99 protein-coding genes, 3 tRNA genes and 1 riboswitch (2 of these 103 cut by a window edge) are annotated in these 115,343 nt (G+C 71.8%); of the genes, 39 read left to right on the forward strand and 63 right to left on the reverse strand.

Annotation, left to right across the window (positions count from 1 at the left end):
- The 6 genes from ACFYL4_RS00815 to ACFYL4_RS00840 all read right to left on the reverse strand — a co-directional run.
- Nucleotides 1-67, reverse strand: the 5' portion of a protein-coding gene (locus ACFYL4_RS00815) for an HIT domain-containing protein (protein ID WP_357757217.1). It extends 509 nt beyond the left edge of the window; 67 of the gene's 576 nt are visible here — the first part of the coding sequence; it begins with the start codon at nt 65-67; its stop codon lies beyond the left edge, outside the window.
- A gap of 147 nt (nt 68-214) precedes the next feature.
- A complete protein-coding gene (locus ACFYL4_RS00820) occupies nt 215-1,918 on the reverse strand; it encodes a DUF885 domain-containing protein (protein ID WP_387515412.1) in 1,704 nt (567 codons plus the stop codon).
- A gap of 102 nt (nt 1,919-2,020) precedes the next feature.
- The gene (locus tag ACFYL4_RS00825) at nt 2,021-2,617 is read right to left on the reverse strand and encodes an ATP/GTP-binding protein (protein ID WP_017546195.1); all 597 of its coding nucleotides are present in this window, start codon (nt 2,615-2,617) and stop codon (nt 2,021-2,023) included.
- Nucleotides 2,618-2,651: 34 nt separating this feature from the next.
- Nucleotides 2,652-3,068, reverse strand: a complete 417-nt coding sequence (locus tag ACFYL4_RS00830) for a DUF742 domain-containing protein (RefSeq protein WP_225942487.1) — start codon at nt 3,066-3,068, stop codon at nt 2,652-2,654.
- Nucleotides 3,069-3,166: 98 nt separating this feature from the next.
- Nucleotides 3,167-3,568 (reverse strand): roadblock/LC7 domain-containing protein, encoded by a 402-nt coding sequence (locus ACFYL4_RS00835; protein ID WP_014909276.1) that lies wholly within the window; start codon nt 3,566-3,568, stop codon nt 3,167-3,169.
- A 232-nt stretch (nt 3,569-3,800) separates the two neighbouring features.
- Nucleotides 3,801-7,046, reverse strand: coding sequence for a nitrate- and nitrite sensing domain-containing protein (locus tag ACFYL4_RS00840; RefSeq protein ID WP_387515954.1), 3,246 nt, complete (start codon nt 7,044-7,046; stop codon nt 3,801-3,803).
- A gap of 794 nt (nt 7,047-7,840) precedes the next feature.
- On the opposite strand from ACFYL4_RS00840, the gene ACFYL4_RS00845 reads away from it, so the two are divergent.
- Entirely contained in the window at nt 7,841-8,824 is a 984-nt protein-coding gene (locus tag ACFYL4_RS00845) for a D-alanyl-D-alanine carboxypeptidase family protein (protein WP_387515956.1), read from the forward strand.
- A 28-nt stretch (nt 8,825-8,852) separates the two neighbouring features.
- On the opposite strand, the gene ACFYL4_RS00850 is transcribed toward ACFYL4_RS00845, so the two are convergent.
- The 7 genes from ACFYL4_RS00850 to ACFYL4_RS00880 form a co-directional block, all read right to left on the reverse strand.
- Nucleotides 8,853-9,518: a hypothetical protein gene (locus ACFYL4_RS00850; RefSeq protein WP_387515415.1), complete on the reverse strand. Its 666-nt coding sequence runs from the start codon at nt 9,516-9,518 to the stop codon at nt 8,853-8,855.
- Nucleotides 9,519-9,603: 85 nt separating this feature from the next.
- On the reverse strand, nt 9,604-9,828 hold the full coding sequence (locus ACFYL4_RS00855; RefSeq protein WP_387515417.1) for a hypothetical protein: 225 nt from the start codon (nt 9,826-9,828) through the stop codon (nt 9,604-9,606).
- 113 nt (nt 9,829-9,941) lie between these two features.
- A complete protein-coding gene (locus tag ACFYL4_RS00860; RefSeq protein ID WP_387515419.1) occupies nt 9,942-10,973 on the reverse strand; it encodes a LacI family DNA-binding transcriptional regulator in 1,032 nt (343 codons plus the stop codon).
- A gap of 133 nt (nt 10,974-11,106) precedes the next feature.
- Nucleotides 11,107-12,504, reverse strand: a complete 1,398-nt coding sequence (locus ACFYL4_RS00865; protein ID WP_357757234.1) for a GH1 family beta-glucosidase — start codon at nt 12,502-12,504, stop codon at nt 11,107-11,109.
- Between the two features lie 153 nt (nt 12,505-12,657).
- Complete coding sequence (locus ACFYL4_RS00870) at nt 12,658-13,512, reverse strand: MetQ/NlpA family ABC transporter substrate-binding protein (protein ID WP_387515421.1); 855 nt, start codon at nt 13,510-13,512, stop codon at nt 12,658-12,660.
- Nucleotides 13,513-13,582: 70 nt separating this feature from the next.
- Nucleotides 13,583-14,314, reverse strand: a complete 732-nt coding sequence (locus tag ACFYL4_RS00875; RefSeq protein WP_387515423.1) for a methionine ABC transporter permease — start codon at nt 14,312-14,314, stop codon at nt 13,583-13,585.
- Entirely contained in the window at nt 14,311-15,267 is a 957-nt protein-coding gene (locus ACFYL4_RS00880; protein ID WP_357757415.1) for an ATP-binding cassette domain-containing protein, read from the reverse strand. The genes ACFYL4_RS00875 and ACFYL4_RS00880 overlap by 4 nt, the downstream gene beginning before the upstream one ends.
- Nucleotides 15,268-15,909: 642 nt before the next feature.
- Here ACFYL4_RS00880 and ACFYL4_RS00885 point away from each other — a divergent pair.
- Nucleotides 15,910-17,019, forward strand: a complete 1,110-nt coding sequence (locus ACFYL4_RS00885) for a coiled-coil domain-containing protein (RefSeq protein ID WP_387515958.1) — start codon at nt 15,910-15,912, stop codon at nt 17,017-17,019.
- 590 nt (nt 17,020-17,609) lie between these two features.
- Entirely contained in the window at nt 17,610-18,635 is a 1,026-nt protein-coding gene (locus ACFYL4_RS00890) for a DUF3558 domain-containing protein (protein WP_387515425.1), read from the forward strand.
- Nucleotides 18,636-18,723: 88 nt separating this feature from the next.
- Here the strand turns inward: ACFYL4_RS00890 and metE are convergent, their stop codons facing one another.
- The gene (gene metE, locus ACFYL4_RS00895) at nt 18,724-21,000 is read right to left on the reverse strand and encodes a 5-methyltetrahydropteroyltriglutamate--homocysteine S-methyltransferase (protein WP_357757247.1); all 2,277 of its coding nucleotides are present in this window, start codon (nt 20,998-21,000) and stop codon (nt 18,724-18,726) included.
- Between the two features lie 137 nt (nt 21,001-21,137).
- Nucleotides 21,138-21,353: riboswitch (cobalamin riboswitch) on the reverse strand.
- Nucleotides 21,354-21,584: 231 nt separating this feature from the next.
- On the opposite strand from metE, the gene ACFYL4_RS00900 reads away from it, so the two are divergent.
- Nucleotides 21,585-23,117, forward strand: coding sequence for a polysaccharide deacetylase family protein (locus ACFYL4_RS00900; RefSeq protein ID WP_357757418.1), 1,533 nt, complete (start codon nt 21,585-21,587; stop codon nt 23,115-23,117).
- Nucleotides 23,118-23,321: 204 nt separating this feature from the next.
- A complete protein-coding gene (locus tag ACFYL4_RS00905; RefSeq protein ID WP_387515960.1) occupies nt 23,322-24,779 on the forward strand; it encodes a polysaccharide deacetylase family protein in 1,458 nt (485 codons plus the stop codon).
- Nucleotides 24,780-24,838: 59 nt separating this feature from the next.
- Here the strand turns inward: ACFYL4_RS00905 and ACFYL4_RS00910 are convergent, their stop codons facing one another.
- The 3 genes from ACFYL4_RS00910 to ACFYL4_RS00920 form a co-directional block, all read right to left on the reverse strand.
- On the reverse strand, nt 24,839-25,978 hold the full coding sequence (locus ACFYL4_RS00910; protein WP_357757253.1) for a quinone-dependent dihydroorotate dehydrogenase: 1,140 nt from the start codon (nt 25,976-25,978) through the stop codon (nt 24,839-24,841).
- Nucleotides 25,975-26,898 (reverse strand): PAC2 family protein, encoded by a 924-nt coding sequence (locus tag ACFYL4_RS00915; RefSeq protein WP_357757256.1) that lies wholly within the window; start codon nt 26,896-26,898, stop codon nt 25,975-25,977. Before ACFYL4_RS00915 ends, ACFYL4_RS00910 begins: the two co-directional genes overlap by 4 nt.
- A gap of 191 nt (nt 26,899-27,089) precedes the next feature.
- Nucleotides 27,090-28,052 (reverse strand): GlxA family transcriptional regulator, encoded by a 963-nt coding sequence (locus ACFYL4_RS00920; RefSeq protein WP_387515427.1) that lies wholly within the window; start codon nt 28,050-28,052, stop codon nt 27,090-27,092.
- A gap of 107 nt (nt 28,053-28,159) precedes the next feature.
- Here ACFYL4_RS00920 and ACFYL4_RS00925 point away from each other — a divergent pair, with 107 nt between their 5' ends.
- Nucleotides 28,160-28,945: a hypothetical protein gene (locus ACFYL4_RS00925; RefSeq protein WP_387515429.1), complete on the forward strand. Its 786-nt coding sequence runs from the start codon at nt 28,160-28,162 to the stop codon at nt 28,943-28,945.
- A 135-nt stretch (nt 28,946-29,080) separates the two neighbouring features.
- Here the strand turns inward: ACFYL4_RS00925 and ACFYL4_RS00930 are convergent, their stop codons facing one another.
- A complete protein-coding gene (locus ACFYL4_RS00930) occupies nt 29,081-30,859 on the reverse strand; it encodes an ABC-ATPase domain-containing protein (RefSeq protein WP_387515431.1) in 1,779 nt (592 codons plus the stop codon).
- 314 nt (nt 30,860-31,173) lie between these two features.
- Here ACFYL4_RS00930 and ACFYL4_RS00935 point away from each other — a divergent pair, with 314 nt between their 5' ends.
- From ACFYL4_RS00935 to ACFYL4_RS00945, 3 genes are read left to right on the forward strand one after another with little or no spacing between them, the layout of a single operon-like run.
- Nucleotides 31,174-32,415 carry a nucleotide disphospho-sugar-binding domain-containing protein gene (locus tag ACFYL4_RS00935; RefSeq protein WP_387515433.1) on the forward strand — a complete coding sequence of 414 codons (1,242 nt, stop codon included), beginning with the start codon at nt 31,174-31,176 and terminating at the stop codon, nt 32,413-32,415.
- Nucleotides 32,412-32,951, forward strand: coding sequence for a hypothetical protein (locus ACFYL4_RS00940; protein WP_387515435.1), 540 nt, complete (start codon nt 32,412-32,414; stop codon nt 32,949-32,951). The genes ACFYL4_RS00935 and ACFYL4_RS00940 overlap by 4 nt, the downstream gene beginning before the upstream one ends.
- 23 nt (nt 32,952-32,974) lie before the next feature.
- On the forward strand, nt 32,975-33,559 hold the full coding sequence (locus ACFYL4_RS00945; protein WP_387515437.1) for a hypothetical protein: 585 nt from the start codon (nt 32,975-32,977) through the stop codon (nt 33,557-33,559).
- A 270-nt stretch (nt 33,560-33,829) separates the two neighbouring features.
- Here the strand turns inward: ACFYL4_RS00945 and ACFYL4_RS00950 are convergent, their stop codons facing one another.
- From ACFYL4_RS00950 to ACFYL4_RS00975, 6 genes are all read right to left on the reverse strand, one after another.
- Nucleotides 33,830-34,252, reverse strand: coding sequence for a hypothetical protein (locus ACFYL4_RS00950; protein ID WP_387515439.1), 423 nt, complete (start codon nt 34,250-34,252; stop codon nt 33,830-33,832).
- A 9-nt stretch (nt 34,253-34,261) separates the two neighbouring features.
- Entirely contained in the window at nt 34,262-35,050 is a 789-nt protein-coding gene (locus tag ACFYL4_RS00955; RefSeq protein ID WP_387515440.1) for a PhzF family phenazine biosynthesis protein, read from the reverse strand.
- A 67-nt stretch (nt 35,051-35,117) separates the two neighbouring features.
- Complete coding sequence (locus tag ACFYL4_RS00960) at nt 35,118-35,558, reverse strand: Lrp/AsnC family transcriptional regulator (RefSeq protein WP_017546220.1); 441 nt, start codon at nt 35,556-35,558, stop codon at nt 35,118-35,120.
- Nucleotides 35,559-36,372: 814 nt separating this feature from the next.
- On the reverse strand, nt 36,373-37,227 hold the full coding sequence (locus ACFYL4_RS00965) for a hypothetical protein (RefSeq protein WP_387515443.1): 855 nt from the start codon (nt 37,225-37,227) through the stop codon (nt 36,373-36,375).
- 715 nt (nt 37,228-37,942) lie between these two features.
- Nucleotides 37,943-39,181 (reverse strand): kynureninase, encoded by a 1,239-nt coding sequence (gene kynU, locus ACFYL4_RS00970; protein WP_357757298.1) that lies wholly within the window; start codon nt 39,179-39,181, stop codon nt 37,943-37,945.
- Between the two features lie 74 nt (nt 39,182-39,255).
- Nucleotides 39,256-40,161 carry a tryptophan 2,3-dioxygenase gene (locus ACFYL4_RS00975; protein WP_387515445.1) on the reverse strand — a complete coding sequence of 302 codons (906 nt, stop codon included), beginning with the start codon at nt 40,159-40,161 and terminating at the stop codon, nt 39,256-39,258.
- A 172-nt stretch (nt 40,162-40,333) separates the two neighbouring features.
- On the opposite strand from ACFYL4_RS00975, the gene ACFYL4_RS00980 reads away from it, so the two are divergent.
- Nucleotides 40,334-40,801, forward strand: coding sequence for an Lrp/AsnC family transcriptional regulator (locus ACFYL4_RS00980; protein WP_387515447.1), 468 nt, complete (start codon nt 40,334-40,336; stop codon nt 40,799-40,801).
- A 71-nt stretch (nt 40,802-40,872) separates the two neighbouring features.
- Here the strand turns inward: ACFYL4_RS00980 and ACFYL4_RS00985 are convergent, their stop codons facing one another.
- Together ACFYL4_RS00985 and ACFYL4_RS00990 are read right to left on the reverse strand one after the other, a co-directional pair.
- Complete coding sequence (locus ACFYL4_RS00985; RefSeq protein WP_387515449.1) at nt 40,873-41,685, reverse strand: hypothetical protein; 813 nt, start codon at nt 41,683-41,685, stop codon at nt 40,873-40,875.
- Between the two features lie 11 nt (nt 41,686-41,696).
- Nucleotides 41,697-42,263, reverse strand: a complete 567-nt coding sequence (locus tag ACFYL4_RS00990; RefSeq protein ID WP_357757309.1) for a papain-like cysteine protease family protein — start codon at nt 42,261-42,263, stop codon at nt 41,697-41,699.
- A gap of 206 nt (nt 42,264-42,469) precedes the next feature.
- Between ACFYL4_RS00990 and ACFYL4_RS00995 the strand changes: the two genes are divergently transcribed.
- Nucleotides 42,470-42,757, forward strand: a complete 288-nt coding sequence (locus tag ACFYL4_RS00995) for a DUF4031 domain-containing protein (protein ID WP_357757310.1) — start codon at nt 42,470-42,472, stop codon at nt 42,755-42,757.
- Here ACFYL4_RS00995 and ACFYL4_RS01000 read toward each other — a convergent pair.
- The 3 genes from ACFYL4_RS01000 to ACFYL4_RS01010 are packed head-to-tail and all read right to left on the reverse strand — an operon-like array spanning nt 42,687 to nt 45,764.
- Nucleotides 42,687-43,418: a metal-dependent phosphohydrolase gene (locus ACFYL4_RS01000; protein WP_357757312.1), complete on the reverse strand. Its 732-nt coding sequence runs from the start codon at nt 43,416-43,418 to the stop codon at nt 42,687-42,689. The genes ACFYL4_RS00995 and ACFYL4_RS01000 overlap by 71 nt on opposite strands.
- 36 nt (nt 43,419-43,454) lie before the next feature.
- Nucleotides 43,455-44,114, reverse strand: coding sequence for a response regulator transcription factor (locus tag ACFYL4_RS01005; protein ID WP_357757420.1), 660 nt, complete (start codon nt 44,112-44,114; stop codon nt 43,455-43,457).
- Nucleotides 44,115-44,171: 57 nt separating this feature from the next.
- Complete coding sequence (locus tag ACFYL4_RS01010) at nt 44,172-45,764, reverse strand: histidine kinase (protein ID WP_387515451.1); 1,593 nt, start codon at nt 45,762-45,764, stop codon at nt 44,172-44,174.
- Between the two features lie 141 nt (nt 45,765-45,905).
- Here ACFYL4_RS01010 and ACFYL4_RS01015 point away from each other — a divergent pair, with 141 nt between their 5' ends.
- Both ACFYL4_RS01015 and ACFYL4_RS01020 read left to right on the forward strand, forming a co-directional pair.
- Entirely contained in the window at nt 45,906-47,189 is a 1,284-nt protein-coding gene (locus tag ACFYL4_RS01015) for an MFS transporter (protein ID WP_357757318.1), read from the forward strand.
- An 82-nt stretch (nt 47,190-47,271) separates the two neighbouring features.
- Nucleotides 47,272-47,751 carry a VOC family protein gene (locus tag ACFYL4_RS01020; RefSeq protein ID WP_387515453.1) on the forward strand — a complete coding sequence of 160 codons (480 nt, stop codon included), beginning with the start codon at nt 47,272-47,274 and terminating at the stop codon, nt 47,749-47,751.
- Nucleotides 47,752-47,793: 42 nt separating this feature from the next.
- Here ACFYL4_RS01020 and ACFYL4_RS01025 read toward each other — a convergent pair whose 3' ends face one another.
- Nucleotides 47,794-48,564 carry a DeoR/GlpR family DNA-binding transcription regulator gene (locus tag ACFYL4_RS01025; RefSeq protein WP_357757320.1) on the reverse strand — a complete coding sequence of 257 codons (771 nt, stop codon included), beginning with the start codon at nt 48,562-48,564 and terminating at the stop codon, nt 47,794-47,796.
- Between the two features lie 232 nt (nt 48,565-48,796).
- Here ACFYL4_RS01025 and ACFYL4_RS01030 point away from each other — a divergent pair, with 232 nt between their 5' ends.
- The gene (locus ACFYL4_RS01030) at nt 48,797-49,513 is read left to right on the forward strand and encodes a glycerophosphodiester phosphodiesterase (RefSeq protein WP_357757323.1); all 717 of its coding nucleotides are present in this window, start codon (nt 48,797-48,799) and stop codon (nt 49,511-49,513) included.
- A 119-nt stretch (nt 49,514-49,632) separates the two neighbouring features.
- Here the strand turns inward: ACFYL4_RS01030 and ACFYL4_RS01035 are convergent, their stop codons facing one another.
- Nucleotides 49,633-51,540, reverse strand: coding sequence for a GDSL-type esterase/lipase family protein (locus ACFYL4_RS01035; RefSeq protein WP_387515455.1), 1,908 nt, complete (start codon nt 51,538-51,540; stop codon nt 49,633-49,635).
- 233 nt (nt 51,541-51,773) lie between these two features.
- Here ACFYL4_RS01035 and ACFYL4_RS01040 point away from each other — a divergent pair, with 233 nt between their 5' ends.
- Both ACFYL4_RS01040 and ACFYL4_RS01045 read left to right on the forward strand, forming a co-directional pair.
- Nucleotides 51,774-52,379 carry a hypothetical protein gene (locus ACFYL4_RS01040; RefSeq protein WP_357757329.1) on the forward strand — a complete coding sequence of 202 codons (606 nt, stop codon included), beginning with the start codon at nt 51,774-51,776 and terminating at the stop codon, nt 52,377-52,379.
- A gap of 19 nt (nt 52,380-52,398) precedes the next feature.
- Nucleotides 52,399-52,836, forward strand: a complete 438-nt coding sequence (locus ACFYL4_RS01045) for a hypothetical protein (RefSeq protein WP_387515457.1) — start codon at nt 52,399-52,401, stop codon at nt 52,834-52,836.
- A 283-nt stretch (nt 52,837-53,119) separates the two neighbouring features.
- Here ACFYL4_RS01045 and ACFYL4_RS01050 read toward each other — a convergent pair.
- Nucleotides 53,120-53,193, reverse strand: a tRNA-Ile gene (locus ACFYL4_RS01050).
- Between the two features lie 262 nt (nt 53,194-53,455).
- Here ACFYL4_RS01050 and ACFYL4_RS01055 point away from each other — a divergent pair.
- Nucleotides 53,456-54,445 (forward strand): malate dehydrogenase, encoded by a 990-nt coding sequence (locus ACFYL4_RS01055; RefSeq protein ID WP_357757335.1) that lies wholly within the window; start codon nt 53,456-53,458, stop codon nt 54,443-54,445.
- A 147-nt stretch (nt 54,446-54,592) separates the two neighbouring features.
- A complete protein-coding gene (locus ACFYL4_RS01060) occupies nt 54,593-57,085 on the forward strand; it encodes a DUF3516 domain-containing protein (RefSeq protein WP_357757426.1) in 2,493 nt (830 codons plus the stop codon).
- Between the two features lie 23 nt (nt 57,086-57,108).
- Here ACFYL4_RS01060 and ACFYL4_RS01065 read toward each other — a convergent pair whose 3' ends face one another.
- Both ACFYL4_RS01065 and ACFYL4_RS01070 read right to left on the reverse strand, forming a co-directional pair.
- Nucleotides 57,109-57,597, reverse strand: coding sequence for a dCMP deaminase (locus ACFYL4_RS01065; protein ID WP_357757337.1), 489 nt, complete (start codon nt 57,595-57,597; stop codon nt 57,109-57,111).
- Complete coding sequence (locus tag ACFYL4_RS01070; protein WP_357757340.1) at nt 57,594-58,289, reverse strand: dihydrofolate reductase family protein; 696 nt, start codon at nt 58,287-58,289, stop codon at nt 57,594-57,596. The genes ACFYL4_RS01065 and ACFYL4_RS01070 overlap by 4 nt, the downstream gene beginning before the upstream one ends.
- A 590-nt stretch (nt 58,290-58,879) precedes the next feature.
- On the opposite strand from ACFYL4_RS01070, the gene ACFYL4_RS01075 reads away from it, so the two are divergent.
- Nucleotides 58,880-59,764, forward strand: coding sequence for an SAM-dependent methyltransferase (locus ACFYL4_RS01075; RefSeq protein WP_387515460.1), 885 nt, complete (start codon nt 58,880-58,882; stop codon nt 59,762-59,764).
- Between the two features lie 116 nt (nt 59,765-59,880).
- Here ACFYL4_RS01075 and ACFYL4_RS01080 read toward each other — a convergent pair.
- Together ACFYL4_RS01080 and ACFYL4_RS01085 are read right to left on the reverse strand one after the other, a co-directional pair.
- A tRNA-Asn gene (locus ACFYL4_RS01080) sits at nt 59,881-59,953 on the reverse strand.
- A 209-nt stretch (nt 59,954-60,162) separates the two neighbouring features.
- A tRNA-Asn gene (locus ACFYL4_RS01085) sits at nt 60,163-60,235 on the reverse strand.
- A gap of 159 nt (nt 60,236-60,394) precedes the next feature.
- Between ACFYL4_RS01085 and ACFYL4_RS01090 the strand changes: the two genes are divergently transcribed.
- A complete protein-coding gene (locus tag ACFYL4_RS01090) occupies nt 60,395-60,739 on the forward strand; it encodes a hypothetical protein (protein WP_357757346.1) in 345 nt (114 codons plus the stop codon).
- Nucleotides 60,740-60,741: 2 nt separating this feature from the next.
- Nucleotides 60,742-61,287: a hypothetical protein gene (locus tag ACFYL4_RS01095; RefSeq protein ID WP_387515462.1), complete on the forward strand. Its 546-nt coding sequence runs from the start codon at nt 60,742-60,744 to the stop codon at nt 61,285-61,287.
- A gap of 20 nt (nt 61,288-61,307) precedes the next feature.
- Here ACFYL4_RS01095 and ACFYL4_RS01100 read toward each other — a convergent pair whose 3' ends face one another.
- The 9 genes from ACFYL4_RS01100 to ppdK all read right to left on the reverse strand — a co-directional run bounded on the left by ACFYL4_RS01100 (nt 61,308) and on the right by ppdK (nt 75,811).
- On the reverse strand, nt 61,308-64,235 hold the full coding sequence (locus ACFYL4_RS01100; RefSeq protein WP_357757351.1) for an FAD-binding and (Fe-S)-binding domain-containing protein: 2,928 nt from the start codon (nt 64,233-64,235) through the stop codon (nt 61,308-61,310).
- A 66-nt stretch (nt 64,236-64,301) separates the two neighbouring features.
- Nucleotides 64,302-65,627 carry a glycoside hydrolase family 18 protein gene (locus ACFYL4_RS01105; protein WP_357757353.1) on the reverse strand — a complete coding sequence of 442 codons (1,326 nt, stop codon included), beginning with the start codon at nt 65,625-65,627 and terminating at the stop codon, nt 64,302-64,304.
- Nucleotides 65,628-65,741: 114 nt separating this feature from the next.
- The gene (rpoD, locus tag ACFYL4_RS01110) at nt 65,742-66,821 is read right to left on the reverse strand and encodes an RNA polymerase sigma factor RpoD (protein WP_357757429.1); all 1,080 of its coding nucleotides are present in this window, start codon (nt 66,819-66,821) and stop codon (nt 65,742-65,744) included.
- 125 nt (nt 66,822-66,946) lie between these two features.
- The gene (dnaG, locus tag ACFYL4_RS01115) at nt 66,947-68,797 is read right to left on the reverse strand and encodes a DNA primase (protein WP_357757356.1); all 1,851 of its coding nucleotides are present in this window, start codon (nt 68,795-68,797) and stop codon (nt 66,947-66,949) included.
- 93 nt (nt 68,798-68,890) lie between these two features.
- The gene (locus ACFYL4_RS01120; protein WP_387515465.1) at nt 68,891-69,094 is read right to left on the reverse strand and encodes a hypothetical protein; all 204 of its coding nucleotides are present in this window, start codon (nt 69,092-69,094) and stop codon (nt 68,891-68,893) included.
- A 54-nt stretch (nt 69,095-69,148) separates the two neighbouring features.
- On the reverse strand, nt 69,149-70,177 hold the full coding sequence (locus ACFYL4_RS01125) for a LacI family DNA-binding transcriptional regulator (RefSeq protein ID WP_387515467.1): 1,029 nt from the start codon (nt 70,175-70,177) through the stop codon (nt 69,149-69,151).
- Between the two features lie 178 nt (nt 70,178-70,355).
- Nucleotides 70,356-71,621 (reverse strand): deoxyguanosinetriphosphate triphosphohydrolase, encoded by a 1,266-nt coding sequence (locus tag ACFYL4_RS01130; RefSeq protein WP_357757365.1) that lies wholly within the window; start codon nt 71,619-71,621, stop codon nt 70,356-70,358.
- 49 nt (nt 71,622-71,670) lie between these two features.
- Nucleotides 71,671-72,777 (reverse strand): YdcF family protein, encoded by a 1,107-nt coding sequence (locus tag ACFYL4_RS01135; RefSeq protein WP_387515469.1) that lies wholly within the window; start codon nt 72,775-72,777, stop codon nt 71,671-71,673.
- 340 nt (nt 72,778-73,117) lie between these two features.
- Entirely contained in the window at nt 73,118-75,811 is a 2,694-nt protein-coding gene (gene ppdK / locus ACFYL4_RS01140) for a pyruvate, phosphate dikinase (protein ID WP_387515471.1), read from the reverse strand.
- Nucleotides 75,812-76,250: 439 nt separating this feature from the next.
- Here ppdK and ACFYL4_RS01145 point away from each other — a divergent pair, with 439 nt between their 5' ends.
- Nucleotides 76,251-76,949, forward strand: a complete 699-nt coding sequence (locus ACFYL4_RS01145) for a hemolysin III family protein (RefSeq protein ID WP_357757373.1) — start codon at nt 76,251-76,253, stop codon at nt 76,947-76,949.
- 77 nt (nt 76,950-77,026) lie between these two features.
- On the opposite strand, the gene ACFYL4_RS01150 is transcribed toward ACFYL4_RS01145, so the two are convergent.
- From ACFYL4_RS01150 to ACFYL4_RS01170, 5 genes are all read right to left on the reverse strand, one after another.
- Complete coding sequence (locus ACFYL4_RS01150) at nt 77,027-78,409, reverse strand: permease prefix domain 1-containing protein (RefSeq protein WP_387515473.1); 1,383 nt, start codon at nt 78,407-78,409, stop codon at nt 77,027-77,029.
- On the reverse strand, nt 78,406-78,780 hold the full coding sequence (locus ACFYL4_RS01155) for a PadR family transcriptional regulator (RefSeq protein ID WP_357766560.1): 375 nt from the start codon (nt 78,778-78,780) through the stop codon (nt 78,406-78,408). The genes ACFYL4_RS01150 and ACFYL4_RS01155 overlap by 4 nt, the downstream gene beginning before the upstream one ends.
- Nucleotides 78,781-79,141: 361 nt before the next feature.
- A complete protein-coding gene (locus tag ACFYL4_RS01160) occupies nt 79,142-80,530 on the reverse strand; it encodes a glycine--tRNA ligase (RefSeq protein WP_387515475.1) in 1,389 nt (462 codons plus the stop codon).
- 186 nt (nt 80,531-80,716) lie between these two features.
- Nucleotides 80,717-81,013: an antibiotic biosynthesis monooxygenase gene (locus ACFYL4_RS01165; RefSeq protein ID WP_357766554.1), complete on the reverse strand. Its 297-nt coding sequence runs from the start codon at nt 81,011-81,013 to the stop codon at nt 80,717-80,719.
- A gap of 82 nt (nt 81,014-81,095) precedes the next feature.
- Nucleotides 81,096-84,785 carry a CDP-glycerol glycerophosphotransferase family protein gene (locus tag ACFYL4_RS01170; RefSeq protein WP_387515477.1) on the reverse strand — a complete coding sequence of 1,230 codons (3,690 nt, stop codon included), beginning with the start codon at nt 84,783-84,785 and terminating at the stop codon, nt 81,096-81,098.
- 322 nt (nt 84,786-85,107) lie between these two features.
- On the opposite strand from ACFYL4_RS01170, the gene ACFYL4_RS01175 reads away from it, so the two are divergent.
- The 7 genes from ACFYL4_RS01175 (at nt 85,108) to ACFYL4_RS01205 (ending at nt 89,392) form a co-directional block, all read left to right on the forward strand.
- Nucleotides 85,108-85,479, forward strand: coding sequence for a DUF6703 family protein (locus ACFYL4_RS01175; RefSeq protein WP_387515963.1), 372 nt, complete (start codon nt 85,108-85,110; stop codon nt 85,477-85,479).
- A gap of 65 nt (nt 85,480-85,544) precedes the next feature.
- Entirely contained in the window at nt 85,545-86,396 is an 852-nt protein-coding gene (locus ACFYL4_RS01180; protein ID WP_387515479.1) for a metal ABC transporter ATP-binding protein, read from the forward strand.
- A complete protein-coding gene (locus ACFYL4_RS01185) occupies nt 86,389-87,291 on the forward strand; it encodes a metal ABC transporter permease (RefSeq protein WP_387515480.1) in 903 nt (300 codons plus the stop codon). The genes ACFYL4_RS01180 and ACFYL4_RS01185 overlap by 8 nt, the downstream gene beginning before the upstream one ends.
- Nucleotides 87,288-87,695, forward strand: coding sequence for a Fur family transcriptional regulator (locus ACFYL4_RS01190; RefSeq protein ID WP_387515482.1), 408 nt, complete (start codon nt 87,288-87,290; stop codon nt 87,693-87,695). Before ACFYL4_RS01185 ends, ACFYL4_RS01190 begins: the two co-directional genes overlap by 4 nt.
- A 149-nt stretch (nt 87,696-87,844) precedes the next feature.
- Nucleotides 87,845-88,810, forward strand: coding sequence for a sphingomyelin phosphodiesterase (gene sph / locus ACFYL4_RS01195; protein ID WP_387515484.1), 966 nt, complete (start codon nt 87,845-87,847; stop codon nt 88,808-88,810).
- Between the two features lie 64 nt (nt 88,811-88,874).
- Nucleotides 88,875-89,102: a hypothetical protein gene (locus ACFYL4_RS01200; protein WP_357766534.1), complete on the forward strand. Its 228-nt coding sequence runs from the start codon at nt 88,875-88,877 to the stop codon at nt 89,100-89,102.
- Nucleotides 89,099-89,392: a hypothetical protein gene (locus ACFYL4_RS01205; protein WP_387515486.1), complete on the forward strand. Its 294-nt coding sequence runs from the start codon at nt 89,099-89,101 to the stop codon at nt 89,390-89,392. Before ACFYL4_RS01200 ends, ACFYL4_RS01205 begins: the two co-directional genes overlap by 4 nt.
- Before the next feature lie 163 nt (nt 89,393-89,555).
- Here the strand turns inward: ACFYL4_RS01205 and ACFYL4_RS01210 are convergent, their stop codons facing one another.
- From ACFYL4_RS01210 to recO, 4 genes are all read right to left on the reverse strand, one after another.
- Nucleotides 89,556-90,392, reverse strand: coding sequence for an SGNH/GDSL hydrolase family protein (locus tag ACFYL4_RS01210; protein WP_357766528.1), 837 nt, complete (start codon nt 90,390-90,392; stop codon nt 89,556-89,558).
- Between the two features lie 119 nt (nt 90,393-90,511).
- On the reverse strand, nt 90,512-91,273 hold the full coding sequence (locus tag ACFYL4_RS01215) for an SGNH/GDSL hydrolase family protein (RefSeq protein ID WP_387515965.1): 762 nt from the start codon (nt 91,271-91,273) through the stop codon (nt 90,512-90,514).
- Between the two features lie 47 nt (nt 91,274-91,320).
- Nucleotides 91,321-92,148 carry an isoprenyl transferase gene (locus ACFYL4_RS01220; protein ID WP_357766525.1) on the reverse strand — a complete coding sequence of 276 codons (828 nt, stop codon included), beginning with the start codon at nt 92,146-92,148 and terminating at the stop codon, nt 91,321-91,323.
- Nucleotides 92,145-92,876 carry a DNA repair protein RecO gene (gene recO, locus ACFYL4_RS01225; protein WP_387515488.1) on the reverse strand — a complete coding sequence of 244 codons (732 nt, stop codon included), beginning with the start codon at nt 92,874-92,876 and terminating at the stop codon, nt 92,145-92,147. The genes ACFYL4_RS01220 and recO overlap by 4 nt, the downstream gene beginning before the upstream one ends.
- Nucleotides 92,877-93,282: 406 nt before the next feature.
- On the opposite strand from recO, the gene ACFYL4_RS01230 reads away from it, so the two are divergent.
- Complete coding sequence (locus ACFYL4_RS01230; protein WP_387515490.1) at nt 93,283-94,023, forward strand: CAP domain-containing protein; 741 nt, start codon at nt 93,283-93,285, stop codon at nt 94,021-94,023.
- A gap of 9 nt (nt 94,024-94,032) precedes the next feature.
- Here ACFYL4_RS01230 and ACFYL4_RS01235 read toward each other — a convergent pair whose 3' ends face one another.
- Entirely contained in the window at nt 94,033-94,626 is a 594-nt protein-coding gene (locus ACFYL4_RS01235) for a dihydrofolate reductase family protein (protein WP_387515492.1), read from the reverse strand.
- A gap of 75 nt (nt 94,627-94,701) precedes the next feature.
- Between ACFYL4_RS01235 and ACFYL4_RS01240 the strand changes: the two genes are divergently transcribed.
- The gene (locus ACFYL4_RS01240) at nt 94,702-95,334 is read left to right on the forward strand and encodes a TetR/AcrR family transcriptional regulator C-terminal domain-containing protein (protein WP_387515494.1); all 633 of its coding nucleotides are present in this window, start codon (nt 94,702-94,704) and stop codon (nt 95,332-95,334) included.
- A gap of 235 nt (nt 95,335-95,569) precedes the next feature.
- Here ACFYL4_RS01240 and leuA read toward each other — a convergent pair whose 3' ends face one another.
- Nucleotides 95,570-97,270, reverse strand: a complete 1,701-nt coding sequence (leuA, locus tag ACFYL4_RS01245) for a 2-isopropylmalate synthase (protein ID WP_387515496.1) — start codon at nt 97,268-97,270, stop codon at nt 95,570-95,572.
- A gap of 715 nt (nt 97,271-97,985) precedes the next feature.
- Here leuA and ACFYL4_RS01250 point away from each other — a divergent pair.
- Nucleotides 97,986-99,248, forward strand: coding sequence for a M14 family metallopeptidase (locus tag ACFYL4_RS01250; RefSeq protein WP_387515498.1), 1,263 nt, complete (start codon nt 97,986-97,988; stop codon nt 99,246-99,248).
- Between the two features lie 324 nt (nt 99,249-99,572).
- Here ACFYL4_RS01250 and gcl read toward each other — a convergent pair whose 3' ends face one another.
- The 3 genes from gcl to ACFYL4_RS01265 form a co-directional block, all read right to left on the reverse strand.
- Nucleotides 99,573-101,288 (reverse strand): glyoxylate carboligase, encoded by a 1,716-nt coding sequence (gcl, locus tag ACFYL4_RS01255; protein WP_387515500.1) that lies wholly within the window; start codon nt 101,286-101,288, stop codon nt 99,573-99,575.
- A gap of 392 nt (nt 101,289-101,680) precedes the next feature.
- Entirely contained in the window at nt 101,681-102,571 is an 891-nt protein-coding gene (locus ACFYL4_RS01260) for a 2-hydroxy-3-oxopropionate reductase (RefSeq protein WP_357766501.1), read from the reverse strand.
- Nucleotides 102,572-102,664: 93 nt separating this feature from the next.
- Nucleotides 102,665-103,462 (reverse strand): hydroxypyruvate isomerase family protein, encoded by a 798-nt coding sequence (locus tag ACFYL4_RS01265; RefSeq protein WP_387515502.1) that lies wholly within the window; start codon nt 103,460-103,462, stop codon nt 102,665-102,667.
- 424 nt (nt 103,463-103,886) lie between these two features.
- On the opposite strand from ACFYL4_RS01265, the gene uraD reads away from it, so the two are divergent.
- The 6 genes from uraD (at nt 103,887) to alc (ending at nt 109,925) form a co-directional block, all read left to right on the forward strand.
- Nucleotides 103,887-104,441: a 2-oxo-4-hydroxy-4-carboxy-5-ureidoimidazoline decarboxylase gene (uraD, locus tag ACFYL4_RS01270; protein ID WP_387515504.1), complete on the forward strand. Its 555-nt coding sequence runs from the start codon at nt 103,887-103,889 to the stop codon at nt 104,439-104,441.
- Complete coding sequence (gene uraH / locus ACFYL4_RS01275) at nt 104,438-104,782, forward strand: hydroxyisourate hydrolase (protein WP_387515505.1); 345 nt, start codon at nt 104,438-104,440, stop codon at nt 104,780-104,782. The genes uraD and uraH overlap by 4 nt, the downstream gene beginning before the upstream one ends.
- A 222-nt stretch (nt 104,783-105,004) precedes the next feature.
- Nucleotides 105,005-105,901, forward strand: a complete 897-nt coding sequence (gene pucL, locus ACFYL4_RS01280) for a factor-independent urate hydroxylase (protein WP_357766489.1) — start codon at nt 105,005-105,007, stop codon at nt 105,899-105,901.
- 303 nt (nt 105,902-106,204) lie between these two features.
- Nucleotides 106,205-107,695 (forward strand): nucleobase:cation symporter-2 family protein, encoded by a 1,491-nt coding sequence (locus ACFYL4_RS01285; protein WP_387515508.1) that lies wholly within the window; start codon nt 106,205-106,207, stop codon nt 107,693-107,695.
- Between the two features lie 90 nt (nt 107,696-107,785).
- The gene (locus ACFYL4_RS01290) at nt 107,786-108,724 is read left to right on the forward strand and encodes a LysR family transcriptional regulator (RefSeq protein ID WP_387515510.1); all 939 of its coding nucleotides are present in this window, start codon (nt 107,786-107,788) and stop codon (nt 108,722-108,724) included.
- A 73-nt stretch (nt 108,725-108,797) separates the two neighbouring features.
- Nucleotides 108,798-109,925, forward strand: coding sequence for an allantoicase (alc, locus tag ACFYL4_RS01295; RefSeq protein ID WP_387515512.1), 1,128 nt, complete (start codon nt 108,798-108,800; stop codon nt 109,923-109,925).
- A 199-nt stretch (nt 109,926-110,124) separates the two neighbouring features.
- On the opposite strand, the gene ACFYL4_RS01300 is transcribed toward alc, so the two are convergent.
- From ACFYL4_RS01300 to ACFYL4_RS01315, 4 genes are all read right to left on the reverse strand, one after another.
- Nucleotides 110,125-110,895, reverse strand: coding sequence for an alpha-ketoglutarate-dependent dioxygenase AlkB (locus ACFYL4_RS01300; protein ID WP_387515514.1), 771 nt, complete (start codon nt 110,893-110,895; stop codon nt 110,125-110,127).
- A complete protein-coding gene (locus tag ACFYL4_RS01305; RefSeq protein ID WP_387515516.1) occupies nt 110,879-112,177 on the reverse strand; it encodes a hypothetical protein in 1,299 nt (432 codons plus the stop codon). The genes ACFYL4_RS01300 and ACFYL4_RS01305 overlap by 17 nt, the downstream gene beginning before the upstream one ends.
- 194 nt (nt 112,178-112,371) lie before the next feature.
- On the reverse strand, nt 112,372-113,721 hold the full coding sequence (gene allB / locus ACFYL4_RS01310) for an allantoinase AllB (protein ID WP_387515518.1): 1,350 nt from the start codon (nt 113,719-113,721) through the stop codon (nt 112,372-112,374).
- A gap of 1 nt (nt 113,722) precedes the next feature.
- On the reverse strand, nt 113,723-115,003 hold the full coding sequence (locus ACFYL4_RS01315; protein ID WP_387515520.1) for a DUF6986 family protein: 1,281 nt from the start codon (nt 115,001-115,003) through the stop codon (nt 113,723-113,725).
- Between the two features lie 300 nt (nt 115,004-115,303).
- Here ACFYL4_RS01315 and ACFYL4_RS01320 point away from each other — a divergent pair, with 300 nt between their 5' ends.
- Nucleotides 115,304-115,343: the 5' end (the start) of an IclR family transcriptional regulator gene (locus ACFYL4_RS01320; protein WP_357766575.1), read on the forward strand. 695 nt of this gene lie beyond the right edge of the window; the window shows 40 of its 735 coding nt (coding positions 1-40); the start codon lies at nt 115,304-115,306; its stop codon lies off the right edge, out of view.

Here is a 115,343-nt window from a genome sequence, read left to right on the forward strand (position 1 = left end):
GGGTCCCGGTTCCCGCTCCGGGGAGCCGGTCGGGTCCGTCCGCGGGATCGTCGTGGGCACCGCGCATGGCTCGTCCGCTCCCCTCGCCTGACCGTTTCGTGCTGCGCGTCCAGCATAGAAGCGCCGGGCGGGTGAAGCGCCGGACCTCGGGGCCCGGGGTGGCGCGGGGCCGGGCGGGGCCGTGGCGCGCGCCGGGGCGGCGCGGCCCCCCGGTTCACAGACCCAGCAGGGTGCGCAGGTGGCGCGGGGAGGGGTTGCCGTGTGCCAGCATGGCGTCGTGCAGGCGGCCGACCGGCTCGTGGGGCCGTGCCCGGGCCAGGTCTCGGGCGATGTCGGAGACCTCCGCGTAGCCGACGTAGTAGGTGGACAGCTGGGCGCTGGTGAGCAGGGCGCGCCGCCACTTGCCGACGGCCTCGCCCTCCTCCTGGTGGCCGCGTTCGGTCAGCAGGGCGACGGCCTCGCGCTCGGTGAGGCCCTCCGTGTGCACGCGCACGTCCAGGATCGCGTTGAGGACGGACCTCAGGCGCATCTTGAGCTGGACCAGGCGCAGTCCCAGGTTGGCGCGCCGGGAGGCGGGGTCGGTTCCGTCGGTCCAGCCGTGCCCGGCCAGGACCTCCTCCGCGTGGACCGCCCACCCCTCGACGAAGGTTCCGCTGCCCAGCGCCGAACGCACGCGGGTGCCGCCCCGGTGGCGGGCGGCGTGCGCGAGTTGGAGGGCGTGCCCGGGCATCGCCTCGTGGACCATCACGTCGCGCAGCAGGCCCGCGTTGTACTCGCGCAGGAAGGAGGCCCGGCGCTCGGCGTCCCACTCCTCGGGCGGCGGCGCCACGGCGACGAGGGTGGGCTGGGTGCGTGCGTCGGGGGCCAGCGGCCCGGGCGCGTCGCAGTACGCGACGGCCACGCCCCGGCGGGCGTCCGGCATCGGGACGACCTCGACCGGGTCGTCGTGGACGGTCGCCAGGTCCAGCTCCCGGACCCGGGTGCGCAGGTGGGCGAGGGCACCGGTACAGGCGGGAACGACCTCCTCGGCACCGATCGCGAACTCGTCGGCCAGCGCCGCGAGTACCTCGGCGACCTGGCCGGGGCGGCTCGGTTCGTCCGCGTACGCGGACGCCGCCTCGGCGAGCGCCTCCTCCGTGGCCAGGAGGTCGCTCTCGGCGCGTACCAGGAGCGCCTCCGGGGTGAGTTCGGAGTCCAGGGTGTACCAGAGCTGGGCGGCGAAGCGGCGGGCGCCCAGCCGGGGGTCCGCGTCGGCGAACTCGCGCTCGACGCGCAGCCAGGAGGTGTGGGCGTCGAGGGCGGCCAGGGCGGCCGTGCGCGCCTCCTCCAGCCCCGCTGGGGCGGCTCCGGGGAACCGGGCCGCGAGGGCGGGCAGGTCCCGGGTGAGCATCGCGCGGGCGCCCTCCAGCCGACCCAGCGCGGTCTCCACGTGCACGCGGGGCATACCCGGGCCCTCGGACAGGCGGGTACGGGCGGTCTCGAGGTAGGCCGGAAGGGCGGCGCAGCGCGCCGTCAGGGCCGCCAGGCGCTCCTGCGGGGGCAGGAGCTCGCGTTCCACAAGCGTGTACAGGACCTCGCCGGGAGAGTGCACGAGCGGGTCCCAGGAACGCGGGCGCAGTTCCGTGGTGTGCCACAGGTCGGCGCTGACCCTGGTGCGCAGCATCTCCAGGTCCACCAGGTCGTCGGCCGCGAGCAGGTCGGGGTCGATCTCGTCGAGGGAGCCGAGCGCGTCGGTCAGGAGGCTCACCCGGAGGGAGTCGGCCTCGTCGGAGTGGTCGGTGAGCCGGTGGGCCCACCGGGTGTCTCCCAGGCCCAGGGCCCATTCGGGGTCGTCCGCCAAGAGGGCGTCCAGCACCCGTTCGGCCACGTCTCGGAACCGTCGGGTCGTCTCGGCCGCGTCGGGATGGGAGGAGGTCATCCCGTCATGATGCCAGGTCGCGCGGGACACGGACGCCCGGTTCCCGACATGCGGGAACCGGGCCGTACTCCGTGTGGGACCCCGGCCCGGGGCAGCTCCTGGTCAGCGCCAGGAGTTCTGGCCCCCGGTGGAGGTGGGCTGCTGCCCGGCCGCGCCCTCGGGGTCCCCCACCGTGATCGCGTGCTCGACGAGGGTGATGAGCGTCGACTTGGTGGAGGCCTTGTCACGGGCGTCCACCTGGACGATGGGGATCTCCGGGCTGAGCGTGAGCGCGTCCCGGACCTCGTCGGCCGCGTGGGGGTAGTAGCCGTCGAACCCGTTGATACCCACGATGAAGGGCAGACGCGCCTCTTCGAAGTAGTCGATCGCGGGGAAGCAGTCGGCCAGACGTCGCGTGTCCACCAGCACGACCGCGCCGATGGCGCCCTTGACCAGGTCGTCCCACATGAACCAGAACCGGTGCTGCCCGGGGGTGCCGAACAGGTACAGGATCAGGTCGGAGTCGAGGGAGACACGGCCGAAGTCCATGGCGACGGTCGTGGTCTGCTTGTCCGGCGTCTTGGCGAGGTCGTCCACCCCGACGCTGGCGCTGGTCATGACCGCCTCGGTCGTCAGCGGCACGATCTCGGAGACGGAGCCAACGAATGTCGTCTTCCCGACACCGAAGCCCCCGGCGACGACGATCTTGACCGACGTCATCGCGTTCCCCCCAGCACCGCCTTCCTCGGCTGGGCTAGAGCTTGCGAAGTCCACTGAGCACCCTTTCAAGCAGGTTGGTGTTGGGGCGAGCGTCGTTGTTGAGCGAAGACCTGATCTGGACCAGTCCCTGCTCGGACATGTCCGCCACAAGCACCCGCGCCACGCCGAGAGGCATCCGCAGTAGCGCGGAGATCTCCGCCACGGATCGCCACTCCCGACACAGGTCGCTGATCGCCTGCCATTCGGGCGTCAGCGTCCCTGACTCGTTCCGGGCCGCCGCGGTGGCCGAGATCAGAGCCTCCAGGGGAAGCTGCGACTTCGGCTTGGTACGGCCCTTGGTGACCGCGTAGGGACGCACCAGCGAACTGGGGGCGCTGCCCGGCGCGGGTCGTTGGTCATACGGTTGTTGGATTGGTCGAGGAACATCTCCGCCGCCCGGAACCGCGGGCATCCCTCCTGTGGAGGGATGGCCCGGCTGTTGTCCGAACCACGAGGCGCTCCCGGCATCTCTACTGTGAGGTGCCACCACTTCCTCCTGTCGGTGGTGGATCAGTGGATTCCCGAGGTGCGCGCCGTTGGTGTCAGCGCCCGCCCCGCCCGCTCGACGAGCAGGGTCATCTCGTACGCGACCAGACCCAGGTCGCTCTCGGCCGCCGCGAGGACCGCGAGACAGGAGCCGTCGCTGATCGCCATGATCAGCATCAGCCCCCGCTCCATCTCCACGACGGTCTGGGCGACCGCTCCACCCTCGAACACCCTGGCCGCGCCCTGGGTCAGGCTGGACAGGCCAGAGGCGATGGCGGCCAACTGGTCGGCCCGGTCGGCCGGGAAGCCCGCGGACGAAGCCAACGGAAGGCCGTCAGAGGAGACGACGATCGCGTGGGCGACATCGGGGACCCGGTCGGCAAAGTCAGTGATCAACCAGTTGAGTTCATTCACCTGTCGACTCATCTGATCTCCTGTCCAAGTTCGCCGGTCGATCTGTGGGCACTGCTACCGCCGGCACGGCATGTGACAGCACTGCCTTTGCGAACCACCCGGCCCCTCCCGTGGGGGTGACCGGGAGTCTGGTGTTCCGCTCTCGTCAAGCGATGGGTGTGGCGCGTCCGAGAAGCTCGGTAGATGCTATTGCATCCGGCTTCCGGGACTGTGAGGGACCCCGTCCCACCACTGGTCACTTGGGTCACTCCTCTGTCGAACTGTCGCCGAGCCGGTTCCGACCGTCGCGGACGCCCTTCTGGAAGCCCGAGAAACGGTTGCGGACACGGTCCGCGCTCCGGGTGGGCATCTGCTTGAAGTTCTCCGGCTTGGGTGCGGTACCAGGAACTAGGTTTGCCTTGGGAACCCGTTTTGGCAAGCCGGAGGTGGTCAGTCCGCCCGCGAGCGGCTCGGCCGCGGTGCGCGCGGCCTTCCATCCGCGGTCGGCCGCGGAGTTCCACTCCTGCTCGGAGCGGTTGCCCGCCTCGGGCTGCTGGACGGCGGCGTCCCTGCGGGTCCGCTGCGGTTCCTGGGGTTCCTGGGGCGCCGCGGGCACCTGCTGGATCGGGCCGGTCTCGGTGGTGTCCACGGTGGGACCCCCGGTACGGCGCTTGAACCAGTTGGACTCGATGGCGTCGAAGATCGGCAGCGAGTCGGCGTCCCCGCCCGCCGGGGCGGCCGGGACGACGGTGCTGTTCGAGCCCTGGCTGCCGCCGTAGCGGCGCGACAGGTAGGCGGTGGAGCCGTAGCCCTCCCGGGAGTCGCCGCCCCCGGCGCGCCAGGTGCCGGTGGTGTTCGGCTCGGGCTGCTGGGGCTGCGCGGGTGCCTGGTGCGGCTGCTGGGCTCCGGTGTCCCACGAGGAGATCGCCGGGAACGTCTCGGTGTTGTCCTCACCGCGCGCCGGAGCGGCGGGGCGCTCGGGCCGGGCGCCGTCCCGCGAGCCGGTCTCGAAGGCCCCGCTCCGGTGCGTACCGGTGCCGAACGCGTCGTAGGAGTCGGCGGACCGGCTCTCGGACTCGGCGGGCCGGCCGAGGGCGTCCGTCTCCGGGGCGGGGCGCGAGAACGCGCCCGTGTCGGTGGGACGGCGGAACGCTCCGGAGTTCGGTGCGCTGAACGAACCCGTGTCCGTGGTGCGGGGGGCGGGGTCGAAGAGGCTGCGACCGGTGGTCTCCTGCTGCTTCGGCTCGTCTCCCTCCGGCACGTCGTAGGGGTCCACGACCGAGCCGGGGCCGTCGGTCAGGCCGCTGTTGGGCGAGAGGCCCTCGGCGCGGCTGGGCGCCTCCCAGACCGACTCCGAGCTGGTGGTGCTCCACAGGTCCTGGCCGCTGGGCGGGTGCTCCTCGGGACGGCCGCCGGTGGGCTTGCGCTTGGGCAGACCGCCCAGGTCGCCTCCGAGGCCGCCCGCGTCCTGGCTGTTCCAGGGGTCGTTCGGCTCTTCGGCGGCGGGGCTGGCGGCGAAGGCCGCCTCGGCGTCGGCGAAGGTGTCGGGGGCCCCGGCGGACAGCTCGGGACGGGCCCCGGGGCCGCCGAGGGCGTGCTGGCCCTCGACCGGGGTGATGAGCAGGTCGGGCGGGAAGACGACGCTGGCGGTGGTGCCGCCGCCGTGCGCCTCCTTGAGGCTCATCCGGATGCCGTGGCGGTGCGCCAGGCGCGAGACCACGAACAGGCCCATGCGGCGCGAGACCGCGACGTCGATGACCGGCGGGGCGGCCAGGCGGGCGTTGATCGCCGCCAGGTCCTCCGGGGCCATGCCGATTCCGCTGTCGGTCACGTCGACCTGCACGGAGCCGTTGTCCATGATCTTGGCGCTGACCAGCACCTCGGTGTCGTGCGGGGAGAACGACGTGGCGTTCTCCACCAGCTCGGCCACGAGGTGGATGACGTCGTTGACCGGGCGGCCGAGGACCGAGATGTGGGAGGGGGCGCGCACGTTGACGCGCTCGTACTGCTCGACCTCGGAGACCGCGCCCCGCAGGACGTCGACCAGCGGGACGGGCTGGGCCCACTTTCGGGTGTTGTCCTGGCCGGACAGGACCAGCAGGTTCTCGTTGTTGCGCCGCATGCGCGTGGCGAGGTGGTCCAGCTGGAAGAGGTCGGAGAGGCGGTCGGCGTCCTGCTCGGACTGCTCCAGACCGTCGATCAGGCGCAGCTGCCGTTCCACCAGGGTCTGGCTCCGGCGGGACAGGTTGACGAACATCGCGTTGACGTTGCTGCGCAGACCCGCCTCGTCGGAGGCCAGGGTCAGGGCGACGCGGTGGACGTCGTCGAAGGCGCGGGCGACCTCGCCGATCTCGTCGTGGGTGTGCACCTCGATGGGGGTGACCCGGACCGACTCGGGGGCCGTGCCGGCCTCCTGCATCCGGTTGATCGCGTCGGGCAGGTCGCGCTCGGCGACGCGGCGCGCGCCGTCCTCCAGGGTGCGCAGCGGGCGCACCAGGGAGCGGACCACCAGGGAGGTGAGGACGAAGACGGCGAGGAGCACGCCCGCGACGATGATGAGGTCCATGATCGTGCGGAACAGGGCCTGGCCGCGCAGCTCGTTGGCGTCGGAGGCGATGCCCGTGGCAAGGGTCGACTCGACCGTCTGGAGGCGCTCCAGCGCGGTGTCGGCGATGGCCGCGTAGTCCTCGGGGCCGTCGTTGGGCGTGACGTTGGTCAGCGGGTCACCGCGGTCGGCGCGGTACATGACGCGCATACGCATGGTAGAGACCTGGCTGACCTCCAGGCCGGTGAAGTTCTCGTCGAAGACCGCGCGCTGCTCGGGCGAGGCCGCCTGGATGAAGTTCGAGATCTCGTTCTCGTAGCGGGCCCGGCTGGAGTCGATCGCCTCGGCGATGCCGCCGGTCATCGTGTTGCGGGCCAGGGAGTGGCCCATCAGCGCGGTCTCGTAGGAGAGCTGGTCGCGGGCGTTCGACAGCGCGGTGAGGGCGCGCACGGCCTCGCGGAGCTCGGTGTCGTTGGTCTCGTCCGCGATCGTCTGGTTGAAGTCCGAGAGCGACCGGGCGATCGTCCGGTACTTGGTGACGACCGGCAGGACCGTGATGCGGGTGGAGTCGACCTCGGTGCGCAGGGACTCCAGCGTGGAGAGCTGGCTCCGCATCGCCGCGAGTCGGGTCTGCGCGAGGTCGCCGTCCATCGCGCCCATCTCGTCGAGACGGGCGTTCAGGGTGCTCTGGAGGTCGAGCGTGGCGGCCCGCTCGGTCTCCATCTCCTGGCGGAGGTCGGCCGAGCGCCGGTCCGGGTCCGCGTTGTCGGAGATGAAGACGGCGCTGGCCGTGCGCTCGCGGCCCAGCTGGTTGGCCAGGTCCACGATGAGGACGCCCACCTGGGCGCGGTCCTCGATGTGCGCGTGGGTGACGGTGGAGACCGAGGCCTCGTAGACCCTCAGACCACCGAGCGCGAGCGCCACGGCGGTCGGGATGACGATGAGGGCCACCAGTCGGGAGCGCACCCGCCAGTTACGTGGCCGCCACCAGATGGCTCTGCGCCGGGGCTGGGCATCGGCGTTGTCGGCCTGCGCTGCCTCGCTCTGAGCGCTGGCCCCGCTTTTCGTCGCTCGTGTCGACACGGACCCTCGCAACCTTTCGTGTCACCGCCTCGAACGGCTGTTGGACCCAGGGATTCGGACCGCTCCAGACCGGAAGGTCGCCATGGCCACAGTGGTCCACCAGAAGCAGGAAGCAGTGGGAGTGTGGGGAGATGTGAAGACTGTCCGCCGGACTCGCCTGGGAGGAGAGGCGCGGCGCACCAACACTGTCGTGGTGCGCGTGCGGTGCATAGCGTACCAATGGGCGAGAAGGGCTCGCTTCGGGCGATTGATGCCCATCAAGCAAGATCATCCGGGGTCATCGGCGACCGTAATCCCCACCCAGTCCGCATTAGGGCCAATCTCCCAGGTCAGGATGGGCGACCGAAAACCCGTCGGACATTGAGGTAACTATTTGGACACACCGCCAACTTCCTCGGGAAGATCACTTCTGCGTGACATCGTGACAGCACGTAGACGCAGGCCCGAAGGGGGAGGCGGAAATGCGCACCTCGGCGCGCCCCGGTTCGATCACCTGGAGTGATGACTCCCCTCCTCCGGGCCCTGACCGCCATTCGCGATGGAACCGCGTGATTCTTCGCTTTTCGGTCCACACCGCCCTGCCGTTGGGCACCGCGCTGCTGTTGGCCCTCACGTGCGCGGCCCCCGCGGGCGCCGACGTCACCGATCCGGACCAGAGCGACCTGGACCGCCTACGGGTGGAGCTGGCGACGGCCCGCGCCGAGGTCGCCTCCCTCCGCGAGAGCGCCCAGGAGAGGATCAGCGCCTACGAGGAGGAGAGCGCCCGGCTCGACGAGCTCACCGGTCGGCGGGAGTCGGCCGAGTCCCGCGCCGACGCGGCCGAACGGCGCCACGAGGGCACCCGGCTGGGCGCGGCACGCCAGGCGGCCGGGGCCTACAAGGGCGTCGACCTGAGCCTCATGCGGGCCTGGATCGATCCGGAGGGCCCCACACGGGCCCTGGAACGGGGTTCCTACCTCACGCTGTTCGGGGAGCACCGCTCCGCCGACCTCGCCCGCGCGCGGGCCTCACGGGTCGCCTCGGACACGCTGGCCGAGACCGCGCGGACCGCCGAGCGGGAACAGGCCGAGGCCACCGAGGCGGCCGAGGACGCGCGTGAGGCGGCCGAGGCGGCGATCACCGCGCAGGAGGAGAGGTCCGAGAGGCTGCTGGACCAGCAGACCCGCCTGGAGAAGGCCATGGCCGCCGCCCCGGCCACCGGGAAGGAGGCCCGGACGGCCGGGCCGCCGGAGCGGGAGGCGCCCGAGGGCTGCGCGGAGAAGGGCGGGTCCGCCGACGTCGAGAACGGCCGGGTGCCGCAGACGCTGCTGTGCCCGCTGCCGCAGGCCGGTGAGCGGCTGCGCGCGGACGCCGCGACCGCTTTCGTCGCCCTCGACCGGGACTTTCGGTCAGAGTTCGGCCGCCCCATGTGTGTGACCGATTCCTACCGGCCTTACCACGAGCAGGTCCGCCTCTTCCAGGAGATGCTTCCGGGGATGGCGGCCCGGCCGGGCACCAGCGCGCACGGGCTCGGCCTCGCCGTGGACCTGTGCGGCGGCGTGAACGAGCTGGACGCCCCGGAGCACCGGTGGATGCTCGACCACGCGCCCGAACACGGCTGGCACAACCCCGAGTGGGCCAGGGACGGCTTCGAGCCCTGGCACTGGGAGTTCACCCCCTGAGCCACGGCCCGGCCCGGGGGCGGACCCCTCAGACCTGGGACCCCACCCTGACCTCGTACGTGCCCAGCTCCCCGGCGTCCACGAACAGCTCGTCGTTCGCCGCCAGGTCCGGGGTGGCCACCGGAAGCAGCGCCCGGACCCGCCCGGGGCCCGAGGCCAGCCACGCGTGCCCGGGATCGACCCGGCCCCGCCCGTTCTCCCGGTCGTCCACCGAGGTACTCAGCTCCACCGCCGCGCCGGACAGTTCGTCGGCGGTGGTCAGGACCGGGCCGAGGACGAGCTGCACCGGCACGCCCTCCGCGTCCAGCCACAGGCAGGCCGGGGTGTAGGCGCTCGCGGTCCCCGACCCCCCGCTCAGGGCGGCCACGCCCACCCGGGCGGAACGGGCCCGCGCCGTCACCGCGTCGTCGGCGCCCCTCACCAGCTCCGGGGCGACCAGCGTCTCGTGGTCGCCCGCCAGCACCGGGACCGGTTCGGCGGGGGTCACCGGGGCGCACATGCGCGCCTCGGGTTCCACGATGATCTCGATCGCGCCGTCCACGGCGCGCGCGTGCGCGGACGCCAGGGCCTGCGCGCCGCCCTCCAGCAGTTCGCCGAGGCCCTGTGACCCCGGGCTGCCCATCACGTCACCGTCGTCCAGCGCGCCCGCGCGCGCACCGCCGCCGCTCGGCGACAGATAGGTGACCCAGCGCAATGTTCCTCCACGTTCGGTTCGCGATCCCCTCGCGGCTCACGGGCCGGGCACCGGCCGGGCGAGGGGAGTCCGCCCCGCGCCGGGCTCAGGACGCCGCCGTCGAGCCGTGCTCCTTGCCGGTCCCGGCGCAGCCCCGGCAGGGCTCCTCGACCCGGTGCCAGACGACCAGCCCGTTGACCTCCCGGTGCGGCCGCTCCGGCCGCCACCACCCCGTCCCGGCGCAGAACCGGCACCGGTCGCCGTCCCGGTCGCACCAGCCGCACGCGGAGATCGCGCACCTGGAATGGGTCGGTTCCCGCGTCGACTTCATGTGCCCCCACCGTCTTCCGCGCAATCGCGACCAGCCTCGCACAGGCGGCACATGGGAGTCCAGCGCTCACGCGGGGCGAACGTCCCCGGTGGCGGGGCCCGCGGGGCCGCGTCTCAGGCGGAGTCGCGCACCACGAGCCGTGTGTCGAGCAGGATGGTCTCGGACTCGGCGGTGCGCGGGATCGCCACGTCCACGAGGAGCCGGGCCATCTCCTGCCCCATCCGGACGGTCGGCTGGTGGACGGTGGTGAGCGCCGGGTCGCTGTGCCGGGACATGAGGGTGTCGTCGAAACCGACCACGGCGACGTCCCCGGGCACGCTCAGCCCCCGTTCGCGCAGGGCGCGGACCGCGCCCACCGCCATCATGTCGGAGGCGACGAAGACCGCGTCGGGGTTACCGCCCTGGTCGAGCAGGCGTGCCATGGCCAGGGCCCCGCCCTCCACGCTGAAGTCGCCCTGGATCTCCAGTCGCGGGTCCGCCCCGCGTCCGGCGTCGGCCATGCTCTCCCGGTAGCCGCGCAGTCGCTCCACCCCGGCGTTCATGTCCTGCGGGCCGGTGATCGTGGCGATCCGGGAGTACCCGGCGTCCACGAGGTAGCGGGTGGCCGTCCGCGCTCCGTCGAGGTTGTCGATGTCCACGCAGAACGGCGCGGGTTGGGCCTCCGAGTAGGGGCGCCCCCCGTGCACCACGGGGACCCCGGACTCGGCCAGCCGCGCGGTGAGGGGGTCGTCCCGGTGCAGGGACACCAGCAGGGCGCCGTCCACGTGCGAACCGCTGAGGTACTCCCCCACACGCTTGTGCTCGGCCTCGCCCCTGGCGGTGGTGAGCATGAGCTGGAGGTCCCTCTCGTGGAGGACCGAACTGACACCTCGGATGATGTCGGCGAAGAAGGGGTCCGCGAACAGGCGGTCCCTCGATTCGGACACGACCAGGGCGATCGTGTCGGTGCGGCGGGTGACCAGGGTCCGCGCCGCCTGGTTGGGGCTATAGCCCAGTTCGGCGATCGCGGTGTGGACGGCCTCCCGGGTCCTCGGGCTGACCTGGGACGACCCGTTGATCACCCGGGAGACGGTGCCCCGGCCGACCCCGGCCCGTTCCGCCACCATCTCCAGGGTCGGCCGTTGCCGACCTCCGCTCTTGGCCACTTCGAGGCTCCTTGGACGTCGTGCCGCCGGTCGCCCGGCGGCGGTGGTGTGGTGGGCACGGTGCGGACGCACGAGGTCCGCGGGGCGCCCGTGCGAGGACGTCCCGCGGACCCGGTGGTGCGTGCGCGGTGGTCTACCGCTCAGGGAAACGGCCGGTCGCGGCCAGTTCCGCGTACCAGAGTCCGGTGTCCTTGACCACGCGCTCCTGCGTCTCGTAGTCCACGTGGACGATCCCGAACCGGCGGGAGTATCCCCATGCCCACTCGAAATTATCCAGAAGTGACCAGGCGAAGTAACCGCGCAGCGGCACTCCGGCGTGGATCGCCTCCTTCGCGGCCCGGAGGTGGCCCTCGTAGTAGTCGGTGCGGTCGGGATCGTGGACGGCGCCGTCCTCGCTGACGGTGTCCTCGAACGCGCAGCCGTTCTCGGTCACGTAGAGGTCGATGCCGCCGCTCTCCCCTGCCAGGCGCTGGAGGACGTCGTACAGGCCGCTGGGGTCGATCTCCCAGCCCATGTGGGTGACGGGGAGCCCCTGTGAGACGTGCACCTCGTCGGGGCCCGCGCCCAGCCAGGCGTCACCGTCGCCGCTGACCAGGGCGGGGTCGATGCCCTGGGCGGAGCCCGCGACGAACTCGGGCGAGTAGTAGTTGATGCCGAGGAAGTCCAGGGGCGCGGCGATGGTCTCCAGGTCGCCGTCGCGCACGAACGCGAAGTCGCTGACGTGGGCGAGGTCGGCCAGGACGTCGGCGGGGTAGGCGCCCTTGAGCAGGGGGTCGGTGAAGATGCGGTTGCGCACCCCGTCGGCCCGGCGGGCGGCGCGGACGTCGGCGGCGGCGGCCCCGTGCGGACGGATCACCGCCTGGTTGTGCGCCAGTCCGACTTTGGAGGGGTGGCCGGTGGACCGGATCGCCTGGGCGGCGAGACCGTGGCCGAGCAGCAGGTGGTGGGTGGCGGCCAGGGCCGCGGCGGGGTCCTGGCGACCGGGGGCGTGGTGGCCGTTCTCGTAGCCCAGGAAGGCGGCGCACCAGGGTTCGTTGATGGTCATCCAGTGGGCGACCCGGTCGCCGAGGGCCTCGGCGACCACCGACGAGTACTCGGCGAACCGGTAGGCGGTGTCGCGGGCGGGCCAGCCTCCGGCGTCCTCCAGGGGCTGGGGCAGGTCCCAGTGGTAGAGGGTGGCCCAGGGCTGGACACCGGCCTCCAGGAGGGTGTCGACCAGGCGGTCGTAGAAGTCCAGCCCGGCCTGGTTCACGGGGCCGGTCCCGTCGGGGACGACGCGCGGCCAGGCGACGGAGAAGCGGTACGCGCCGAGGTTGAGGCGCCGCATGAGGGCGACGTCCTCGGCGTAGCGGTGGTAGTGGTCGTCGGCGGGGTCACCGGTGTCCCCGTTGAGGACCTTGCCGGGGGTCTCGGCGAAGGTGTCCCAGATACTGCGGCCTCGACCGTCGGCGGTGGTGGCGCCCTCGATCTGGAAGGAGGCGGTCGCCGCCCCCCAGAGGAAGCCTTCGGGGAAGTCGTTCGGGTTGCTCACTGCTTCGGTACGCACCTTCCGTGGCGGGTGGACATCGCTTGGGAGCGCTCCCAATCACCGAAGCAGACGCCCCTCGGCGAGTCAACGGAGAGACACCTCCCCGAGATTCAACCGTTACCGTCCGTCCCCGCAGGCGGGGACGGACGGTAACGGTTAGTCGGAGGCCCGACCGGCCGGGATGACGATCCCCTGCCAGCGCTCCTCCATGAAGTCCCGCACCTCCTCGCTGTGCAGGAGCTCGTTGAGCCGCTCCAGCTCCGGCGAGTCCCGGTCCTGCGCGCGCACCACCAGACCGTTGGCGTAGGGGTTGTCCTCGGTTTCCTCCCGCGCCAGCGTGTGGGCGGCCGCGGGCAGGTCCGCCTCCAGGGCGTAGTTGCCGTTCACGACGGCCGCCTCCACGTCCTGGAGGGAGCGCGGCAGCTGGGCCGCCTCCACCGCGGTGACCGAGACGTTCAGGGGACTGCCCTCGATGTCGGACTCCGACGCCTGGCCCCGGGTGTCCTCCGCCAGCGTGACCACGCCGTTCTCGGCGAGCAGCCGCAGGGCGCGGTCCATGTTCGACGGGTCGTTGGGCACCGCGATCCGGGCGCCCTCGGGGAGGTCCTCCAGATCCGTGACGCTCTCGGAGTACAGGCCGAAGGCCTCCAGGTGCACGTCCTCCACGTAGGACAGGTCGGTGCCCGGGTTGCCCTCCAGGTACTCCTCCAGGAAGGGGACCGTCTGGTAGTAGTTCGCGTCGAGTTCGCCCTCGGCCAGGGCCGCGTTCGGCTGGTTGTAGTCGGTGTACTCGACCACGTCCACGGCCAGACCGGCGTCGGCCGCGAGCCGCTCGTCGACGAACTCCAGGATCTCCGCGTGCGGCACCGGGGTGGCGCCGACCCTCAGGGTCACGACGCCCTCGTCCCCCTCGCCGCCGCCCGCCCGCTCACTGGGGCTGCCGCAGCCCGCCAGCAGGACCGCGGCCGCACCCGCCGCGGCGGCCCCCCGCAGCGTCTTCGTCCCTGTCATCACTTCTCCTCGCCGTTGAATCCGGACAGTTCGGGAGGGGGTGGGGGAAGGCGGGGGGCCGCGGCGCGGCTCAGCGCCGGGAGAGCCTGCGTACGAGCAGGTCGCCGAGGCTCTGCGCCACCTGCACGATGACGATCAACAGGATGACGGTCGCCCACAGGTAGTGGTCGTTGAAGCGCTGGTAGCCCTCGCGGATGGCGAGGTCGCCCAGGCCACCGCCGCCGATGGCGCCGGCCATCGCGGAGTAGGAGATGAGCGTGACCACGGTCATCACCAGACCCGCGATGAGACCGGGCATGGCCTCGGGCAGCATCACCTTGCCCACGATCGTGAGCCTGCGGGTCCCCATCGCGTGCGCGGCCTCGACCACCCCGCGGTCGACCTCGCGCAGGGAGGTCTCCACCAGACGGGCGAAGAACGGGATGGCCCCGATGCTCAACGGCACGATCGCGGCCGTCGGGCCCAGGGTCGTGCCGACCAGGAAGCGGGTGAGGGAGAGCACCGCCACCATGAGCACGATGAAGGGGAGGGAGCGGCCGATGTTGACGACCGCGCTGAGTACGGCGCGCACCGCCGGGGCCGGGACGAGGCCGCCCCGGTCGGTGGCGACCAGCAGCACCCCCAGCGGCAGACCGATCAGGACGCTGAAGACGGTCGCCCACCACACCATGTAGACGGTGTCCAGGGTGCCCAGCCACAGGTTGGGCCACATGGTGGGCCAGTCGGCGACGAAGTCACCGATCGCGGTGAGCGCGTTGCCGTCCTCCGCGAGGACGAGGACGTCGGCGGGGTTGAGGGTCACTTTCCGGCCTCCTCGACCAGCAGGCCGTGCTCGGACAGGTAGCGCAGCGCGTCGGCTCGGCGCTCCCCGCGCATGTCGACGCTCAGCCGCCCGACGGACTGTCCGGCGACCTGCTCCACGCCGCCGCCCAGGATGTTCACGTCCACGTCGAACCGGCGGGTGAGCTCGGACATGAAGGGCTCGTCGAAGGAGCGCGGGTAGGTGATGACCACGCTCTGGGGACCCCCGTTGTCCGGAAGCGGGAACAGGGATCGGGCCAGCAGGGAGCCCGGGGTGCCGATGAGGTCCAGCACGCGGCCGGACTCCAGGAACCGCCCGTCCTCCATGATCGCGGCGGAGTCGCAGATCCGCTTGATCACGTCCATCTCGTGGGTGATCAGCAGGATCGTCAGGCCCAGCTCGTCCCGCAGGCGCCGCAGCAGGGACAGGATCGAGTCGGTGGTGGCCGGGTCCAGCGCCGAGGTGGCCTCGTCGCTCAACAGCACCTGGGGGTCGGAGGCCAGGGCGCGGGCGATGCCCACCCGCTGCTTCTGGCCGCCCGAGAGCTGGGAGGGGTAGGCGCGCGCCTTGTCCCCCAGCCCCACCAGTTCCAGGAGCTCGCCCACCCGGGCGGCGCGCCTGGCGCGGGAGACCCCGGCGACCTCCAGGGGGAAGCCCACGTTGCCCGCCACCGTGCGGGAGGAGAGCAGGGCGAAGTGCTGGTGCACCATGCCGATCCGCCTGCGGGCCGCTCGCAGACGGGACCCGCGCAGGGAGGTGAGTTCCTCCTCCCCCACGCGCACGGAACCGGCGTCGGGGCGTTCCAGCAGGTTCACCGAGCGCAGGAGGGTGCTCTTTCCGGCACCGCTCTGGCCCACGACCCCGAAGATCTCGCCGGACTCGACCGACAGGTCCACATCGTTGAGAGCGTGCACCTGGCGTTTCTTCAACCTGTAGGTCTTGTGTAGACCCACTGCGTCAATCACGGTTTTCCCATCGACGTCTGGCGGTGGTGTCCCAGGGAGCGCTCACGGGCGCGGATGCGCTCCGGGCCCGGCGCGGGTGTGACGCCCACACCCGAGCGTACGAAGCGCTCACCTGGCGTGCGGGGCGGCGCGCCGGTACCCGCGGCGATCGCGGAGCGGCGGAGGACGGCCCCCGGGGGGTGGCCCCGGCGCGGTGCGCCGGGCGCGGCTCGGGGTCCGAGGCGGCTAACGGGGCATGCGACAGCGGCCGCCGGGCAGCGGAACGCACCGCCGGGTGGTCTTCGCCGTGGCGGCGGGAGTCGCTTTACCGTGCTCAGGAGCCTTCACGCCGTCAACTCAACCATGGCCGACCGGGTCGGTTCATCACTTTACTCGCCGTGAATATGGTTATTTTGAACACATTGAGGCTTTTGCCGGAGAGTCCTACCGCACTCTCCCGCCCGCGAGTCCTCACGAGTGCCTAGACTCATGACCGTCCCGTGACTCTTCGTCGGCGCACACGCGCCGCGAGTACCGAGGGCCGCCGCGGCCCCACCGCCGCCGCGCCCGCCCGGGAGAAGACGAGCAGACGCACCCACGACGCCCCGTGCCCGCAGGGGGACGCGCGTGGGTCCGAGGAGCGACCACACCGTGCAGTTCGAGGACACCGAGCAGTTCCAGGGCGCGGCGCAGACCGACGGCCACGCCGACTTCTGGGCGCCCGACCCACCGTCCCGCACCCGGGGCGAGGCCCTGGCCGACCTGGCCGAGGGCGCCCGCGCGCTGGGCGCGGGCGCCCTGTCCGGGCTGGCCTCGGCGGCCCCGCCCCGTGGAACCCGGATCGCCGCGCTCTGTCTCTCGCTGGTCGCCGCCACCGCCCTGCCGCTCCTGCCCGCCTCCGCCGCTCCGGCCCCGGGAGCGCCGCCCCGCGAACCGGAGAGCATGAGCGACCTCAAGGACCGGGCCGCCGCCCTGACCGAGGAGTTCGAAGGCGAACTGCGCGACATGGAGGCGGTGATGGAGGAGGCCGAACGCGCCGGGGACCGTGCCGACGCCACCCGCGAGGAGGTCGAGGACGCCCGCGACCAGGTGGTGTCCCTGGCCGTGGCCACCTACACCAGCGGTGGCATCGACCCGGCCATGTCGTTGTTCGTGGAGGCCGAGCCGGACGAGGTCATCGACCGCGCGGTGGTCATCGACTACCTGTCCACGACCAACCAGGAGAAGATCGACCACCTGAACCAGGCGCTGTCCCGCGACGAGGTCGCGCAGCGCAGCGCCCAGGAGCGGCTGGACGAGGCCTCCGAGGACATGGACGAGCTGGAGGAGCGCCGTTCGGAGGTGCACGTCCTGATCGCCGACCACCCGAACCAGCCCATGCAGCCGCACAACAGCATCACCCCCCGCACGGAACAGATGCGGGACCTGGTGATCGAGCGGTTCGGCCGAGGCGACGACGTGGGCGGGGTCGGCTGCTACCGGCCGGACGGCGGCTGGGTGGTCGGAGAACACCCCAAGGGGCGCGCCTGCGACTTCATGCTGCACCCGAACGGCGGCATGCCCGACCAGGAGCAGATCGACCGGGGCTGGGAGATCTCCGAGTGGGCGAGGGAGAACGCCGACGACCTGGGGATCATGTACGTCATCTACCGGCAGCAGATCTGGGACGTGCGGCGCGGCGACGAGGGCTGGCGTGCGATGTCCGACCGGGGCAACATGACCGAGAACCACTTCGACCACGTCCACATCTCGATGTTCTGAGCTCTCGGGGCGGGGTGCGGCGTGGCCGCACCCTGGCCACAACCGGCCACAGGCGTCACATCCCGCACGCAAACCCGGTGCGTCCCGCCTGCGCAGGTCAGCGGCGTGGAGGTCGCGAGACGCCGACCCGACAGCCCGTGAGGCCATTACCCGAACCCCCACCCGCGCGTCCACACCCGGACATCACGATGACGTCACACCAAGGGTGACTTCGGGTACGAGTGGCACGAAACGATGACGATTCGGTCCCTAACCCCAGGTCCGGCCTGCCCTGGCAGCACCTGCCACGGCTAGGATGCAAGGCGTCCCGACCCCTGGCCCGCGGGAAACCGACCCGCTGGCTCCACATGCGGCGGTCGGTGCCCCGTTGGAACCGGGGACCTCCTCACGACACGGGGAACTCCCGCTCTCACCCGTCCGCTCTCGCCCGCGGTCACGGCGTCCGAGGCGGGCCGCCCTCCCCCACGGTTCCCCGTGCTGTCACCCACCCGGCGATCCGCCGGTGGCCACCACGGGAACTCGTGAGAACCCACGGGCGCCAACGAGCGCCTCACACAAGACGGTCACCACATCACCGGGCGAGGGGAGCCATGAGCGAAAACGGACCTTACAACCAGCCACCGCAGAACCCCTACGGCGGCGACGGCACCGGCGGACAGCCGCCCTACGGGCAGCCGCAGGGAGCCCCCTACGGTGACGCCGCCACGGGCGGCCAGCCGGGCTACGTTCAGGGCCCCTACCCGGGCGCGCCCGGCCAGGACCAGGGCATGTACGCGGGCGGACAGCCCCCCTACGGCCCCGGTCCGGGAGGCCCCGGCGGTCCCCCCGGCTACCCACCGGTCCCGCCTCCCCAGCAGGGCGGCGGAGGCAGCAAGGCCGGCCTGTGGGTGGTCATGGGCGGCGGCGTCGTCATCGTCATCCTGGTGATCGCCGTGGTGGTCATGCTCGTCACCAACGGCAGCGGTGACGGCGGCGAGGAGATCGCCGCGGGCCCCGACGAGACCTCCGAGGCCCCCGAGGCGGAGCCCGTGGAGGAGGAGCCCGCCGAGGAGGAGCCCGTCGCGGGGGGCGCGCTCGGCGACCCACCGCACGCCCTGCCCACCGAGCCCTGCGAGTCGTTCACCGAGCAGATCCAGACCGACTTCGACCTGCGCGACAGCGGCCGCAAGTACGTCTCCGACAATTCGTCGAGCTGCTCCGGCCTCGGTGAACTCCCGGACAACAACTCCGGTGACGGCTTCGGCTCCCTCGAGATCGCCTACAAGCTCCCCTACAGCGCCAGCGACTCCCCGGAGGCCGCCTCCGAGGACCTGAACTACACGCTGGAGCGCATCCGGGGCGAACACGATTCGGACCGCTACGAGGCCGACGACGTCGAGGTGGACGAGGAGCTCGACCTGGGCAGCGAGTCCTACCTGCTCGTCACCCGGTCCGAGCGGCTCGGCGACAGGCTCCCGGAGGCCACCGTGCTGCTGCGCCAGGACAACGTGGTCATCACGGTCACCTACTACCTGGACACCACCCGGGGCGGCCGCGAGGACCTGGAGCTCTCCGACGACGTCCAGGAGATCATGCTCAACGCCGGGAACGAGGCGCTGGCCGCCCTCGCGGGCTGACCGGCGCGGTCACCGAACGGACCTGGCACGAAGGGGGCCGCGGCGTCGCCGCGGCCCCCTTCGTCGCGCGTTCGGGCGCGGTTCCCGACTACGGGAGGTCGGCGCGGACCCGGCGGGCCGCCTCGACCATGTTGCGCAGGGCCTGTTCGGCCTCCGCGTAGCCCCGCGTCTTCAGCCCGCAGTCCGGGTTGACCCACAGGTTCCCGGCGTCCACGTGCGTGGCGGCCAGGCGCAGGGACGCCTCGATCTCCTCCACCGAGGGCACGCGGGGCGAGTGGATGTCGTACACGCCCGGGCCGATACCGCGCTTGTAGCCGCGCTGGCCCAGGGCCTCCACGAGTTCCATACGGGACCGGGCCGCCTCGACACTGGTGACGTCGGCGTCCAGGGCCTCGATGCCGCCGACGATCTGGTTGAACTCCGAGTAGCACATGTGCGTGTGGATGGTGGTACTCGCCGCCACCCCGGACGTCGCCAGGCGGAAGGAGTTCACCGCCCAGTCGAGATAGGCCGCCCGCTGCTCCTCGCGCAGGGGCAGTAGTTCGCGCAGCGCCGCCTCGTCCACCTGGATGTGGCGGATGCCCGCGCGCTCCAGGTCCGCGACCTCGTCACGCAGGGCCAGACCCACCTGTCGGGCGGTCTCGCCCAGCGGCTGGTCCGTGCGGACGAAGGACCAGGCGAGCATCGTGACCGGACCGGTGAGCATGCCCTTGACCGGCTTGTCGGTCCGCGACTGCGCGTAGGTGATCCACTCGACCGTCATCGGTTCGGGGCGCGAGACGTCACCGAACAGGATCGGGGGGCGCACGCACCGCGAACCGTAGGACTGCACCCAGCCGTTCTCGGTGGTCGCGTAGCCCTCCAGCTGCTCGGCGAAGTACTGGACCATGTCGTTGCGCTCGGGCTCGCCGTGGACGAGGACGTCCAGGCCGATCTCCTCCTGGAGCGCGATGACGCGGTCGATCTCCGCGCGCAGGGTGCGCTCGTACTCCTCCGTGGCCAGCTCTCCACGGCGGTGGGCGGCGCGGGCTCGGCGCAGTTCGGCGGTCTGCGGGAAGGAACCGATGGTGGTCGTGGTGAGCGTGGTGTCCGTGGGAATCCCACGGTCCTCGGGCCGCTCGTAGGCGTCCTGACCCAGGGCGTCCAGCCGGGCCCGCACACGGGCGTCGGTGAACGAGGGGGTCCCCGTGGCCGACGCGTCGAACGCGGAGTCGCCGCCCTCGCTGAGGACACGGCCGAGCAGGGCCACCTCCCCCGCCTTCTGCTTGGCGAAGGCCAGCGCGGCCCGCAGTTCCGGGGCGAGCGCCGTCTCGGCGTCCAGGTCGATGGGCACGTGCAGCAGCGAGCAGGAGGTGCTCACCGTGAGCTCGTCGGTGAGGGCGAGCAGGGTGCCCAGCTCCGCCACGGCGGCGGGCAGGTCGGTGCGCCACACGTTGCGCCCGTCCACGACACCCGCGACCAGGCGGGTGGAGCCCAGTCCGGAGACGGCCGCGAGGTCCTCGACACCCTCGGAGTCGGTGACCAGGTCGAGGCCGACCGCCTCCACCGGGGAGTCCTTGAGCACCCGCAGGGCGGCGGCGCCGATGGAGCCGAAGTAGGTGGAGACCAAAAGCGCGGGACGGTCGGTGAGGGCGCCCAGACGGTCGTAGACGCGCTCCAGGTGACCGACGCAGGCGCGGCCCTCGTCGGTGGCCAGGATCGGCTCGTCCAGCTGGACCTCGGTGGCGCCGGCCTCCCTGAGGTCGGCCAGGAGCCGGGCGTAGGCGTCCAGGAGCTGGTCGAGGAGCTCGATGGGCTCCCATCCCTCGGGAGCGTCGTCGGCGGCCTTGGCCAACAGGAGGAACGTCAGCGGGCCCACCAGCACGGGCCGGGTCGGGAACCCGGCCTCAGCCGCCTCGCGGAACTCGGCGACCGGCTTGTCACCGACCAGGCGCGGCCGGGTGCTGGGGGAGAGTTCGGGGACGAGGTAGTGGTAGTTGGTGTCGAACCACTTGGTCATCTCCAGCGGCGGGGCGCCCTGCTCGCCCCGGGCGAGCGCGAAGTAGCGGCGCAGCTGCTCGTCGCGGTCCCCGGCCTGGGCCGGGGAGGCGAACCGGGAGGGGACGAGGTCGAACAGGACCGCCGTGTCCAGCACCTGGTCGTAGTAGGAGAAGGTGTTGGACGGCAGGTCGTCGACGCCCGCCTCCCTGAGCTGGGAGTACACGCCCAGACGGAGGTCGGCGGCGATCGTGTCGAGCTCGGCGGCCGTGGTGCCGCCCTTCCAGTAGGACTCGCTGGCGCGCTTGAGTTCGCGGTGGGGGCCGATGCGCGGGTAGCCGTGCACGGTGGAACGCACGGACGGCCGGGAGGCCGGGGTGCTGGGCATGGAGCTTCTCTCCCTCGTCGAAAGCCGGGCACCGACCACGAGGAGGTGAGGACGCGGACACGCCGACGGACGCCTCGCGGCGTACGATCGTCTCCGCCCTCGGCCCTCCCTCGGGGCACGGGACCACCGACGGCACGGGTGCGCCGCCGGGTGGAGGCAGGTCTTCGGACTCGTGGGCACCTCCGGCGTGACCGCCGGACTCCTACTGGTCACCGCTTCCCAGTTCCCGACTTCTCAGGTCGGATCACCAGTGCTCTAGGCGACGTTCGTTCCCACTCACCGCTGCGGGGCAGTCCCGGACTCGCACCGGGTTCCCTCTCTCGACACGCGACACCCGTCCCGAAGGGATTTCGGGGAGACCAAAGGCGGAGCGTGTACCTTCCACGGCTGCAAGTATAGGGAGCACCCCCTCTGCCCCTACACCCGGCGTGGCCATCGCCCACTCGGCGTGAACCCGCCCCGTGTTCGCGGCATCACACCCGACAACCAGCGTGCGTGGGGGCCCTCTCCCCCGTCACCCCCACGAACGTTCGTCTGACGATGAACGTGGAGAACCCCAGGTGAAGCAGCAAGACCGGCAGACCATGGCTCCCGACCACCCCCTCCTCACGGTCGCGACCGCGGTGGTCGTCGTGCTGGGACTGGTGCTGTCCGTCTCCGGACCCAGAGGACCGTTGGAGGACAGCGCCCTGGCGGACGACACCGGCGATCACTCCTCGGAGGGCGGGGACGGTCCCCCCGCCACCGGCGAGCCCGACCAACTGACCACGGTCTCCCCCGACGCGGTCCCCGGGACCGAGGAGGTGACCCTCGCCCACGACGGACGCGCCGACGTCACCGTCACCTACCCGGCGGTGCCCCACGCCGCGCCGCTGACCGACTTCCTGGACCGCACCCTCACCACCCAGGTACGGGCCTTCGAGGCCGCCAACCCCGGTGCGCGCTCCTTCGTCGGCGAGTGGGGCCTGACCGCCGCCGAAGACCGTGTCCTCGGGGTTCGGTTGACCACCGCCGAGACCGACTCCGAGGAGACCAGGGAGGGGCACAGCACCTACTGGTACGAGACCGACACGGGCGCCGTCCACGGCTCCAGCGAACTGATCGCGGGGCAGACCGAACTGGCCGAGCTCAACGAGAGGGTGCGCGAGGCGGTGGCCGGCACCGACGCCGTACCCTCGTCCCTGCACCCGATCAGCGCGCTCTACGACTCCGTCGGCTTCAACCCCGACGGCGACCTGGTGGTGGAGTTCGACTCCGGCCAGGTGGCCCCCGCCAGCGCGGGCCGGGTGCACGCGGTCATCCCCCGGGACGAGGCCGAGCCCCTGCTGTCGGAGTTCGGGCTGCGGGCGCGCGCGGCCGCCACGACGGGCGTTCGCGCGTTCACGATCGACCGTGCCCCGGAGGCGGACAAGGACGGCTCCGCCCCCACCGCGCCCGGCGTGCTCGCCCCGCGCGACGACACCGTCGACTGCGCCGACCCCGACACCACGTGCGTGGCGCTGACCTACGACGACGGTCCCGGCGGGCGCACCCCCGAACTCCTGGACGCGCTGGCCGCCCATGACGCGAGGGCCACCTTCTTCGTCACCGGCCTGCCCGTCACGGAACACCCGTGGGTGGTGCGCCGCGCCTACGCCGAGGGGCACGAGATCGCCAACCACACGCTCGACCACCCGAACCTGACCGAGCTGTCGGCGGGCGCCGCCCGTGAGAACCTGGAGGCGACCCAGGCCCTGGTGTACCGGGAGACCGGCTACACCATGGACCTCATGCGCCCCCCGTACGGAGCCACCAACGCGAAGGTCGCCGACGTCACCCGCGAGCTGGGCCTGGCACAGATCCTGTGGAGCGTGGACACCAACGACTGGCGGGACCGCAAGGCCAGCGTGGTGCGCAAACGCGTCCTGGACGGAGCCTCCGACGGCGCGATCATCCTGATGCACGACATCCACCCCACGACCATCGACGCGTCGATCGACGCCATCCGTCTGCTGGACGAGCGCGGGTTCACGATGGTCACGGTGTCGCAGCTGCTCGGCACCACCGAACCCGGACGCGAGTACGTGGACGGCACCCCCGACGAAGAGGAGCGGGAGACCGCCGACGGCTCCGCCTGACCCGCGCCTCCGGGCCGGTGACCACTTGTGGTCACCGGCCCGGAGGCCGCGGCCCCGTCCCCTATGTTGCTGCCAGCGGCCGGGGGAGAACCCCCACAGGGACGAGGGAGTCGGGTGTTGGCGCCGAGGAGAGCAGGACCGGTCAGAACCGTTGCGCGCGCCCGTTCGGGGCGCCCGCGCCCGTTCCGGGCCGGGGCCGTGCTGGTGCTCCTGGCCCTGCCGCTGGCCGCCTGCGGGAGCGCGAACCCCGGCGCGGGCGGCGGCGACCCGCAGCGGCTCACGGTGCTGTCCGAGCGGTCCGTGGACGGGATCGGCGAGTGGCGGGGCGAGGCCCGTGACTTCCCCGGGCACCCCGTCGATCCGGCGGGCGTGGAGATCAGCGTCGCCTACCCGGAGATCGAGGGCGCCGCAAGCCTGTCCGAGGGCCTGGCCGCACGGGTGGACCAGGAGGTACGGGACTTTCGCGCGGGCACCCGCGACCCGGTGCGCCTCGACATCGGCTGGGAGCTGGTCGCCGCCGGGGAGGGCCTCGTCGGCGTCCGGCTGGTGCGCACCGAAGAGGACATGCACGGTCTGCGGGAGGGCTACTCGACCTACTGGTACGACGCCCGCTCCGGGGCCGTGTCCTCCTCCACCGAACTCCTGCGCGGGCAGGAGGAGTTGGGCCTGCTCAACGGGATCGCGCGCGAGGAGCTCGCCGACCTGGCCGACGTGGACCCGAACGCCCTCCAGCCGGTGCTGCGGACCTACGACTCGATCGGGTTCAACGCCGCCGGGGACCTCGTGGTGGAGTTCGACGACGGGCACCTGTCACCGATCGTCGACGGGCACGTACCCGACAGCTCACCCGGGCGCCGGGCCGTGGTGGTCGACCACGATCGGGCCCGACCACTCCTGTCCGACCTCGGAGAACGGGCCCGTGAGGCCTCCCTCGCGGACGAACCCGACCTGCTCCCGCCGTCCGCCGGGGAGGCCGGGAAGGACGACCCGAGCGACGACCCGCCCCCCGGCGCGGTGACGGCGGGCGACCCCGGCGTCGACTGCCAGGACGGGGTCACCCGGTGCGTCGCCCTGACCTTCGACGACGGCCCCGTGGACGCCACCCCGCACCTGCTGGACCTCCTCGCCGAGGAGGAGGTGAGCGCCACGTTCTTCCTCAACGGCGGACCGGCCCTGACCCGGCCGAGCGTCCTGCGCCGCGCCTACGCCGAAGGGCACGAGATCGCCAGCCACGGCGACGAACACGAACACATGAACACGATGGACGCCGAACGCCTGCCCGCGCAGACGGCGGCGGTCAGCGCGATGGTCCGCAGGCAGACCGGGTTCACCGTGGAACAGTTCCGGCCCCCGTTCGGGGCCACCGACGAGGCCGTGCACGAGGAGATCGCCGCCCAGGGCATGGCGGAGGTCGCCTGGACGGTGGACAGCCGCGACTGGGAGGGCCACGACCGGGACGAGATCGTGGAACACGTGGTCGCGGAGGTCGAACCGGGCGCTGTCGTCCTGTTGCACGACCCCCAGCCCGCCACGCTCGCCGCGGTCCCGGAGATCATCGAGCGGCTGCGCGCCCGGGACTACGTCTTCGTCACGAGCGGCCAGGCCCTCGGCGGACCCGAACCCGGCCGCGTGTACCCGCCGGACTGGGACGGCGACTGGTAGGGGCGGCCCGAACACGCGCGGGCGGGCGACGGGACACCGCCGACCGCCCGCGACGCCGGTCAGCTGGCCTCGGGGGCCTCCCGGACCACCGTCAGGGCCGGGGCGGGAGCGTCGGAGCCCACGGCCTCCTGTACGGAGCGGTACCCGGCCTCGCGGACCAGGCGGGCCAGGCCCCGGTGGATGCGGCGCGGCCACAGCGGACCGCCGTAGATCAGCCCGGTGTAACCCTGGACCAGGGTGGCCCCCGCCCGGACACGCGCCCAGGCGTCCTCGGGGGTCTCGACACCGCCGACGGCGACCAGGGTCACGCGGTCGCCCACACGGGAACGCAGACGGCGCAGGACCTCCAGCGAGCGCTCCTTGAGCGGGGCGCCCGACAGGCCCCCGGCCCCGGCCGCCTCGACCTCGGCGCCGGGAGAGTCCAGCCCGGCGCGGGAGATGGTGGTGTTGGTGGCGATGATCCCGTCCAGGCCCTCGGCCAGCGCCAGGTCGGCGACGGCGTCGACGTCCTCGTCGGCCAGGTCGGGGGCGATCTTCACCAGCAGGGCGAGGTCGGGTCGGCCCGCCTCGGCCAGGGCCGCGCGTACTGCCGCGACCAGGGGACGCAGCTGCTCCACACCCTGGAGGTTGCGCAGGCCGGGGGTGTTCGGCGAGCTGACGTTGACGACCATGTAGTCGGCGAAGGGGGCCAGTCGCAGCGCGCTCAGCGCGTAGTCGGCGGGGGCCTCCTCCTCCGGGGTCACCTTCGTCTTGCCGATGTTGATCCCGAGGACCGGGCCCCGGCGCTGGTGGTGCAGCCGCTCGGCGACCAGGGCGGAACCCTCGTTGTTGAAGCCCATGCGGTTGACGATGGCGCGGTCGGCCACCAGCCGGAACAGGCGCGGCTTGGGGTTGCCCGGCTGCGGGTGGGCGGTCACGGTGCCCACCTCGACGAAGCCGAAGCCCAGGGCGGCCAGACCGCGCGGGCTCTCGGCGTTCTTGTCGAAACCGGCCGCCATGCCCAGCGGGCCGGGGAACTCACGGCCGAAGGCGTGCACGGTCAGCTCGGGTTCGCGCGGGCCCAGGACCCTGCCCATGGCCTCGGCCACGCCCGGTACGGCGGTGACGCCGCGCAGGGCGGCGAAGCTCAGCTTGTGGACGGTCTCGGCGTCCATGTGGCGCAGGACCGAGCTGAAGAGGATCTGGTAGAACACGGTCATCCGTTTCCGTCTCCCTCGCGTTCCGCGAGGAAGCGTTCGAGTTCCGCGCCGAGCTCGTCGGCGGTGGGCAGTCCCGAGTCGTCGTCGGTCAGCGGGGTCGGGCCGCCGCCCTCCTCCGAGCGCGAGGACATGATGTCGTCGTACTGGCGTTCCAGGTTGGCCACCACGCGCTGGACCTCCTCGGAAGCGGCGACCTGTTCGGCGATCTCCACGTCCGTGGCGGCGGCGACCTCCTCCATGGCCTCGGTGGACAGGGCCAGACCGGTCGCCCCGGCCACGTACTCCAGGGCGGCGATGGCCGACCGGGGGTAGGTGGACTGGGCCAGGTAACTGGGCACGTGGATGGTGTAGCCGACGAAGTCGTGACCCTGCTCCCCCAGCCGGTACTCCAGCAGGGCGGCCACGCTGGCGGGCACCTCGACCCGACCGATCCAGGGGGTGTGCCCCGCGATCAGTTCGGGACGGGTGGAGTGCGGCGTGACCGTCACCGGCCGGGTGTGCGGCACGGCCATCGGGATGCCGTTGACACTGATCGACAGGGAGACGCGGAACCGGTCCACCAGCCCCGTCACGGCGGCGACGAAGCCCTCCCACGCGAGGTCGGGCTCGGGCCCGTGCAGGACGAGGAAGGGGTGGCCCTCCTCGTCACGCATCCGGTACAGGGCCAGCTTGTGCGGCCGGTAGTCGGTCCAGGTGTTCTCGACGAAGGTCATCTGCGGCCTGCGGTCGCGGTAGTCCACCAGCAGGTCCGTGTCGAAGGTCGCGACCTCCTCGGCGGTGAACCGCTCGAACAGCGAGTCGGACAACTGGCTGCCGACGTTTCCGGCGTCGACGAAGCCGTCCAGGCAGACGAGCATCACCAGCCCGGTGACGTCGTCGAAGCCGGGGTGGAGTTCGTACAGTTCTGCGGGGTCGCGCACCGGGTTCTCGTCTCCAAAACTGGTCGGGGTCGCAGGACGGCGACGCACCCGTACTGGCCTGCCCGAAGGGCGCGAGCGGCGCGCGGCGGGGTCGCTGTGCCCTGCTTTTCCACCATACCGACCCGATGCGGGTGGGACCGGTCCCGGCGCCCCCGGAGGTGACGACGACCACACGCCGGGAGGCCGGACCGTCAGGGACGCCGGTGCACCGCCCGGAAGCGCGAGGGCGGGGTCGCGTAGAACTCGACGAAGACCTGGCGCAGGGTCTCCGCGGAGCCGAACCCGCAGAGGGCGGCCACCCGGGTGACCGGCAGGGCGGTGGACTCCAGGAGGTCGGCTGCGGCCTCGGCCCGGGCGCGGCGGACGAGATGGGCGGGGGTGTGGCCGGTGTGCGCCAGGCAGAGTCGGCGCAGGTGGCGGGAGCTCACCCCTGCCGTGCGAGCGAGAGCGTCCGTGGAGAGGTCGCCGTCCAGGTGGTCGCGGACGTAGGTGAGCACCTTCCGGACCAGCAGGTTCTCCGGGTCGAGGGTGGTCAGCACGCTCATCTGCGCCTGGTTCCCGGGGCGTTGGAAGTAGGTGACCAGGACCCGGGAGACCAACCGGGCCAGGGCCGGACCGTGGTCCTGCGCGACGAGGTCCAGGGTGAGGTCCAGCGCGCTGGTGACCCCGGCCGAGGTCGACAACGGGCCGTCGTGGACGAAGATCGGCGCCGGGTCCACCGTCACCCCGGGGTAGCGGTCGGCGAGTTCACGAGCGAAGTGCCAGTGGGTGGTGACGCGGCGACCCTCCAACAGCCCGGCGGCGGCGAGCACGCTCGAACCGGTGCACACCGAGGCGACCCTGCGGCTCTCCCGGGCGAGTCTGCGCACGTGGGCGACGAGCGGGGCGTGGGCAGCCGCCCGCCGGTGCCCCCATCCGCCCGAGACCACGAGGGTGTCGAGCGGACCCCGCAGTTCCTCCAACGCCGCCTGGCCCTGGAGCGTGAGGCCGGAGGAGCAGCGGACCGGCGCCGCGCCCGGCGTCGCCAGGGTCGTCTCGTAGGCGGGCCCGTCGGGCAGGAGGTCGTTGGCGGTGGCCAGGGTCGAGGTGACCGAGGAGATCTCCAGGAGCTCCGCGTCCTCGTAGGCCACGATCACGACTCTGCGTGCGTCCATGACGGTCACTCCCCCGACCGGGTCCGTTCGGACAGGATTCCCAGGATTTCGGACCCGTCCCAGCCTACGTCTGGCCGCCGCCCGCGGGCCGGCGCAGGCTGGTCGGCATGACATCCCCACCTTCCGGCGGCCGGTCCTCGAAGGCTCGTCCGTCCACCTCCTCCCCCGTCCGCGCCTACCGGGACGCGGACACCGGCCACGACGCGCGGGGCGACGTCCGCCGCCGGGCCGCCGGGGGCGCCCCGGCGGTGACACCGGCCCGGTTCCCCTCCGGAGCCGACGACCTCGGCTCCGCCGGAGGCGGGGCGGTCGGCCCCGACGGTGGTCGTGCGGCCGGGGCGCGGGGCGCCCCCGCCACGACGTTCGGGCGCTGGTGGCCCGCGCTGACCGCCGCCACGGCCGCCGCGCTCACCGTCACGGTGGGCGGAGACAGCGGCGGGCTCGTGTTCCTCCTGTTCACCCTTCCGGTCATGTACCTGGCCGTCGCGGTCCTGGACCGGCCCCGGACCAGCTGGCTGATGGTGGGCTCGGTGATCGCCCTCCACTTCCTGCTGGAGGCGGCGGGCCTGCCGTCCTGGCCGTTCGTCCTGGGGCTGGGGGTGCTGCTGGTCGCGGTCGGACTGGTGCGCGGGCCCCTGCGCCGCCCCGGGGTGTTCGCGCTCCAGACCCCCGCGCTGGCGGTGTTCGGCGGCGCCGGGCTCCTCACACTGGTGGTGTCCCCCGAGGCAGCGGTCGCGGTGGTCGCGGTCGGTCTGCTCGCGCACGCCGCCTGGGACTCCGTGCACTGGTGGACCCGGAAGGTGATCTCGCGGTCCCTGGCCGAGTGGTGCATGGTGTACGACACCGCCGTGGGCGCCACCATCCTGGTGGCCCTTCTGGTCAGGGCGTTCTGAGGTCGCGAGTGGGCGCCCGGGCGACCGCAGGGGCCCGGGCTCCGCTCGCTCGGGCCCGCCGCGCCGGACGCTCGGGCCCGCCGCGCCGGACGCTCGGGCCCGCCGCGCCGGACGCCGTGGGCGCGGCACACGCCGTCAGCGGTGGCGGACCACTCTCAGGGTCCGCAGCCGGTTGAGGACGGCGCCGATCTCGTGTCGGCGCGGCAGGGCGTAGTCGCCGCCGAAGTCCGTACCGAGCAGGCCCACGCCCTCCTTGGCCAGGGTCTCCTCCAGGGAGTCCAGGGCCTCGGCCACGGTCCGTCGGCCGTCCAGGTGCTGCCCCCGGACCAGGGCGCGCAGGGCCAGACCCGCACCGGTGATCTGTCCGGGGTCCACGAACTGCTCCACCGAGCGCACGTCGATGTCGCCCTCCCCGTAGACCAGCACGTCCATGTCCCGGCGCTTGATCCGGCTCCGTCCCTTCGTGGTGTCGTCATCCACCGACCCGGGGTCGACCACGCGGGCCCGGGGCAGGGTGAACTCGGCGTCGACACGGTCGCGTGCCAGGGTGCGCGCCTTCTCGGTGACGTCGTGCGGGTGGTAGGCGTCCAACATGATCACCTGGTCGGCGACGTCGAAGTAGTCGCCGCTGCCGCCCATGACCAGGACCGTGGAGACCCGGTGCTCACGGTGCAGGGGCCGCACCAGGTCCACGAACGGCACCAGGGGTTCCCGGTCGCCGTGCACCAGGGTCTGCATGCGCTCGTCGCGGATCATCAGGTTGGTGGCGGTGGAGTCCTCGTCCACCAGCAGGGTGCGCGACCCTGCCTCCACCGCCTCGCAGATGTTGGCCGCCTGCGAGGTGGAACCCGAGGCGTTCTCGGTGCGGAAGTCGCGGGTGTCGGCACCGGTGGGCAGGTTGCGCACGAAGGGGCTGACGTCCACCCGCTCCACTCCGCGCCCTTCCTCCGCCCGGATCTTGACCGCGTCCTCCCTGGTCACGACCAGTTCGCGGCCGTCACCGGGCACGTGGTCGTAGACACCGCACTCCAGGGCGTGCAGCAGGGTGGACTTGCCGTGGAAACCGCCGCCGACGATCAGGGTGATGCCTTCGGGCACCCCCATCCCGGTGACCGTGCCCGCGTGCGGGAGGTCCACGCTCACCCGCAGGGTCTCGGGTGCGGAGAAGGGAACCACGCCCTCCCCCGCCATGGGCTGGTCGCTCACGCCGCTGCGCCGGGGAAGGATCGCCCCGTCCGCGACGAAGGCGACCAGACCCCGGTCGGCCAGCCCCGCCCTGAGGGCGACGGTGTCGGCCACGCTGTCGGCGAAGGCCACGGCCTCCGTCTCGTCGATCTCGTCCCAGTCGAGGTCGTCGATCAGCGCCGGAAGGGTGCGGCACAGTTCCCGCTCGGCGGTGCGACCGTCGATCCGGCGGCCGTGTCCGGGCAGGTCCACCCCGATCCGGAGGTCGAGGGCCCCGTCCTCGGTGACCTGGCAGGACGAGCGGGCGATGACCTCCTGGCCGCCGGTGTCGATCTTCAGCAGCGACCCCCGCAGCAGACGGCGGGCGCGCCGCCCGAGGTAGTCGGCGGTGGCCCGGCGGCGTACCGGGTCGGCGAAGGCGCTCGCGGGGATACCGGCGTCGGGACGCAGGACGCGGACGCGCGAGGGCGGCGCGAAGGGGTCGGCCTGGACCCGCTGCACGGTGAGGGTGAAGTCACCGAAGTCCCAGTCACCCTTGAGTGACTTGTAGCGCCCGTAGGAGGCGCCCTGCATCTTCAGGAGCTCCTCGGACAGGCGCGCCTCGTCGCGCCTGCCGCGGATGGGCTCGGGCTCGGGCCTGCGGCCCCCGCCGCCGCGACCGCCGCCCTCGCCACGGCCCCCGCCGCCGTACCGGCGTCCCTGGCCGCCGTTCCCGCGTCGCTCCGTCATCACTTCCCCCGGTGTCGCTACGTACTGCTGCCCCCGCCAGACTAGGACTTCTGTGCGCATCCCGCTCCGACCCTGTGGACAACCGCGTCGGTCGGGGGCTCTCCGCTCGTGGCGACGGTTCAGTCCGGCGGGTCGGGCAGCGCGTCCGTGAGGGTCGCCTCGAACCCGCCCGGCTTCGTCTCGCCCGGCGGGGAGTGCGGCAGGACGCCGTCGGACCTCCAGCACACGCACGACACCTCCCCAGGAGGGCCTTTGCCCGTCACCTCCCCGACGGCTAGGTTTCGGGGAGTCCCCTCTCCCGAGGAGTCCGCACCATGAACACGGTCCTGTTCGCACCGGAAACCTTCAACCTCGCCGAGACGACGAGGGCGATCGAGGTCGCACGGCAACTCCGAGACCGGCACGAGTGCGTGTTCGCCGGGTACTCCGAGCGGTACGCGGGACTGATCCAGGACGCGGGCTTCGAGTACCACCCGCTCTCCCCGGAGCTCACCGACGAACAGGCCGACCAGCTGATGCGCTTCGACCAGGGCCGTGGCGCGAGCCACCCCTTCACCACGGAGAGGGTTCGGGCCCGGGTCCGGAGCGAGCTGGCCCTGAACACGCTGGTGCGGCCCTCGGCCACGGTCATCGGCACCACGCTGAGCCAGATGATCTCCGCACGCGTCAGCGGGGTCCCGCTGGTCTACGTCAAACCCTTCGCCTACTCGTGGCCGCACCTGCGCCAGGCCGACTCCCTGCCACTCCTCCAGGAGAACCGCCGCCTGTCCCGGGCGGTCAACACCGGCGCGGCACGACTCCTGCGCGAGGCAGCCCGATACACCACCCTCAAGCCCGGCGGCTTCTCCAGGGTCGCCCGCGAGTACGGGGTGCGGCTCCCCCGCCGAACCGTGGAGGCCCTGGACGGTGACCTCAACCTGGTCGCCTCGATCTCCGGTTACCTGCGCCCCTACCGGCTCCCGCCCCACTACCGCTGGGTGGGTCCGGTGTACGCGAAACTGCCCCTGGAGGTACCGCCGGAGGTGGAGCACCTGGTGCGGACCGCGCGCGGGGCCGACCGCCCGGTCGTCTACTTCGCGATGGGCAGTTCCGGGAACCGCGACATCGTCCTGAGGGTCCTGCGCGAGCTGTCCCGACTTCCCGTCACGGTGATCGCCCCGGTCGCCCGCTACCTCGGGCCCGGTGACCGGGAGCGGCTCGGAACACACGTGCACGTGTTCGACCTGCTGCCCGCCCACCGGCTCGGCGACCTCGTGGACGCCTCGGTCATCCACGGGGGCGAGGGCACCGTGCAGACCGCCGTCGCCTCGGGGAAACCGTTCCTCGGTATCGGGCTCCAGCTGGAGCAGCGCTGGAACGTCGCCGAATGCGTCCGCTTCGGCAACGCCGTGGGACTCACCCCCCGCCAGACCGAGGGGGAACGGCTCCGCCGAGCCCTGGAGTCCCTGCTCCGCGATCCCCACCTGCGCGTCCGAGCCGAGGAGCTCCGGCAGCGGCTGGCCGGTGTCGACGGAGCCCGCAACGCCGCCGACCACATCCACCGGCTCGTCTCGTGACCCCGCGCGTCGAGCCCGTGCTCGAACTCCCCGACGGCGCGTTCCTTCCCCTGGCCGACACCTCCCCCGAAACGTTCCTGGGCGTGTGGGCCGACTACAACCGCGCCGCGTCACCGCACGACCTGCTCCGGCAGGAGATGACACTGGTCCCCGGCGGACTGCGCGCCACCGGACCCGACGGCACCGTCGTGAACCCCGGCTGCTGCTGCGGGATGGAGGACTGGCGCGACTGGCTCCTCCTGGTCGAACGCGAGCGGATCTGGATGGGGCACGACCCAGGGGTCAACCAGGCCTTCGCGGACAACGGCGTGCTCCTGTCACAGGAGGGGTCCAAGGCGACCGTCCTGGTACCGCTCCCGCTGCTCCCCGTCCTCCTGGAGGGGGTCCGCGAGCGCATGCTCGGCCTCCTGGCCGGGGTCGGACTCGAGGCGGGCCCCGAGGTCGCTGCCCTCCTGGACCGCGATCTCCACGTCACCGCGCCCCTCCCCCTGAGGGAGAGGAAAGATGATGGGGGCGCCCCCGGGTCGGGGGGTTGAATGGTCCCCCGGAGGTGAGGCCGATGCGGCCTGGAGTGGGTGAGCCCCTGAGGGCGTGCACGGGGTGTCCCGGGCCCGAGTACAGCGGCGCCCCGGACTGCGCGCGCTGCCGCGGGCTGGTCGACGCGGTCCTGGAGGAGGAGTGGCGCGCCTTCCTCCTGCGCGAGGGTCTGCCGGACGGGCCCGAGGTGGCCGCGTTGGTGGCGGAGGAACCCCAGCGGTACGACTGGCGGGTGGTCGACGCCGCGCTGGAGCGGCTGGTGTGCGAGGGGTGCGCGGGTCCGCTGGGCCGGGGACCGGCCGGGTGCGCCCCCTGCGCGCTGGCGCACGGCTTCCGCTACGCGGCCGTCGAGACGGACCGGCCCGGGGCGGCGCCGGGGAACGAGCACGCGGTCCGAGTGAACGTCTCGGTGGTGCGGCGCCCGCAGGGCGTGCCCGAACGGGAAGTGCTCCTGCGGCGGTTGTGGCTGCCGTGGCTGATGACCGGTGTCCTGCCCACGACGGAGCGCGCGCAGGCGGCCAAGGCCCGGACCCGCGGGATGGGGTTGGCGGAGATCGGGGCGCTCTTCCCCCGGGTTCTGGACGCCCCCGGCTTCACGCTTCCCTGAGTGCTCCCTGGCCTCTGGGGCCGGGCCGGGTACGGGGCGCTCGGCCCGACCGCCAGAGGGCGACGACCGGTTCAGGAGGGGGACCGGCACCGGCCGTCGGGGAGGACACGGTCCGTCCGAAATCAAGGGGTGCTCCGGTCGGACCGCGGTCCCGACACCTCCACGGAGGGGGGTGGGGGGTGTCGTGGAACCATTCTTACCGGACCGGGCGCGACCGTACGGGGAAAACCGGGAATTCGCCGGCTCGGGCTTCCCCCCGGAAGGCGTGTATCAGGCGATAGCCTCCCGGAACGCCCGGTCGTGCCGGTCCACCGGCTCGTCCGCGAGGTCCCCGACGAACACGGCGACGGGGTGTCCGCCCCCCTCCCCGATCTCCGCGAGCAGCCGCTCCCACTCGACCAGGTTGGGGTGCCGCAGCTCCGTGCACGCTCCGGCCGGGGACAGGGCGCGGACGGCCGAGGCGAGGCGCTCGGCCGTGAGCTCGTGGACCGCCGTGCCGGACGTGTGTCCGCACTCGACGGCCAGGACGATGGCGGGCAGTGGGCTGGTGCCGACGTTGGTCAGCCCGAACACGGTGCGGCCGTCCCGGTGCAGGCCCACCCCGTAGGCGGCCGGGCGCCGCCATCCGGGGTGGCCCGCTTCGAGCCGCTCGCGGGCGGCGTTGATCTCTTCCTTGGTGGACCACTGCTCCATGGGGTCTCCCTACAGGTTCAGGTCGCCGGTGGCGACGGTGACGGCGTCCCCGCCGATGTGCACTCGGTCCCCGTCCAGACGCAGGCGCAGGTCGCCGCCGCGTCGGGAGGCCTGGTGGGCCAGGAACTCGGTCCGGCCGAGCCGCTCGGCCCAGTGGGGGGCGACGATGGTGTGGGCGGCGCCGGTGACCGGGTCCTCGGCGATGCCCATGGCGGGGGCGAAGCAGCGGGAGACCGTGTCGTACCCGCCGTCGCCGGGAGCCGTGACGATGACCATGCGTACGGGCAGGGCCCGGATCGCGGTGGGGTCGGGGTCCAGTTCGCGGACGGTGGCGGCGTCGGCGAGTTCCACCAGGAGGTCGTTGTTGCCGCCGATCCCCACCCAGCGGGGCTCGGCGCCGATGGCCTCGGCCAGCCCTTCGGGCGCCTCGGTGGCGGTGGCGGGCCGTGCGGGGAAGTCCATCCAGAGCTTGCCGTCCCGCTGCCGGACGGTGAGGATACCGCTGCGGGTGCTGAAGCGGACCGGCCCCTGGACGCCGAGTTCGGTGAGGGCGTGCGCGGTGGCGAGGGTGGCGTGTCCGCACAGGTCGATCTCGGTGACCGGGGTGAACCAGCGCAGTTCGTAGTCGGCGTCGGGTGCGTCGATCCTGCGGGCGAAGGCGGTCTCGGAGAGGTTGAACTCCGCTGCGATCCCCTGCGCCCAGGCGTCGGGGTAGGCGTCGTCCAGGACGAGCACGGCGGCGGGGTTCCCGGCCAGGGGCCGGTCGGTGAAGGCGTCGACGACGCGGTACTCGGGCATGGGTCCATTCTGTCCGGCGGGCCGGAGCCGCCAAGGTCCACCTGCGGGTGATGTGGACCCCACCCGGCTACTGCAGGTGCGGCTCGTCCAGGATGAACATGGTCTGGGTGCTCTTCACCTCGGGCAGGCGCTGGAGCCGTTCCAGGACGAAGGTGCGCAGCGCGGCGGCGTCGGCGACGCGCACGAGGAGCAGCAGGTCGACGTCTCCGGACACCAGGGCGGCGTGGTCGACCTCGGGGATGTCGCGCAGGTAGCCCCGGAACCTCTCCCACGAGTGCTGCTCGATCCGCACGGAGACGTAGGCGGAGAGGGCCGTGCCGTACTTCTCGGGGTCGATGACGGCGGTGAAGCCCCGGATCACCCCCTCGTCGCGCAGGCGTTCGAGGCGGGAGTAGGCGTTGGCCCGGGAGATGTGCGCGCTCTCGGCGACGGCACGGATCGACATGCGGCCGTCGTCGCGAAGGAGCGCGATGATCCGACGGTCGGTGTCGTCCAGCTGCACGGCCATGTGTCTTACCTCATACCGTCCACGTCGGGGGCACGTTGGATGATGTGCGCCGATGGGGCTCCAACTGAGCAGTTCGTCCAGCATCACTCCGGAGGCATCGACAATATGGGGTGATTCGCCTCATATTCAAGACATGAAGCGCATCGAAGGTCGGTTCCGCCCGATTCGGCCCCCGGGTCGGGAGCGGTGGCAGGTCCGCGCCCGGCGAACGACCGGCGCTCTCCGGCCGACCTGACCGCGCCCCGGAGACCGGCCCGCGCCCCGGGTCGGACCACCGCTCCGCACCGACCACCGTGCCGTACCCCGGCAGGATCGCGAGCCCACGGGCGGCAACGGCGCCGCCGCGAGTACCACGGGCCCGGGAGAACCCCGCGCGCGGGAGACAGCACGGGTGAGGGCGCGCGGCCCGCGCGCCGTCGCGCCCACGGGGTGGGCGGGTCCTCCGCGTCAACGGCGACCGGAGGCCCGCCCCCCAACCCGACCCGCCCGCCACCGGAGCGGGTCGGTTCGGTGCCGAAGACCTCGTCGTACCCGGTGAACCGGACGGCGGAGTACTCCGTGTGCGCCCGGCGCCCAGGAGGGCGTGGAGCGGGCCGTCCTCAACACTTCCCGGAGGGCGCCTCCCTCCCTGGGTCGTACACGACGCAGGGGCCGCGATCGTCGATCGCGGCCCCTGGCCTACCCACTCCCCGAGGGCCCGTGCCCTGCGGGAGTCTCTCTTGTTTCCCCCCGCCAGGAGGAACACCTGGCATGTCGGACTCCCGTGGTCACGGATGACCGGGGTGGGTCCGGGGGTTGTCGCGGACCGTCGGAGCTAGCGCCCGAGCAGTCGGTCCAGCAGCGTGGCGATGCCGTGACGGCCGTCGCTCTCGGCCAGCAGGCCCTTGCCGCCCTCGTCCTCGGCGCCGGCGTGGGCACCGGCCGGACGGCGGGTCCACGCGAAGAACAGCGCGATGAGGATCGCCGGGATGATCGCCAGGGTCAGCAGACCGGCGGCGGAGGGGGTGCCCTCCGCGCCCGTCAGCCCGAAGCCGGACAGGTCGTTGGCCGCGGTCTCGGCGGTCACGCCCGGGTCCTGGTCGTCCTGGTCGGCGACGGCGGCGCCGTCCTCCTGCTCCTCTTCCTTGGCGGTCTCCTCGGAGGCCTTGTCCTCGGACTTCTCCTTCTTCTCCTCCTTCTCCGCCTTCTCCTCCTTCTCCGCCTTCTCCTCGGGGAGGTACTTGGCGGGGATGTCGGAGACCGCGTTCTCACACTTGTTGCCGGACTGGTTGAACGGGTGGGGAGCCCCCTCGGTCCCGTTGCCGTCGCCCCACTTGGTGATGAAGTACTCGACCTCGGCGTGGCCGTTGCCACCGCTGACGACGAGCGAGTTCTCGTCGAAGCTCTCGCCCATCATGTCGGCGAAGGTCTTGCCGTCGATGTCCAGGAGGACGTCGCAGTTCTCAGAGGGGATACCGGGACCGCGGTCGCCGATGAAGAAGTCGTACTCTTCGCCCTCGTGGACGATGAATCCCTCGGTGCCCAGCGGCCAGCTGGGGCTGGAGAACAGCCCCTTCTGCATGGGCTCGCCTCCGGCGGGCATCCCGGTGTCACCGTTGATGCCGGAACCGTCGTCCCAGAAATAGGTCGCGGTGACTTCGCCGTACTGAATGGGAGTGTCGTTGCTCATGAAGTGATAGCCAGGTTGACGACAGAAGCCGAGGAGACCGGGCCAGGGCGCGTCAGGGCACACGAATCGGTAAGGGTCCGTGTTCCGGACTGGAGTCTTGCCGTGGCACGTCCCGCGTCGCTGGCGGCGAGTGGCGGGTGGGAGCGGGGGGCCGGATCGGCTCCGCCGGACAGCTGCGCGTGGATTCGCGCTGCTCGCTCCCGAGAGAGATGAAAGGTCTCGATTTCCCTTCCGGCTCGCTGGCCGGTCAAGGGCTCGGCACCGGATCGCTAAAGGTCCATAACGAACCGGTCACGAAGGACACTAACCCAGGGTTTGGCAAACTGCCGAAGGCTTCCGGGTAAAATGACACCGCGTGTTTCGCCGAACACGATATGACGCCCCTCGGTGAGAAGGCCCAGGTCACGAGATCGCCCTGGCGGCAGGGGTTCCCGGGCCCATCCGAGGACGGCGGGCGGGCCCGGGCGTGGCCCTCGTCATAGACCGGAACACACGGGTGCGGGACGGGCCGCAACCGGTCGAAGGGCCGCGAAACGCCCCGGGGCCGCACGAATACGGACCACCGGGACGCGGGTCGGCGAAGCAGGCGGAGCGGCCGGATCGGGGCAAAGGACGCGCCATCCCCGTACTGGCGCCGGTCAGCGAAGGGCGCCCCGGGGCCACACGACACAAAGAACTCCCCGGTAGGTTGCCCCACCGGGGAGTACACCTCGGGTCACGTGACCTGTGACCTCCGGTTGAACCGCTCGGCACGCCACTCACCCGAACCCACGACCTCCACCAGCGCGGTCGCGGCGTCGTACACGTCCACGTAGCGCAGGTAGAGCGGGGTGAACCCGAAGCGCATGACGTCGGGCGCGCGGAAGTCACCGATCACGCCGCGCTCGATCAACGCCTGCACGATCGGGTATCCGGCGCCCTCCTCCGGCTGGATCAGGGAGACCTGGCTGCCCCGCCGGTCGTGCTCGGCCGGGGTGATCGAGGACAGGCCCACCGAGGCCGCCCGGGCCAGGAACAGGTCGGTCATGGCCAGGCTCTTGGCCCGCACCAGCCCCAGGTCGGCCCGGGCCCACACGTCCAGACCGGCCTCCAGGGCCGCGTCCGCCACCAGGGGCTGGGAACCGCTGAGGAAGCGCGAGACGCCCGAGGCGGGTTCGTAGTCGGGAGCGAAGTCGAAGGGGCGGGCGTGCCCGTGCCACCCGCTGAGCGGCTGGTCCGCGACGGCGTGGTGGCGGCGCGCGGCGTACAGGAACGCGGGGGCGCCGGGACCGGCGTTGAGGTACTTGTAGGTGCACCCCACCGCGAAGTCGGCGTCGGCGCCGGACAGGTCGATGGGCACCGCGCCGACACTGTGGCACAGGTCCCAGATCACCAGGGCCCCGTGCGCGTGTGCCAGGCGGGTGACCGCGGCCATGTCGCGTAGCACGCCGCTGCGGTAGTCCACGTGGCTCAGCAGCAGCACGGCCACGTCGCCCCGGGCCAGGGCCCGTTCCAGCTCGGGGCCGTCCGGGTCCACGCGGCGCTGCTCGGCACCGGCAAGACCGACCGCGCCCTCGGTGACGTACAGGTCGGTCGGGAAGTTGCCCGCCTCCCCCAGCACCACCGAGCGGTCGGACATCCGCAGCGCCGTGACCAGGGTCTTGAAGAGGTTGGCGGAGGCGCCGTCACCCACGACCACCTCGTCGGCGTCGGCCCCCACCAGCGGGGCGACCTTGGCGCCCAGTGTGCGCGGCTTGTCCCACCAGCCGGCGTCGTTCCAGCTGCGGATGAGGTTCTGGCCCCACTCGCGCTCGATCATGTCGGCGACCCGGGCGGGGGTGGATCGGGGCAGGGCGCCCAGCGAGTTGCCGTCCAGGTAGATCACCCCCTCGGGGAGGACGAACTCCTCACGGAGGGGGGCGAGGGGGTCGGCCGCGTCCAGGGCGGCGCACTCCTCACGGGTGGTGGGCGTCATCGGGTCCTGCTTCCTAGCCGTGCTGTGAACTGGGTGGGGCCGCCGTCACCCGCGTGACGGGCGCGGGCGCGTTCCTAGATGGTGCTGCGCAGGGACCACAGTTCCGGGAAGACGTCCTTCTCGGCGTTGCGGGCCAGCCAGTTGAGCCCGTTGGACCCACCGCTGCCCGGCTTGCCGCCCATCGTGCGCTTGACCGCGACCAGGTGGAGCTGACGCCATCGTGTCACCCGTTCGGCGACGTCGACCAGCGCCTCGGCGAGCAGGTACAGGTCGTTTCCGGGGCGGTCGTCGGCGTACACCTCGGTCCAGGCCCGCTCGACCTCGTCGCTGGGCTCGTAGTCCCGGGTCCAGTCGCGGTCCGCGCTGGAGTCCGGGACGGGCAGGCCCCTGCGGTGCAGCAGGCGCAGGGCGGCGTCGTAGAGGCTGGGGCGCTCGATGAGGGCGGTGAGGTCGTCGACGACACCGCTCATGGCCTTGTGCGGGCGGATCATCGCCGCCGACTTGTGGCCGAGGAGGAACTCCATCTTGCGGTAGCCGTACGACTGGAAACCCGAGGCCTCGCCGAAGGAGTCGCGGAAGCGGTTGAACTGGGTGGGGGTCATGTCGCCGAACAGCTCCCACGAACTGTTCAGCACGTCCTGGGCCTTGCAGGCGCTGCGCAGCCAGGCGACGGCGCCGGGCACGTCGTCGACCTCCAATGCCTCGCGGGCGGCCTCCCAGCGCTCCTGGATCAGGGTGAACAGCAGTTCCATCACCTGGGTGCCGATGATGAAGGCCGACTCGGCGGGCTCCTGGGTGCGGGGGTTCTGGAGGCTCAACAGGGTGTCGACGCCGAGGTAGTCGGCGTAGGGGGTGGTGCGGTCGAAGCTCAGGGTGGGCTTGCCCCCGTTGCTCTCCGCCCGGGTGGCGCGGGCCTCCGCCGCGCCGACCTCCTGGGCCGGGGCGTAGGGACACTGCTGGGCGGACGTGGTGGAGAGCATCGGGTGTACCCCTCGTGTACTGCGCGAACATCGGTCGACTCACGCACCCGTGTACGTGAGCTCACATGATCGGACAATTGACCCGAAGAAGGAATGGACACCGACGACACAAGTCGGGCGCTGACCTAGCATTCGTAACTGGAAACCGCTATCGGCCTTGGGGGCGCAAAGTATGACCTCTCGACTGGAAACCCCTCTGGATGGCGTTGACCAGCACATCCTCGACGAGCTTCAGAGGGACGGGCGACTGTCGTTCAACGAGCTGTCACGGAGGGTGAACCTCTCTGCCCCCGCCGTGGCGGACCGGGTGCGGCGGCTGACCGACCGGGGGGTGATCACCGGCTACCACGCCCACGTCGACCCGGCCGCCGCGGGGCTCCCGGTCACCGCGCTGGTGCGCATGGAGTGCTTCGGCGCCCACTGCCTGCTGCGGGAACGGTCCTCGCTGGAGCTGCCGGAGATCCTCCAGGTGCACCGGGTGACCGGGGACGCCTGCTGCGTACTGCTCATCGCGGTGCGCTCCATGGAGCACTTCGAGGAGGTCATCGACCAGCTCGCCGTGCACGGGCGCCCCTCCAGCACGATGATTCTGTCCAGCCCGGTGCCCTGGCGGCCCGTGGCCGCCCCGAGGACCCGCTGAGCCCCGCCCGCGCGGAACCGGTCCGGCCCACGCGGGCCGGACCGGTCACCGGGGACCTCGACGCGCCCCCGTCAGGCGGAACCTCCCGCAACCGATCCGCGCCGCACCGCGGCGGTGCCCGCGCCCACCAGCACCAGGGCCGCCAGACCGCCGGGGAGCAGCCAGGAGGACGCGGACGCCCCCTCCTCCGTGAAGCGGGCCCCGCCGACGGACTCGGTGTCGTGCGGCAACGCGAGGTCCTCCGCGTAGCGCTCCTCGGTCCGCTGGGCGTACTCCTCCAGGCTCAGCGACCCGGGGACCTCGCGCAGGCCCTCGTGGTTGATCCCGCGCAGGGTCCCGTCGCCCACCGCGTACCAGGCGTTGAGCGGGAACTCGTAGACCAGTACCTCGCCGTCCTCCAGTTCGAGGAGTCCCTCCGCCGTGTCGCCCGCCGTGGCCATGCTGGCGAACGCGATGGCGCCGTCGTTCTCGCGGACCGCCTCCACGACGGCGCCGGGAGAGCCGTTGACCGAGACCGCGGCCACCCAGGTCTCGGTGAACGCGATCGGGTCGTCGGAGGCTCCGGCGCCACCGCGCACGAACTCCTCGGTCCACTGCCACACCGGGTGCGGTTCGTGGACCTCCTGTTCGCGCACCTGACTGACGCCGAGCCCCTGGAGGTACTCCTCGTAGGTGTCGCCCTCCGGGTCTTCGACGATCTCCCGGGGTGCGCTGGTCTCGAACCACGCCTGGACCTCGGGTGGCACCTCGTGGGGGTCGGGTCCGGCCGAGGCCGGGGCGAGCCAGGCACCGGAGACCGCCAGGGCGAGGGCGAGCACGAACCCCGTCCTCACGAGGCGCCGGGCGGTGGGGGCCGCGGCGGCCCCCTCACTGTGATCGAGCACGGTGCGTCCCCTCACTTGCGAGCGTTGCGGATGGTGTGCGTCCACGCCCAGTCCTTGTTGTTCTTCAACGTGGAGTGGCTGGTGGAGCGGTACTCGGACGTCGCGGGGGCGTTGCGGACATAGACCCACTTGACCTTGCTCCCGGAGGTGTCGTAGCCGCGGACGACTCCGATGTGTGCGGTCTTCTTCTGGGTGGACTTCCACGCGATGCGGATCAGCAGGGGGCGGCTCTTGTCGATGTCGGTGCGAACGTTCGCGAAGCTCGCCGCGGAGCCGGACTTGCTTCCGGTGTTGCCCATCCCGGACTGCCCCATGGCGCGGCGCAGTTCGTCGAGCGTGCCGGTCGCGTTCGCGCACGTGCTGGACTTCTTGCCCCGCTTGACGAGCGTGCACTGGGAGGGCTTGTTGGAGGTGTGGTAGCGGACCATCATCTGCGCGCCCGCGGCCCAGCACCACTGGGACTTCTCCTGGCTCACCCGCACGACGCCCAGCGTGCGTGCGGCGCCGACCGCGGGTGTGGCCGCGATCCCCAGGAGGAGGGTGGCCATGGCCACGACGGACAGGAATCTCTTGAGCATGGGGGACCTCGAAACCTGTGGTGTGAGAGTAGGTCTCACGAGGACGGGGGAACTGCTCAAGGCCGGAGGTAGTGCGTTGCGGGCTCCGTCCCGGGCCGCGGCCGGGGGCATCGCGTCGGGCCCTGGGACCAACATAGGGACCGCACAAGATCCACTCAACGGGGCCGGTGGCCGCTTCCGGCCACGGGCTCGCCTAGGGTTGACCGGTGAGCGTACTGATCGACAGTCCTGTCTGGCCCGGCCCACGAGGCTGGCTCTTCGCCCACCTGGCGAGCGACGTCTCCCTCAGCGAACTCCACGCCTTCGCGCGGGAGCTGGGCGTCCCGCCCCGGGCGTTCGAGCGGGACCACTACGACGTCCCCGAGCACCTGCACGCCCGTGCGCTGGAGCTGGGCGCCGTACACGTGAGCGGCCGCGAACTGGTCACCCGTCTGCGCGCGGCGGGGCTGCGCCGCCCCAAGGGCGGCGGGAGGGGCCGGGCTCCGCACGGCTGAGCCGGTCGATCTCGGCGAGCATGTTGGACCTGGCCCTCGGCTCCCAGTGCTCCCGGCCGAACCTCGTGTGGAACAGGTGCGGGGACTCCAGCAACGACCTCAGCACGCGCAGCCTCCCCACGCGGAACACGTGCTCCGGATAGCGCCAGTACTCGGCCCGGACCGCCGCGGTGTAGGCCAGATAGGCCTCCGGGGCACCCGCGAGCGTGGACAGGTCGGCGTCGGAGAGCACCGCTCCGTCGGCGTCCCCGGGCTCGGGCCGGTGCTCCTTGGTCACGCCCACCAGCCGGGACACCTCCGAGACCAGCGCGGGGTCCTTCCCCAGGAGCGTGAGCAGGCGCTCGGCCAGCGCCGCGCTCGCGTCCTCGTCTCCGCCGGGATCGCCCTCGTGCACGGCGTCGTGGAACCAGACCGCGTACCGCACGGCGTCGACGTCGCGGGCCTCCTCGCGGAGCACGTCCACCGCCCGCAGTGTTCCCCACAGGTGGGAGATGGTGTGGTAGCGGCGGTGCTCCTCGCTCCACCGGCCGAGGAGCTCCTCCCCCACGGCGCGGGCCTCACAGCCGCTGCCCGCGAGTTCGCGCCAGGCAGCCGCCAGGAGGACCGCGTCCTCCTCCCTCAGGGGGTGGGAGCGGCCGGTGGGACCCCGGGAACCGTCCATGTCACCAGTCTTCCCGCTGGGCCCGCGTCCCAAAGGTCACCGCGTGCCTTCGACCAGTCCGGCCTCGTAGGCGAGGATGGCCGCCTGTACCCGGTTGCGCAGGCCCAACCGGCTGAGGACGGCGCTCACGTAGCTCTTGACCGTGCCCTCCACCAGGAAGAGCCTCCGGGCGATGTCGGCGTTGGACATCCCCGCCCCCACCAGGGCGAGTACCTCCCGTTCGCGTTCGGTGAGGACGTCCAGGCGCTCGACGGCGGCGGCCTCCCGCGCCGCCCTGCCACCGCCGAAGCGCTGGATGACCTGTCGGGCGACCCGCGGTGACAGGTAGGCGCCGCCGTCGGCGACCGCGTGCACCCCGGCGATGAGCTCACGCGGATCGCCCGCCTTGAGCATGAACCCGCTGGCGCCGTCGCCGAGCGCCTGGGAGACGTAGGCGTCCTCTCCGAAGGTCGTGAGGATGACGACCCTGGTGTCGGGGGCCGCGCGGAGGATCTCCGCGCAGGCCGCGAGGCCGTCCAGTCGGGGCATGCGGATGTCGAGCAGCACGACGTCGGGCCGATGCGACAGCGCCAACTCCACCGCCTCCCGGCCGTCGGCGGCCTCCGCGACGACGTCGATCTCCGGATCGCTCCCCAGGATCGCCCGTACGCCCGCACGGATCATCGCCTCGTCGTCGGCGAGCAGCACCCTGATCACACCCGAGTCCCCGTCTTCCGTCCGCTTTCGTACCGGCAGCATCCCACAGGCCCCTCCTCATCGGGCTTGCAGCCTCTCCTTGGAGGTCAGCACGCCGCCCTCGAAACACAGCTGGTAGAAGTCCACGTCCGTGTCGAACATCCCCGCCGTGCTGCGGTAGTGGTCGCAGGAGGGGTCGGCGGAGTCGAAGTCCTCCAGGTGCTCTTCGGGGAACCTCAGCGGATGGCCGGGCAGCAGCCCGTCGAGGTCGGCGCGCTCCTGTCCCACGGAGATCCTCGCGAAGTCCTCGGGCTGCAGGGTGCTGTCGGCCAGGGTCGTGGCGAGCACGGCGTAGACCGCGGCCACCACCAGGAGGACCACGACCACCGGCACGGCCACCAGGGCCAGGGTCCACGGCTGGAGGCGGCGGCGGGCCGCCCGGTGCAGCCGGTCGACCACCGGCCCCGCCCCGGCCTCCTCCGTGTCGCCGGGACCGTCCGTCGGCAGGGTGGCACGCACCCGCCAACCACCGCCGTGCGGGCCGTAGTCCAGGGTTCCGCGCGCCAGCCGCACCCGTTCGCGCAGACCGGTGAGCCCGTGGCCGCCGCCCGTGCCCGGCTCCCGGCCGCGCCCGTCCGGCACGCCGTTGGCCACCCGTACCTCCACCCGGTCGCCGTCGGCGGTCAGCCGCACCTCCACGGGGGCTCCGGGCGCGTACTTCGTGGCGTTGGTCAACGACTCCTGCACCACCCGGTACACGGCGCGGTCCACCATCGCGGGCAGGCCGCCGAGCCCTCCCCCGGTGACCAGGGTGACGTCCACCCCCGAGTCACGGGCCCGCTCGACCAGAGCGCCCACCCCGTCGTCCACGGGGGTGACCGGGGCGGGGTCGGCCCCGCTGCCGGGTCTGAGGACACCGATGACCTCCCGCAGCCCCGCGGTGGCCTCGACGGCCCCGGCCCGCAGCCGGGCGATCTCCTCCCGATGGTGCGCGGGCAGGTCCGGGGCGACCTCCAGGGCCCCGGCCCGCAGCGCGATCAGGCTGAGGTCGTGACCCAACGAGTCGTGCATGTCCTGGGCGATCCGCGCGCGCTCGCGCAGCCGGGCCCGGTCCGCGGTGAGCCTCTGCCCGAGTTCCAGCTGGCGGGCGTGCTCCCAGCCCGCCAGGCTCAGCTCACGCTGCTGGCGGCGGTAGGAGCCGCCCAGCCAGGGCAGCGCGGCGCAGAACACCAGTACGAACCCGACGCTCACCCACAGGCCGGGGGTCGACTGGATGTTGCGGAAGACGAACACACCCACGGCCAGGCACAGGAGCCCGAAGAGGGACACGGCCTGCCAGATGCGTCTCGACCGGCGGCCGGCCAGGTAGGCCACGCACACCAGGAGCACCATGAAGGCCTGGGACTGCAGGCACACGACCACCGCCACGCACGGGGCGAGGAGCGGGTACGTGCGGCTGAGCACGATCACCGCTGCCGCCAGCGCCACCAGCGGCAGGAGGGTGAGCAGGGGCGTGTACCCCGAGACGGCCAGGGCGAAGGACTCGGCCACCAGCACCAGGGACACACCCAGGTACAACAGCAGGTCGCGCACGACGGCACCCCGGGTGGGCCAGCCCGGGCCGGGCCGGGGTACCCGGAGCGGTTCGCGGACGTGTTCGACGGGTTCCATGCCCGCGAACCTACACAGCCGTCTCACCCCCGCGGCACCGACGAAAGTCAGGGTTCGTCCACCACCAGCACGATCCACCTATCATGGGATGGTTTGCGACCGAGGGCGGCGGCGCGGCACCACGACTCAGAACGAGGCTCTATGTCACCCCTGGAGACCCTGCGGCGGATGCACCGGATCGCCGGATGGCCCCTGCTCCTCGCCACCTTCCTGGCCCGGCTCCCCGTGTCCATGACGCTGATCGGGCTGCTCACCCTGGTGACCAGCACCACCGGCAGCGTTGGCGCGGCGGGGCTGGTCTCCGGCGCCTTCGCCCTGGGCGAGGCGATCGGCGGTCCGGTCATCGCGCGCTTCGCGGACCGTCACGGGCAGCGCGTTCCCGTACTGGCCACGGCCCTGCTGGACGCCGCCCTCATCGCCGCCCTGGTCGCCGCCGTCAGCTCCGGCGCCCCACTGCCCGCCCTGGTGGCGCTGGCGGCCGCGGGCGGTCTGTGCATGCCCCAGGTCGGACCGATGGCCCGCACCCGCTGGGTGGTACTGATCCGCAAGGGGCCCGACCGGGGCCCGGAACGCGAACGCTCGGTGTCCGCCGTCATGTCGGTGGAGGGCGTGCTGGACGAGGCCTCGTTCGTCCTGGGCCCGGCACTGGTGGGCGTGCTCACGCTCACGCTGTCCCCCACCGCCAGCGTGCTGGGCGCCGCCGTCCTGATCGGCGTGTTCGGCACCGTGTTCGCCCTGCACCCCACGGCACCGCCCGGAACGGAGCCGGTGCGCGGAGCCGAGGGACGCATCACCCGTCCCGCGTTGCTGCTGCTCGCCGTGCCGATGTTCTGCCAGGGACTGTTCTTCGGCGGGATGTCCACGGGGGTGACGGCCTACGCGGACCACGCGGGGCACGGCGACCTGTCCGGGCTGATGTACGCGGTGATGGGTTCCAGCAGCGCCGTGGCCGGGCTCATGATGGCCTCTCTGCCGGCGGGCTTCGCCCTGACCGCCCGGGTCAGGGTGGCGGCGGGCGGCCTCGCCCTGCTCACCCTGCCCCTGTACCTGGAGCACGGGCCCGCGACCCTTGCGGTCGCCATCCTCGTTCTGGGAGTGGCGATCGGCCCGCACCTGGTGAGCCTGTTCGGACTGATCGAGCGGGCCGCCCCGCCCAGCCGCCTCTCGCAGTCGATGGCGCTCATCCTGAGCAGCCTGATCCTGGGCCAGGCCCTGGGCTCCATGGTCGCGGGGGCCCTCGCGGACTCCTTCGGGCACCGGGGCGCGTTCGCGCTGGCCACGGCGGGCGGGCTGGTGTCGTTCGCGGTGACCACCCTGGTACTGCGCGCCCGCTGGTACGAGCGGCCCGGGGTGTCGGCGGGCTCCGGCGACGCGCAGGCGGGGTCGCCCGCGCACAGAGATCCGGAGGTCGGTTCCGGAGTCTGACCGGACGTGACCACCAACACGGGGCGCCGGGACGTTAAGCACGCGTCAAGACGGTGGCCCCGAGTGCGCGCCGTGCCTAGGCTTGTCGATCGTGCTCGATCTGTTCAGGACCCTGGCTCCCGGGGCCCGTCTCCGCTCCGAGGGGTCCGCGCCCCCGCCGCTCGCCGGGATCGCCCGCGTGACCCTGTCCGTACGCGACCTCGACGTCAGCACGCGCTTCTACCGATCCGTCCTGGGCCTGCGCCCGGAGTACCCGGTGAACGGCGGGGGCCCGCCCCTGACCGTGTTCCGCCTGCCGGACGGCCTGGTCATCGACCTGGTGCAGCACCCTGACAACTTCAAGGGCCGCTTCGACAGCCGCCGCTGCGGCCTGGACCGCCTCACCCTGGCGGCGGCCAACCTCGGCGTCCTCGAGGCCTGGGAGGACCGCTTCACCCGGCTGGACGTGGAGCACTCCCCCGTCGTACACACCGAGGAGGGCTCCACCCTGGTCTTCCAGGACCCGGACGGGACGGAGCTGGCCCTGTTCGTGCCCGCCGACCCTGACACCGGCGAAGACTAGACGGCCCGGCCCGGCCCGGCCGCGGCCGGGCCGGGGACGCCGCTACTCGCTCGGGACGGTCTTCAGGCGCACGTCCCGCTCACCGAGCTCCTCCACCGCCGAACGCGGCAGGCGGTCGTCGGTGACGATCAGGTCGAACTCCTCCAGCCGGGCCACCCGGAAGGTGCCGAACTTGCCGTACTTGGTGCTGTCGACGACCAGGACGCTCTTGGAGGCGATGCGCAGCAGCTCCTGCTTGGCGATCACCTTGGCCTCGGAGGGCGTGGTCGAGCCGCGCTCGGCGTCCCAGGAACTGCTCGCGATGAACGCGAGGTCGACGTTGACCTGCCGCAGGAAGTCGGCGGTGAACTGTCCGACGGAGGAGTGGTCGGAGTGCGAGACCACGCCCCCGGTGTGGATCAGTTCGATTCCGGGGTACTCCATCAGGTGCCCGACGACGTTGAAGTCGCTGGTGATGACGGTCAGGCCGACCTTGTCGGTGAGGAGCGGCACCATCTGGAGGGTGGTCGTGCCCGCGTCCAGGTAGATGGTGAAGTTCTCGCGCACGAGTTCGGCGGCGGCGCGCGCTATGGCCCTCTTCGCGGGCACCTCCAGCTGGGCCTTGGCCAGGTAGGAGGGTTCGCTCTTGAGCCGGGCCGCCAACCGCACGCCGCCGGTGACCGACAGGACCTTTCCGTCGTTCTCCAGGGCCTGGATGTCGCGACGCACGGTCATGTGGGACACGGACAGCATCGACGTGAGCTCGTTGATACTCAGCACGTGGCGCTCCTGGAGGAGCTTCAGGATGTGCTCTCGCCGCTGATCCGGGATCATCGTTCGCCTCACACTCGGGGGCCTGGCTGCGGGTGCCGTTCGGATACGACACCCCTTATCGAAGTTTCCCAGGTAGCCGTACCCAGGTCGGCGCCACCACGACGTGAGACGGCTCGCAATCCCGGGACGACGGCCGCCCGTACCCCGCGACGACGGCGCCCCGGAGGCTCCTTGGTGGGCGTTTTTCCTGTTTGCGCCACACGGGGCCCGGGTCTTTGCCACTCTTGACTGCATGACGTTGTCCATCGCCTTGGGCGGAGACACCACACGATTCCCGGGTAACACGCTCCCGGCCCTGCGATCGGCGCTGCGCGCCGGAGTCGACCTGGTCAAGATCGACGTCCATCTCACCTCGGACGGGTACCCGGTCCTGGTGGACGAACGCACAGTGAGCCTCCCGGGTTCCCCGCCACGGCAGGTCGCGGACCTGACCCTGGCCGACCTGGCCGCCGTCCGCGACGACGTGGAACGGCGGATACCCACCCTGATGGAGGTCGTCGCCGAGTTCGGCGGCGGGGACACCGCGCCGCTCCTGGTCGACGCCGCGTCCCCGCAGTCGGCCCTGGCCGCCGACGCGGCCCTGCGCGAGCACGGGTTCGGCGACCAGGCCCTGTTCACCGGTTCGGTGGAGACGCTGCGCGCGTTGCGGGCCCGCAGCCCCGGGGCGCGCGTGATGCTCGCCTGGGAGCAGCCCGGCCCGCCGCCGGAGGACGTGGCCCGCGCACTGCGTCCGGCCTTCCTGGGCACCCACCACTCCCTGGTGGACCGGGAGCGGGTGGCCGACCTCCACCGGCACGGCTTCGGTGTGGTCGCGTGGACGGTGAACGAGTTCCCCGAGATGGCCCGGCTCATGGGAATGGGAGTGGACGCGCTCGCCACCGAACGCGTCGACGACCTCGTCTCCCTCACGTCGGGACGAGCCCAGGAGACGGTTCCCGGACCACTGTGAACGAGCGGCGCTGACGCCACGACGGTGGGCGGGAGCGCGAGCCGCGCCCGGCCGCGCACCGACGCCGCGCGGCCCAAGAACGCCTACCCCCGACGGTCCGGCCTGTCCTGCGCCACGGGTCAGCCGCCGACGAGTTCGTACAGGTCGACCGATTCGGCGATCGCCCGGAGCCCGGCGTCGTTGGGGTGCAGGTGGTCGCCGGAGTCGAACTCGGGGCGCATGCGCTCGGGGGCCGAGGGGTCGCGCAGGATCGCGTCGAAGTCCCACACCCCCGTGAAGACCGAGTCCGGGTTCTGCGCCTCCGCCCGCAGGTGCGCGTTGACCCGCTGCCTCCCCTCCTCCACCTCCGGGGTGCACCGGCGCTCACCGGCACAGGGGACGAGCGTGGCCGCGAACACGCGCACGCCGTGTTCCTCGCCGGTCACCGCCAGCCTTCCCAGTCCGGCGACCACCACGTCGGGGGCGGCGCCCCACCTCAGGTCGTTGATGCCCGCGAAGACCACGAGGGCCTCCACCCCGTTCTGCGCGAACACGTCGCGCTCGGCCCGGTGCAGCATGCTCACCCCGCTGGCGTAGGTGGACACGCCCTCCCCGGGGTAGCCGTCGGCGGTGACCCGGTTGCCCGCGACTCCCAGGTTGAGCACGCCCAGGTCGGGCAGGTCCTCGCTCTGTCGCAGCCGTGCGCTGAGCACGTCGGGCCAGCGCGTGTGACCGTCCCGGGTGGAGCGCAGGCCGTCGGTGATGGAGTCGCCGAAGGTCACCACGGCGCCGGGGCCGTCCGCCACCTCCACGCCCGTGAGGAAGGGCCACTGGTCCACCAGCCCGGTGAACGGCTCACCCGTGCGGTCCAGGGTCTGGTCGCCGCTGCCGGGGGCGCTCGTGTAGTTGGTGTCGACCGACGCGTAGTGGAGGGGCGCCGCGGTCACCCGCTCGGGCAGGTGGACGCTGACCAGCAGCTCCGTGTGCGGGGGCAGCAGGATGTCGACGGGGTCGCTGACCAGCCGCCCGCCCGCGGGGACGACCGCACCGGGGGCACCGTCGAAGGTCAGGGGCAGGGCCGCGCCCCGGGTGTCGGCGCCCCGGCCGCGCAGGGCCACCGAGACCGCCCCGAGCGTGACCGGCCGGGACGCGAAGGTGTTGTCGAACCGCAGGCGCGCGCTGTGGCCGCCGACGGTGGTGCGCACGTTCAGGCGCAGTGTCTGGTCCTGCCAGGGGCCGACCGAGGCGTATCCGGAGGCGGCGCGGGCCCAGGTCCCGGTCCATCCCCGGTCGGCGGGGCGTCCGCCGAGGGAGAACACGTGCAGGCTGGCGGCGGGGTCGGCGACGGTGGGCAGGACGACGTGGTCGACCTCGCGCCCCGGGTCGAGCGGCACCGAGCGCGCGTACAGGCGCACGGAGCCGATGGCACCGTGCCCGAAACCCGTCGCCGAGTTGGCGTAGGGCAGGGAGAGGACGGCGTCCCCGGCCGGACCGGCGGCCCAGTCGGGGACCGAGAGCGGGAAGTCGTGGGCGGTCCCGTCTGCGTAGACGACCCGGCCCTGGCCGCGCACGTCGTCCCCGGTGCCGTCCGTGCGGGTGCCGGTGGCCAGGAAGGTGAGGGAGTCCCACCGGGAGGGCGCCGCCGCGAGCTCCACGGACTGGCCGTCGCTGGTCACGTGGTCGGGGCGGCCGGGCCCGTAGGAGGGGAGCCGGAGCGGGGTGTCGAGCAGCACCACCTCGGCTCCGGGGTGCCAGCCCGCCGCCTCCAGGGTGCGCGCCGAGAGGCTGTTGCCCGCGCCGTCGAGGTCGCCGGAGCCCACGGTGCCGTCCTGGGAGACGCCGGTCGTGTCGAGGAGGTCGGCGAACGTGCGCGCGGCCGAGTCGTCGGGGGTCTCCGGGGGACGCACGGCGACGTCACGGGAGAGGCTGGCATTGAAGGCGAGCAGCAGCAGGACCACCACGGTGAGCACGGAGACCGCTCTGAGGGCGTGGTCCCAGGCCGTGGCCGGCCGGTCCGCGCCGCCCCGCGTCGTTCTCCCCCCGTCCACCGCACGCCTTCCTCACCGGTTCCGTCCGTTCACCCGCCGGGTTCGACGGCCCCCGTGGCGCGGTGGTTGTCGAGATGTGGGCCACGGTGTCCTCCGACCGGCGGCCAGTCTAGGGCGTATCGGGAGGAACGGGTTTCGGTCCGGCCGAGAGCCGTCCGAAGTCCTCCACGGCACGGAACGTGGCGTTTCGTGTGCGACGCCCGGGGGCACAGGCCCGTCAGGAGGTACCCCCCGTGCAGACCGGAACGATCGTCGTCATCGTCGCGGCCGTGGCCGTCGTCGTCGGAGGAGCCGCGGTCATCGCGTGGTTGGCGGTCCTGCCGGCCCTGCGTACCCGGCGCCTCAGGGACCGGTTCGGCCCCGAGTACGAGCGCGCCGTGGAGGCCCACGGCAGCACCGCCGGGGCCGAGCACGACCTGGCCGACCGGCTCCGTCAGCGCCGGGGCAGACGTCTGCGCACGCCCTCCGAGGAGGAGCGTTCGGACTACGCGCGCGCCTGGGCCCGGGTGCAGCGGGGGTTCGTCGACGACCCGGTCGGCGCGGTGCGCGGCGCCCGCGGACTCACCGACACCATCATGCGCGACCTCGGCTACCCGGACGCCCCCGCGGCACCGGACGGAGCGGACCACGACGACGCGAGCTTCGAGCGGCGGGCCCGGGACCTGTCCGTGGACCACCCCGAGGCGGTCGCCCGCTACCGCGCCGCCCGGGCGGCGGGGCACCTCGCGGAGGCCGACCGGACGGCCACGGAGAACCTGCGTGAGGCCCTGATCGCCTACCGGGGCCTGGTGGAGGCCCTGCTGGGTACCGACGAGCCGCGCCCCGCGCGGGTGGAGTAGGCACACGAGGGAGGCACACATGGCGGATCGCCCTGTACGGCCCAGGCACCGGCCCGGCGCGAAACGGCTCGACCCCGAACCGGTGGCGGGGTCCGCGGCCCCGGAACCGCCGGGGCCCTCCGGTACGGCCGGGGCGCGGGTGCCCCGCCAGGGCAGTCCCCGCACCGCACCCGACCCCGCCCAGGGCTGGCGCCCCCGCCCGCGCGGGCTGTCCCCCCACGAGGCGCGCGAGCGCTGGGACGCCGCCCAGGGCGAGTTCGTCGACGATCCCGAGGGGTCGGTGCGCGCGGCCGACGCCCTGGCGTCGGAGGTGGCCGACGCCGTGATCGCGGAGATCGAGGCGCGCCGGACGGCTTTGCGCGCCGCGCTGGAGGGCGCCGACGGCGACACCGAGGCGCTGCGCCTGGCCCTGCACGACTACCGCGCCTTCGTGCGACGGCTGACCGGCGAGGACTGAGGGGGCGGAAGGGGGCCGGGAAAACGTTCCTCCCGGACGGAGAAATGGCGCGCCGACGCTGCGCGGATGTCCGATTTCTGGTTTATGTCCGACGTTTGTCGAGGTGGATCTCCGTGTCCGGCCACACGCGGGGCACGGTTCCGCGGCCCCCAATACGTCAACGCGCATTCCCCGTGGGCGGGGGGGTTCCGGGGCGCCCCCGCCGCGCGGGACCGGAAAGAGAAGAAAGCGCCGCTGGCCTGTATCCGCAGGCTGGCGGCGCTTTTTGTGTGTTCGGAGAGGGTAGGCCGGGCAGGACTCGAACCCGCGACCCAGGGATTATGAGTCCCCTGCTCTAACCAACTGAGCTACCGGCCCTCCGTCGACGGCAAACGTCATCCTAACAGGGTGCGTCCGACGTTTCCGCGCCCGAAAACCGTTGCGCCACAAGGCCTGGCCGCCTCCCGTGACGACGCGCGAAGCGTTAGGACGCACCTTGGTCGCGAACGCCGCCAGGGGGCGGTCTAGGGTGTGATGGTGCGGCGCGCGCCTGGCCGTACCCCCTGGGCCCGGCACCGGAGCCGCCTCGAACCCGTTGGTAACATCGCGGGTCGCACATCGTCGTCAGGAGAGTTCACGCATGTCCAACGCACCCGTCAACGTCACCGTCACCGGCGCCGCCGGTCAGATCGGCTACGCGCTCCTGTTCCGGATCGCCTCCGGCCAGCTGCTCGGCGCCGACACCCCGGTGAAGCTGCGCCTGCTGGAGATCCCGCAGGCCGTCAAGGCCGCCGAGGGCACGGCGATGGAGCTCGACGACTGCGCCTTCCCCCTGCTCCAGGGCATCGACATCTTCGACGACGCCACCCAGGCGTTCGAGGGTGCCAACGTCGGCCTGCTGGTCGGCGCCCGGCCGCGCGGCAAGGGCATGGAGCGCGGTGACCTGCTCCAGGCCAACGGCGGCATCTTCAAGCCCCAGGGCGAGGCCATCAACGCCGGCGCCGCCGACGACATCCGCGTCCTGGTGGTCGGCAACCCGGCCAACACCAACGCCCTCATCGCGCAGAGCCACGCCCCGGACGTCCCGGCCGAGCGCTTCACCGCGATGACGCGCCTGGACCACAACCGCGCGCTGACCCAGCTCGCCAAGAAGCTGAACGTGTCGATCAACGACATCAAGAAGCTCACGATCTGGGGCAACCACTCCGCCACCCAGTACCCGGACCTGTTCCACGCCGAGGTCGACGGTGCCAACGCCGCCAAGGCCGTCGGCGACCAGGCCTGGCTGGAGAACGACTTCATCCCGACCGTCGCCAAGCGCGGCGCCGCGATCATCGAGGCCCGTGGCGCGTCCTCGGCCGCCTCGGCCGCCAACGCCGCCGTGGACCACGTGTACGACTGGGTGAACGGCACCCCCGAGGGTGACTGGACCTCCGCGGCCATCCCGTCCGACGGTTCGTACGGCGTCCCCGAGGGCCTCATCTCCTCCTTCCCCGTCACCTCCAAGGGCGGCAAGTGGGAGATCGTGCAGGGACTGGAGATCGACGAGTTCTCCCGCGGCCGGATCGACGCTTCGGTGCAGGAGCTCGTCGAGGAGCGCGACACCGTCAAGCAGCTCGGCCTCGTCTAGGGGTCGGCGCACCACGACGCCCACGGGCACGTCCCTTCCGGGGACGTGCCCGTCCGCGCGCCGGGGCCCGGTGAGGGGACGAACACCCCGCCGTGTCCCGAAGGGGGTCCGGGACCGGGCAGTATAGAGACCGTGAGTCTCATCGATGTGCTTCCGGCCGAACCAGAACCCGACTCCCTCTTCGAGGCGTTCGCTTTGTGGGCCGAGGAGCGGGGCCTCACCCTCTACCCGCACCAGGAGGAGGCCCTCATCGAGGTCGTCTCCGGGTCGAACGTCATCCTGAACACCCCCACCGGCTCGGGCAAGAGCATGGTCGCCACCGGCGCCCTCTTCGCCGCGCTGGCCCGGAACGAGTGCGCGTTCTACACCGCGCCCATCAAGGCCCTGGTGTCGGAGAAGTTCTTCGACCTGTGCAAGATCTTCGGCACCGAGAACGTCGGCATGATGACCGGCGACGCCAGCGTCAACGCCGACGCCCCCATCGTGTGCTGCACCGCCGAGGTGCTCGCCCAGATCGCCCTGGCCGAGGGCCGGGACGCCGACATCAACACCGTCGTCATGGACGAGTTCCACTTCTACGCCGAGCCCGACCGGGGCTGGGCCTGGCAGGTGCCCCTGCTGGAGATGCCGCAGGCGCAGTTCCTGCTGATGTCGGCCACCCTGGGGGACGTCAGCAGGTTCGAGGAGGACCTGGAGAAGCGCACCGGGCGGTCGACCGCCGTCGTCACCTCCGCCGAGCGCCCGGTCCCCCTGTACTACGACTACCGGGTCACCCCGCTGCACGAGACCCTGGAGGAGCTCCTCGGCAACGGGGACGCGCCCGTGTACATCGTGCACTTCACCCAGGCGCAGGCGATCGAGCGCGCACAGTCGTTGACGAGCATCAACATGTGCACCAAGGAGGAGAAGGCCCGGATCGCCGACGAGATCGGCAACTTCCGCTTCACCACCAAGTTCGGCCGCAACCTCTCCCGGTACGTGCGGCACGGCATCGGTGTCCACCACGCGGGGATGCTGCCCAAGTACCGCCGTCTGGTGGAGCGGCTGGCGCAGGCCGGGCTGCTCAAGGTGATCTGCGGTACCGACACCCTCGGGGTGGGTGTGAACGTGCCCATCCGCACGGTGCTGTTCACCGCGCTCAGCAAGTACGACGGTGTGCGGGTGCGCAGGCTCCGGGCCCGCGAGTTCCACCAGATCGCCGGGCGCGCGGGCCGGGCCGGGTTCGACACGGTCGGCAACGTGGTCGCACAGGCCCCCGAGCACGTCATCGAGAACGAGAAGGCGCTGGCCAAGGCGGGTGACGACAGCAAGAAGCGGCGCAAGGTGGTGCGCAAGAAGGCGCCCGAGGGGTTCGTCTCCTGGGACGAGGCGACCTTCCGTAAGCTCATCGACGCCGACCCCGAGCCACTGACCTCGCGGTTCCGGGTGAGCAACGCGATGCTGCTGAGTGTCATCGCGCGGCCCGGCAACTGCTTCGCCGCCATGAAGCACCTGCTCACGGAGAACCACGACGACCGCAAGTCGCAGCGGCGGCACATCCGGGAGGCGATCGCCATCTACCGGTCGCTGCTGGACGGCGGGATCGTGGAGACCCTGCCCGAGCCGGACGACCAGGGCCGCACCGCCCGGCTCACCGTCGACCTCCAGGCGGACTTCGCGCTGAACCAGCCGCTGTCCACGTTCGCGCTGGCGGCGCTGGAGCTGCTCGACGTCGAGTCGCCGACCTACCCGCTCGACGTGCTCACCGTGGTGGAGTCCACGCTGGACGACCCGCGTCAGATCCTCGGCGCCCAGCTCAACAAGGCCCGGGGCGAGGCCGTCCAGCAGATGAAGATGGACGGGATCGAGTACGACGAGCGCATGGAGCGGCTGGAGGAGGTCGACTACCCCAAGCCGCTGGAGGAACTCCTCGACCACGCGTACGAGGTGTACCGACGCGGGCACCCGTGGGTCGGCGACCACCCGCTGCGGCCCAAGACGGTGGCCCGCGACATGTACGAGCGCGCGATGAACTTCGTGGAGTACGTCGGCCACTACGAACTGGCCCGCTCCGAGGGTCTGGTGCTGCGGTACCTGGCCAGCGCCTACAAGGCGCTCAACCAGACGGTGCCCGACGACTCCAAGACCGAGGAGCTGCGCGACCTCATCGAGTGGCTGGGCGAGCTGGTGCGTCAGGTGGACTCCAGCCTGCTGGACGAGTGGGAGCAGCTCACCAACCCCGAGGAGGAGTCCGAGGGCGAGGGCGCCGAGGCCGAGGAGCGGGTACGCCCGGTCACCGCGAACGCCCGTGCCTTCCGGGTCCTGGTCCGCAACGAGATGTTCCGCCGTGTGGAGCTGGCCTCCCGGCGGCGCTACGGCGACCTCGGCAAGCTGTCCGAGGACGACGAGTGGAGCGGCGAGGAGTGGGCCGAGGCCGTGGAGGCGTACTACGCCGAGCACGACGAGATCGGCACCGGTCCGGACGCGCGCGGCCCGAAGATGCTCCTCGTCGAGGAGGAGGACGACATGTGGCGGGTGCGGCAGATCCTCGCCGACCCGGCCGGCGACCACGACTGGGGCATCAGCGCCGAGGTGGACCTGGCCGCGTCGGACGCCGAGGGCCGCGCCGTGGTGCACGTGACGGAGGTCAACCGGCTGTAGGAGCCGTCTTCGGTGCGGGCCCCTCAGCCGAGCAGGTGCGCGTTGACCTCGCGTACGCCCTCGGCGAGGTCGGGGCGTTCGACCACGGCGACCCCGGCGGCCGCCAGGCGCTCGGCCCCGTCGCAGTCCACGAACAGCTCCGGTTCGCGCCAGGCCAGCACGACGCGGCGCAGGGGTGTGGCGAGGACGAGCTCCGTGCACGAGCGCGGCCGCGAGGCCCGTGAGCTGCACGGCTCCAGGGACGAGTAGAGGGTGGCCTCCGCCAGGCGGGGGTCACCGGGGTCGATCCCGCGCAACGCCACCTCCTCGGCGTGGTCGTGCGGGTCGTCGCGGCGCGAGTAGCCCGCGCCCAGGACCTCGCCGTCCCGTGAGACCACGACCGCCCCCACCGAGTAGGCCGTGGCGGAGGGCGGGCAGGAGCGCGAGAGCCGCACCGTCTCCGTCAGCCAGTACGCGTCGGCCTCCCCGGGCCCGGGTGCGGGGCCCCCGGTGGGCGTGTGGGGGGCGGTCACCGCTCCCCCAGCGCGTAGCGCAGGACGGCGATCTGCCCGAGGGCGCGGGCCTCCACCAGGCGCATGGGCGCCTCGGGTGTGTTCGGGAAGGCGCCCGGCAGGACGAAGCGCGGCGCGCCCTCCTGCCCCACGAGGAAGGGCGCGACGGCCAGGCGGAGCTCGTCGACCAGGCCGGAGGCGAGGAACAGGGTGTGGATGTGGCCGCCGCCCTCCACCAGCAGACGGCGCACACCCCTGTCCGCGAGGTCGGCCAGGATCGCCTCGGCCGTGGGCGGGTCCCCCGCGTCCACGACCTCCGCGGGCGGGTCGGTGGAGGGGCGCCCTGCCAGCCTCCGGGTCGCGGTGTCCACTCCCGGACCGCCGGTGTAGACGACGGCTCCCGCGTCCCCAGTGGAGAACAGGCGCGCCGCTGGGTCGATCTCCCCGCTGCGGGTGACGACCGCCTTGAGCAGGTTCTCGGTGCGTCCCTGGGCGCGACGGCGCTCCCGTAGGACGGGCGAGCGCACGAGGAGCCGGGGGTCGTCGGCGCGCAGGGTGCCCGCGCCGACCAGGATCGCGTCACACCCGGCGCGCAGTTCGTCGATCTCGGCGAAGTCGGCGTCGTTGGACAGGCGCAGGCGGTCGGGGCCGGTGTCGTCGATACGTCCGTCGATCGACATCGCGCAGCTCAGGATGGTGTGGGGACGGTCCATGGGACCAGGTTAACGGCGGCCCGGAGCCCGGGTTCCGCAGGTGTGGCGCCTCTTCCCGGAAAGCTTCCCTTTCCGAAGCCTTCCACTCGGGCGCACGAGGAATGACGTAACGGCGCTTCGGTGGATTTCCGCAGGCAGCGGGTGCGTTTGGATAATTGCGCACTGCCTTTCCCCCAGTGATCATGTCCGATTTTCGGCCCGAACCGTTCGGGACCGACGGCCCGGGCCCTTCGGGGGTGGTTCTCGGGGCCGCGGCCGGGCCCGGAGGCGCGGAGCCCCCGGTGACAGCCGGAAGGCGCGCGGTGCGCGGCTTCTCCCGCGACCCGGGGGCCGGGCGGCCACCCCCGGGGACCCGTTCCTCACAAAATGGACATTAGGTGTATAAGTTCGAGTCCGCCCGCGCTCGTCTTAACATGTGGCGCACCGACCCCGAAGTGAGTGACCGGGTGACGATTTCCGCCACCTGTATCCTGGACTCTGTTAACAACCGCGCCCGTACGGAATACAATCCTTTGACGCGACCCCGCGAGGGGTCATCCCAGTTTCCTGGGAGTCGACCGCACTTCCCCACCTCAGACAAGAGGACGGCGATGTCTCGTTTCACCTCCCCCGACTTCCTGAGGCAGGCGGGGGACAACCACGTCCGGGCCAAACCCCCGCCGCCCGTCAACCTGGCCAGGGCCAACATCAACCGCATCCGCTCCTTCCACCTCAGGGGCAAGGACCACTTCCAGGTGGACCGGGACCTCGCGGCCGAGGCCGAGAGGACCGCGGCCGGGTTCGTCGACATCGTCCTGGGAGAGCGCGCCTTCCTCCAACGGGCGGTGCGCCACCTCTCCGCCGACCTGGGCATCCGCCAGTTCCTGCACGTGGACGCGGGGATGCCGGCGCCGGGTGATCCGCACGAGATCGCCCACGAGAGCTTCCGCGACGCCCGGGTCGTCTACGCCAGCCACGACCCGGTGGTGCTGACCCACCACCTGGCGCTCACCCGGGACGGGCGCACCACCACCGCGGTGCGCGGGGGCCTGGAGGACGCCGCCGGCCTCCTGCGCGACCCGGAGGTCGGCCTCCTCGACCTGGACCAGCCGGTGGGGCTCCTGCTCACCGGCGTCGTCTCGCACCTAGAGGACCTCGACGCGGCCGCGCGCGGCATCGCGGAACTGCGGGCGGCCGTGGCGCCCGGGAGTCATCTGGTCCTGAGCCACTACTGCCGCCCCGACGCCGCCCGCCACCCCAAGGACGCGCGCCGGGCCGATCAGCTCCAGGAACTCTTCACCCACCGGCTCGGCCACGGCTACTGGCGGTCCGAACAGGAGATCGCCTCGCTCTTCGACGGCTGGGAGTCCGTGCCCCCGGGCCTGCTCCAGGCCCAGAAGTGGCGGACCCTTCCGGTCGCTCCCCCCATCCCGGGGAGCTACCAGATGCCGCACCGCAACCGGCAGCTGATCATCGGCGGCATGGGACGTCTCTGAGCCCCGTCCACCCTCGCCCCGCGTTGGAGCCCCTCGGGGCCCGGCAGCGGGCGGGGGTCGCCCCCGCCCACACGAAAAAGGCCCGCCGGATCTCTCCGACGGGCCTGTTCGCACCGCTCCCGCGACTGGACTCGAACCAGTAACCTGCCGGTTAACAGCCGGCTGCTCTGCCGATTGAGCTACGCGGGATCGCGCCTTGCCGAGACCCTGCGGCCCCGGCGACAGCACCAATCCTAGCGTGTTCGCAAGGGTGCTCGTGACGTTTTCCCGCGCCCGGGCCACCCGGCCCCGGCGTCTCGAAGGGCACGCCCGTCCCGGCTTCCGCGACCCGCCACGACGGCACCGCGGGTACACGCGGAAAGGCCCGCCGGATCTCTCCGACGGGCCTGTTCGCACCGCTCCCGCGACTGGACTCGAACCAGTAACCTGCCGGTTAACAGCCGGCTGCTCTGCCGATTGAGCTACGCGGGATCGCGCCTTGCCGAGGCCCTTCGGCCTCGTCGACATGAATAGACTAGCGCGCTCCGGGAGTGCTCGTGACCGGTGTCGGCCCGTGTGGCCCGGAGCACGACCGGGTAACGTCGGGGCACGGACCACGCCGACCGTCACCAAGGCCGTAAAGAGGAAGCCATGCGCTACCGGATCACCTTCGTCGCCGGACTCGCCATCGGATACGTGCTGGGCGCCAAGGCGGGCAGGGCCCGCTACGAGCAGCTCGCCCGCACCGCCCGCAAGGTGGCCGACAGCCCCCTGGTCCAGGAGGTGGCCGGGGTCGTCGGAGCGCAGACCAGCAGAGCGGGCCGCGCCGTCTACGACAAGGCCGTCGAGAAGATGCCCATCACCTCCGTGCGCGACTTCCTGGCGCGCCCTACGGACGAGGAGATCGCCCTCGTCGAGTGGGAGACCAGCCTGTCCAACGGGACCCGTCCCGACCCGGGCCGCAACGGCAGCGGCTCCGCGGACGGAGACGTCTGACGATGGCCCTGTTCGGCCAGAACGTTCCCGAGGGGCTGCGCTCCCGGCTGGAGCGCGGCGAGCGCGTGCTCTCCCAGGCACGCGTCGCCGCCCCGGCCGGGGGCGCCCCCGGCTCCGGTGGCACCCGCACGGACGCCGTGCTGGTGGCCACCACCCGCGCCCTCCACCTGCCCGACGGCCGCAGCGTGCCCTGGCAGGACATCGACCAGGCCCGGTGGAGCCCCGACACGCTCACCTTCGTGGAGGAGGGCGTGGGCGAGCACACCGTGCGGCTGCGCACCGAGCTGACCAGTGAGCCGGTGGACTACCGGCGCTTCGCCGAGACCGTCGCCGAACGGGTCACCTCCACGATCCTGGTGAACCGGTTCGTCCCCTTCCCCTCCCCCGAGTCCTCCTCCGGCTTCCGGCTGGTGGCCCGCAGGGCGCCTCTGGGCAGCGAGATCGACTGGCGGGTGCACCTGGGCGAGGACCTGGACCCCGAGGACCCGCGCCTGTCCGACGCCGTCTCCAGGGCCCTGGCCCTCCTCCACGAGCAGATGGGTGTGTGAGCGCGGCCCCGGCCTGACCGTCAGACGTCCCGGGCGCCGGCCCTTCGGTCCAGGCCAAGGGCCAGCGCCTCGGCCAGGTGCAGTGCCCGGCGGCCCGTCCCCTGCTCGATCTGGGTACGGCAGCTGTAGCCGTCGGCGAGCACCAGGGTGTCGGGGCCGCTCGCGCGGACCCGCGGGAGGAGCTCGCGTTCGCCGATGGCGGTGGACACCTCGTAGTGCCCCTCCGTGAAGCCGAAGTCCCCCGCCAGCCCGCAGCAGCCCGAGTCCAGCACCTCGCCGTCGATCCCGGCGCGCGCGATCAGCGCCCGGTCGGCGTCGAAGCCGGACACGGCGTGCTGGTGGCAGTGCACCTGCGCCAGGGCCGAGGCGTCCACGCGCGGCGGCTCCCACTCCGGGGCGTGCTCGTGGAGGAACCCGGCGAAGGTGTGCACCGCCGCGGCGACCCGGGCGCTCTCCTCCCCCGGCAGCAGTTCCACGAGGTCGTGTTTGAGGGCGGCCGTGCAGCTGGGTTCCAGGCCCACCACCGGCAGTCCCTGCGACACCAGCGGCGCCAGCGCCGCCACCGCCCGGCGCATCACCGCGCGGGCCACGTCCAGCTGGCCGGTGGAGACCCACGTGAGCCCGCAGCAGACCTGTCCCCGGGGCAGCACCACGGAGAACCCGGCGTCCTCCAGCACGCGCACGGCCGACACCAGGACGTTCGGGTGGAACAGGTTGCCGAAGGTGTCCGGCCACAGCACCACCTTGGGCCCGCCCGCGCGGCCGCCGCCGCGCAGCAGACGGCGCCGGTAGGCCCGGGTGAACGTGGTGCGGGCGAAGGCGGGCACCTCCCGCTCCGCGGCCACCCCCGCCCACCGCTTGGCCAGCGTCGACACCCCGGGGAGACGGACCACCCGGTTGGCCTCCTCGGGCGCCAGGGACGCCAGGCGGGCCAGGACCGGCAGCCAGCCCATGGAGTAGTGGGCCGCGGGGCGCACCCTGCCCCTGTAGTGCTGGTGGAGGAACTCGGCCTTGTAGGAGGCCATGTCCACGTTGACCGGGCAGTCGCTCAGGCACCCCTTGCAGGACAGGCACAGGTCCAGGGACTCCCGGACCTCCTCCGAGCGCCACCCGTCGGTGATCACCTCGCCGTTGGCCATCTCGAACAACAGGTGGGCCCGCCCGCGCGTGGAGTGCCTCTCCTCCTGGGTGACCTGGTAGCTCGGGCACATCACCCCCGGCCCGCTCTGCCGACGGCACTTGCCCACGCCCGAGCAGCGGCGCAGCGCCTTCGCGAAGTCGCCGTCGTCCTCCCCGTAGGCCAGGGTGGTCTGTGACAGCAGCGGCAGCGCGGGGCGCACGTCGGTGGCCACCCGCACGTCGGCGTCCAGGGGAAGCGGGTCGACGATGATGCCCGGGTTCATGAGGCCGTCGGGGTCCCACACCCGCTTGAACTCGCCGAAGGCGCGCACGAGGCCCTCCGGGTACATGCGGGACAGGAGTTCCGAGCGCGCCTGCCCGTCACCGTGCTCGCCGGAGAGCGAGCCGCCGTGGCGCACCACGATGCCCGCCGCCTCCTCCATGAAGGCCCGGTACTCGCGCCGGCCCCGTTCGTGGGTCAGCTCGAAGTCGATGCGCACGTGCAGGCAACCGTCGCCGAAGTGCCCGTAGACGACGCCGTAGCGGTCGTGCCGCGCCATGAGGGCCTCGAAGTCGCGCAGGTAGTCGCCGAGGTTCTCCGGCGGCACGGCCGCGTCCTCCCAGCCCGACCACGCCTCGGCTCCGGTGGGCGTGCGGGAGGTGAGCCCCGCGCCCTCCTCCCGGATGCGCCAGAGCGCCTTCTGGTGGGCGGGGTCGGCGACCACCGCGGAGTCACGGGGGCGGGTGGCCCCGCCGAGGGAGTCGACCATCGTCCGCGCGGCGGCGGCCGCCTCCTCCGGGGTGTCCCCCGCGACCTCCACCAGCAGCCAGGCGTGGCCGAGCGGCAGCGGCACCCGTGATGTCGACCCGTGACGGTCCAGGGCGGCCACGATGCGGTCGTTGATGCCCTCGACGGTCAGGGGCGCGTGCTCCAGCAGTCCGGGCACGGCGTCGGCTGCCGACGGGGCGTCGTCGAAGCCGAGCACCGCCAGGGCGCGGGCGGGGGGTGTCTCCACCAGCCGCACGGTGGCGCCCACGACCATCGCGCAGGTGCCCTCGGTACCCACCAGTGAGGCGGCGACGTCGCGCCCCTTCTCGGGGAGCAGGCGGTCGATGGCGTAGCCGGAGACGCGGCGCCGGAACTCGGGCATGGAGGTGCGCATCTGGGCGCGGTGCGTCTCGACCAGGCGGGCCAGTGCCGCGTGGATCTCACCCTCACGGCCGGGGCGGGCGGCCAGTTCCTCGAACTCCTGCGCGGTGTGCTCGGAGCCGACGGTGATCCGGGTGCCGTCGGAGAGCAGCAGGTCGAGGGAGACCACGTTGTCGGCGGTGGTGCCCCAGGCCACCGAGTGGGAGCCGCAGGCGTTGTTGCCGATCATGCCGCCGATGGTGCAGCGGCTGTGGGTGGAGGGGTCGGGTGCGAAGGTGAGCCCGTGCGCCGCGGTGGCGGACCGCAGGTCGTCCAGGATCACCCCCGGCTGGACCGTGGCGGTGCGGGCCTCGGGATCGATGTCGAGGATCGCGCGCAGGTGCCGTGAGGTGTCGATGACCACCCCGGTGCCGATGGCGTTCCCGGCGATGGAGGTGCCGCCGCCGCGCGGCACGATCGGCACCCCGTGCGCCGCGCACGCGCGGACGGCGGCGACGCAGTCGTCGACGGTCTCGGGGATGACCACGGCGAGCGGGACGCGGCGGTAGTTGGAGGCGTCGGAGGTGTACAGGGCGAGGGTGCCCGCGTCCAGGGCGACGGTTCCCCTGACGTTCTCCTCCAGGTCGCGGCGGAGCGCGGGGAGGTCCGGGCGTGGAGCGGTGCTGTGCGGATCGGCCATGCACACAGCGTGGCGCGGCCGGTACGGGGTGGCAACCGCGGCGCGCGGCGCTCGGGGGCGGCCGGCTCAGTCCAGGGACTCGCGCATGGCGCGGACCAGGACGCCGTCGGGGTCCATGTCGAGGTTCCACACCATCATCCCGGCCAGGTCGTTCTCACGGACGTACTCGCCCTTGAGCGCGATCACCTCGGGGTTGTCGTAGGTCCACCACTCGTCGCCGTCGTAGACCCAGTAGGCGCCCGCCTCCTCGTCGAGGAAACGGCGCCCCTCGGTCTCCTCCAGCTGGTCGAAGGCGCGGGTGGGGCCGTCGTAGTCGTCGTCGGCGGCCGCCTCGGCCCGCTGGCCCCGGCCCTGGTCCTGGGCGGGCACGCCCTGCCAGCCCCTCCCGAAGGCGGGAACCCCCATCACCAGCTGTCCCGGGTCGGCCCCCAGATCCAGGTAGCGGCGGACCGCCTGGTCGACGCTGTTGGCGTCCGGGTCGAAGTCGGGCACGTACAGGTTGGAGTGGTGGGCGGTGTCGGTGCTCCAGGGGCCGGAGAAGTCGTAGCCCTGCACCGTGGCGAGGTCGACGTGGTCGAACAACTCGGGTTCGTACGCGTCGGCGTGGGAGGCGCCGCCGGGGAGGGACACCGACAGCACGTAGTCCCGCCCGGTCTCCTCGGCGAGGGCGTCCATCTGGCGCCGGAACTCGGCGGCGAGCAGGGTGAAGTTGGCGGGGTCGTCGGCGTGCTCCACGTTGTCGGTGTTGCCCTGCCCGGCCGGCCACTCCCAGTCCAGGTCGATGCCGTCGAAGACGCCCGCGCCCGCACCGTCCCCGCCCTGGGGCTCGTCTCCGAGCACCGGCAGGTCGCCGCGCAGCCACAGGTCCAGGCAGGAGGAGACGAAGGCCTGCCGGGACTCCTCGGTCCGCGCGGCGGTGGAGAAGTTCACCGACCAGTTCCAGCCGCCCAGGGAGAGACTGGCGCCCAGGTCGGGGTACTCGTCGCGGAGCTGGCGCAGCTGGTTGAGGCCGCCCGCGAGCCGCTGCCCGTACTCGTCGGCCGTACCGCTCACGCTCTCGTCGGCCGAGTAGCGTCGCTGGTAGAGCTCCCAGGGCTGGTCGTGGCGGCCCTCGGGGATGTGGCAGAGGCCGTCGGTGTCGATGCTGCCGAACGCCCACATGAGGCGGGTCAGGTCCGCGGGCGCCCCGCTGTCGCGCAGCGCGCCGACCGTGTAGCCACGGTTGGCCACGTTCCACTCGGCGAAGTACCCGATGCGCTCGGGTTCGCGTTGGTTCGCGATCACGACGGCGCCCGCGAGGAGCGCGACCGCGGCGGCGGCGGACCCCGCTGCCAGGAGCGGGCGCCGTGTGAGGGGCGTGCCGGACTCGGGAGGGGGCGACGTGGCGTTCACCCCTCGACCGTAGGCGTACGGTCGGGCACGCGCGGGGTGTTCGTCCCATGTCGGCCAGTTCAGGCCGTTCCCCCGCGCGGGGGAACCCGGGGCGGGCCCGACACGTTGAGGGGCTCAGCCGTCGCGCAGGAAGTCCTTCAGGGTGCCCGCCCGCGCGGGCTGGCGGAGCTTGGCGAGGGTCTTGGCCTCGATCTGGCGGATGCGTTCGCGGGTGACGCCGAACTCGCGGCCCACCTCCTCCAGGGTGCGCGGGCGTCCGTCGGCCAGGCCGAAGCGCAGCCGGATGATACGTCTCTCCCGCTCGGAGAGGCCGCCCAGCAGTATCCGCAGCTGCTCCTGGAGAAGCGTGAAGGCGGCCGCCTCGACCGGCGCGACGGCGTCGGAGTCCTCGATGAAGTCCCCGAAGTCGGACTCCTCCTCACCGATGGGCGCCTGGAGGGACACGGGTTCGCGGGCGATGCGCCGGATCTCCAGGACCCGCTCGCCGCCGCACCCGGCGGCGGAGGAGATCTCGGCGACGCTGGGCTCTCGCCCCAGCTTCTGGTGCAGCTGGTGCTGCACCCGCACGAGCCTGTTGATGGTCTCGACCATGTGCACCGGGATACGGATGGTGCGCGCCTGGTCGGCGATGGCCCTGGTGATGGCCTGGCGAATCCACCAGGTGGCGTAGGTGGAGAACTTGAAGCCCTTGGTGTGGTCGAACTTCTCCACGGCGCGGATGAGGCCGAGGTTGCCCTCCTGGATGAGGTCCAGGAAGAGCAGGCCGCGCCCCATGTAGCGCTTGGCGATGGACACGACCAGGCGAAGGTTGGCCTCGATCAGCCGACGTTTGGCCCGTCCGCCCTCCTCCACCAGGGCGGCGAGCTCGTCCGCCGAACGGACCTGGTCGGGTGCGAGGCGCTGGGCGTACAGGCCCGCCTCGACGGCCTTGGCGAGGTCGACCTCCTCCCGCGCGGTCAGCAGCGGGACGCGGCCGATCTCGCGCAGGTACAGGCGGACCAGGTCGGAACCGGAGCGGCGGCCCGGGTCGGTGACCGCCGCCTCCTCGGGGTCGGCCACGTCGATCCCGGCGCGGACGAGGTCGGCGATGGTCCCGTCCAGGGAGTCGGGTGGCGCCTCCAGGCTTTCCAGCGCCGCCGCGACCTCCCCACGGCTCACCGTTCCCCGGCCCGAACCGGGAAGGAGCGGGACCACCTGTCGGACGGGTGGCATTTCGTTGGTCACAACTGTGGGAGGCACCACTTCATTGTGCCCGGACACCTACCGGATCAGGGAGATCTACTATTGTCACCCCGGTGCTACACGCCGCCGGGAACCCACTACTGGAGGGCGCGTTTTTGCTGGCCGAGCTGCATGAGCTCAACGAAGACCCGATTGTATTCCTCGGGTTGCGCGACCTGGTCGATCCGGTGCAGCTCGGATTTGAGGTTTGACTCGCGACGGTTGATGGAATGAGTTCTGATTGTGCTCAGAATTTGTTGCGCGAAATGCGCGTCGAGTTCTCCATAGAACTTGATCTCCTCTACACCGAGGCGCGTGACGAAATCGCGTTGTGCGTCATTGGGGGCGGCGTCGCGCAGTGTCAGCGCCCACGTCTCGGGGTCGCCCACGGCACCGACCCCGCCCTGCTGTCGGATCAGCTGGAGCACCGCCCGGTGCTGGGGGACGGTGAAGTCGTCCTCGGTGAGGGTGTCGAAGCCTTGGGCCAGGTTCGGGTGCTTGACCGCGATCTTCAGGGCCTCCCGTTCGCGCTGCACGGAGGGGTCGCGCAGGTCGTAGGGGGCGCTCTGGGCGTCGGGGGTGGGCACCGGCGCCTTCGGGGCGAGGCGCGCACCGCCCTGGCGCATGTGCTGGCGGACGCGGCGCACCACGAAGGCCTCGTCGAGGAACCCGAGCCAGCGGTCCAGGTTCTTGGCGTAGGCCTCCCGGGTGCCCGCGTTGCGGATGCTGGCCACCACGGGGGCCGCGGCGTCCAGGGCGGCGATGCGGCCCTCCACCGTGGACAGGTCGTAGTTCTCGAAGGTCTTGCGGACCATGAACTCGTACAGCGGCGTGGCGTCGTCGACCAGGTCGACCACGGCCTGGGGGCCGTTCTGGAGGCGCAGGTCGCAGGGGTCGAGACCGTCCGGTTGGACGGCCACGAAGGTCTCCGAGGAGAACCCGTGCTCCTCGGCGAAGGCCCGCACGGCCGCCTTCTGTCCGGCCTTGTCTCCGTCGAAGGTGAACACCACCCGGGTCTCGTGGTTGGGGCGACCGTGCAGCATCCGGCGCAGGATCTTGAGGTGGTCCTCGCCGAAGGAGGTGCCGCAGGTGGCGACCGCCGTGGTCACCCCGGCCTCGTGGCAGGCCATGACGTCGGTGTAGCCCTCGACGATGACCGCCTTGCCCTGCCGGGAGATCTCCCGTTTGGCCAGGTCCAGCCCGTAGAGCAGCCGCCCCTTGTGGAAGATGGGGCTCTCCGGGGAGTTGAGGTACTTGGGGCCGTCCTCCTCGGGGTCGAGCTTGCGCGCCCCGAACCCGACGACCTCTCCGGTGACCTCGCGCACCGGCCAGAGCAGGCGGTTGCGGAACCGGTCGTAGGCTCCGCGGCGCCCCTGGCTGGCCAGGCCGCCCTCGATGATCTCGGCGTCGGTGAACCCCTTCTGACGCAGGTGGTCGGTGAGGTGCTGCCAGCCGCCGGGGGCGAACCCGAGCCCGAACTGCTCGGCGTGCGTCCGGTTGAAGCCGCGCTCGCCCAGGAACCGGCGCGCCTCGATCGCCCCGGGCGTCAGGAGCTGGTCGGAGTAGAACCGGGCGGCCTCCCGGTGCGCGTCGAGCAGGCGCTGGCGCTTGCCCTCGTCACGGCGCGGGGTGCTGCGCCCGCCCTCCTCGTACCGCAGGACGATCCCGGTCTGCCGCGCCAGGGACTCGACCGCCTCCGCGAAGCTGAGGCTGTCGATCCTCTGCACGAAGGAGATGACGTCCCCGCCCTCCCCGCAGCCGAAACAGTAGAAGAGGTTCTTCGCGGGGGTGACGTTGAAGGAGGGGGACTTCTCGTCGTGGAAGGGGCAGAGCCCCTTGAGCGAGCCGCCGCCAGCGTTGCGCAGCTGGAGGTACTCGCCGATCACGTCAGCGATGGGCGTGCGCTCGCGCACGAGGGCGATGTCTTCGTCTTTGATCCGGCCTGCCACGGTGTTCAGGGTAGTTCTCCCCCGGGACGTTCCGACCACCGCGCACCGGCGCGGGTTCCCCGTAGCGCCATCCTGCGGTCATCCGGGCGTCGTCTACGACGTGCGGATGCGGCCGCGCGGGTCCCGGCTGCTGGCGGAGGACGTCGAAGGGGTGGACTTCGTCTCCCCGGTTCGACGGCCGCCTCGGAGCACGTGCGAGAGCTGCACGGCTACCGCACCGACGACACCGACCACTTCCGCTCCCTGGTCGAGGAGCACGTTCTGCCCGTGCGCGTCCAGGTCGACGACGTGGTGCACTCCCCCGCTGACGAGGCCCCGGAGTCCCTTCTGGAGGGGATCGAACCCCCGCGGCTACCAGTGAGCCCGCGCCGGTCCGTCGGGGCCGTCGACGCGGGGCGGCGGCCCGGTGCTGCGGCGCGGACGCGCGCGGGCCGGGACGAGTAGGGGCCCGCCGGTGTCGGGCACGTCGCCGTCGAGCAGGCGCAGGAGCAGGCCCGCGGCGGCCTCGCCCACCCGCGCGGGGTCTCCGTCGGCCGTGGTGAGGGCGGGGGTGAGGTGGGCGGCGTCGGGGAGGTCGCCGAACCCGGCGACGCTGACCTGGCCGGGAACGCGCAGTCCGCTCTCTTCGAGGGCGCGCAGCAGGCCGAGGGCGAGGCGGTCGTCGGCGGCCAGGACGGCGGTGACCGCCTCGCCTCCGGCACGGCGCGCGGCGAGCGCGAGCCCGGCGGCACGTCCGGCGCCGGCTCCGGTCCGGTCGGGGTGTTCGGGTCGGGGGACGGGCGCTCCGGCCTCTTCGAGGGCGCGGCGCCAGCCGCGGGTTCGGGCGGCGTGTCCGAGGGAGCCGTCAGCGACGTGGTGCACGGTGCGGTGTCCGAGTCCGAGCAGGTGACGGGTGAGGTCGCGGGCGCCTCCGCTGTGGTCGGCACCGACCGACGGCAGGCGGTGGGCCGGGGCCCGGGGGTCGTCGTGGACCACGACGGTCGGCGGCCGGTGGTGGAGGGCGGCCAGCACGTCCTCCTGCCCGGGGACCAGGGCCAGACACCCTTCGGGTGCGAGGCCGAGGAGGCGCTCGGCGGCGGCGGGCAGGTCGGCGGGAGCCGTCCCGGTGTAGAGCAGGGTGTGGCCGGTGGCGCGCAGGGCCCGTTCGGCCCCCATGAGGAGGCGGGCGGTGTCCGGGTGGCCGGGGCGGGTGGTGAGGACGCCGACCAGCCCGGAGCGGTGGGTGGCCAGGGCGCGTGCGGAGGAGTTGCGCCGGTAGCCGAGTTCGGCGATGGCCGCGCGGACCCGGGCCGCGGTCTCGGGGAGGACCCCGGGATGGGCGTTGAGGACGCGGGACACGGTCTGGTGGGACACGCCCGCCAGCCGGGCGACGTCGTTCATGACGGGGCCGTGTCGGCGCCGTGGGGGCATGCGCTGGTCCCTCGCTCGTGCCGGTGCCATCCTGCGCGTGCGGCCGCGCTGACGCGACGGTCGGGCGCACTGAGCAGTGTGTGCGCTCGTGTGGCGGGCGTCAAGACCGGTGGGGTCGGAGGTTGCGGGCGCCCCTGGTGGGAGCGGGTCAGCCGACGAGCCGGGCGTGCAGGGCCGTGGCGGAGGTGTCGGTGAGCGAGGCGACCTGGTCCACGACCACGCGCAGGGCCGCGGCGTCGTCGGCGGCGTTCTCGTGGGCGGCGCGGAACTGGGGGTCCAGGGCGCCGGGTGAGCCGTGCCAGAGCGCGGAGACGAGTTCGGTGATGGTGCGGCGTTCCTCGGCCTGGTACACGCGGGCCTCCTCCCGGGACATCACGAAGTGCGCGGCCACCGCCTTGAGCAGGGCGCACTCCAGGAGGGCGCGGCGGGGCAGGACGAGGTCGGCGCGGTAGCGGGTGAGGCGGCCCGGGCCGTGGGCCCGCCGGGTGGCGCCCTCGGCGGCCCGGCAGAACCGGCCGATGAGTTCGCTGGTGAGGTTCTTGAGGGCGGCCAGCGAGGCGAGGTCTCCGGTGAACTCGGCGGGCCACACGGGTTCGGCGAGCAGGTCGCGCATGACCTCGTCGAGTTCGGCCGGTTCGGCGTCGCAGTAGGAGGCGGCGGCGATCCGGCAGACCTCGGCGCGCTGGCCGGGGTCGCGCAGGGCGCCCATGCTGACCAGTCCGGCGTGCAGGGCGTCCTCGACGTCGTGCACGGAGTAGGCGACGTCGTCGGCCCAGTCCATGACCTGTGCCTCGAAGCAGGTGCGACCGGCGGGGGCGCCCTCGCGCAGCCAGGCGAAGGCCTCCGCGTCGTCGGGATAGCAGTTGAACTTGTGGGTGTCGCCGCCCTCCCCCCGGTGCCAGGGGTACTTGACGGTGGCGTCCAGGGTGGCGCGGGTGAGGTTGAGCCCGGCGCTGCGGCCGTCGGGGTCGATGACCTTGCCCTCCAGTCGGATGAGCAGGCGCAGGCTCTGGGCGTTGCCCTCGAACCCGCCGCACGCGGCGGCGGCCTCGTCGAGGGCGCGTTCGCCGTTGTGCCCGAAGGGCGGGTGGCCGAGGTCGTGCGAGAGGCAGGCGGCCTCGACGAGGTCGGGGTCGCAGCCGAGGGCCTGGCCGAGTTCCCGGCCGATCTGGGCGCACTCCAGGGAGTGGGTGAGCCGGGTGCGGGGGAAGTCGCTCACCCCGGGTTGGACGACCTGGGTCTTGGCGGAGAGCCTGCGCAGCGCGGAACTGTGCAGGACCCGGGCGCGGTCGCGCTCGAAGGGGCCGCGCCGCCTGCTCTTGCGCGACTCCTGGGAGTGGCGTTCGGTGTCGCGCGCGGTGTACCCGTGGGTGCCGCTCTCCGGGGCCACGGACTCTCCGGACATGGTCGTCATGGCCACGAGCCTACTTCCCGGCAACGACGAAACGTGCCATTGCGCCTGGTCAGGCCGCGTTGACTCGGATGTCGCTGCTGTCGTTGAAGATCCAGTAGTACCAGAGCGACGCGGTTTCCCTCGTGATGTACCACAGTTGGGTCCGGCGCTCGATGACGGCGGGGCCGGAGCGCGAGGGCGAGGTACCGGCCTCGATGCCGTGGTCGGCGGCCATCACCTTGGATCGCAGGCTGTGCCAGGGGTCGGAGACGAGGATGGCGGTCTCCCAGCCGTTGTCCTCGAAGACCCCCTCCATGGCCTGGAAGCTCTGGAGGGTGTCGCTGCCCTGCTCGACCGCGGTGACGTGGTCGGCGGGGACGCCCACCGCGATGAGCCAGTTCCGGCCCGCCTCCGCCTCGGTGTAGGCGTCGTCGGGCTGTTTGCCGCCGACCGTGACGATGTGCGGGGCGACGCCCTCCAGGTAGAGGACCTGGGCCTGGCGCAGTCGCGCCTCGAAGACGGGAGAGGGCACACCGTTGTACTGGCTGGCGCCGAGCACCACGATGGCGTCGGAGGCCGTGCGGTCGTCCTGTCGTGCTGTGTACCAGACCCAGCCCCAGGTGCCGGGCGGGATCGCCAGGGCGACGAGGAGGAGCAGGGTGACGATCCAGCGCAGCCGGAAGCGACGCGGTCGGCGGCGTTTGGGGGTGTGGACGCGGGGAGGGCGGGACGGTGGGGCGCCGCGGCCGCGACGGCGGCGCGGTTCCTCGTAGGGCTCCTCCAGGGGTTCGTACCGCTCACCGTACGGTTCGTCCCGGTCGCGCTCGTGGTGGTCGTCGCGGCGCTCTCCGCGCCCGCGGTCCCCGGCCTCGTCCCGGTACACGGGAATCCCCGGGTCCGAACGGTTCCCGGGACGGTCGCGGACGAACCTGCGGGTGAAGGCGGTGCCCTCGGAGGTCGGCCCGGAGGGGTCGTGGCGGGCGAACTCCCTGGTGTCCTCGGCGGTCCCGGCGCGCGGACCCGTGTCCCCGATCGCCGGGGGCCGGGTGCTGTCGGTCTCCGGTGAGGTGCCCGGCAGCGCGTCGCGCGAGAAGACCTGGGTGGCCTCGTGGTCGGCGGAGGCCGGGGCCGGTTCGTTCCACGGCTCGTCGCCGCGACCGTCGCTCGCCGTTCGCACCGGCTCACCTCCGCTTGGTTGGATCAGGACGCGGTACCACCACTGGGACGCCCCGTGCCCTGCGCTGGTTCGCGACCCCGCATGGGGCGGGGACGCCGGGTGTGGGGGAGCCGGGGCGGACGGCGGTGGCGCCCGGAGCTCCGTTCGCGGGGAGGGGGCTCGGGGCGACGCGCGCGGGCGCGCACCGACGCCGGAAATATATCACGAAAAGGTCACGGTCGGCTGTTCCGTCGACCTCGGTCGCGATGCCCGATTCTAGTGCCCCCACCCCGCGCAACGCCCGTGGCGCGGACCCGTCCTCCGGGTCCCCGCCACGGGTGTTCGGTCCGTCACGTGCTCGCTACGCGGAGCGGCCCGCGGCCCGCCCGGCCTCCAGCCGCGCCACCGGGACCCGGAACGGCGAACAGGAGACGTAGTCCAGCCCCGCCCGGTGGAAGAAGTGCACCGAGGCCGGGTCGCCGCCGTGCTCCCCGCACACGCCGAGCTTGATGCCCGGCCGGGCCGCGCGTCCCTCCTCGGCGGCGATACGGATCAGACGCCCCACGCCGTCCACGTCCAGGGACTCGAACGGCGACACCCCGAACACGCCCTTCTCCAGGTAGGCGGAGAAGAAGGACGCCTCCACGTCGTCGCGGGAGAAGCCCCACACGGTCTGGGTGAGGTCGTTGGTGCCGAAGGAGAAGAACTCGGCGTTCTCGGCGATCTGACCGGCGGTGAGGGCCGCGCGCGGCAACTCGATCATCGTGCCGACCGGGAAGTCCAGCTCCACGCCGTTCTCCTCCCCCACCTCGCGCAGGACCCGCTGCGCCTCGTCCCGGATGATCTCCAGCTCCTGCACCGTGCCCACCAGCGGGATCATGATCTCGGGCCGGGGGCGTCCGCCCGCCCTCGTCCGGTCCACGGCCGCCTGCGCGATGGCCCGCACCTGCATGGTGAACAGCCCCGGCACGACCAGGCCCAGGCGCACCCCGCGCAGACCCAGCATCGGGTTCTGTTCGTGGAGCCTGTGCACGGCCTGGAGGACGCGCAGGTCGTTCTCGTGGCTCTCTCCCCGGGCCTCGGCCACCGCCACGCGCACCGACAGCTCGGTGATGTCGGGCAGGAACTCGTGGAGCGGCGGGTCGAGGAGGCGGACCGTGACGGGCAGGCCGTCCATGGCCTCCAGGATGCCTCCGAAGTCCTCGCGCTGGAGCGGGAGCAGGGCGTCCAGCGCCCCCTGCTGCTCGTCGGGGGTGTCGGCGAGGATCAGGCGCTCCACGAGCTGGCGGCGGTCGCCGAGGAACATGTGCTCGGTGCGGCACAGGCCGATGCCCTGGGCGCCCATCCGGCGGGCGCGGGCGGCGTCCTCGGGGGTGTCGGCGTTGGCGCGCACGTACAGACGGCGGGCGGCGTCGACGTAGTGCATGAGGCGGTGCACGGAGCGGACGAGGTCGTCGGCCTGGTCCGAGGCGGGGTCGATCTCGCCCTCAAAGTAGCGGACCACCGGGGAGTCGACCACGGGCACCTTGCCCAGGTACACGCGGCCGCTGGTGCCGTCGATGGAGATGACGTCGCCCTCCTCGACCACCTCGCCGCCGGGCGCGGTCATGCGCCGGTTCTTGGTGTCCACGTCGAGTTCCTCGGCCCCGCACACGCAGGTCTTGCCCATGCCCCGGGCCACGACGGCGGCGTGCGAGGTCTTGCCGCCCCGACTGGTGAGGATGCCCTCGGCGGCGATCATCCCCTCCAGGTCGTCGGGGTTGGTCTCGCGGCGGCAGAGGATGACGCTCTCCCCGCTGCGCGACCACTTGACGGCCGTGTAGGAGTCGAAGACGGCCTTGCCGACGGCGGCTCCGGGCGAGGCGTTCATGCCGCGCCCGAGGAGGTGGACGTCCTCAGCGACCGGGGCGGTGTCGTCGAAGCGGGGGAACATCAGCTGCGCGAGCTGGTCGCCGGTGACGCGCTGGACGGCCTCGTCCAGGCCGATCAGGCCCTGGTCCACGAGCTGGTCGGCGATGCGGAAGGCGGCCGCGGCGGTGCGCTTGCCCACACGGGTCTGGAGCATCCACAGTCGGCCGCGCTCGATGGTGAACTCGATGTCGCACAGGTCCCGGTAGTGGTTCTCCAGGGTGTCCATGATGTCCATGAGCTCCGCGTGGCTGCGGGGGTCGATCCGCTCCAGCTCGGTGAGGGGGACGGTGTTGCGGATGCCCGCCACCACGTCCTCGCCCTGGGCGTTTTGGAGGTAGTCGCCGTAGACGCCGGGCTGTCCGGTGGCGGGATCGCGGGTGAAGGCCACGCCGGTGCCCGAGTCCATGCCGAGGTTGCCGAAGACCATGGAACAGACGTTGACGGCGGTACCGAGGTCGGCGGGAATGCGCTCCTGGCGCCGGTAGAGGACGGCGCGGGGGGCGTTCCAGGAGTCGAAGACGGCCCGGACGGCGAGGTGCATCTGCTCGCGGGGGTCGGAGGGGAAGGGGCGGCCGGTCCGTTCGTCGACGATCCCCTTGAACCGTTCGACGAGTCGTCGGAGGTCGGCGGTGTCCAGGTGCAGGTCGTCGGTGACGCCCTTGGCGGTCTTGAGCTCGTCGATGACCTCCTCGAAGAGGTCGCCGTCGATGCCCAGGACGGTCTTGCCGAACATCTGGACGAGGCGGCGGTAGGAGTCCCAGGCGAAGCGCTCGTCGCCGCCCTGGGCGGCCAGGCCGACGACGGAGTCGTCGTTGAGGCCGATGTTGAGGACGGTCTCCATCATGCCGGGCATGGAGAACCGGGCGCCGGAGCGGACGCTGACCAGGAGCGGGTCGTCGGGCTGGCCGAGCCGGCGCCCCATGGCCTCCTCCAGTTCCTTGAGGTCGGCCTCGACCTCGGCGTCGAGCCCGTCGGGGAGGGTGCCGTGTTCCAGGTAGTGACGGCACGCCCGCGTGGTGATGGTGAAGCCGGGGGGAACCGGGAGGCCGAGGTTGGTCATCTCGGCGAGGTTGGCGCCCTTGCCGCCGAGCAGGTCCTTCAGGTCCTTGTTGCCCTCGGTGAACTTGTAGACGTACTTGGTCACGGGGGTGCTCCCTCGTTCTCTCGCGGCCGTTCGGCGCCGGGTCGGCCCCTGTTGGGCGCGACCCTATCCACAGTCCGCACAAGCACCCCTCCATGAACCACCCTTTTTCTGCATAGTGCCAGTTCAAGGACGCCAAAGAGGACTAGACCAATGGTCCAGCAAGTCGACATCTCGCCCACCCGGGAGAACACCCCCAAGGGACGGATACGGATCACCTATGCGCTGGTCAGCGACGCTCGACCACTCACGGACACCCGGGCGAAGCGTCCGGGACCGGCGACACCGGGACCGCGACCAATCCCCCACCCGTCCGCACCTCCCGGCGCGCACTGTGCCGCGCGACACAGCATTACCGTCAAGTAACCTACGCAGCCGTAAGTTAGGCTTCTCCGTGTGGCCCGCCGGTGAGCGGGGTCGCCGGATCTGAGGGGTGCGCACAGTGACGAAGACGCGGGAAACAGGGAGCGCGCGGGCCGCGGCGGCCGCCGGGGACCTCCTGGAGGCGGTCAAGCCCCGGCTCCGGGGGTGGCTCCACCTGGGTACCGCACCGCTCGCGCTGGCGGCCGGGATCGTCCTGGTGGCGCTCTCCCCCACCGCGCCCGCGATGGCCGCCAGCGCCGTGTACGCGCTCAGCTCCGTGCTGCTGTTCAGCACCTCGGCCGTCTACCACGTGGGCCGCTGGTCGCCCGGCGCGCAGAGGGTCCTGCGCCGCATGGACCACTCGAACATCTACCTGATCATCGCGGGCACCTACACGCCGTTCATCATGCTCGTGCTGGAGGGCACCCTGCGCACGGCGATGCTCGCGCTCGTGTGGGGCGGCGCGCTCGCCGGGGTCACGTTCAAACTCCTGTGGCTGGGCGCACCTCGCTGGCTCTCCACCGCCCTGTACCTGGCCATCGGCTGGGTCGCGGTCCTGTTCATCCCCGACCTGGTCCAGGGCACCCACCCGGCCACCTGGATTCTCATCCTCGTGGGCGGCGTGCTCTACAGCGTCGGCGCCGTGGTCTACGGGCTGAAGCGGCCCGACCCCGCGCCCCGTTGGTTCGGGTTCCACGAGATCTTCCACTCACTGACCATCGCGGCCTTCGTCTGCCACTACGTCGCGGTCTCGTTCGTGGTCTACACGGCGGCCTGACCGGCAAAGGCCCCGGACGCGCTTCGCGGCCGGTCTCCGGAAGGGATCGGCCGCGACACGCGTCCGGCGCGGTCGCCTCATACGAAGGCGAACAGCGGCGGGAAGGCCAGCACGACCACCGCCGCCCACACCGCGTAGACCGGCAGGTAGGCGGTCTGCCACCGCTCCACCGCCGCGAACGGGCGCGTACCGCGCACGAACCCCAGGAGCAGCCACGCCGACCAGGCCAGATGCACCAGCAGCACGAGGTTCAGGCCGAGGGCCGCCGTCTTGTTGGCGGTGAAACCGAACTCGGCGATCCGGGTGAGCATGGCCGTCAGGGCGACGGCGTTCACCGCCAGGGCCGTGCCCACCAGGGCCAGCTGGAGCCAGTCGAAGACCCCCGGACGCAGCAGCGGGTCGCGCGCCGAGATCGAGTAGAGCAGCAGGAACAGGACCAGCACCAGGACCGCGTCCATCACGATGAGCAGTTCGCGGTCGGCCCTGGCCAGGGGCCCGTTCACCAGCAGCGCGGCGAGGTCCGCGACCAGCATCAGCAGCGCCAGCGGGGTGAAGACCTTGGCCAGGACCGGCGTGATGTTCTCCACCACGCTCTTCTTCGCCTCCACCAGCCACGCGGCCACCAGCACCGAGCCCGGCACACCGACGGGCAGGAGCCAGTCCGCGAGGAACCGGGTGATGTCCACGTCGGCCAGGCCGAGCACCGCGACGGTCAGGCCCACCAGGACCATGGAGCCCAGAGCGATCAGCACGAGGTACATCACGAGCTCGCCGGTGAACCGGACGAGGTCCATCCGCCTCTCGTGGGAACGCCACTGCCCACCCGCGTGCAGCACGCCCACCAGCAGCCACAACAGGATCGGCGCGTGCGTCAGCGCGAGGACGGCGGTCATCCCGGGCACCGGGAACGGGCCGGAGGACTCCTGGAACGGGTAGAGGTTCACCGCCAGCGCCGGGACCGCCGCGAGCGCCGCCGTCACGGCGCCCACCCGCCAGGGGACGCGGCGCTTCCAGGCGAACCACCCCGCGAGGCAGGGCAGGATCACGAAGGGGAGGTTGCGGGTCACCGCGATGCCGTCGTCGACCGACACCCCCAGCAGCTTGACCGCCAGCCCCGCGCCGAGCGCGAAGAGCAGCGTCACCCCGAGCTCGCGCCAGCGTGACGCACCGGTCTCCTCCTCGGCGTCGGGAACCAGCACCAGCTGCTTCCAGAGCCGGTGGGAGTGCTCGCGCGCGAACTCGCGCGAGACCGCGTCCAGGCTCCCCATGCGCCTGACCGCGACGAGGAAGACCTCCTCGCTGTCCAGACCACCCGACTCCAGCTCGGCGATCCGCTCGCGCAGGTGGTCCTCCATCTCCTCCACGTCCGGGGCGGAGATGGCCCGGCGGCGCGTCACGAATCCGCGCCACTGGTCGATCTGCTCCTCCAGCACGCCGTCGCGCGCGCTCACGCCGCTCACGCGAACCCCCCGGCCGTCTCGGGTCCCGGGAGTCCGGGCCGGGGCACGGTCTCCCACACCTGGCGCAGGGCCTCGGCGACCACGGTCCACTGTTCGCGCCGCTCCGCCAGTGCCGCCAACCCCGTCTCGGTGATGGCGTAGTGCTTGCGGCGCCGACCCGTGTCCGACCGCCCCCAGGAGGCCCGGACGAGTCCGTTGCGTTCCAGACGGTGCAGCAGCGGGTACAGCATCCCGTCCGTCCAGTTCATCCGTCCTTCGGAGAGCTCGTTGACGCGTTTGACGATGGCGTAGCCGTAGGACTCTCCCTCGGCGAGGATTCCCAGGACCAGAGGGGTGGCCGACGCGGCGACCAGATCCTTGTCTATGTGCATGCCCGTCCTCACATCTCGTCGTCGCGGGCAGACCCTAGCACCTCTAGGCATAGAGGCTCTAGCCATAGCTCCATAGAGCGCGGCCGCCGACCCGGCCGTCACGATTGCCTCACGCGAAGGGACAGGAGGGCACGAACTCCCCCATCGCGCCGGGTGCCTGTGACTAGATTGGGAACCGGTGCTCCGGCCGTGTGCGGCCGGACCCCGAGGAGGCGGCCGGAAACTCATCCCCCCGGGTCCGGCCGTCTCCGCCCCGCGCCGACGAGCGGCCGGGGCGCCCCACCACACGGCGAAGGGCCGCCCTCCCCCTTCCGGGGGCGGGCGGCCGTGGTGGTCAGCGCCCCCGGCGGGGGCGGCTCCGTCAGCAGCCGGGCAGGCGCTCCAGCAGGTACATCTCCACGCGGTCCAGGGACACGCGCTCCTGGGACATGGTGTCGCGCTCGCGCACGGTCACCGCGTCGTCCTCCAGGGTGTCGAAGTCCACCGTCACGCAGAACGGGGTACCGATCTCGTCCTGACGGCGGTAGCGGCGGCCGATCGCGCCGGCGTCGTCGAACTCCACGTTCCAGCGCTTGCGCAGCAGGGCCGCGAGGTCGCGGGCCTTGGGCGAGAGGTCGGCGTTGCGCGAGAGCGGCAGGACGGCCGCCTTGACCGGCGACAGGCGCGGGTCCAGCCGCATCACGGCGCGCTTCTCCAGCTTGCCCTTGGCGTTGGGCGCCTCGTCGACGTTGTAGGCGTCCAGCATGAACGTGAGCACCGCCCGGTCGACACCGGCCGCGGGCTCGATGACGTAGGGGATGTAGCGCTCGTTGTTCTCCTGGTCGAAGTACGACAGGTCCACGCCGGAGGCCTCGGCGTGCGTCTTGAGGTCGTAGTCGGTGCGGTTGGCGACACCCTCCAGCTCGCCCCACTCGCTGCCCTGGAAGTTGAACCGGTACTCCAGGTCCACGGTCCGCTTCGAGTAGTGGGAGAGCTTGTCCTGGGGGTGCTCGTACAGGCGCAGGTTGTCCTTGGCGATGCCCAGGTCCAGGTACCACTGGTGGCGCTGGTCGATCCAGTACTGGTGCCACTCCTCGTCACTGCCCGGCTTGACGAAGAACTCCATCTCCATCTGCTCGAACTCGCGGGTCCGGAAGATGAAGTTGCCGGGGGTGATCTCGTTGCGGAACGACTTGCCGATCTGGCCGATGCCGAAGGGGACCTTGCGGCGGGCGCTCTGCTCGACGTTCTTGTAGTTGACGAAGATGCCCTGGGCGGTCTCCGGGCGCAGGTAGGCCAGGCCCTTCTCGTCCTGGACCGGGCCCAGGTAGGTGCGCAGCAGGCCGTTGAACATGCGCGGCTCGGTGAAGGAGGCCTTGGCGCCGCAGTTGGGGCAGGCGATCGCGGCCAGGCCCTCGGCGGGCTCCTTGCCGTGCTTCTCCTCGTAGGCCTCGACGAGGTGGTCGGCGCGGAAGCGCTTGTGGCAGGACTGGCACTCGGTGAGCGGGTCGACGAAGGCCGTCACGTGGCCGGAGGCCTCCCAGACCTCGCGGGCCAGGATCACGCTGGAGTCGAGGCCGACGACGTCGTCCCGCTCCTGCACCATCGAGCGCCACCACTGGCGCTTGACGTTGTTCTTCAGCTCCACGCCCAGGGGGCCGTAGTCCCAGGCGGCGCGCAGACCTCCGTAGATCTCGCTGGAGGGGTAGACCAGACCTCGGCGCTTGGCGAGGTTGACCAGTGCGTCCATTGCCTCTGACTTGGCGGCCATGGGGTGACTCTCCATCCGGCTGGCGGTCGGTGGATCGCTGTTCGCGATACATCGTCGGTTCTGTGGGGCGGCGGCCGCGCGGGGCCACGGGTGTGGCGCCGCCGGAGACCGCTTCCCACCAGGCTAGAGCAATCCGGCGGCGGGCGCGCACCGTTCACGGCCCCCCGCGAGCGGAGGCGGGCGAGGTCAGGCGGGTGCGTCACCGCGGTCGAGGACCTCGAACGCGCTGGGCTCGTCCACGGCCCGGGACAGCAACGGGACCGCGGTGACCTTGACGTCGAAGTTCGACAGGGCCCGCCGGTAGAACCCGGCGCCGTCCCACTCGGTGACCACGGTCCACAGCGTGGGGTCGTCGGCGGCGCGGCCGATGCGGTGGCACCGGAACCCCGGGCGCTGGGCCAGGACCGCCACGGCGGCGTCGGCGTCGGTTCGGAAGGCCTCGGTGTCGGCCTCGGGCACGGAGTATCGGGTGATGACGATCACCCGTCCATTGTGGCGCAGGCACGGGGGCGGGCCGCCCGGAGGTACTGCCGGTGCGGCCCGCGGTGCGGCGTGCGCGGCGCGCCTACCCCTCCTTGCCGAAGACGCGGTCCACGACCCTGGCGGAGGCGTGGCCGTCGTCGAGGGGGCAGAACTGGTCCACGAACGACCGGTAGGAGGCCTCGCTGCGCCGTGCGACCCCGTCGATGTCCAGCAGGGACTCGATGACGTCGTCGGACCGGGTCAGCAGCGGCCCGGGGGCGGTCTCCTCGAAGTCGAAGTAGAACCCCCGCAGGTTGTCCCGGTAACTCTCCAGGTCGTAGGTGAAGAAGAGCATGGGACGGCCGGTGTTGGCGAAGTCGAACATCATCGACGAGTAGTCGGTGACCAGCACGTCGGTGATCAGGAACAGCTCCATGATCTCCGGGTACAGGGACACGTCGTGGACGAAGCCCTCCCCCACGATCGGGACGCTGTCGACCACGCGCGGGTGGCGGCGCACCAGCAGCACGTGGTCGTCGCCGAGCTTCTCGTACATGCGGCGCAGGTCCAGGTGCAGGTCGAGCTTGTGCTTGCCACGGGTGTAGTACTTGTCGTCGCGCCAGGTGGGCGCGTACAGCACGACCTTCTTGCCCTCGGGCAGGCCGAGTCGGCGCCGGGTGCGCTCGGCGACGACCTCGCGGTCCGGTGAGAAGAAGATGTCGTTGCGCGGGTAGCCGGTCTCCAGGACCTCGCCCTCGAAGCGGAAGGCGCTGCGCAGGATCGGCGTGGCCCAGGGGCTCGGCGAGACCAGGTAGTCCCACTGCCGGGTCTCCCACGCGAGCTTGTCGAAGTAGTCGCGCGACTTGCCGCGGATGTTCTCCACGTCGAAGCCGATGCGCTTGAGCATCGACCCGTGCCAGGTCTGCACGACGACCTGGTCGGGGTGGCGGTGGAACCAGGCGGGCTGGCGGGAGTTGCTGACCAGGTACCGGCTGCGGGCCAGCTCGCGGTAGTACTCCTCCCCCTTGTGCCGGACCGGGGTGAGGTCGTCGGGCAGGCGGACCTGACCGTCGGCGACCAGCCACGACATCGGGTAGTCGGCCCACTTGGCGCGTTTGCGCAACTCGGCGTAGACGCTCTGCGGGCTGTCGGAGTACTGGCGCCCGGTGTAGGTGTCGAAGAGGATGCCCTCGGTGACCGGCTCCGCGCGCTGGGCGGGGTAGAAGGTCTCCCGCAACTCGCGCTGGGCGAAGGCGCCGCGCTCGGCGGGTCGCAGGTCGGTGCCGACCTGGAGCACGGGGATGCCGCGCCCCTGGTAGGAGAGCGTGTAGGTGCGTTCGGGGGTCTCGGTCTCGATCGGCAGGCCGTGGATCAGGGAGTCGGTGAACTCCACGCCCACGTCGACGCTGGTGGTCTCGTCGCCCTCGCTCTGGGCCTCCTCGCTGACCCGGCCCCACAGCTGGTAGGAACCGGTGGACAGGGAGAGTTCACCCGACAGGGTGGCGATGCGGGAGGGGTCGAGGGTGGCGGTGAACCGGTTCCCGGACCTCTCGACGGCCAGCTGGTGCTCCTCGTCGCGGCCGCGCGCCTTGGCGACCACGCTGAGCTCGTTGCCGGGCGAGAACTCGCCGCCGAGCACCAGGACGCGCTCACGCCACTCCGCCCGGTCCACCCAGGGGTGGGCCCGGCCCGCGCGCAGCTTGAGGTGCCCGGTGAAGGTGCGCTGCACGGCCAGCTGCTGCTGGGCTCCCTCGGAGTCGTAGGCGGTGGTGCGCACCTCGTCCGGCAGGACCAGGGGCAGGGCGCGCTGGTCGGGGGTGACCAGGTGGGCGTCCCACTCCTCCTGCCGGATCACGCCGCCGCACTCGCTGAGGCTGCGGGCGAAGAGCTCCTCGGCGCGCACCCGGGCCTCGAAGCGGCCGCCCTGGATGGTGACCGGGTAGCTGAGCCGGGCGGTGCCCGGACGGCGTACCAGCCGTAGCTCGGTGGCTTCGGCGGCGGGCGCGGACAGCAGCTCTCCGCCCAGGGTGAGTTCGGAGGTGCGGGGGTCGAAGCGGTGTTCGGTGACCTGGGCCCGTGCCGGCTCGACGGCGATGACCAGGTGCCGGTCCTTGTTCCACTGCGGGCGCACCCACACGTCGTCGCCGACGCTCAGGTAGTCGGGCCGCTCGGGCGGGCCGGGGACGGGGCTGGCGACGATGCGGCGGCGGGCCAGGCTGCGGTTGAACACCACGAGCTCGATCTTCCACTCACCCGGCTCCCAGCCACCGGCGCCGCGCAGGCGGCGCGGGTCCACGACGACCGTGAAGCCGCCGTAGTCGTGGCGCGCGGAGTCGGGCAGGTCGGGCAGCCGGTACTCGGCGGCCAGGCGGGTGCGCACCGGGACCCGGACACGGCGCTTGGTGGCCGAGTTGACCACGAAGGCCACCACGTGCTGCTGCCAGCGCTTGCGGGCCCGCAGGTTGCGGATGCCGATCCGTCCGCTGACGTGCAGGCGGCCGTCCTCCCAGTGGATGTCCTCGGTCTTCTGCCGAACCTTGATCTCGTCGTCCAGGCGGTAGATCTCCCGGGGAACGGCCTTGGCCGGGTCCGTGGTGCCGAAGAAGGGGTACCGAATGTAGTAGCCGAGCCCCTGGCGGACGACCGTGGCCTTCTTGATCTCCACGCTCTTGGCGAAGGTGGCGACCTCCAGCACGTCCTCCAGGCGCCGCTTGCGCACCAGGTGGTACAGGAGGCGGTCGAGCACGTTCAGGCCGCGCAGGAGGCTGTCCGACACGTGGTCGAGGTAGGTGTTGAGCAGGTCCAGGACGGTCTGGCGGACCTGCGGGTCGGCGTCGTCGAGGCGCAGGACGAGGCGGTGCAGCTCGCCCTGGAGGCGGACGCGGTCCCACAGTTCGCGGTCGGCCGAGGTGAGGTCGGCGCCGAGTTCGCGCATCGCGGTGACGCGGCGGGTCAGGGCCGCGCTCTCCAGCGGGGTGCCCTTCTTCTCGCGCTCGCGCATGAGCAGGACCGGTGCGGGCAGCACGTCCACGGCCTGGGCGAGCAGGGTGGCGCGGCCGACGGCGAGGTCGGCGTCCTCGGGACCGACGCCGAGGTCGGGCAGGGAGTCCCAGAAGCCCCGGCGCCAGAGCCGGTTGCCGAGGGTGGCGTCGGCGATCAGCCCGGGAACGTTCCTGGGGTCCTCGGCCAGGCGGTGGCGGCCGAACCTGCGGTGGGCCTTGGAGGGCGCGGCGCCGAGCTCGTTGAACTGGTGGACGTTGCCGATGACCAGGTCGGAGCGGGTGTCGGCGGCGCTCTGCGCGAGGTGGGCCAGGGCGTAGGCGGTGAGTGCGTCGGAACCGGCGAGGAAGAGCAGGTGGCTGCCGGTGGCGGCGGCCGCGCCCCGGGCACGGGCCCCCGGGTGGTGTGGTGAGGGCTCTCCCGGGAGCAGGGTGACGCTGAGCCCGGCGGGCGGCGCGGACGCGAAGGCGGCCGCCGTGGCCAGCCCGTCCTCGCGCGCGGACTCGACGGCCTCGTCCCCCTGGTCGTTCTCCTCGGGTGGGGACTCGCCCTCGGGTGCGGTCTCGTCGTCGCCGTCGGCGTCCGGCGCGGGGTCCTCGGGGTCGGCGGGTGCGGTCGCGCCGTTGGCGGCGCGGACCGGGACGAGGACGACCTCGACGTCCCTTCGCGCGGGGCCGTCGGGCGCCGCCCCCCCGGTCTGGCTCTCGTCGCGTTGACGGGCCAGTGAGTCGAGGCAGTTCTGCAAGTGCGGTTCGGTGACGTCGAACGTCACGATGACTGTGGGTTCGGGCACGGAAGTTGACACCCTCCGGAGGGTTCGTCTCTACACGACGTGCGGGCACCGTGGTGCGGACGGTCCGCGTTGAAAGACCAGTTACTGAAGGTGGACGGTTCACGACCCGTCTCGTGTCGAACCAGGAACAGCCGGGGGTGCGGTACGAGGGGAGATGCGTGGCGTGCAGCCGCGCCTGCGCCCGGCGCCGTGCCAGGGCCCTGCACTAGGGTCTGATCCAGGATTATCACAGGCTCCGCGTCACGGTGCGCACACCGACCGCTCCCCGAGCGCGGGGACGGGGCCGTGGGGACCGGTACACAGTGAAGGGGAACCGGTGGCGATGGCCTCTCCCGAGCACGAGGACGAACAACGGCGGCCCGTTCCCGGGCGCCCGCTCCCCCGGGGTGACTCCTTGTTCACCCCGGACGCGGGGCGGTTGCGCCGCGAGGTGGAGCGGCGCAGCGCGGTGCCGCTGGTGTGGTTGCACCAGCGGCCGGGGTGGCTGCCCCCGGTGGTGTTGGGGGCGCTGTTCCTGGCGGGTCTGATGGCCCCCGGGTGGCTGGGCGGCCCGTGCCTGGTGCTGGTGGCGGCGGTCTTCGGGTGGTTGGCCTTCCTGACCTGGCCCTCGCTCCAGCGGCAGCAGCGGGTGCCCCGAGTGCTGATGATCGTGGTGGTGCTGGTGTTGGCTGCGGCGCGGATGCTGGGCTTCTGAGCCGGGAGGCCTTCGTCACCCGCGCCAGTTTTGACAATCATTTTCGTTTTCGTGATAATGAAGCAGTGTCTGACCATTTCAGGGAGGTCCGGGCCGCAGGCCCCGACGTCCCGCCCGCCTTCCAGGCCGTCGACGCGCACGCCGCCTACGACGGCGTGCCGGTGCTCGACGGTGTGAGCCTCGACGTTCCCGTGGGTCAGACCATGGCCGTCCTCGGCCCCAACGGTTCGGGCAAGTCCACCCTCATGCGCGCGATGCTCGGCATCGTCGCGCTCACCTCGGGAAGCGTCCTCGTCCACGGCAGGCCCCTGCGCCGCTTCCGGGACTGGCAGCGGATCGGCTACGTACCCCAACGGCTCACCGCCGGGGGCGCCGTACCCGCCACCGTGCGCGAGATCGTCGCCTCCGGGCAGGTCGCCCGACGCCGCCGCCTCTCCCTGCCCACGCGGGCCGACCGCGAGGCCGTCGACCAGGCCCTGGCCGCCGTGGACCTGTCCGACCGCGCCGGGGACGCCGTACGCGAACTCTCCGGGGGCCAACAGCAGCGCGTGCTCATCGCCCGCGCCCTGGCCGGGCGCCCGGACACCTTCGTCATGGACGAGCCCATGGCCGGGGTCGACGCGGAGAACCAGCGCGCCCTGGCCCGCGCCATCGCCCGCCTGCGCGACCAGGGCAGCACCGTGGTCCTGGTCCTGCACGAGCTGGGTCCGCTGGAAGAGGTCATCGAGCGCGCGGTGGTGCTGGACCACGGCCGCGTCGCGCACGACGGCCCTCCGCCCGCCGCCACCGGCGACTGCGCGCGGCCCGGGCACGAACACCAGCACCCGCACCCCGACCCCAACGACCCCGACCCGGGCTCCGCGCACGGCGCCGCGCCCGCCGAGATGGTCCGCCTGGAGGTACCCCGCCGTGACTGAGCTGCTCCAGTACGAGTTCATGCGGCGCGCGCTGCTCGCCGCGGTGCTGGTCGGCCTGGTCACCCCGATCATCGGCACGTTCCTGGTCCAGCGGCGACTCGCCCTGCTGGGCGACGGCATCGGCCACATCGCCCTGACCGGGGTGGCGCTGGGCCTGCTGACGAGCACCTCCCCGGTACTCACCGCGGCGGTCGTGGCCACCCTGGGCGCCGTCCTCATGGAACTGGTGCGGGTGCGCACGCGCACCAGCGGCGACGTGGCGCTGGCGTTGCTGTTCTACGGCGGCATCGCGGGCGGCGTGTTGCTCATCGGCATGACGCCGGGCGCGAGCAACGCCACTCTGACCTCGTTCCTGTTCGGTTCGGTGAGCACCGTGGGCGAACAGGACATCTGGATCGTCGGCGTGCTGGCGGTGGGCGTGATCGCGGTGCTGGGGATCTTCGGCCGCGAGCTGTTCGTCCTGTGCCAGGACGAGGAGGTGGCCCGGGCACACGGGCTGCCCGTCCGTTTCCTGAGCATCCTGCTGGCGGTGACGGCGGCGCTGACCGTGGTGATCGCCATGCGGGTGGTGGGCGTACTGATGGTGAGCGCGCTGATGATCGTCCCGGTCGCCGCCGCCCAGCAGCTGAGCCGTAGCTTCCGGGTGACGATGGGTCTGGCCGTGCTGATCGGACTGGTCTCCTCCCTGGGCGGCCTGACCACGGCCTTCTACGCGGACCTGGCTCCGGGAGCCACGATCGTGCTGTTGGCCCTGGCGCTGTTCTGCGTCACCGTGGTGGTGGGCGGGGTCCTGCGCCGCGTGACCAGACGCCGCGCCCCGGCACCCCTGCATCCCGTGGCGGAGGGTCCGGCGGATACGATGCCCCAGACAGATCGGGGGAGGGTGACACCATGAGTACACGTCGCGAGGCCGTCCGTCAGGCACTGACCGAGTCCTCCGGTTTCCGCAGCGCCCAGGACCTGTACGCGGACCTGCGCGCCGACGGCTCCAAGATCGGTCTGACCACGGTGTACCGGGCCCTCCAGGCCCTGAGCGACTCCGGCGAGGTCGACGTCCTGCGCACCGACGACGGCGAGGCCGTCTACCGTGCGTGCGACACCGAGAGCCACCACCACCACCTGGTGTGCCGGACCTGCTCCACCGCGGTGGAGATCGAGGGCCCGGCCGTGGAGAGGTGGGCCGCCGAGGTGGGGGCCAAGCACGGCTTCACCGGGGTGACCCACACGGTCGAGGTGTTCGGCACCTGCGGCCCCTGTTCCCTGCGGTCGGCCCAGCAGGGCAGTGCCCAGCAGGTCTGACCGGCGGATCGTACGGCGAGGGCCCCGCGTGCGCGGGGCCCTCGCGCGCGCGTGTCCCCTCCCCCGGCCGGAACCGTGCACGCGGCCTCCACCCGGTGGTTACCGGCTGGTAGCCCAGTCGTGTCGTGCGTGGGCCATGCTGTGCCCTCGTGTACAGACGAACCACGGCCGCGCTGCTGACCGCGCTGCTGATCTCCCCGCTCCCGTCCGTCTCCCCCGCCGCGGCCCAGGAGGGCCCGGCCGACCCCCGCATCGTCACCCACAACGCCTTCTTCCTGCCCAAGGCCCTCTACCCCAACTGGGGACAGGACGTCCGCGCCGACCTGACCGTCCGGGACGGCGTCCTGTCCGGCCAGGACGTGGTCGTCCTCCAGGAGCTCTTCGAGAACTCCAGCGCCGACCGCCTGCGCGCCGGGCTCGCGGAGGAGTACCCGCACGGCACGCCCGTCGTGGGCCGCTCCAGGTCCGGCTGGGACCTCACCACGGGCTTCCGCGGAGAGACCGTCACCAACGGCGGCGTGAGCGTGCACAGCGTCTGGCCGGTCGTCCGGGCCGAGCAGCACGTCTACACCCGCGCCTGCGGAGCCGACTGGTTCTCCAACAAGGGCTTCGCCTACGTCGTGCTCGACACCCCCGACGGGCTCCTGCACGTGGTGGGCACCCACATGCAGGCCGAGGACGGCGCCTGCGGGACCGGCGAGGACGCGCGGATCAGGGAGTCCCAGCTGGACCAGATCGTCGCGCTGCTGGACTCCAAGGAAATCCCCGACGACGAGCGGATCTACGTGGCGGGCGACCTGAACATCGTCGGCGGCGGCGCCGAATGGGAGTCGGCCGTCGAGCGGCTGGGCGCCGTGGCGCCCGTTCACACCGGGGGGACGGCCTCCTGGGACCCCTCGGGCAACTCGATCGCCGCCCACGACTACGCGGGCTGGGACCCCCAGCAGCTGGACCACGTGCTGCCGATCCGCAACGGCGCGGCCCCGGAGTCCTACGTCAACGAGACCCGGGCGGTCAAGAGCGAACCCTGGACGGTACGCTCCTGGGGCCGCTCGTACACCTACGACGACTACTCGGACCACTACCCGGTGTTCGGTTCCACCCCGCGCCCCTGACCCCCGGCGGGAAGGCACCCTCGACAGGCCCCCTCCCCCTGGGGGAATCTGGGAAGGAACACTGTTGGGCGACTGGACGAAGCATCCGAAGAAGGAGGGCGAGGAGGCGCTCCGGCAGATCGCCGAGCTGGGCTGGAGGATCGAGGACCCGCCCACCTACTACACGATCAAGTGCCCCTGCGGTGCGCACCAGCGCCAGGTGCACCTGTCCCCCTCCAACCCCCACTACTGGACGCAGACCGTACGCTTCGTGAGACGGGTGTGCCCGCCCGAACGGCAGGAGGACGTGTGAGCGTGAGGACCGCCACCCAGCTGTCCCTTCAGTTCCGCCTGGGCTCCGTTCCCGGGACCACCCCGGCGCAGGTCCACGCGCACGGGGAGGCCGTGATGCGGGAGCTGCTCGACCTCGAGCGGCACAACCCCGACTTCACCGACTCCACCGTGAGCACCGACGCCCTGGAGGGCACGGTCACCGTGGAGATCCTGGTGTTGGACGAGGGCGACCCGCTGCGGGTGCTGCACCGGGCCCTGGACCTGGTCCGCACCGCGATCCACGCGGCGGGCGGCGCCACCCCGGGCTGACCGGTCGAGGACCGTCCGAGCCGGGTGAACATGGCCGCCGCCCAGGACCTGGTCACCGCCACCTGAGCGCGCGGCGGGCCCCCGCCGCGCGACGCGGCGGGGCCCTACCGGTGCGCACGGGCGGCCCCGGGGCACGGCCCCGAAGGCCGCCGGGGGAGCCGGGTCAGCGGCCGTCCCGAGACGGTTCGCACCGCTCCAGCGTGGGACGTTTGGGATGCACCCCGTCGCCTGAGGACCGGCCCGTGAGGCGGCGGTGAATCCACGGCACCAGGAACTCCCGGGCCCAGTGCAGGTCCTCCTGGCGCGCGCTGCGCCAGTCCCGGGGCTCCGGCGGCGGCCAGGGCTGGTTCCAGTCGGCGTCCACCGGGACGTCCAGCACCTCGCACACCCGAAGGGCCAGCCTGCGGTGGCCCTCGGAGGACAGGTGGAGGCGGTCCCAGTTCCAGGCGCGCTCGTCGGAGAACACCTTCATGCTCCACACGTCGACGACGTCGCAGCCGTACCGGTCGGCGACGGCGCGCATGTGCATGTTGTAGGTGGCGATCTTGCCGCGCAGGTGGCGCATGACCGGCTGCCAGTTGGTGTCGAAGCCGGTGAAGATGACCACCCGGGCGCCGGTGGAGCGCAGGTCGGCCACCATCGACTCGAAGATCGCGACGACCTGGTCGGGGTCGCTGCCGGGGCGGATGATGTCGTTGCCGCCCGCGCACAGGGTGACCAGGTCGGGCTTCATCTCGACCGCGCGCGGGACCTGCTCGTCGCGGATCTGCGCGATGAGGCGCCCCCGCACGGCGAGGTTGGCGTAGCGGACCTCGGACACGTGGTCGGCGAGGTGCTCGGCCACGCGGTCCGCCCAGCCCCGGTAACGGCCGTGGGGCACGCTGTCGCTGTCGGGGTAGGGGTCGCTCATGCCCTCGGAGAAGCTGTCCCCGAGGGCGACGTAGGACAGGATGTCCTTGCTTTTCAGGTCACCGGGAGAACCGGTCGGCACACCGCTCATGGTGTTCGATGATGCAACTCCACGCCATGGTTACGCGACAGTAGGTTGCGGTTTCCACGCGTTTTGGGGCGGAGCTCACACCATGGACGGGGTGCCCGCGACGGTGACGGCGACGCGCCTCAGCGGTCCCTGGTGAGCGGGGTGAGCTCGGGGCGCTTGGCGGTCACGGTGTCGCCCGAGGACCTTCCGGTGAGGCGGCGGCCGATCCACGGTCCCAGCGACTCCCTCACCCAGTGCAGGTCCTCGCGGCGGGCCTCGGACCAGCTCACCGGCTCCGCCTCCGGCCACGGCTCGTCCCAGCGCTCCGCGGTGGGTACCCCCAGGACCTCGGCCACGCGCAGTGCCAGGCGGCGGTGGCCCTCCGGTGACATGTGGAGCCGGTCCTCGTCCCAGGCGCGGGGGTCGGTGAGCACGTCCATGGACCACTGGTCGACCAGGAGGCAGTCGTACCGGTCGGCGATCGCGCGCACGTTCAGGTAGTAGCGCGCGAACAGCCCGATCGTGCCGCGCATGTAACCCGAGGAGACGTTGACGCCGGTGAAGAGCACGACCCGGCTGCCCCGCCCGGTCAGACGCGACACCGTGTGGTCGAGGATCTTCGCCAGGCGCTCGGGGTCGCCGGCGGGACGCAGCAGGTCGTTGCCGCCCGCGCACAGGGTGACCACGTCGGGCGCCATCTCCAGCGCGGGCGGCAGCTGGTCGGTGACGATCTGCCGGATCAGCTTGCCGCGCACGGCCAGGTTGGCGTACGCGATCTCGCCCACGTGGTCGGCCAGGTGCTGGGCCAGCCGGTCCGCCCACCCCCGGAAGGCACCCTCGCCCTGGGGATAGGGGTCGCCGACCCCCTCGGTGAAGCTGTCCCCGATCGCGACCAGGGACATCCCCTCCCGGACCAGCGCGGACTCCGACCGTTCCTCGGACTGTTCGGTCACTTCTCCTCCTCGGTCACGGGGTTGGGCACGGCTCCGCCGTAGCGGCGGTCCCGCCGCGCGTAGATCTCGCAGGCCCGCCACAGGTCGCGGCGGTCGAAGTCCGGCCAGAGCGTCTCCAGGAAGACGAACTCGGCGTAGGCGGACTGCCAGAGGAGGAAGTTCGACAGCCGCTGCTCGCCGGAGGAGCGCACGAACAGGTCCACCGGCGGGACGTCGGGGGCGTACAGGTGCTGGGAGAGGGTGTCCTCGGTGATCTTCTCCGGCGAGATGCGCCCTTCGGCGGCCTGGCGGGCCAGCTCACGGGCGGCGTCGACGATCTCGGCCTGCCCGCCGTAGTTCACGCAGAACTGGAGGGTGAGCCGGGTGTTGTCCCGGGTCATCTCCTCCGCGTCCCTGAGTTCCTTGATGACGCTCTTCCAGAGCATCCCCGAACGTCCGGCCCACTTGACCCGCACCCCGCGCGCGTGGAGCTCGTCACGGCGGTTGCGGATGGTGTCGCGGTTGAAGCCGAGGAGGAAGCGCACCTCGTCGGGCGAGCGCTTCCAGTTCTCCGTGGAGAACGCGTAGGCGGACAGGTTCGGGATGCCCATCTCCAGGGCGCCCTCGATCACGTCGAAGAGCGAGGACTCACCGGCCCTGTGCCCCTCGGTACGCGCCAGACCGCGTTCCTTCGCCCAACGACCGTTGCCGTCCATGACCACGGCCACGTGGCGCGGCACCAGGTCGGCGGGGACCTCCGGGGGGCGGGCCCCGCTCGGGTGCGGGACGGGCGGGGTGTGGTCCGGCTCGCGCCGTCTACCGTTGTCGAAGCTGAACAGACTCAAGAACGCTCCACATGGCGCAGTGATCGGATTCCGTTTTCCAGGTGCCACTGTAGGTAGGCCGCGACCAGCCCGCTGCACTCGGAGCGCTGCCTGCCGTCGCTGGCGTCCGCGCTGTCCCAGTCGCCCCCCAGCAGCGCCGACATGAGCCGGAGCGTGTCGGGCGCGGGGTGCGTGGAACCGTGGGGACGGCACACCGAGCAGACCATACCTCCGGCGTGCACCGCGAACGCACGGTGCTCCCCCCTGCTCCCGCAGCGGGCGCACTCGGTGAGGGCGGGGGCGTACCCGGCCACCGCCAGGGAACGCAGCAGGTAGGCGTCCAGGACCAGCCGGGAGTCGTGGCTCCCCTCGCCCAGGGTACGCAGGGCACCGATGAGCAGCAGGAACTGGCGCAGGGCCGGGTCCTTCTCCACGGCCACGATCTTCTCCGCGGTCTCCAGCATGGCGGTGGCGGCGGTGTAGCGGGAGTAGTCGGAGACCACCGCGGCACCGTAGGAGCGCACGGTCTCGGCCTGGGTGATGACGTCGAGGGTGCGTCCGGTGTGCAGCTGGAGGTCGACGTGCGTGCACGGCTCCAGCCGGGCGCCGAAGCGCGACTTGGTGCGGCGCACGCCCTTGCCGACGGCGCGGACCAACCCGGTGCGGCGGGTCAGGAGGGTGACGATGCGGTCGGCCTCGCCCAGCTTCTGGTTGCGCAGGACGACGCCCTCGTCGCGGTAGAGACTCACCCTCCCATTGTCGCGGATGGCGCCGACCGTCCCGTGTCGCGGGGGGCGGGGCCGTCGCGGTTCGACCTCCCGGCAGCGCACGACGCGCACCACCCTGAGCTGGTTTATTACGGTTTGGATTCCCTTTTCCCGACATTTGCTCTACTCTCACGCGCTAGGGCCAGACGGTTTCGGTCCCGCCGCCCTGCCCTCGCGGCCCCGTCGACCGTGACCGTAATCCGGGCCCCACCGTCCTCGGACGGCCCCACGGGCCCGCCGCGTCCGGACGCCCGGACGGTGGCCCGAGCATTCCCCAACCCGGTACGGAAGGCAGAGCGATATGGCGCGAGGTCGTCGAGGCAGGCGCGGGACAGGCGCTCGCGAACGGCGCTCGAACCGCGGTGCGCGGCGCGGGACGGTTCCGGTCGTGGCCGCGATGGTGGCGGTCCCGGTGGGGCTGACCCTGGCCGGAGCACTCGTGCTCTCCGGGCTCGTCGACCCCGCCGACCCCGCCGAGGGCACGAACGCCGCCGACGCGCGCGGCGGCGCCGGAAGCACGGTGGGCGACGCGGCCAACGCCCCCGGCACGGACACCGGGGACGACTTCTTCTCCGAGCCCACGGGCTCCCCCGAGAGCACCGGCCCCCGGGGCGACGGGGGTCCCCGGACCAGCACCGTCACCGCGTCCTCCTCCGCCGAGGAGTCCGAGGAGGCCGACTCCGACCAGGACACGGGAGGTGACGGCGGTTCCGGGAGTTCCGGCGGCGGTGGCGGGAACGGCGACGGCGGCGCGTCCGCCGGAGGGCCCCGGAGCTCGGCCGTGGTGACCATCGTCAACAGCGAGCGCGCCGCCAACGGCTGCGGTCCGCTGCGCGTGGACTCCCAGCTCACCGCTGCCGCCCAGGAGCACAGCGAGGACATGGCCGCCCGCGACTACATGTCCCACGACAACCCCGAGGGCGAGGGCCCCGGGGACCGGGCCGAGCGGCACGGCTACGGCTCCTGGGGCGCGGAGAACGTCGCCAAGGGTCAGACCAGCGCCGAACAGGTCATGGACGCGTGGATGAACAGCCCGGGGCACCGGGCCAACATCCTCAACTGCGACCTGGTGGCGATCGGGGTCGGTGAATCCGGCAACGCCTGGACACAGAAGTTCGGCTTCGAGTAGCCCTCCCCGCTATCCCGGGGGGCGGACCGGGTGGTACCGGAAGTTCACCTCGGCCGCGGGCTCGCCGTTGACGAGCCTGAGCGGTACGGGCGAGCCGCCGGGGTTGTCGAAGAGCCGGACACCGTCGCCGAGCAGCACCGGCAGGACGTGCACGTCGATCTCGTCGATCAGACCGCGCTGGAGGAGCTGACGGCCGATGGTCGGCGAGAGCACCTCGACGTTCTTCCCGTCCGCCGCCCGCCGAGCCGTCTCCAGGGCCTCGGCCACGTCGCAGTCGAGGAAGGTGACGCCTTCGGCGGGCTCGGCGTCCTCGGGGTGGTGGGTGAGGACGAAGATCGGCCCGCTCCAGGCGCCGCCGTACACCGCGCCCGGGTCGGGGAAGAGGTCCCATCCGACGCGGCCGCCGAGAACGGCTCCGGTCGTGGCGACGTACTCGTCCAGCAGACCCGGCCGGTTGGTCGCCGCCGGCATCCAGTCCATGCCGTGGCCGGGTCCGGCGACGAACCCGTCCAAAGACATGGAGAAGTGCCACAGGGCCTTGCCCGCGGCGGTCTGCGGATCGGTGTCCCGCATGGCCGACTCCCTTCCCTTGAGGTGAGTCATCCGACTCACCTCAACGAACATACCCGCCCCCTGGATGGTGAGTCAACCGACTCACCTCCATGGCATCATGGACCCATGTCACGAGAACCCTCCGCCTACCACCGGCGGATCGCCGAGGCCAACCGTGGGGCGATCCTCGACGCGGCCACCGACCTGTTCCTCGAACTGGGCTACGACCGGACCTCTCTGGCGCGCGTGGCCTCGGGCGCCGGGGTCTCCAAGGCGACCCTGTTCAAGCAGTTTCCGACCAAGGCGGAACTCTTCGAGGCGGCCGTGCTCGCCGCGGGGGACGCGCCCGGCCGCGAGATCGCGGACCCGCCGACCGGTGACCTCCACGCGGGCCTGGTCCGTCTCGGCCTCGCGTACGCGGAGCTCTTGTCCCGCCCCCGCGTGAGGGGTCTGATGCGGGCCGTGATCGCCGAGTCACCGAGGTTTCCGGAACTGCGCGAGCGGACCTTCGACTTCGGCACGCTCCCCGTACTCGCCGCGCTGCGGCGCTACCTCCGGGCGGGAAACGACGCGGGAACCGCACGCGTCGACGACCCGGACACGGCCGCGCCCCAGTTCCTCGGCATGATCGCCACGGTCGTCTTCTGGCCCCGCCTGGTCCACGGCGACTGGTCGCTCGGCGAGGAGGAGACACTACGGGTGGTGGACGAGGCGGCCAGGACGATGGTCGCGCGCTACGGCACGGCCGGGAGCGCCTGACGCTCACGGAGCACCCGCCCGGAGCCCGGGCTTGGCACGGCACCGGATCTCGCGGGCCGCACCCGGCCGGGTGCGGCCCGTGCTCGCCCAGGCGAGGGTGCGGGCGTGTTCCGGCCGGTTTCCCGGCCGGAAGGAAGGAAACCGGAACGGGGCCCGCGACGCGTGTCGCGGGCCCCGTCCTCCCAGTGCCGGGGAAGGTCCGGGCGCCCTGTGCCGGGGGCGCCCGGTGGTGGCCTCAGGCGCGGCCGATGGCGCTGCACACGGCCTTCAGCGAGGCCGTCGTGATGCTGCTGTGGATGCCGACGCCCCACACGACCCTGCCGTCGATCTCGGCCTCCACGTAGGCGGCCGCCCTCGCGTTGCCGTCCTCGCCCATGGAGTGCTCGACGTAGTCGATGACCCGGACCTTGACGTCCACGTCGGCCAGGGCGTCGCCGAACGCGGAGATCGGGCCGTTGCCGGTGCCCCTCAGCTCACGGATCTCCCCGTTGACTCGGGCGTCGGCGTGAATCGTGTAGGTGCCGTCCTCCGCGGTGCTGGAGCGGTGAGCCAGGACCGCCACCGGGCCGCTCTCGTCCAGGTAGGTCTGCGAGAAGACCTCCCAGATCCTCTCCGCCGGGAACTCGCCGCCCTCGGCGTCCATGAATCCCTGGATGACCTGGGAGAACTCGATCTGCAGACGGCGCGGCAGGTCCAGTGCGTGGTCCCGCTGCATGACGTAGGAGACCCCGCCCTTGCCGGACTGGCTGTTGACGCGGATGACCGCCTCGTAGGTGCGGCCGACGTCCTTGGGGTCGATGGGCAGGTAGGGGACGTCCCACGGGTGGTCGTCGACCGGAGTCCCGGCCTCGTCGGCCCGGGCGCGCAGGTCCGCGAAACCCTTCTTGATGGCGTCCTGGTGGGAGCCGGAGAAAGCGGTGTACACCAGGTCGCCGCCGTAGGGGTGGCGGGGGGCGACCGGCAGCTGGGTGCAGTGCTCGACGGTGCGGCGGATCTCGTCGATCCGTGAGAAGTCGATCTTGGGGTCGACGCCCTGGCTGAACAGGTTCATGCCCAGGGTCACCAGGCAGACGTTGCCGGTGCGCTCGCCGTGGCCGAACAGGCAGCCCTCGACGCGGTCGGCTCCGGCCATCACCGCCAGCTCGGCGGAGGCCACGCCGGTGCCGCGGTCGTTGTGCGGGTGCACGGACAGGACCACGTGCTCGCGCCGCGACAGGTTGCGGCTCATCCACTCGATCTGGTCGGCGTACACGTTGGGCGTGGAGCGCTCGACCGTGGCGGGCAGGTTCAGGATGATCTCGCGGCCCGGACCCGGCTGCCAGACGTCCATGACGGCCTCGCAGACCTCCAGGGCGAAGTCCAGTTCGGTGTCGACGAAGATCTCCGGCGAGTACTGGTAGCCGAAGTACTCGGTCTCGCCCAGGTACTGCTCGGCGAAGCGCATCACGTGACGGGTGCCCTGGACGGCGATGTCCTTGCAGGCCTCGCGGTCGACGCGGAAGACCACGCGGCGGAAGGTGGGCGCCGTGGCGTTGTACAGGTGCACGGTGGAGCGCCTGGCGCCGACCAGGCTCTGCACGGTGCGCTCGATCAGGTCCTCGCGGGCCTGGGTCAGGACGGAGATCTGGACGTCGTCGGGGATCAGGTCGTCCTCGATCAGCGACCGGACGAAGTCGAAGTCGGTCTGGCTGGCGGAGGGGAAGCCGACCTCGATCTCCTTGTAGCCCATGCGGACCAGCAGTTGGAAGATCTCGTGTTTGCGGGCGGAGTCCATGGGCTCGATCAGCGCCTGGTTGCCGTCACGCAGGTCGGTGGACAGCCAGCGCGGAGCCTCGGTGACGGACGTGGCGGGCCAGGTGCGGTCCGGCAGGTCCACCGACTGGAACGGCTGGTAGCGGTGGAACGGCATGGGGCTGGTCTTCTGCTGCGGCACCATTGCGGTGTGGCTCCTCGGGAAGTGTGTGGCGCGTGATGTCGTGGTCGACACGGCAAGCCGAAGTCCCGCGGCGAGGGGCCGACCTTCTAACGATCCCCGCCGCGGCCACTAAGAAGAAGGAGCTCGCGCAGCATAACGATCGTCACGCTAGCAGACGGGCGACGGATTCTGGTACCTGACGTCCACATGTTGGGACCGACCCTGTCTGAACTGGGACGCGGTGACCGCTGTCCGGCGCTTCGAGTCGATCCTCAAATTCAGGTACCTCGACTTCAAGATACAGCCGGGAGCGGCTACCCTGGTGGAGAACCCTTCAGTGCTAGGGGGGTCATACGGAGTCCGTCGGCGGGACCCAGGGTGCGGCCAACACCCGAGGACCCGGTCGGCTGGTGAGCCCAGTCGCCGCAGGGCCGGTACCGCCGGCGGACCTCCTTCTCCTCGCGTCCGCCCGCGCCCCGGGACCGGGCGCTTTCTCATTCCCTCCTCCCCCACCCGCACCGCGCGGGGAACCCGGTACCCGCGTGGCCACATGCGGACACGGAGAGCGAGCGGACCGTGACACGAAAAGCGGGCTTCACGTGGAAGGGCGACCAAACCAGACGATCCCGCACCCCTGCGGCCCACGGCCGCCCACATTGACAGTTCGGGGCGCCCCGATCTCCAATATCGCCACATATCCGCATCCGAAGCCTCACCCCCGCTCAACGGAGGCATCGTGTCCCTCACCCCCGTCAGAAGAACACTCGTCCCGGTCGCCTCGGGAGCCCTGCTCCTCGGCCTGCTCTCCCCCGGCGGCGCGACCGCCGAACCCGCCCACGACCTGTACGAGGTCACCGGCGTCAGCACCGCCGAGGAACGCTCCCTGATCGCCGCCTCCGGTGTGGCCATCGACCACGTCGGCGCGGACTCGGTCCTGGTCACCGGTTCGGTGCGCGACATGGCCGAGCTGGACGGCCTCGGCTTCACCGCCGAGCCCTACGCCCTCCCCCAGGCCTTCGCCAACCCCGACCCCGGCTACACCACCTACCCGGAGCTGCTGGAGATCGTCGACGACCTGGTCGCCGCCCACCCCGACATCGCCGCCAAGGAGGTGTACGGGCAGTCCCACGAGGGCCGGGACCTGGTCGCGGTGAAGATCAGCGACAACGTCTCCGTGGACGAGGACCAGCCGGAGGTGCTCTTCACCCACTCCCAGCACGCCCGCGAGCACCTGACCGTCGAGATGGCGGTCTACCTCATGCGCCTGCTCACGGACGGGTACGGCGAGGACGAGCGCGTGACCGGCCTGGTCGACAGCCGGGAGATCTGGATACTGCCGAACGTCAACCCGGACGGCAGCGAGTACGACATGGCGGGCGACACCTGGCGCGACTGGCGCAAGAACCGCTCGCCCAACGAGGGCTCGTCGGCGATCGGCACCGACCTCAACCGGAACTGGGCCTACAACTGGGGCTGCTGCAACGGCTCCTCCGGCGACCCGAGCAGCATCACCTACCGGGGCGACTCCGCCGAGTCCGCCCCCGAGGTCCGGGCCGTCGCCGACTTCGTCCGCGGCCGGGTGGTGGACGGTGAGCAGCAGATCACCAGCGCCATCGACTTCCACACCTACAGCGAACTCATCCTGTGGCCCTTCGGGTACACCTACGACGAGGTCACCGACGGCATGACCCGCGAGGAGTACGACACCCACCGCGCCCTGGGCGAGTACATGGCCGAGGCCAACGGCTACACGCCCCAGCAGTCCAGTGACCTCTACGTCACGGACGGGTCCATCAACGACTGGCTCTGGGCCGACCAGGGAATCGTGAACTACACGTACGAGATGTACCCGAAGTCGCCCCTGGACGGCGGCTTCTACCCGCCCTCCTCGGTGATCGACCGCGAGACCGCCCGCAACGAGGAGGCCGTGCTGCGCCTGCTCGACTACGCGGACTGCCCGTACCGGATCATCGGCGAGGAGGAGGCGTACTGCTCCTGACCCGCGCCCGGCCCACCGGACACCGGTTCCGGCCGACGAACCGCCCCCTTGTGGATGCCGCGATAAGGTCCGCATCCGCGAGGGGGTCTCTCCCGTTGGGGCCCGGGACTGGCTGTGAGCGCGGCGGCGGGCGCCCGGGGACGACCGCGTTGAGGTACGAACCGGGGGGCGGCGCTGAGCCAGCGAAGAACCTCACCACCCCCCGGAACCTGGTGCGGGCCCCCTCCTGCCGGTCGCGGAGGGGGCCCGAGCCACGGGGACGGGGTGCAGGTCCGACCCCGTGGCGGTCTGTGGGACCGGGCGCCGGGGCACCCGGACCGGCCGCTACTCGCCGGGCAGCGGCTCGAACTCCTTGACGGCGTCGATGGCCGGACCGTGCGGGGTGTTGGCCTCGCGCTCGATCATGATCTCCACGAGCACCGGGCGCGACGTGGCCTGGGCCTCCTTGCGGGCCCACTCCAGGGACTCCCGGATCTCCCCCGGTTCCCAGACGCGGCGGCCGGAGCAGCCGTAGGCCTCCATGAGCTTCACACTGTCGGTGCCGTACTCGTCGTAGTGGATGTCCACCTGGTAGTTCATGTCGAACGGGATCGACGCCTGGCGGATCAGGCCCAGGTACTCGTTGTTGAGCATGATGATCACGTACGGCACGTTGTACTGGGCCGCGACCGCGAGCTCCTCGACCATGTACTGGAACCCGTAGTCGCCGACGATGCCGACCACCTCGGCGTCCGGCTCGGTGTGCTTGAGCGCCTTCTTGACACCGATGGCCGCCGGGATCTCCCAGCCGAGCGGGCCCGCCTGGCCGCAGATCTGGTAGTGGCGGGGCTTGTACGCCTTCTGGTGCTGCCCGCCCCAGATCTGGTAGAGGCCGATGGCGGTGACGAAGTAGGTGTCCTCGTCGAAGACCTCGTTGATCTCCTTGTAGACGCGGGGCGCCTTCACCGGGACGGTGTCGAAGTCCTCGCGACGGGTCAGGGTCGACTTGAGTTCGTTGACCCGCTCGATCCACGGGCCCACGGCCGCCCTGGCGTCACGCCGCTTGGCGGCGGCCAGCAGCTCCCGGAGGAACAGCCGGGCGTCGGAGACCACGCCCAGGTCGGGCTCGAAGACGCGGCCGATCTGGGTGGCCTCGATGTCGACGTGGATGAAGGTGCGCTCGCCCCGGTAGACGTCGATCTGGCCGGTGTGGCGGTCGGCGAAGCGCGCGCCCACGGCCAGGACCAGGTCCGACTCCAGGAAGGAGGCGTTGCCGTAGCGCTGGGAGGTCTGCACACCGGTCATCCCGGAGTACAGGGGCGAGTCCTCGTCGAAGGAGCCCTTGCCCATGAGGGTGACCTGGACCGGCACCCGCAGGTGCTCGGCCAGGGCCCGCAGGTCGTCGGAGGCGTCGGCCAGGATCACGCCGCCGCCGGCGAGGATGAGCGGACGCTCGGCCGCCAGGAGCAGGTCCAGGGCCCGCTCGACCCGGGGCGGGTGCGGCTCGACCGTGTTGATCTTGAGCGGGGCGTCCAGCTCGGGGTCGTACTCGATGAGCTCCTGGGCCACGTCCACCGGGATGTCGACCAGGACGGGACCGGGGCGGCCCTCCTGGGCGATCCGGAACGCCTCGCGGAAGACCCACGGGGCGGTGGCCGCCTCCTTGATCTGGACGGCCCACTTGGTGACGGGCTTGGCGATCTCGACGATGTCGACCGCCTGGAAGCCCTCCTTGTCGAGCAGGTCGGTGCGCTGCTGGCCGGTGATGCACACGATCGGGACCGAGTCCGCGATGGCCGTGTACAGGCCGGTGATCATGTTGGTTCCGGCGGGACCGGAGGTGCCGATGGCCACGCCGACCTTACCGGTCGTGCGCGACCAGCCGTCGGCCATGTGGGTGGCGCCCTCCTCGTGGCGGACGGTGAGGTGCTCGATTCCGCCCACCTCCTCCATCGCCTTGTACAGGGGGAGGATCGCCGCGCCGGGGCAGCCGAAGGCGGTGTCGACGCCCTCGTCCTTGAGAACCTCCACGACGGCGTTCATCGCGGGCATTTTCGCCATGGGAGCGAACCCTTCAGTGCTGGGGTGGCGGGGAGCGGGGCGCCCGGTGCGGGGACGCCCCGCGCCCGCCGGGGTGGGTGCCAGGGGTGGGCGGTGCGGCCGCCTGCCTCCCGGGTGGGCCAACACCCGGGGGCGGCGCACCGGCCCGGTCATACGGAGTCGTGCGGCCAGTGGCCGTGGAATCGCTGGTGGAGCCGGGCCCGGAGGCTAGGGCGTGTTCCGCGGATCATTCCGCGCTCGCGTGGCCAGGCTGCCTCTCGCTGCGCCGATGAAGCTCGGACAGCCAAACCCGGGCTGACCGTCGCTCATCGTCTTGCGAGAGATGGCCTGGCGGCCGCGCGCGGAGCTGGCGGCTCCGCCGCCAGAAGGCGAAAGCATCCACAGAACACGCCCTAGGAGTCGTCGCGGCCCGAGAGCTGCTCGACGATCTTGAGCAGGGCCGAGTGGTCGAGGCCGCCGTGGCCCTGGTTCTTGAGCGCGGCCACGTACTGCGCCACCTGGGAGCCGAGCGGGATCGCCACACCCGCGGCGGTCGCGGAGTCGGTGATGATGCGCATGTCCTTGTCGTGCAGGGCGATCCGGAACCCGGGCGCGAAGTCGCGCTCGCGCATGGCCCGGCCCTTGCGTTGGAGCACGGTGCTGCCCGCGAGCCCGCCGCCCAGGACCTCCAGGCCGGACTCGGTGTCCACCCCGTGGGCCTCCAGGAAGACCAGCGCCTCGGCGAGGAGCTGGATGTTGCCCGCCACGATGAGCTGGTTGGCGGCCTTGACGGTCTGGCCGGAGCCGCTGGGGCCGACCAGGACCGGGGTGGTGCCCAGGATGTCGAAGAGCGGACGCGCGGCCTCGAAGTCCTCGGCGGTTCCGCCGACCATGATGGACAGTTTGGCCTCCACCGCACCGGCCTCGCCGCCGCTGACCGGGGCGTCCAGGACGCGCAGGCCGCGCTCGGCACCGGCCTCGGCGAGGTCGCGGGCGACGTCGGGTCGGATGGTGCTCATGTCGATGACCAGGGTGCCGGGCTTGGCGTGGTCGTAGACGCCCCCCTCGCCGCGCAGGACCTGGTCGACGTCGGGTGAGTCCGGGAGCATGGTGATGACCGCGTCGGCGTCGGAGACGGCCTCGGCGACACCGCCGCCGCGCAGGCCTCCCTCGGCGACCAGGGCGTCCACGCGCGCCGGACTGCGGTTGACCCCGGTGACGGTGTGTCCGGCACGGACGAGGTGGACGGCCATGGGCAGGCCCATGATGCCCAGGCCGATGAAGGCGATCTTCTTGGCGGCCATGTCGGCCCCCTTTCAGGCTGTGGGTGTGGCTGGTCGTACGCGCGTGGCGGTGGTGCGGCGGGCTGGGCCCGGGGGCGGCGGCGCCCCATGGGGTCAGTTCCGCCAGCCGAAGCTCTCGGCGCTGGGGACGGTGGGCTTGTACTCCAGCCCGACCAGGCCCCGGTAGCCGCCCGCCTGGGCGGCGGTGAGGAGTTCGTCCAGGGGCAGGTCGCCGGAGCCGGGCTCGCCGCGGCCGGGGGCGTCCGCGATCTGGATGTGCCCGAACTCGGCGGCGTGGTCGCGGACCACCGCGGCCACGTCCTCACCGTTGACCGCCAGGTGGAAGAGGTCGGCGAGGAGCGCGACGTTCTCGGCCCCCGCCTCCTTGACCCTGGCGACGAAGGCGAGACCGTCGGCGGCGGTCTTGAGTGGGTAGTCGTCGGAGCCGCTGATGGGCTCGACGAGGACGGTTCCGCCGACCTTGGCCACCGCGTCGGCGGCGGCCACCGCGTTGCGCACGGCGAGGCGGTCCTGTTCGGCCGGGTCCACCCCGTCCTGGCGCAGCCCGTAGAGGGCGTTGAAGCCGGTGGTGCCGGTGCGTTCGGCGATCTGGACGACCACCTCGGCGTTGGCGAGGAACTCCTCGGCGCGGGAGGGGTGGGAGAGCACTCCGCGGTCGGGGCCGGGCAGCCGCCCCGCGAAGAAGTTGAGACCGCTCAGGCGTACGTCCGCGTCGTCGAGGGCGGTGACGAAGGCGTCGACCTCCGCCTGCGCCGGGGTGGCGCTCTCGAAGGGCCACCAGAACTCGACGGCGTGGAAACCCGCGTCGCGTGCGGCTCGGGGGCGCTCGTTGACGGGGAGCTCGGTGAACAGCAGGGAGCAGTTCACCGTGTGCCCGAGTGTGTGGCTCATGCGTTGCCTCCGGCATCCACTTCCGCATTGTGGAAAGTAGTTTTCACTTTAAGGAATGATCTGAGTGTGGGCCGGACCACCGCCGCTTGTCAACCACTCCGCCCACCCCAACCTCGCCCCTGCCGCCGCCCGGCGCCCCCGAGTCCGCACCGACGACGACGTGAAGCCCAAGGCCACAACCCCACCACCCCTCCGGGCCCACGTGCGAGCAGGAAGTTCCCGCTTTCTTCGCACCAGACCACAGAATCGACTGTTTTTCCGATTTCTCCCCTTGCGAGTGTTGACAAGGTCACACTGCCATCAACTAGAGTCCCTGCAATCCGTAATACGGAAACAAGAATCTGCACTACGAAAGCCCAGGCCGGTACGACGATCCAGCGCCACCGCGGCGCCCGGGGGTACCGGCCGAGCCACGGGAGAACACATGCCCGAGACCACCCCGGCCCCGTCGGGGGACACCACCGACCCGGGTCTGGCGCGTCTGAACGCCCTGTCCCCGCAGGACCTGCGCACCGAACTCGCGCAGTGCCTGAACGTGGACCGCTGGGTGGAGGCCGTCGCCTCCGAGGCGCCCTACCCCGACCGCCGGGCCCTGCTCTCGCTCGCCGACACCCACGCACGCGGCATCACCTCGGAGGAGGTCGCCACCGCCCTGGCCCGCCACCCCCGCATCGGAGAGAGGGCCCAAGGGAAGGACACCGAGTCCGCCTGGTCCCGGGGTGAGCAGTCGGCGTTCGCCGCCGACACCGACGACGCCTCCGCCAGGGTCCAGCGCGTCTTCGCCTTCGCCCAGGGTGAGTACGAGGGAAGGTTCGGGCAGATCTACCTCGTCTGCGCCAGCGGCCGCAGCAGCCGCGAACTCCTCGCGAACCTGGTCGCCCGGCTGGACAACGATCCCGAGACCGAGCTGACCGTGGTCGGCGAGGAACTCCGCCAGATCAGCGGACTCCGCCTGCTCAAACTCCTGGAGGCAGCATGAGCCACGTGACCACCCACATCCTGGACGCGGCGCTGGGCAGCCCGGCCCGCGACGTCCCCGTCCGGCTGGAGGCCGCCGCCGACCGCGAGCGCACCTCCTGGACGACCGTGGCCCGGGGGCGCACCAACGCCGACGGCCGCGTACCCGACCTCGGCCCCGACCAGCTCGCCGCCGGGTACTACCGGGTCGTCTTCGACACCGGCGCCTACTTCGCGGCGACCGGCCAGAAGGGCTTCTACCCCGAGGTCACCATCGTGTTCGACCTCGCCGAGGAGGACCAGCACTACCACGTGCCGCTGCTCCTGAGCCCCTTCGCCTACTCCACCTACCGGGGCTCGTAGACCGGCGCCGCCCGCCCGCCATAACCCCTCCGCCCCGGACCCTCCCACGGAAGGAGCCGCCCCCCGCAGCACCCACCACGTAGCACCCTCACCTCTTCGAGTGCGTGACAGGTCCTTCCGCATGACCACAGCGGTCCTCCCTCATACGCACGAAGCGCCGACGCGAACCCGACGCGCGGCGCGAGCGATGAAGCCGAATCCACACGGATGGAGTTCACCCTGATGGGCATCAGACTCGGAGACAACCAGTACGGCAAGGCCGAGGTCCGTCTCGTCCACGTCAAGCGCGACACCGACGTCCACCAGATCAAGGACGTCAACGTCACCTCCCAGCTCCGCGGCGACCTGGAGGAAGTCCACACCGTCGGCGACAACTCCACGTGTCTGCCGACCGACACGCAGAAGAACACCGTCTACGCCAAGGCCCGCGAATGGGGCGGCGTCGGTGCCATCGAGGACTTCGCCCTGCGTCTGGCCCGCCACTTCGTGGACGAGCACGAGTACGTGCACGGCGCCCGCCAGGAGATCGAGGAGTACTCCTGGGACCGGATCGCCACCGCCGACGGCCCGCACGACCACGCGTTCACCCGCAGGGGCGCCGAGACCCGCACCACCGTCGTCAACAAGGACGGCGACAAGGAGTGGGTCGTCTCCGGCTTCGAGGGCCTGACCGTCCTCAAGTCCACCGGCTCGGAGTTCCACGGGTACCCCAAGACCCGGTACACCACCCTGGGCGAGACCAACGACCGCATCCTGGCCACGGACGTCACCGCCCGTTGGCGCTACGTCGGAACCGACCACGACTTCGACAAGGCCTACGAGTCGGTGCGGTCGATCTGCCTGGAGCTCTTCGCCGAGACCCACAGCCTCGCCCTCCAGCAGACCCTCTACGCGATGGGCACGGCCGTCCTGGAGGCCCACCCCGAGATCGCCGAGATCCGCTTCTCCATGCCGAACAACCACCACTTCCTGGTGGACCTCTCCCCGTTCGGCCTGGACAACCCCAACGAGGTCTTCTTCGCCGCCGACCGGCCCTACGGCAAGATCGAGGCCACGGTCGAGCGCGACGACGCCCCCGCCCCCGGAGACGCCTGGAAGGCCGTCCCGGGCTTCGTCTAACCCCTCCCCGGTGACGGCACCGGGCGGAGCCCCGCGCTCCCCCGGGCCGCCGCCGGTGCTCTTCGGAGCCACCTGAACGCCGGGGCCCGTGCGTGCGGCCGGGCCCCGGACTCCCCCACCAAGGGGCCATCACCCGAGGTCTCCCTCGCCTGCTCACCGAACGTGGGCCACACCGGCCTTCGGCATGCCCGGAATCAGGACCACCCGGGCTCCGGGGCCGGCGCGACACCACCGGGCGCCCGCCCGGAGAACCCGGTCACCACCCTCTCGGTGACCACCGATCGCAAAGGCTGGAAACTGGCCATGTCGAACAGTCCGTCCGCGAAGGACTCGGCCACAACAACCGCCACTACCCCCTCCCGCCCCGAGGACGAGAAGCTGCCCCTGCGGCTCATGCTCGTCTACGGGCTCCAGCACATCCTCACCATGTACGCCGGTGCGGTGGCACCGGCGCTCGTCATCGGCGCCGCCGCTGGGCTCGCGAACGACCCCGCCGCCATGGGAATCCTCGTCAGCGGCGCGCTCCTGGTGGCGGGCATCGCCACCCTCATGCAGACCGTCGGCCACAAGCGGATCGGCGCGCAGATGCCGATCGTGGTCGCCTGCTCCTTCGTGCCCGTCAGCGCGATCACCGCCCTGGCCGCCGGGCAGGACGGCGAGAACCTCCCCGTCGCCTTCGGCGCCTCCATGGCGGCCGGCGTGTTCGCGCTGCTCCTGACCCCCTTCTTCGGGCAGCTCATCCGCTTCTTCCCCCCGATCGTCACCGGCACGATCATCACGGTGATCGGCGTCAGCCTGATGCCGGTGGCCGCACGCTGGATCATGGACGGCTCCGTGCGCGTCCTGGAGGACGGCACCGAGGTTCCGGCCGCCCCCGTCGCCAACCTCGCCCTGGCCGGGCTGACCCTGGCCGTCATCCTCGTCGGCTCCCGCCTGTTCCCGGGGATCTGGGGTCGCCTGTCCATCCTCCTCGGCCTGGTCGTGGGCACGGTGGTCGCCGTTCCGCTCGGCATGGCCGACTTCAGCCGCGTCGGCGAGGCCGACATCGTGTTCAACCCGACCTCGGTGTTCTACTTCGGCGCGCCGCAGTTCCAGGTCACCGCCATCATCACCATGTGCATCATCATGCTCGTGGTGCTGACCGAAGGCGCATCGCACATCATCGCCGTCGGTGAGATCACCGGTTCCAAGGTCGACGCCAAGCGCATCTCCGCGGGTCTGCGGGCCGACGTCAGCGGTTCGATCATCGGCCCGATCTTCAGCGCCACCCCCACCAGCTCGTTCGCGCAGAACATCGGCCTGCTCGCCCTGACCGGCATCCGGAGCCGCTACGTCGTGGCCACCGGTGCGGGCATCCTGCTGGTCCTGGGCATGTTCCCGGTGCTCGGCGGGGTCATGGCCGCCATCCCGACCCCCGTCCTGGGCGGCGCCGGGCTGGTGCTGTTCGGCAGCGTCGCGGCCAGCGGCGTCAAGACCCTGGCCAAGGTCGACTTCACCAACAACCTCAACCTGATCCTGGTCGCCGCCTCCGTCGGCGTGGCGATCATCCCGCTCGCCTACCCGACCTTCTACGCGTTCCTGCCGGAGTCCGTCGAGCTCATCGCGCACTCGGGCATCATCGGCGCGGCGATCGTCTCGATCCTGCTCAACATCTGCTTCAACGTGATCGGCCGCGGCCCATCCGCCGACCCCGCCGAGATCGACCGGGCCGACATCGGCAGCGCCGGACCCGGCGAGGCCAAGTACACCGACCAGGCGGGCGCCACCTACCGGGGGACCAGCGGGGAGGGCTGACGGGCCCCGACTCCCCTCGATCCCACCCCTCAGGGGCGGAGCGCCGTGACCACGCGCCCGCCCCGCTTCTGTTAAGTGACGGTGAATGGTATGCCTGTGAGGGTGACCGACTGGGACCTGCGCAAGCTGCGCGTACTCCGCACCCTCGAAGAGCTCGGCACCGTCCGTGCGACCGCCGAGGCGCTGTCCATGACGCCCTCGGCCGTCTCCCAACAACTGTCCTCGCTCTCCCAGCAGGTCGGCGTGGCCCTGCTGGAGGCCCACGGGCGCCGGGTGCGCCTCACCGACGCCGGGCACGTGGTGCTGCGCCACACCGACGTCGTGCTGGCCCAGCTGGAGAGGGCCGAGGCCGAACTCGACGGGTTCGCCCGAGGCGAGGCGGGGCGGGTGCGCGTGGGCACCTTCGCCACGGCCATCCCCGGTCTGGTGGTCCCCGCGCTCAACGCGCTGCGCGCCGACCACCCCGGTCTGCGCACCCGAGTGCACCAGGCCGAGGCCGCCGAGGTGTACGAACTCCTCTCCGCGGGAGAGATCGACATCGGCCTGTCCCTCGCCGCACAAGCCCCCACCAGCCACGACGGCCGCTATGACCGGACCGAGCTGCTCACCGACCCGCTCGACGTGGCCCTGCCCGCACAACACCGGCTGGCCACGGCGCCCGCGCCACGGATGCGCGACCTCGCCGAGGAACCGTGGATCTACGGGGCTGCCGGGCCGTGGCGGGACATCACCCTGGCCGCCTGCGCGCAGGCCGGGTTCGTGCCCGAGCAGGCGCACGTGGCTTCCGACTGGCGGGCCATCCTGGACATGGTCGCCGCCGGGATGGGGGTGGCCCTGATCCCCCGGTTGGCCGCCGCCGGTGACACCCCCGGGGTCACCCTGCGGGTCCCGCACTCCGAGCAGCCCCGGCGCCACGTGGTGACCGCCGTGCGGTCGGGTTCGGGCCAACGGCCCCAGATCGCCCTCGCCCTGCGGGCTCTGGCGAACGCGGCCGCACGTCTCACGAACGTTCAGCCAAAACGAACATAGTGATCAAAAACTTTCGCTGGAATTGACCGGTTTCTCCTGCGACCCTGGAACGGAACCGACCGACAGGAGAACCGTGAGCCAGGACCCGTCCTTCGACCCCCGCGCCTACAACGCCCAGCCGTACCCGGGCGGCGACCCCTACGCCGACTTCAAGAAGACCGAACTGGACTTCGCCGGCCTCGTGGACCTCGCCGACCGCCGTCTCGGCGGCGGAGTCGTCGCCGCCAACGACGAGTTCTTCGCGCACCGCGAGAACATGCTGCGGACCGAACCCGCGGTGTTCGACCCGCACCACTTCGGGCACAAGGGCAAGGTCATGGACGGGTGGGAGACCCGCCGACGCCGAGGTGCGAGCGCCGAACAGCCGCACCCGACCGCCGACGACCACGACTGGGCCCTGGTCCGCCTCGCCCTGCCCGGAGTCGTCCGCGGCATCGTGGTGGACACCGCGCACTTCCGCGGCAACCACCCCACGGAGATCAGCGTGGAGGTGGCGCACGTCGACGGCACGCCCACCACCGAGGAGCTGCTGGACGCCGACTGGACCGAGATCGTGGCACGCACCCCCGTGTACGGCCACGCGGAGAACGGTTTCGCGATCGACGTCGAGCGCCGCTGGACGCACCTGCGGCTCAAGCAGTTCCCCGACGGCGGCGTGGCGCGCCTGCGCGTGTACGGCGAACCCGTCGCCGACCCGGCCTGGCTCTCCGCCCTGGGCGGCTTCGACCTGGCCGCGCTGGTCAACGGCGGCACCGTCGAGGACGCCTCGGACCGGTTCTACTCCTCCCCCGAGAACATCATCCTGCCCGGCCGCTCGCACAAGATGGACGACGGGTGGGAGAACCGCCGCCGCCGCGACACCGGCAACGACTGGGTGCGCTTCCGCCTCACCGCGCAGGCCTCCGTGCGCGCCATCGAGCTGGACACCGCCTACCTCAAGGGCAACTCGGCCGGATGGGTGACCATCCTCGGGCGTGACACGCACTCCGACACCCCGGACGAGTGGTTCGAGATCGTCGGCCGCACCCGACTCCAGCCCGACAGCGCCCACCGGTTCGTGCTCGAGACCCCGGTGACCGTCACCCACGTGCGCACCGACGTGTTCCCGGACGGCGGCATGGCCCGCCTGAACGTGTACGGCTCGCTCACCGACACCGGTGCCGCCGACCTGCGCCACCGCTGGGAAGCCACCCGCGGGTAGACCCCCACCGACCAGGGCGGGCACGCGTCAGCGCGCCCGCCCTTCCACATGTCGGGGAAGGCCCGATGGGGAAGCCCGACAGCGCGGCGCCGTGCCGTGCCGTCGGGTAGCCGAACTCCTCCCTGTCGGGAAGACCACGCGGAACCCCTTCCCCGCCCCGCCACGCGTGCCCCGGGGCCCGCCCCGGTGTGGGCGACGCTCACACGGGAGGGATCAGGTCGCTCTCGCTGACGGTGTACGTCAGCCGGGGATAGACGAAGTCCGTCTCCTCGTTCTCGGCACGCCGTAGCCGGTAGAACTCGTGTCTTCGCTCATCGTCGGCCGGCACGAGGCGCTCGCCCTCCGGGAGGTAGGCGTGTCCGTCGCGGTACCGGAGGAAGGTCTTCGAGGTTCGGAAGGTCACGCCCAACCACTGCTGGCCCGCCGCCCGGGCGGGCGCGTCCAACACGATCCTGTGCTTGAGGCGCCGATTCGCGGCGACCGAGAACGCGACGACACCGTTGTGTGCCAGGGGGATCTCGTGCTTCTGGGCGTCGTCCTCCTTCGACGCCACGATCAGCTTCCGCGATGGGCCTTCGTCGGGGTGGCGGTAACAGGAGAACACCGCGATGAACGACTCGTCCGCCAGATCGATCGCCTGGTCGGAGTGGCTGCCCATCTTCTTGTACGAGTTCGAATAGCACTCGACGAGGGCGTTGTTGAAGGCGACGGGAATCCCCGCGTGCTCCTGAATCCGTCGCGCCAGTCGCTCGTGCACCGCTCGGAAGCGCCGCGCCGGATTTCCGTATCGCGTGGTGGTACGTACGACAGGCACATCACCCACGTCGTCGACCCTGGTCAGCACGGCGCCTCTCCGGCCTTTTCCCAGGTCTTCCCAGTGGACCGACGCGGACAGCTCTTCGAAGGGGTTCCCCTCGACCGGCACGGCACACGAGATGATCGCGTCCGAGATCTCAGATCCGGGGTGCACTGTAGTCCCCCTGGTTCATGCTGAACGCGAACCTGTCCCCGTAATCGACGAAGGACGAGACCCTGTTCTCCTTGGCGTACAGCCCGCGAAGTTCGTCCATGCCCTCCGGGGTGGGCGGCCCCAGTCGCACCGGATCTCCCGGCCCCTTGAGGAAGGTGTGGCCGTCCTTGTGCACGGCTTCGGTACTCGAACAGCGCACCACGTATCCCAGGCGGGTCGGAAGAAGAGCGGCGTCCAACGCCGAGGGCCGGATTTCGTGTGTGTACAGGCGGTTGACGGACAGGGGCATGAAGAAGACGGAGCCGGGGTGGAGCGTGATCTCGAACCGCGGGGGAAGCCCGTGCCGGTCGCTCTCCGTGGTCGTCTCCTTGCGGCGAAAGCGGAGTCTGGTCAGCCCGCTGATGCCCTTCACCCCGTGGTCGAAGGGGTCCTCGACCATCGGCCGCAGCTTGTCGAGCCCGTCGTAGAAGGTGCAGAAGGCCATGATGCCGTTGACGGGCATGTCCTTGGTCTTGTCGGCGTGAGCCGAGATCCTGGCCTTGGACTGCTTGCGCTCGGCCGTGGCACGGGTGTTGTGGTAGATCTGCGCGAGGACGTGATTGAGCGGTGCGGGGTTCCGGAAGAGGACGGCGGCTTCGCGGTTCAGCGCCTCGACGATCTGCCTGTCGGTCGCGCGGAAGTTCTCGGTCGGTCCCGAGAGGTTCGTGGAGCACCGGAGCAGGCGGAAATGGAGTTCGTCGTCATCGCGCGTGACGGGCGTCAGATAGATTCCGCTGCGATGGGCCGTTCCGGGCTTGGTGGATTCGGTCAGGGACTGGAACTCGTGCTCCGCGCGAATGCGCTCGAAGTGATCAGCGGCGGGACCGAAGAAGCGTCGATAGTACACGCCCGCGCCGTGCACACGGAGGGGCACTCGGCCGAGGTCGACCAGGGTCCACGGTGTGTCGACGCCCTCGTGGTAACCGCGCGACAGATCCCGGATCACCATGACCCGGGCCGCCTCCCGCAGTCGGCCGCCACTGATCCCGGACACATCGCCGCACAGATAGACGTTCCTCCGGGCGATATCGCACGAACCGGAGGCGAGTTCCTCCGGCGTGGTCACGGACCCGAAGAAGTCCCTGACCCAGTCATGCTCGCGCAGCTCCGAAGGCACGACCAAGATGTTGCCCGCATCCTCGAGGAATGCTTCTTTCGATTCCGTCGAGCACATCAAACGGCACCCGCCCTCCGCAGATTCTCGTGGATCACGTGAAAAAATGAATATGAATTCGGCCCGCATTCCTTCATATCGCGGAGCGCGAAAGAAAGAAGGCGGACCATAAGGCAGTGATCCTCTCACGAGGGCTCACCGGAGGACAACGGGAGTGGGTCCCGCCCATCCGCGCCAGCCGGACACCGTGGCCCCGACACCCCAGCGCCGCGCACGCCGACGGGCGCCGCGTCGCGAGCGGGGCGCCCGTCGGCGGGACCGCGTCAGTCCCTGGTGATCATCCGGCCGTCCACGCTGTCGGAGGTCACCTCGACGCCGCGCAGGAGGGTGCGGCGCACCCGGCCCCGGAGGTCGGCCCCGTCGTAGGCGCTCACCGGGTTGCGGTGGGCCAGGGAGCGCGCCTGCACGTGGAAGGGCTCGTCGGGCGCGAACACGGCCAGGTCCGCGCTCATCCCCTCCGCGATCGCGCCCTTGCCGACCACTCCGGCTACGCGGGCGGGCTCGGCGGACATCCACCGGACGACCTCGGCGAGCGGCACCCCGCGGCCACGGGCCTCGGTCCACATCGCGGACAGCCCCACCTGGAGCCCCGCGACACCTCCCCAGGCGGTACCGAAGTCACCCGTGTCGAGGTCCTTCAGGTCCGGGGTGCTCGGCGAGTGGTCGCTGACCACGCAGTCGATCAGCCCGTCCTGGAGAGCGCGCCACAGCAGGTCGCGGTTGGCGCCGTCCCGGATGGGCGGGCAGCACTTGTAGCTGGTCCCCCCGGCCGGGATCTCCTCGGCGGCGAGTGTGAGGTAGTGCGGGCAGCTCTCCACGGTGAGGGGGACGCCCTCTTCCTTGGCCCGTGCGATCAGCGGCAGGGCCGAGGCACTGGACAGGTGCAGGACGTGCGCCCGCACCCCGGTGCGGCGGGCGGTGTCGACCACCAGCGCGATGGCCGCGTTCTCGGCCTCGTCGGGTCGTGAGGCGAGGAAGTCCGCGTAGTCGCGGCCGGACGCGGCGGGGGCCGAGTCCAGCACCTTGGGGTCCTCGGCGTGCACGATCAGCCGACCGCCGAAGGCCCTGATCGCCGTGGCGGCGGTGTCCAGTTCCCTCGGGGACAGGTGCCCGAACTCGTCCACGCCCGAGGGCGACAAGAACGCCTTGAAGCCGAAGACCCCTTCGGACCACAGGTCGGCTAGGGTGCCGGTGGTGTCCGCGCCGGAGTTCTCCGGCACGGCCCCGCCCCAGAAGCCGACGTCCACGGCGAGCTTGCCCTCGGCGACCGCGCGTTTGGCCTTGAGGCCGTCGAGCGTGGTGGTGGGCGGCACGCTGTTGAGCGGCATGTCGACGAGGGTGGTCACCCCGCCCAGGGCGGCGGCGCGTGTGGCGCTGGCGAAGCCCTCCCATTCGGTGCGTCCGGGCTCGTTGACGTGCACGTGGCTGTCGACGAGGCCGGGGAGGAGGACCTCGTCGTCGGCCAGGCGCAGCTCACGCGCGGCGTCGACGGGGGCGTCGTCACCGGGCAGGACCCCGGTGATCCGTCCGTCGTCCACGACCACGCTGACGGCGCGTTCGCCTTCGGGGGTGAGGGCGCGGCGGGCGCGTACGACGAGTGCGTGCTCGGTCAACTCACTGCTCCTGTCCGACACGGCGGGTGGCCAGGGCGACGATGGTACCGGCGTCCGCACCGGCGGCGGTGACCACCTCGGACTCCTCCAGCGCGCCGCAGCGCAGGCCGCTGGCCAGGACGGACGCCAGCGCCTGGGCGGTGGCGGGTTCGTCCATCACGTTGCCTCCGGCCTGGCCGAGGTAGGCCCTGAGCCGGGCGGCGGCGGGGGCGAAGGCCTCGCGGTAGAAGGCGTAGGTGGCCAGGTACCGGATGGGCAGCTGGTTCGGGTGCAGGTCCCAGCCCTGGTAGAAGCCGCGCTCCAGGGAGCGGCGGACCAGCCCGGCGTGCAGGTTCCAGGCGGAGCGAACGTCCTCGGTGCTGCCGGTGGGGAGGATGTTGCTGCCGCCGTCGGAGAGCCACACACCGGTTCCGGCGGCGGCCACCTGCATGACGGCCTTGGCGTAGTCGGCGGCGGGGTGGGCCAGGCTCTGGTGCGCGGCGGTGATGCCGCAGGCCGCGCTGTAGTCGTAGGTGCCGTAGTGCAGGGCGGTGACGCGGCCCTGTCCGGCCCGGATCATGCGGGCCACCGCGACGGTGCCGTCGGCGAGCAGGATGGACTGCGGGGTCTCGATCTGGAGTTCGAACCGCAGGCGGCCGGCGGGCAGACCGAAGCGCGCCTCCAGGCGTTCGCCGACCCACACCATGGCCTCGACCTGGTCGACGGAGGTGATCTTGGGCAGGGTGAGGACGAGGTTGTCCGGGAGGGAACCGTGCCCTTCCAGCAGGGTCTGGAGGAACAGGGTGAGGGTGCGCACGCCGCGGTGGCGTCCGGCGGCCTCCATGCCCTTCATGCGGATACCGAAGTAGGGGGTGGCCGTCCCCTGCGCGAGATCCGCGACGAACGCGTTCGCGGTGGCGAGGACGTGGGCGTCCTCGGTCTCGTCGCCGGGTGCTCCGTAGCCGTCCTCGAAGTCGGCGCGCAGGTCCTCGATCGGCTCGCGGGCGAGCTTGGCGCGCACCAGGGGGAGCGCGTCGGCGACGGCGGCCTCGCTCAGCCCGGTGATCTCGGCGAGGTCGGCGGCCTTGGGCGCGTACTCGTCCAGGGAGGCGACCGCCTCCCGTCCCCAGTCCGCGGCGAGGCCGGGGCGGATGCGTCCGGCGGGAACGTAGACGCTGTGGACGGGCTGGCGGCCGCCGCTGGTCCCGGGGTACTCGCGGTCCAGTCGCGCGTCGGCCTCGGCCAGCCGGGTGTCGAGTTCGGTGACCAGGTCGGTCAGGCCCGTGAGGCTGTCACTCGCCACGTGTGGTGTCCTCCTCCGTCGTCGGTGCCGGACTCGCGGTGGGATGAGAGTCCGGTCACTAATTTCTATATGCGGATAATAACTTCTGCTATTCGGAAGAACAAGGGTCTCGGGCCTCCTCGGACACCGCGCGCGCAGCTTCCCGCCCCGACGGAGAGCGAAAACCTCCTTTCGTATTGCAGAATGATGAGCGTGACCGTAGCGGCCCTCAGTATGGGAGCACGACCCTTGTCAGCCTCACAGATCCCCCAAACGGACCAGCCCCGCCCTCCTGAGGAGACGGCCCGGCGCTCCGGTGGCGTGCAGTCCCTCGACCGCGCCTTCGCCCTGCTGGAGATCA

The sequence above is a fragment of the Nocardiopsis sp. NPDC006938 genome (assembly GCF_042869555.1).
Classification (GTDB): domain Bacteria; phylum Actinomycetota; class Actinomycetes; order Streptosporangiales; family Streptosporangiaceae; genus Nocardiopsis.

Coding starts and splice junctions, on each gene's coding strand:
- ACFYL4_RS00990 (WP_357757309.1), bottom strand. CDS start 42,263: ATGCTCAAGAGATTCCTGTCCGTCGTGGCCATGGCCACCCTCCTCCTG.
- ACFYL4_RS00890 (WP_387515425.1), top strand. CDS start 17,610: ATGAGCGAAAACGGACCTTACAACCAGCCACCGCAGAACCCCTACGGC.
- ACFYL4_RS01000 (WP_357757312.1), bottom strand. CDS start 43,418: ATGGACGGTTCCCGGGGTCCCACCGGCCGCTCCCACCCCCTGAGGGAG.
- metE (WP_357757247.1), bottom strand. CDS start 21,000: ATGCCCAGCACCCCGGCCTCCCGGCCGTCCGTGCGTTCCACCGTGCAC.
- ACFYL4_RS01160 (WP_387515475.1), bottom strand. CDS start 80,530: ATGGCCGCCAAGTCAGAGGCAATGGACGCACTGGTCAACCTCGCCAAG.
- ACFYL4_RS00900 (WP_357757418.1), top strand. CDS start 21,585: ATGGCTCCCGACCACCCCCTCCTCACGGTCGCGACCGCGGTGGTCGTC.
- ACFYL4_RS01100 (WP_357757351.1), bottom strand. CDS start 64,235: ATGGCCGATCCGCACAGCACCGCTCCACGCCCGGACCTCCCCGCGCTC.
- ACFYL4_RS00855 (WP_387515417.1), bottom strand. CDS start 9,828: ATGAAGTCGACGCGGGAACCGACCCATTCCAGGTGCGCGATCTCCGCG.
- kynU (WP_357757298.1), bottom strand. CDS start 39,181: ATGACGCCCACCACCCGTGAGGAGTGCGCCGCCCTGGACGCGGCCGAC.
- ACFYL4_RS00935 (WP_387515433.1), top strand. CDS start 31,174: ATGAACACGGTCCTGTTCGCACCGGAAACCTTCAACCTCGCCGAGACG.
- ACFYL4_RS00830 (WP_225942487.1), bottom strand. CDS start 3,068: ATGCCCGCGGTTCCGGGCGGCGGAGATGTTCCTCGACCAATCCAACAA.
- ACFYL4_RS00825 (WP_017546195.1), bottom strand. CDS start 2,617: ATGACGTCGGTCAAGATCGTCGTCGCCGGGGGCTTCGGTGTCGGGAAG.
- ACFYL4_RS01090 (WP_357757346.1), top strand. CDS start 60,395: ATGCGCTACCGGATCACCTTCGTCGCCGGACTCGCCATCGGATACGTG.
- pucL (WP_357766489.1), top strand. CDS start 105,005: ATGGGCATCAGACTCGGAGACAACCAGTACGGCAAGGCCGAGGTCCGT.
- ACFYL4_RS01175 (WP_387515963.1), top strand. CDS start 85,108: ATGGCCTCTCCCGAGCACGAGGACGAACAACGGCGGCCCGTTCCCGGG.
- ACFYL4_RS00920 (WP_387515427.1), bottom strand. CDS start 28,052: ATGGACGCACGCAGAGTCGTGATCGTGGCCTACGAGGACGCGGAGCTC.
- ACFYL4_RS00965 (WP_387515443.1), bottom strand. CDS start 37,227: ATGAGCAACGACACTCCCATTCAGTACGGCGAAGTCACCGCGACCTAT.
- ACFYL4_RS00870 (WP_387515421.1), bottom strand. CDS start 13,512: ATGACAGGGACGAAGACGCTGCGGGGGGCCGCCGCGGCGGGTGCGGCC.
- gcl (WP_387515500.1), bottom strand. CDS start 101,288: ATGGCGAAAATGCCCGCGATGAACGCCGTCGTGGAGGTTCTCAAGGAC.
- ACFYL4_RS01095 (WP_387515462.1), top strand. CDS start 60,742: ATGGCCCTGTTCGGCCAGAACGTTCCCGAGGGGCTGCGCTCCCGGCTG.
- ACFYL4_RS00910 (WP_357757253.1), bottom strand. CDS start 25,978: ATGACCGTGTTCTACCAGATCCTCTTCAGCTCGGTCCTGCGCCACATG.
- uraH (WP_387515505.1), top strand. CDS start 104,438: ATGAGCCACGTGACCACCCACATCCTGGACGCGGCGCTGGGCAGCCCG.
- ACFYL4_RS01045 (WP_387515457.1), top strand. CDS start 52,399: ATGGCGGATCGCCCTGTACGGCCCAGGCACCGGCCCGGCGCGAAACGG.
- ACFYL4_RS01240 (WP_387515494.1), top strand. CDS start 94,702: ATGTCACGAGAACCCTCCGCCTACCACCGGCGGATCGCCGAGGCCAAC.
- ACFYL4_RS00950 (WP_387515439.1), bottom strand. CDS start 34,252: ATGGAGCAGTGGTCCACCAAGGAAGAGATCAACGCCGCCCGCGAGCGG.
- ACFYL4_RS00945 (WP_387515437.1), top strand. CDS start 32,975: ATGCGGCCTGGAGTGGGTGAGCCCCTGAGGGCGTGCACGGGGTGTCCC.
- ACFYL4_RS01190 (WP_387515482.1), top strand. CDS start 87,288: ATGAGTACACGTCGCGAGGCCGTCCGTCAGGCACTGACCGAGTCCTCC.
- ACFYL4_RS00925 (WP_387515429.1), top strand. CDS start 28,160: ATGACATCCCCACCTTCCGGCGGCCGGTCCTCGAAGGCTCGTCCGTCC.
- leuA (WP_387515496.1), bottom strand. CDS start 97,270: ATGGTGCCGCAGCAGAAGACCAGCCCCATGCCGTTCCACCGCTACCAG.
- ACFYL4_RS00980 (WP_387515447.1), top strand. CDS start 40,334: ATGACCTCTCGACTGGAAACCCCTCTGGATGGCGTTGACCAGCACATC.
- ACFYL4_RS01070 (WP_357757340.1), bottom strand. CDS start 58,289: ATGGACCGTCCCCACACCATCCTGAGCTGCGCGATGTCGATCGACGGA.
- ACFYL4_RS01305 (WP_387515516.1), bottom strand. CDS start 112,177: ATGCGGGCCGAATTCATATTCATTTTTTCACGTGATCCACGAGAATCT.
- ACFYL4_RS01290 (WP_387515510.1), top strand. CDS start 107,786: ATGCCTGTGAGGGTGACCGACTGGGACCTGCGCAAGCTGCGCGTACTC.
- ACFYL4_RS00930 (WP_387515431.1), bottom strand. CDS start 30,859: ATGACGGAGCGACGCGGGAACGGCGGCCAGGGACGCCGGTACGGCGGC.
- ACFYL4_RS01210 (WP_357766528.1), bottom strand. CDS start 90,392: ATGAGCGGTGTGCCGACCGGTTCTCCCGGTGACCTGAAAAGCAAGGAC.
- ACFYL4_RS01010 (WP_387515451.1), bottom strand. CDS start 45,764: ATGGAACCCGTCGAACACGTCCGCGAACCGCTCCGGGTACCCCGGCCC.
- ACFYL4_RS01265 (WP_387515502.1), bottom strand. CDS start 103,462: ATGAGCCACACACTCGGGCACACGGTGAACTGCTCCCTGCTGTTCACC.
- ACFYL4_RS01025 (WP_357757320.1), bottom strand. CDS start 48,564: ATGATCCCGGATCAGCGGCGAGAGCACATCCTGAAGCTCCTCCAGGAG.
- ACFYL4_RS00835 (WP_014909276.1), bottom strand. CDS start 3,568: ATGAGTCGACAGGTGAATGAACTCAACTGGTTGATCACTGACTTTGCC.
- ACFYL4_RS01030 (WP_357757323.1), top strand. CDS start 48,797: ATGACGTTGTCCATCGCCTTGGGCGGAGACACCACACGATTCCCGGGT.
- ACFYL4_RS01285 (WP_387515508.1), top strand. CDS start 106,205: ATGTCGAACAGTCCGTCCGCGAAGGACTCGGCCACAACAACCGCCACT.
- ACFYL4_RS00820 (WP_387515412.1), bottom strand. CDS start 1,918: ATGACCTCCTCCCATCCCGACGCGGCCGAGACGACCCGACGGTTCCGA.
- uraD (WP_387515504.1), top strand. CDS start 103,887: ATGCCCGAGACCACCCCGGCCCCGTCGGGGGACACCACCGACCCGGGT.
- ACFYL4_RS01125 (WP_387515467.1), bottom strand. CDS start 70,177: ATGAACGACGTCGCCCGGCTGGCGGGCGTGTCCCACCAGACCGTGTCC.
- ACFYL4_RS00960 (WP_017546220.1), bottom strand. CDS start 35,558: ATGGCCGTGCAGCTGGACGACACCGACCGTCGGATCATCGCGCTCCTT.
- ACFYL4_RS00975 (WP_387515445.1), bottom strand. CDS start 40,161: ATGCTCTCCACCACGTCCGCCCAGCAGTGTCCCTACGCCCCGGCCCAG.
- ACFYL4_RS01015 (WP_357757318.1), top strand. CDS start 45,906: ATGTCACCCCTGGAGACCCTGCGGCGGATGCACCGGATCGCCGGATGG.
- ACFYL4_RS01235 (WP_387515492.1), bottom strand. CDS start 94,626: ATGACTCACCTCAAGGGAAGGGAGTCGGCCATGCGGGACACCGATCCG.
- ACFYL4_RS01260 (WP_357766501.1), bottom strand. CDS start 102,571: ATGGCCGCCAAGAAGATCGCCTTCATCGGCCTGGGCATCATGGGCCTG.
- ACFYL4_RS01075 (WP_387515460.1), top strand. CDS start 58,880: ATGTCTCGTTTCACCTCCCCCGACTTCCTGAGGCAGGCGGGGGACAAC.
- ACFYL4_RS00955 (WP_387515440.1), bottom strand. CDS start 35,050: ATGCCCGAGTACCGCGTCGTCGACGCCTTCACCGACCGGCCCCTGGCC.
- ACFYL4_RS01155 (WP_357766560.1), bottom strand. CDS start 78,780: ATGCACATAGACAAGGATCTGGTCGCCGCGTCGGCCACCCCTCTGGTC.
- ACFYL4_RS01130 (WP_357757365.1), bottom strand. CDS start 71,621: ATGACGACCATGTCCGGAGAGTCCGTGGCCCCGGAGAGCGGCACCCAC.
- ACFYL4_RS01055 (WP_357757335.1), top strand. CDS start 53,456: ATGTCCAACGCACCCGTCAACGTCACCGTCACCGGCGCCGCCGGTCAG.
- ACFYL4_RS01215 (WP_387515965.1), bottom strand. CDS start 91,273: ATGTCCCTGGTCGCGATCGGGGACAGCTTCACCGAGGGGGTCGGCGAC.